The 108,650-nt window shown below is 69.5% G+C and carries 107 protein-coding genes (1 of these 107 only partly in view); 58 read left to right on the top strand and 49 right to left on the bottom strand.

Annotated features, from left to right (window positions below; genetic code table 11):
• The 3 genes from ACT53U_RS17165 to ptsP form a co-directional block, all read right to left on the bottom strand.
• Positions 1-197: PTS fructose transporter subunit IIB (locus ACT53U_RS17165; RefSeq protein WP_476157017.1), on the bottom strand; the 197-nt coding region annotated here is incomplete at its 3' end.
• A gap of 47 nt (positions 198-244) precedes the next feature.
• Positions 245-1,207 (bottom strand): 1-phosphofructokinase, encoded by a 963-nt coding sequence (gene pfkB / locus ACT53U_RS17160; protein WP_476157016.1) that lies wholly within the window; start codon positions 1,205-1,207, stop codon positions 245-247.
• Positions 1,204-3,705: a phosphoenolpyruvate--protein phosphotransferase gene (ptsP, locus tag ACT53U_RS17155; protein WP_476157015.1), complete on the bottom strand. Its 2,502-nt coding sequence runs from the start codon at positions 3,703-3,705 to the stop codon at positions 1,204-1,206. Before ptsP ends, pfkB begins: the two co-directional genes overlap by 4 nt.
• Positions 3,706-3,900: 195 nt before the next feature.
• Here ptsP and ACT53U_RS17150 point away from each other — a divergent pair, with 195 nt between their 5' ends.
• Positions 3,901-4,890: a LacI family DNA-binding transcriptional regulator gene (locus tag ACT53U_RS17150; RefSeq protein WP_476157014.1), complete on the top strand. Its 990-nt coding sequence runs from the start codon at positions 3,901-3,903 to the stop codon at positions 4,888-4,890.
• A 148-nt stretch (positions 4,891-5,038) separates the two neighbouring features.
• Here the strand turns inward: ACT53U_RS17150 and ACT53U_RS17145 are convergent, their stop codons facing one another.
• From ACT53U_RS17145 to ACT53U_RS17130, 4 genes are all read right to left on the bottom strand, one after another.
• Positions 5,039-5,776 (bottom strand): DUF1013 domain-containing protein, encoded by a 738-nt coding sequence (locus tag ACT53U_RS17145; RefSeq protein ID WP_476157013.1) that lies wholly within the window; start codon positions 5,774-5,776, stop codon positions 5,039-5,041.
• A gap of 478 nt (positions 5,777-6,254) precedes the next feature.
• Positions 6,255-7,256 (bottom strand): NAD(P)H-quinone oxidoreductase, encoded by a 1,002-nt coding sequence (locus ACT53U_RS17140; RefSeq protein WP_476157012.1) that lies wholly within the window; start codon positions 7,254-7,256, stop codon positions 6,255-6,257.
• 26 nt (positions 7,257-7,282) lie between these two features.
• Positions 7,283-7,756, bottom strand: a complete 474-nt coding sequence (locus ACT53U_RS17135) for a cupin domain-containing protein (RefSeq protein ID WP_476157011.1) — start codon at positions 7,754-7,756, stop codon at positions 7,283-7,285.
• A 55-nt stretch (positions 7,757-7,811) separates the two neighbouring features.
• A complete protein-coding gene (locus tag ACT53U_RS17130) occupies positions 7,812-8,351 on the bottom strand; it encodes a dihydrofolate reductase family protein (protein ID WP_476157010.1) in 540 nt (179 codons plus the stop codon).
• Positions 8,352-8,459: 108 nt separating this feature from the next.
• On the opposite strand from ACT53U_RS17130, the gene ACT53U_RS17125 reads away from it, so the two are divergent.
• The 22 genes from ACT53U_RS17125 to ACT53U_RS17020 all read left to right on the top strand — a co-directional run bounded on the left by ACT53U_RS17125 (position 8,460) and on the right by ACT53U_RS17020 (position 29,894).
• Complete coding sequence (locus tag ACT53U_RS17125) at positions 8,460-8,651, top strand: DUF1192 domain-containing protein (RefSeq protein WP_476139149.1); 192 nt, start codon at positions 8,460-8,462, stop codon at positions 8,649-8,651.
• A 29-nt stretch (positions 8,652-8,680) separates the two neighbouring features.
• Positions 8,681-9,847 carry a DNA replication/repair protein RecF gene (recF, locus tag ACT53U_RS17120; RefSeq protein WP_476157022.1) on the top strand — a complete coding sequence of 389 codons (1,167 nt, stop codon included), beginning with the start codon at positions 8,681-8,683 and terminating at the stop codon, positions 9,845-9,847.
• Between the two features lie 127 nt (positions 9,848-9,974).
• The gene (gene napF, locus ACT53U_RS17115) at positions 9,975-10,490 is read left to right on the top strand and encodes a ferredoxin-type protein NapF (RefSeq protein WP_476157009.1); all 516 of its coding nucleotides are present in this window, start codon (positions 9,975-9,977) and stop codon (positions 10,488-10,490) included.
• Positions 10,487-10,750 carry a chaperone NapD gene (locus ACT53U_RS17110; protein ID WP_476157008.1) on the top strand — a complete coding sequence of 88 codons (264 nt, stop codon included), beginning with the start codon at positions 10,487-10,489 and terminating at the stop codon, positions 10,748-10,750. Before napF ends, ACT53U_RS17110 begins: the two co-directional genes overlap by 4 nt.
• Positions 10,751-10,826: 76 nt before the next feature.
• Positions 10,827-13,325 carry a nitrate reductase catalytic subunit NapA gene (napA, locus tag ACT53U_RS17105; protein WP_476157007.1) on the top strand — a complete coding sequence of 833 codons (2,499 nt, stop codon included), beginning with the start codon at positions 10,827-10,829 and terminating at the stop codon, positions 13,323-13,325.
• Positions 13,326-13,400: 75 nt separating this feature from the next.
• Positions 13,401-14,237 carry a ferredoxin-type protein NapG gene (gene napG / locus ACT53U_RS17100; RefSeq protein WP_476157006.1) on the top strand — a complete coding sequence of 279 codons (837 nt, stop codon included), beginning with the start codon at positions 13,401-13,403 and terminating at the stop codon, positions 14,235-14,237.
• Positions 14,234-15,190, top strand: a complete 957-nt coding sequence (napH, locus tag ACT53U_RS17095) for a quinol dehydrogenase ferredoxin subunit NapH (protein WP_476157005.1) — start codon at positions 14,234-14,236, stop codon at positions 15,188-15,190. Before napG ends, napH begins: the two co-directional genes overlap by 4 nt.
• The gene (locus tag ACT53U_RS17090) at positions 15,187-15,630 is read left to right on the top strand and encodes a nitrate reductase cytochrome c-type subunit (protein ID WP_476157004.1); all 444 of its coding nucleotides are present in this window, start codon (positions 15,187-15,189) and stop codon (positions 15,628-15,630) included. Before napH ends, ACT53U_RS17090 begins: the two co-directional genes overlap by 4 nt.
• A gap of 51 nt (positions 15,631-15,681) precedes the next feature.
• Positions 15,682-16,383 carry a NapC/NirT family cytochrome c gene (locus tag ACT53U_RS17085; RefSeq protein WP_476157003.1) on the top strand — a complete coding sequence of 234 codons (702 nt, stop codon included), beginning with the start codon at positions 15,682-15,684 and terminating at the stop codon, positions 16,381-16,383.
• 169 nt (positions 16,384-16,552) lie between these two features.
• Complete coding sequence (locus tag ACT53U_RS17080; RefSeq protein ID WP_476157002.1) at positions 16,553-16,945, top strand: hypothetical protein; 393 nt, start codon at positions 16,553-16,555, stop codon at positions 16,943-16,945.
• A gap of 595 nt (positions 16,946-17,540) precedes the next feature.
• A complete protein-coding gene (nosZ, locus tag ACT53U_RS17075; protein ID WP_476157001.1) occupies positions 17,541-19,808 on the top strand; it encodes a Sec-dependent nitrous-oxide reductase in 2,268 nt (755 codons plus the stop codon).
• Between the two features lie 200 nt (positions 19,809-20,008).
• Positions 20,009-20,653, top strand: a complete 645-nt coding sequence (locus ACT53U_RS17070) for a c-type cytochrome (RefSeq protein WP_476157000.1) — start codon at positions 20,009-20,011, stop codon at positions 20,651-20,653.
• A 32-nt stretch (positions 20,654-20,685) separates the two neighbouring features.
• Positions 20,686-21,435 carry a c-type cytochrome gene (locus ACT53U_RS17065; protein ID WP_476156999.1) on the top strand — a complete coding sequence of 250 codons (750 nt, stop codon included), beginning with the start codon at positions 20,686-20,688 and terminating at the stop codon, positions 21,433-21,435.
• A gap of 224 nt (positions 21,436-21,659) precedes the next feature.
• A complete protein-coding gene (locus ACT53U_RS17060; protein ID WP_476156998.1) occupies positions 21,660-22,859 on the top strand; it encodes a hypothetical protein in 1,200 nt (399 codons plus the stop codon).
• A gap of 8 nt (positions 22,860-22,867) precedes the next feature.
• On the top strand, positions 22,868-24,292 hold the full coding sequence (gene nosD, locus ACT53U_RS17055; protein WP_476156997.1) for a nitrous oxide reductase family maturation protein NosD: 1,425 nt from the start codon (positions 22,868-22,870) through the stop codon (positions 24,290-24,292).
• The gene (locus ACT53U_RS17050) at positions 24,289-25,101 is read left to right on the top strand and encodes a 4Fe-4S dicluster domain-containing protein (protein WP_476156996.1); all 813 of its coding nucleotides are present in this window, start codon (positions 24,289-24,291) and stop codon (positions 25,099-25,101) included. Before nosD ends, ACT53U_RS17050 begins: the two co-directional genes overlap by 4 nt.
• A complete protein-coding gene (locus tag ACT53U_RS17045) occupies positions 25,098-26,114 on the top strand; it encodes a NapH/MauN family ferredoxin-type protein (RefSeq protein ID WP_476156995.1) in 1,017 nt (338 codons plus the stop codon). The genes ACT53U_RS17050 and ACT53U_RS17045 overlap by 4 nt, the downstream gene beginning before the upstream one ends.
• 79 nt (positions 26,115-26,193) lie before the next feature.
• Positions 26,194-27,099 carry an ABC transporter ATP-binding protein gene (locus tag ACT53U_RS17040; protein ID WP_476156994.1) on the top strand — a complete coding sequence of 302 codons (906 nt, stop codon included), beginning with the start codon at positions 26,194-26,196 and terminating at the stop codon, positions 27,097-27,099.
• On the top strand, positions 27,077-27,565 hold the full coding sequence (locus tag ACT53U_RS17035; RefSeq protein ID WP_476156993.1) for a hypothetical protein: 489 nt from the start codon (positions 27,077-27,079) through the stop codon (positions 27,563-27,565). The genes ACT53U_RS17040 and ACT53U_RS17035 overlap by 23 nt, the downstream gene beginning before the upstream one ends.
• Positions 27,566-27,580: 15 nt before the next feature.
• A complete protein-coding gene (locus ACT53U_RS17030; RefSeq protein WP_476156992.1) occupies positions 27,581-28,468 on the top strand; it encodes an ABC transporter permease in 888 nt (295 codons plus the stop codon).
• A gap of 11 nt (positions 28,469-28,479) precedes the next feature.
• On the top strand, positions 28,480-29,385 hold the full coding sequence (gene menA, locus ACT53U_RS17025; RefSeq protein ID WP_476156991.1) for a 1,4-dihydroxy-2-naphthoate octaprenyltransferase: 906 nt from the start codon (positions 28,480-28,482) through the stop codon (positions 29,383-29,385).
• On the top strand, positions 29,382-29,894 hold the full coding sequence (locus ACT53U_RS17020) for a TlpA disulfide reductase family protein (RefSeq protein WP_476156990.1): 513 nt from the start codon (positions 29,382-29,384) through the stop codon (positions 29,892-29,894). Before menA ends, ACT53U_RS17020 begins: the two co-directional genes overlap by 4 nt.
• Here the strand turns inward: ACT53U_RS17020 and thiE are convergent.
• The 4 genes from thiE to ACT53U_RS17000 form a co-directional block, all read right to left on the bottom strand.
• Positions 29,878-30,537 (bottom strand): thiamine phosphate synthase, encoded by a 660-nt coding sequence (thiE, locus tag ACT53U_RS17015; protein WP_476156989.1) that lies wholly within the window; start codon positions 30,535-30,537, stop codon positions 29,878-29,880. The two genes, ACT53U_RS17020 and thiE, sit on opposite strands and share 17 nt — an antisense overlap.
• On the bottom strand, positions 30,534-31,391 hold the full coding sequence (gene thiM, locus ACT53U_RS17010; RefSeq protein WP_476156988.1) for a hydroxyethylthiazole kinase: 858 nt from the start codon (positions 31,389-31,391) through the stop codon (positions 30,534-30,536). Before thiM ends, thiE begins: the two co-directional genes overlap by 4 nt.
• A 117-nt stretch (positions 31,392-31,508) precedes the next feature.
• Entirely contained in the window at positions 31,509-32,471 is a 963-nt protein-coding gene (locus tag ACT53U_RS17005) for a site-specific tyrosine recombinase XerD (RefSeq protein WP_476156987.1), read from the bottom strand.
• 16 nt (positions 32,472-32,487) lie between these two features.
• A complete protein-coding gene (locus ACT53U_RS17000; RefSeq protein WP_476156986.1) occupies positions 32,488-32,634 on the bottom strand; it encodes a hypothetical protein in 147 nt (48 codons plus the stop codon).
• A 209-nt stretch (positions 32,635-32,843) separates the two neighbouring features.
• Here ACT53U_RS17000 and ACT53U_RS16995 point away from each other — a divergent pair, with 209 nt between their 5' ends.
• Positions 32,844-33,446, top strand: a complete 603-nt coding sequence (locus tag ACT53U_RS16995) for a shikimate kinase (RefSeq protein ID WP_476156985.1) — start codon at positions 32,844-32,846, stop codon at positions 33,444-33,446.
• Positions 33,443-34,564: a 3-dehydroquinate synthase gene (gene aroB, locus ACT53U_RS16990; protein ID WP_476156984.1), complete on the top strand. Its 1,122-nt coding sequence runs from the start codon at positions 33,443-33,445 to the stop codon at positions 34,562-34,564. Before ACT53U_RS16995 ends, aroB begins: the two co-directional genes overlap by 4 nt.
• Here aroB and ACT53U_RS16985 read toward each other — a convergent pair whose 3' ends face one another.
• Positions 34,565-34,825: a BolA family protein gene (locus ACT53U_RS16985; protein WP_476156983.1), complete on the bottom strand. Its 261-nt coding sequence runs from the start codon at positions 34,823-34,825 to the stop codon at positions 34,565-34,567.
• Positions 34,826-34,963: 138 nt separating this feature from the next.
• On the opposite strand from ACT53U_RS16985, the gene ACT53U_RS16980 reads away from it, so the two are divergent.
• The gene (locus ACT53U_RS16980; RefSeq protein ID WP_476156982.1) at positions 34,964-35,590 is read left to right on the top strand and encodes a DnaJ domain-containing protein; all 627 of its coding nucleotides are present in this window, start codon (positions 34,964-34,966) and stop codon (positions 35,588-35,590) included.
• A 36-nt stretch (positions 35,591-35,626) separates the two neighbouring features.
• On the opposite strand, the gene ACT53U_RS16975 is transcribed toward ACT53U_RS16980, so the two are convergent.
• A complete protein-coding gene (locus ACT53U_RS16975) occupies positions 35,627-36,595 on the bottom strand; it encodes a bile acid:sodium symporter family protein (RefSeq protein WP_476156981.1) in 969 nt (322 codons plus the stop codon).
• Between the two features lie 274 nt (positions 36,596-36,869).
• Between ACT53U_RS16975 and cobS the strand changes: the two genes are divergently transcribed.
• The 5 genes from cobS to ACT53U_RS16950 all read left to right on the top strand — a co-directional run bounded on the left by cobS (position 36,870) and on the right by ACT53U_RS16950 (position 42,190).
• Positions 36,870-37,859: a cobaltochelatase subunit CobS gene (gene cobS / locus ACT53U_RS16970; RefSeq protein WP_476156980.1), complete on the top strand. Its 990-nt coding sequence runs from the start codon at positions 36,870-36,872 to the stop codon at positions 37,857-37,859.
• Positions 37,860-37,870: 11 nt separating this feature from the next.
• Positions 37,871-38,230, top strand: coding sequence for a GFA family protein (locus ACT53U_RS16965; RefSeq protein ID WP_476156979.1), 360 nt, complete (start codon positions 37,871-37,873; stop codon positions 38,228-38,230).
• A gap of 21 nt (positions 38,231-38,251) precedes the next feature.
• Entirely contained in the window at positions 38,252-40,132 is a 1,881-nt protein-coding gene (gene cobT, locus ACT53U_RS16960) for a cobaltochelatase subunit CobT (RefSeq protein WP_476156978.1), read from the top strand.
• On the top strand, positions 40,129-41,199 hold the full coding sequence (locus tag ACT53U_RS16955) for an esterase-like activity of phytase family protein (protein ID WP_476156977.1): 1,071 nt from the start codon (positions 40,129-40,131) through the stop codon (positions 41,197-41,199). The genes cobT and ACT53U_RS16955 overlap by 4 nt, the downstream gene beginning before the upstream one ends.
• A 112-nt stretch (positions 41,200-41,311) precedes the next feature.
• Complete coding sequence (locus ACT53U_RS16950) at positions 41,312-42,190, top strand: DUF3108 domain-containing protein (protein WP_476156976.1); 879 nt, start codon at positions 41,312-41,314, stop codon at positions 42,188-42,190.
• A 90-nt stretch (positions 42,191-42,280) separates the two neighbouring features.
• Here ACT53U_RS16950 and ACT53U_RS16945 read toward each other — a convergent pair whose 3' ends face one another.
• Both ACT53U_RS16945 and rpmB read right to left on the bottom strand, forming a co-directional pair.
• Positions 42,281-42,883, bottom strand: coding sequence for a queuosine precursor transporter (locus ACT53U_RS16945; protein ID WP_476157021.1), 603 nt, complete (start codon positions 42,881-42,883; stop codon positions 42,281-42,283).
• A gap of 98 nt (positions 42,884-42,981) precedes the next feature.
• Positions 42,982-43,278 carry a 50S ribosomal protein L28 gene (gene rpmB, locus ACT53U_RS16940; RefSeq protein WP_476139080.1) on the bottom strand — a complete coding sequence of 99 codons (297 nt, stop codon included), beginning with the start codon at positions 43,276-43,278 and terminating at the stop codon, positions 42,982-42,984.
• A gap of 247 nt (positions 43,279-43,525) precedes the next feature.
• Between rpmB and ACT53U_RS16935 the strand changes: the two genes are divergently transcribed.
• Positions 43,526-44,326, top strand: a complete 801-nt coding sequence (locus tag ACT53U_RS16935; protein WP_476156975.1) for a DUF3108 domain-containing protein — start codon at positions 43,526-43,528, stop codon at positions 44,324-44,326.
• A gap of 792 nt (positions 44,327-45,118) precedes the next feature.
• Here the strand turns inward: ACT53U_RS16935 and cysN are convergent.
• From cysN to ACT53U_RS16920, 3 genes are all read right to left on the bottom strand, one after another.
• Positions 45,119-47,029 carry a sulfate adenylyltransferase subunit CysN gene (gene cysN, locus ACT53U_RS16930; protein WP_476156974.1) on the bottom strand — a complete coding sequence of 637 codons (1,911 nt, stop codon included), beginning with the start codon at positions 47,027-47,029 and terminating at the stop codon, positions 45,119-45,121.
• Positions 47,029-47,994, bottom strand: coding sequence for a sulfate adenylyltransferase subunit CysD (cysD, locus tag ACT53U_RS16925; RefSeq protein WP_476157020.1), 966 nt, complete (start codon positions 47,992-47,994; stop codon positions 47,029-47,031). Before cysD ends, cysN begins: the two co-directional genes overlap by 1 nt.
• Positions 47,995-48,209: 215 nt before the next feature.
• On the bottom strand, positions 48,210-49,577 hold the full coding sequence (locus ACT53U_RS16920) for a glutamine synthetase family protein (protein WP_476156973.1): 1,368 nt from the start codon (positions 49,575-49,577) through the stop codon (positions 48,210-48,212).
• Between the two features lie 131 nt (positions 49,578-49,708).
• On the opposite strand from ACT53U_RS16920, the gene ACT53U_RS16915 reads away from it, so the two are divergent.
• On the top strand, positions 49,709-49,999 hold the full coding sequence (locus ACT53U_RS16915) for a DUF6665 family protein (protein ID WP_476156972.1): 291 nt from the start codon (positions 49,709-49,711) through the stop codon (positions 49,997-49,999).
• A 343-nt stretch (positions 50,000-50,342) separates the two neighbouring features.
• Positions 50,343-51,179 carry a hypothetical protein gene (locus ACT53U_RS16910; RefSeq protein ID WP_476156971.1) on the top strand — a complete coding sequence of 279 codons (837 nt, stop codon included), beginning with the start codon at positions 50,343-50,345 and terminating at the stop codon, positions 51,177-51,179.
• A 61-nt stretch (positions 51,180-51,240) separates the two neighbouring features.
• On the opposite strand, the gene ACT53U_RS16905 is transcribed toward ACT53U_RS16910, so the two are convergent.
• From ACT53U_RS16905 to ACT53U_RS16885, 5 genes are all read right to left on the bottom strand, one after another.
• Positions 51,241-54,318 carry a molybdopterin dinucleotide binding domain-containing protein gene (locus ACT53U_RS16905; protein ID WP_476156970.1) on the bottom strand — a complete coding sequence of 1,026 codons (3,078 nt, stop codon included), beginning with the start codon at positions 54,316-54,318 and terminating at the stop codon, positions 51,241-51,243.
• A gap of 4 nt (positions 54,319-54,322) precedes the next feature.
• The gene (gene nrfD / locus ACT53U_RS16900) at positions 54,323-55,423 is read right to left on the bottom strand and encodes an NrfD/PsrC family molybdoenzyme membrane anchor subunit (protein ID WP_476156969.1); all 1,101 of its coding nucleotides are present in this window, start codon (positions 55,421-55,423) and stop codon (positions 54,323-54,325) included.
• Positions 55,424-55,433: 10 nt separating this feature from the next.
• On the bottom strand, positions 55,434-56,159 hold the full coding sequence (gene dsrO, locus ACT53U_RS16895; RefSeq protein ID WP_476156968.1) for a sulfate reduction electron transfer complex DsrMKJOP subunit DsrO: 726 nt from the start codon (positions 56,157-56,159) through the stop codon (positions 55,434-55,436).
• Between the two features lie 210 nt (positions 56,160-56,369).
• On the bottom strand, positions 56,370-56,990 hold the full coding sequence (locus tag ACT53U_RS16890; RefSeq protein ID WP_476156967.1) for a response regulator transcription factor: 621 nt from the start codon (positions 56,988-56,990) through the stop codon (positions 56,370-56,372).
• The gene (locus ACT53U_RS16885) at positions 56,987-58,753 is read right to left on the bottom strand and encodes a sensor histidine kinase (RefSeq protein ID WP_476156966.1); all 1,767 of its coding nucleotides are present in this window, start codon (positions 58,751-58,753) and stop codon (positions 56,987-56,989) included. Before ACT53U_RS16885 ends, ACT53U_RS16890 begins: the two co-directional genes overlap by 4 nt.
• Positions 58,754-58,878: 125 nt before the next feature.
• Between ACT53U_RS16885 and ACT53U_RS16880 the strand changes: the two genes are divergently transcribed.
• The 5 genes from ACT53U_RS16880 (at position 58,879) to ACT53U_RS16860 (ending at position 62,791) form a co-directional block, all read left to right on the top strand.
• Positions 58,879-59,496, top strand: a complete 618-nt coding sequence (locus ACT53U_RS16880; protein ID WP_476156965.1) for an SAM-dependent methyltransferase — start codon at positions 58,879-58,881, stop codon at positions 59,494-59,496.
• Positions 59,497-59,649: 153 nt separating this feature from the next.
• Positions 59,650-60,663 (top strand): YeiH family protein, encoded by a 1,014-nt coding sequence (locus tag ACT53U_RS16875; protein WP_476156964.1) that lies wholly within the window; start codon positions 59,650-59,652, stop codon positions 60,661-60,663.
• Positions 60,660-61,556 carry a LysR family transcriptional regulator gene (locus ACT53U_RS16870; protein ID WP_476156963.1) on the top strand — a complete coding sequence of 299 codons (897 nt, stop codon included), beginning with the start codon at positions 60,660-60,662 and terminating at the stop codon, positions 61,554-61,556. The genes ACT53U_RS16875 and ACT53U_RS16870 overlap by 4 nt, the downstream gene beginning before the upstream one ends.
• A 114-nt stretch (positions 61,557-61,670) precedes the next feature.
• Complete coding sequence (locus tag ACT53U_RS16865; protein WP_476156962.1) at positions 61,671-62,231, top strand: YeeE/YedE thiosulfate transporter family protein; 561 nt, start codon at positions 61,671-61,673, stop codon at positions 62,229-62,231.
• 8 nt (positions 62,232-62,239) lie between these two features.
• Positions 62,240-62,791 (top strand): YeeE/YedE thiosulfate transporter family protein, encoded by a 552-nt coding sequence (locus ACT53U_RS16860; protein WP_476156961.1) that lies wholly within the window; start codon positions 62,240-62,242, stop codon positions 62,789-62,791.
• An 82-nt stretch (positions 62,792-62,873) separates the two neighbouring features.
• Here ACT53U_RS16860 and ACT53U_RS16855 read toward each other — a convergent pair whose 3' ends face one another.
• The 19 genes from ACT53U_RS16855 to dsrE2 all read right to left on the bottom strand — a co-directional run bounded on the left by ACT53U_RS16855 (position 62,874) and on the right by dsrE2 (position 79,983).
• Positions 62,874-63,896, bottom strand: coding sequence for an MBL fold metallo-hydrolase (locus ACT53U_RS16855; RefSeq protein ID WP_476156960.1), 1,023 nt, complete (start codon positions 63,894-63,896; stop codon positions 62,874-62,876).
• A 30-nt stretch (positions 63,897-63,926) separates the two neighbouring features.
• Positions 63,927-64,277 carry a hypothetical protein gene (locus ACT53U_RS16850; RefSeq protein WP_476156959.1) on the bottom strand — a complete coding sequence of 117 codons (351 nt, stop codon included), beginning with the start codon at positions 64,275-64,277 and terminating at the stop codon, positions 63,927-63,929.
• Positions 64,264-65,337 carry a YeeE/YedE family protein gene (locus ACT53U_RS16845; RefSeq protein WP_476156958.1) on the bottom strand — a complete coding sequence of 358 codons (1,074 nt, stop codon included), beginning with the start codon at positions 65,335-65,337 and terminating at the stop codon, positions 64,264-64,266. Before ACT53U_RS16845 ends, ACT53U_RS16850 begins: the two co-directional genes overlap by 14 nt.
• Positions 65,338-65,358: 21 nt before the next feature.
• A complete protein-coding gene (locus ACT53U_RS16840; RefSeq protein ID WP_476156957.1) occupies positions 65,359-65,793 on the bottom strand; it encodes a DsrE family protein in 435 nt (144 codons plus the stop codon).
• Positions 65,794-65,858: 65 nt separating this feature from the next.
• Positions 65,859-67,580 (bottom strand): thiosulfohydrolase SoxB, encoded by a 1,722-nt coding sequence (gene soxB, locus ACT53U_RS16835; RefSeq protein ID WP_476156956.1) that lies wholly within the window; start codon positions 67,578-67,580, stop codon positions 65,859-65,861.
• 81 nt (positions 67,581-67,661) lie between these two features.
• Positions 67,662-68,312 (bottom strand): sulfur oxidation c-type cytochrome SoxX, encoded by a 651-nt coding sequence (soxX, locus tag ACT53U_RS16830; protein ID WP_476156955.1) that lies wholly within the window; start codon positions 68,310-68,312, stop codon positions 67,662-67,664.
• Positions 68,313-68,322: 10 nt separating this feature from the next.
• A complete protein-coding gene (gene soxA, locus ACT53U_RS16825; protein ID WP_476156954.1) occupies positions 68,323-69,138 on the bottom strand; it encodes a sulfur oxidation c-type cytochrome SoxA in 816 nt (271 codons plus the stop codon).
• A gap of 55 nt (positions 69,139-69,193) precedes the next feature.
• The gene (gene soxZ, locus ACT53U_RS16820) at positions 69,194-69,505 is read right to left on the bottom strand and encodes a thiosulfate oxidation carrier complex protein SoxZ (RefSeq protein WP_476156953.1); all 312 of its coding nucleotides are present in this window, start codon (positions 69,503-69,505) and stop codon (positions 69,194-69,196) included.
• A gap of 21 nt (positions 69,506-69,526) precedes the next feature.
• Positions 69,527-69,997: a thiosulfate oxidation carrier protein SoxY gene (soxY, locus tag ACT53U_RS16815; protein WP_476138459.1), complete on the bottom strand. Its 471-nt coding sequence runs from the start codon at positions 69,995-69,997 to the stop codon at positions 69,527-69,529.
• 64 nt (positions 69,998-70,061) lie between these two features.
• On the bottom strand, positions 70,062-71,117 hold the full coding sequence (locus ACT53U_RS16810) for a c-type cytochrome (protein ID WP_476156952.1): 1,056 nt from the start codon (positions 71,115-71,117) through the stop codon (positions 70,062-70,064).
• Entirely contained in the window at positions 71,101-72,480 is a 1,380-nt protein-coding gene (gene soxC / locus ACT53U_RS16805; RefSeq protein ID WP_476156951.1) for a sulfite dehydrogenase, read from the bottom strand. Before soxC ends, ACT53U_RS16810 begins: the two co-directional genes overlap by 17 nt.
• 247 nt (positions 72,481-72,727) lie before the next feature.
• Positions 72,728-73,342 carry a response regulator transcription factor gene (locus ACT53U_RS16800; protein ID WP_476138456.1) on the bottom strand — a complete coding sequence of 205 codons (615 nt, stop codon included), beginning with the start codon at positions 73,340-73,342 and terminating at the stop codon, positions 72,728-72,730.
• The gene (locus ACT53U_RS16795; RefSeq protein WP_476156950.1) at positions 73,335-75,008 is read right to left on the bottom strand and encodes a sensor histidine kinase; all 1,674 of its coding nucleotides are present in this window, start codon (positions 75,006-75,008) and stop codon (positions 73,335-73,337) included. Before ACT53U_RS16795 ends, ACT53U_RS16800 begins: the two co-directional genes overlap by 8 nt.
• Positions 75,009-75,174: 166 nt before the next feature.
• A complete protein-coding gene (locus tag ACT53U_RS16790) occupies positions 75,175-75,834 on the bottom strand; it encodes a DsbA family protein (RefSeq protein WP_476156949.1) in 660 nt (219 codons plus the stop codon).
• Positions 75,835-75,907: 73 nt separating this feature from the next.
• Positions 75,908-77,035 carry an NAD(P)/FAD-dependent oxidoreductase gene (locus ACT53U_RS16785; protein WP_476156948.1) on the bottom strand — a complete coding sequence of 376 codons (1,128 nt, stop codon included), beginning with the start codon at positions 77,033-77,035 and terminating at the stop codon, positions 75,908-75,910.
• Positions 77,032-77,583, bottom strand: a complete 552-nt coding sequence (locus tag ACT53U_RS16780) for a ferritin family protein (RefSeq protein WP_476156947.1) — start codon at positions 77,581-77,583, stop codon at positions 77,032-77,034. The genes ACT53U_RS16785 and ACT53U_RS16780 overlap by 4 nt, the downstream gene beginning before the upstream one ends.
• A 209-nt stretch (positions 77,584-77,792) precedes the next feature.
• Complete coding sequence (locus ACT53U_RS16775) at positions 77,793-79,049, bottom strand: OmpP1/FadL family transporter (RefSeq protein WP_476156946.1); 1,257 nt, start codon at positions 79,047-79,049, stop codon at positions 77,793-77,795.
• Between the two features lie 154 nt (positions 79,050-79,203).
• On the bottom strand, positions 79,204-79,431 hold the full coding sequence (locus ACT53U_RS16770; protein WP_476138451.1) for a sulfurtransferase TusA family protein: 228 nt from the start codon (positions 79,429-79,431) through the stop codon (positions 79,204-79,206).
• 51 nt (positions 79,432-79,482) lie between these two features.
• Complete coding sequence (gene dsrE2, locus ACT53U_RS16765; protein ID WP_476156945.1) at positions 79,483-79,983, bottom strand: sulfur carrier protein DsrE2; 501 nt, start codon at positions 79,981-79,983, stop codon at positions 79,483-79,485.
• Between the two features lie 222 nt (positions 79,984-80,205).
• On the opposite strand from dsrE2, the gene ACT53U_RS16760 reads away from it, so the two are divergent.
• From ACT53U_RS16760 to ACT53U_RS16700, 13 genes are all read left to right on the top strand, one after another.
• The gene (locus tag ACT53U_RS16760) at positions 80,206-81,285 is read left to right on the top strand and encodes an acetoin utilization protein AcuC (protein ID WP_476156944.1); all 1,080 of its coding nucleotides are present in this window, start codon (positions 80,206-80,208) and stop codon (positions 81,283-81,285) included.
• Between the two features lie 151 nt (positions 81,286-81,436).
• On the top strand, positions 81,437-82,483 hold the full coding sequence (locus ACT53U_RS16755; RefSeq protein WP_476156943.1) for a radical SAM protein: 1,047 nt from the start codon (positions 81,437-81,439) through the stop codon (positions 82,481-82,483).
• Entirely contained in the window at positions 82,480-83,592 is a 1,113-nt protein-coding gene (locus ACT53U_RS16750; protein ID WP_476156942.1) for a geranylgeranyl reductase family protein, read from the top strand. Before ACT53U_RS16755 ends, ACT53U_RS16750 begins: the two co-directional genes overlap by 4 nt.
• Positions 83,589-84,845 (top strand): radical SAM protein, encoded by a 1,257-nt coding sequence (locus tag ACT53U_RS16745; protein WP_476156941.1) that lies wholly within the window; start codon positions 83,589-83,591, stop codon positions 84,843-84,845. The genes ACT53U_RS16750 and ACT53U_RS16745 overlap by 4 nt, the downstream gene beginning before the upstream one ends.
• A gap of 1 nt (position 84,846) precedes the next feature.
• Positions 84,847-85,911 carry a lipoate--protein ligase family protein gene (locus ACT53U_RS16740; RefSeq protein WP_476156940.1) on the top strand — a complete coding sequence of 355 codons (1,065 nt, stop codon included), beginning with the start codon at positions 84,847-84,849 and terminating at the stop codon, positions 85,909-85,911.
• Positions 85,912-86,086: 175 nt separating this feature from the next.
• Positions 86,087-86,467, top strand: coding sequence for a DsrE family protein (locus ACT53U_RS16735; RefSeq protein ID WP_476138445.1), 381 nt, complete (start codon positions 86,087-86,089; stop codon positions 86,465-86,467).
• A 61-nt stretch (positions 86,468-86,528) separates the two neighbouring features.
• Positions 86,529-86,972 (top strand): glycine cleavage system protein H, encoded by a 444-nt coding sequence (locus tag ACT53U_RS16730; RefSeq protein WP_476138444.1) that lies wholly within the window; start codon positions 86,529-86,531, stop codon positions 86,970-86,972.
• Positions 86,973-87,075: 103 nt separating this feature from the next.
• The gene (locus tag ACT53U_RS16725; RefSeq protein ID WP_476156939.1) at positions 87,076-87,588 is read left to right on the top strand and encodes a hydrogenase maturation protease; all 513 of its coding nucleotides are present in this window, start codon (positions 87,076-87,078) and stop codon (positions 87,586-87,588) included.
• The gene (locus ACT53U_RS16720) at positions 87,585-88,025 is read left to right on the top strand and encodes a hydrogenase expression/formation C-terminal domain-containing protein (protein ID WP_476156938.1); all 441 of its coding nucleotides are present in this window, start codon (positions 87,585-87,587) and stop codon (positions 88,023-88,025) included. Before ACT53U_RS16725 ends, ACT53U_RS16720 begins: the two co-directional genes overlap by 4 nt.
• Positions 88,018-89,073 carry a hydrogenase small subunit gene (locus tag ACT53U_RS16715; protein ID WP_476156937.1) on the top strand — a complete coding sequence of 352 codons (1,056 nt, stop codon included), beginning with the start codon at positions 88,018-88,020 and terminating at the stop codon, positions 89,071-89,073. The genes ACT53U_RS16720 and ACT53U_RS16715 overlap by 8 nt, the downstream gene beginning before the upstream one ends.
• A gap of 5 nt (positions 89,074-89,078) precedes the next feature.
• Positions 89,079-89,732, top strand: a complete 654-nt coding sequence (locus tag ACT53U_RS16710; protein WP_476156936.1) for a hypothetical protein — start codon at positions 89,079-89,081, stop codon at positions 89,730-89,732.
• An 80-nt stretch (positions 89,733-89,812) separates the two neighbouring features.
• On the top strand, positions 89,813-91,558 hold the full coding sequence (locus ACT53U_RS16705) for a nickel-dependent hydrogenase large subunit (protein ID WP_476156935.1): 1,746 nt from the start codon (positions 89,813-89,815) through the stop codon (positions 91,556-91,558).
• 19 nt (positions 91,559-91,577) lie between these two features.
• Positions 91,578-92,837 (top strand): (Fe-S)-binding protein, encoded by a 1,260-nt coding sequence (locus ACT53U_RS16700; RefSeq protein WP_476156934.1) that lies wholly within the window; start codon positions 91,578-91,580, stop codon positions 92,835-92,837.
• Between the two features lie 58 nt (positions 92,838-92,895).
• Here the strand turns inward: ACT53U_RS16700 and ACT53U_RS16695 are convergent, their stop codons facing one another.
• Complete coding sequence (locus tag ACT53U_RS16695; protein ID WP_476156933.1) at positions 92,896-93,810, bottom strand: LysR substrate-binding domain-containing protein; 915 nt, start codon at positions 93,808-93,810, stop codon at positions 92,896-92,898.
• A 110-nt stretch (positions 93,811-93,920) separates the two neighbouring features.
• Here ACT53U_RS16695 and katG point away from each other — a divergent pair, with 110 nt between their 5' ends.
• The 5 genes from katG to ACT53U_RS16670 all read left to right on the top strand — a co-directional run bounded on the left by katG (position 93,921) and on the right by ACT53U_RS16670 (position 101,421).
• Positions 93,921-96,095, top strand: coding sequence for a catalase/peroxidase HPI (gene katG, locus ACT53U_RS16690; RefSeq protein WP_476156932.1), 2,175 nt, complete (start codon positions 93,921-93,923; stop codon positions 96,093-96,095).
• 234 nt (positions 96,096-96,329) lie between these two features.
• Entirely contained in the window at positions 96,330-97,583 is a 1,254-nt protein-coding gene (locus tag ACT53U_RS16685) for a sarcosine oxidase subunit beta family protein (protein ID WP_476156931.1), read from the top strand.
• Between the two features lie 10 nt (positions 97,584-97,593).
• Positions 97,594-97,890 carry a sarcosine oxidase subunit delta gene (locus ACT53U_RS16680; RefSeq protein WP_476156930.1) on the top strand — a complete coding sequence of 99 codons (297 nt, stop codon included), beginning with the start codon at positions 97,594-97,596 and terminating at the stop codon, positions 97,888-97,890.
• The gene (locus ACT53U_RS16675) at positions 97,887-100,877 is read left to right on the top strand and encodes a sarcosine oxidase subunit alpha family protein (protein ID WP_476156929.1); all 2,991 of its coding nucleotides are present in this window, start codon (positions 97,887-97,889) and stop codon (positions 100,875-100,877) included. The genes ACT53U_RS16680 and ACT53U_RS16675 overlap by 4 nt, the downstream gene beginning before the upstream one ends.
• The gene (locus tag ACT53U_RS16670) at positions 100,870-101,421 is read left to right on the top strand and encodes a sarcosine oxidase subunit gamma (RefSeq protein WP_476156928.1); all 552 of its coding nucleotides are present in this window, start codon (positions 100,870-100,872) and stop codon (positions 101,419-101,421) included. The genes ACT53U_RS16675 and ACT53U_RS16670 overlap by 8 nt, the downstream gene beginning before the upstream one ends.
• Here ACT53U_RS16670 and ACT53U_RS16665 read toward each other — a convergent pair.
• The 4 genes from ACT53U_RS16665 to ACT53U_RS16650 form a co-directional block, all read right to left on the bottom strand.
• A complete protein-coding gene (locus ACT53U_RS16665; RefSeq protein WP_476156927.1) occupies positions 101,385-102,398 on the bottom strand; it encodes a GlxA family transcriptional regulator in 1,014 nt (337 codons plus the stop codon). The genes ACT53U_RS16670 and ACT53U_RS16665 overlap by 37 nt on opposite strands.
• Positions 102,395-103,528 carry a sugar diacid recognition domain-containing protein gene (locus ACT53U_RS16660; RefSeq protein WP_476156926.1) on the bottom strand — a complete coding sequence of 378 codons (1,134 nt, stop codon included), beginning with the start codon at positions 103,526-103,528 and terminating at the stop codon, positions 102,395-102,397. Before ACT53U_RS16660 ends, ACT53U_RS16665 begins: the two co-directional genes overlap by 4 nt.
• A gap of 134 nt (positions 103,529-103,662) precedes the next feature.
• On the bottom strand, positions 103,663-105,078 hold the full coding sequence (gene pyk / locus ACT53U_RS16655; RefSeq protein WP_476156925.1) for a pyruvate kinase: 1,416 nt from the start codon (positions 105,076-105,078) through the stop codon (positions 103,663-103,665).
• A gap of 45 nt (positions 105,079-105,123) precedes the next feature.
• Positions 105,124-106,278 carry a glycerate kinase gene (locus ACT53U_RS16650; protein ID WP_476156924.1) on the bottom strand — a complete coding sequence of 385 codons (1,155 nt, stop codon included), beginning with the start codon at positions 106,276-106,278 and terminating at the stop codon, positions 105,124-105,126.
• Between the two features lie 320 nt (positions 106,279-106,598).
• Here ACT53U_RS16650 and ACT53U_RS16645 point away from each other — a divergent pair, with 320 nt between their 5' ends.
• Positions 106,599-106,958 (top strand): hypothetical protein, encoded by a 360-nt coding sequence (locus ACT53U_RS16645; protein WP_476156923.1) that lies wholly within the window; start codon positions 106,599-106,601, stop codon positions 106,956-106,958.
• Here the strand turns inward: ACT53U_RS16645 and ACT53U_RS16640 are convergent.
• Positions 106,898-107,698 carry a phosphodiesterase gene (locus ACT53U_RS16640; RefSeq protein WP_476156922.1) on the bottom strand — a complete coding sequence of 267 codons (801 nt, stop codon included), beginning with the start codon at positions 107,696-107,698 and terminating at the stop codon, positions 106,898-106,900. The two genes, ACT53U_RS16645 and ACT53U_RS16640, sit on opposite strands and share 61 nt — an antisense overlap.
• Before the next feature lie 56 nt (positions 107,699-107,754).
• Positions 107,755-108,650 carry the 3' portion of an ABC transporter substrate-binding protein gene (locus ACT53U_RS16635; protein WP_476156921.1) on the bottom strand. 391 nt of this gene lie beyond the right edge of the window, so the window shows 896 of its 1,287 coding nt (coding positions 392-1,287); its start codon lies beyond the right edge, outside the window — the gene reads right to left on this strand; its stop codon occupies positions 107,755-107,757.

Genomic DNA, 108,650 nt, shown 5'->3' with positions numbered 1-108,650 from the left:
TCGGCGGCGATGATGACGAGGTCGGCGCGGGCGATCTCCTCGGCCGTCAGCGCGTTCTGCGAACCGACCGACCCTTGCGTTTCGACCTTGACCTCGTAGCCGAGCGCCTTGGCGCCGCTCTCGACACCTTCGGCGGCCATGAACGTATGCGCGATGCCCGTCGGGCAGGATGTTACGGCGACCACGAATTTCGACATCTGTTCCTCCTGGCGGGGTCGACCCCGCTCTTCCTCCTGAGTGGAGATCAGGCCACCGGCGACGTCACCTCGACGGCGTCGGCGAGCTTTTCGACATCGGCCTTCGGCCCGAGATGGGGTCCGATCCGATCGAGTTTGGAAGCGGGGAAGGCGACCGCGAGCCGCGCGATGCGCTCGAGATCGGCGCCTTCGACGAGGCCGGCGACGATGCCGGCGACCATGCTGTCGCCGGCGCCGACGGTGGAGACCACGGTCTTCGGCGGCAGTTTCGCCGCGAGCATGCGCTCGGCGGTGACGAAGAGCGCACCCTCCTCGCCGAGCGACACGACGACGAGGCCGATGCCGCGACCGATCAGCATGCGCGCCGCCTCGACCAGGTCCTCGCGACGGGCGAGCGACCGACCGACGGCGCTCTCGAGCTCGTGGCGATTGGGCTTCACAGCGTGGATCGGCAGGCCGCTCGCGAGCAGCTTCGCCAGCGGTGCGCCGGAGGTGTCGACCACGACGCGGGCGCCGTGTTTGACGAGATCTTCGGCGATCACCGTCCAGGCGTCGTCGGGGAGCGATTCCGGCACCGAACCGGCGAGCACCACCGGACGGCCTGGCACCACCGAGCGCAGCAGCGCCGCGCGCACCGCGTCGAAGGTGCCTTCCGAGATCTCGAGCCCCGGCAGGTTGATGTCGGTCGTCTCGCCGTTGGCGAGATTGGCGATCTTGATGTTGGTGCGGGTCTCGCCGGCGGTCCGCACGAAGCGGTCGCCGATGCCCTTGGCGGCGAAGAACTCGGTGAAGCCGTCGTCGTTGGCCCGACCGAGAATGCCGGTGGCGGCGACCGGCACGCCCCAGTCGGCGAGGCAGCCGGCGACGTTGACGCCCTTGCCGCCGACGTTCGACAGGGCGGCGCGAGCGCGCTGCACGGTGCCGACGACGAAGCGGTCGAGGGTGACGGTGAGATCGATCGCCGGATTGAGCGTCACGGTGACGGCGAGCGGATGGGCGACGTCGGTCATGACTTCGCTCCTTCCAGCGCGCGCACCTGATCGGCGCTGTCGCAGGCGAGCGCCTTCTCGGCCAGCGCCTTCAGTTCGGCGACGGCGGCCGCGCGGATGCGGGCCTTGACGCCGGCGACGTCGCGCGGGGTCATGGAGAGTTCGTGGACGCCGAGGCCGGCGAGGATCGAGGCACCGAAGGGATCGCCGGCGATGCCGCCGCAGACGCCGACCCACTTGCCGGCCGCTTCCGCACCCGCCACCGTCCGTTCGATCAGCCGCAGCACCGCCGGGTGCAGGCTGTCGGCCTCGCCGGCGAGATCGGGATGCTGCCGGTCGATCGCCAGCGCGTACTGGGTGAGGTCGTTGGTGCCGATCGAGAAGAAGTCGACATGCGGGGCGAGGACGTCGGCCATCAGGGCGGCGGCCGGGACCTCGACCATGATGCCGATCGGCACGACCGGCGCGTCGAGTTCGGCGCGGACCCGCTCGCAGACGGCCCGCAGGGCGATGACTTCGCCGACCGAGGTGATCATCGGGAACATGATCAGCAGCTTCCGCCCGGTCTTGGCGGCCCGGTAGAGGGCGCGCAGCTGCGGCAGCATCAGGTCGGGCCGGCGCAGCAGGAGACGAGCGCCGCGCACGCCGAGGAAGGGGTTCTCCTCGTGCGGCAGGTCGAGATGGGCGACCTGCTTGTCGCCGCCGATGTCGAGGGCGCGCACGATCAGCGGACGATCGCCGAGTGCGTCGAGCATCGCGGCATAGATCTCGTACTGCTCGTCCTCGCTCGGCGTCGCGCCGCGCTCGAGGAAGAGGAATTCGGTGCGCATCAGACCGACACCTTCGGCGCCGAGGTCGATCGCCATGCCGACCTGATCGGGCGTGTTGACGTTGGCGGCGATCTCGAAGCGACGGCCGTCGGTGGTGGTGGCAGGCGCGGCACGATCCTCGGCCTCGCGCGAACGCTTGGCGGCGTCGGCCGCGATCCGGGCACGCGCCGCTTCCAGCGAAACCGCGTCTGGCTCGAGCCAGAGACGCGCACCACCGCCGTCGATGACCGCCTCGACGCCTTCGGCGAGGTCGAGCGCGGCATCGCCGGCCGCGACGATCGCGGGAAGTCCGAGGGTGCGGGCGAGGATCGCGGTGTGCGAGGTCGGGCCGCCGCGGGCGGTGACCAGACCGACGACGCGGGTCGTGTCGAGACCGGCGGTGTCGGAGGGCGTGAGATCGTCGGCGACCAGGATCACCGGGCCGTCGAAGGCGACGGCGGCGGTCGCCGCTTCCAGCTCGGGGGCGAGTTCGAGCAGGACGCGGCGACCGACGTCGCGCAGATCGACCGCACGGGCGGCCAACAGAGGATTGCCGAGAGCGGCGAGCGAGGCGGCGGTGCGTTCGACCGCCTGATGCCACGACCACGCGGCGCCGTGGCCGTCGACCATCAGGCGACAGGCGGCGGTGACGAGATCGGTGTCGGCGAGGAACTCGCCCTGCGCCTCGAAGATCGCGGCTTCCGCCCCGCCGAGACGGCGGCGGGTGTCGTCGGCGATCGCCGCGAGCTTCTGGCGGGTGGTGTCGAGGGCGCGATCGAGCTCGGCGCCGCCTTCGACCAGATCGACCGGCACGTCCGGCACGACGATCTCCGCCGCCCGCAGCACGTGGACGCGGCCGATCGCCAGACCCGGCGAGGCCGAGATGCCCGGCAGCGCCGGCAGCGCCGACGGCGGCGTCCAGCCACCGACGACCGCGGCCTTGGCGGCGGCCTTGGCGGCATCGGCCTTTTCCTGGACGGTCAACGCGACGATCGCCGCCTTCATCGCGGCGAGCGTCTCGGCGGCGCCTTCGCCTTCGGCCGAGACGACGACGGTCTCGCCGGCACGCAGGCCGAGCTGGAGCAGGGAGACGAGATTGCGCGGATCGGCGACGACGTCGCCGGAGCGGACCTGGACGCGCGCCTTCTGACGGCGCGCCGTCTCGATCCAATGGGCCGCCGGACGGGCATGGAGACCGTTGGGATAGTCGCAGACCCATTCGAACTTCTCGGCGAGGTCGCTCGCCGGCGCGGCGGGGGCGGCCGCGGCGGGCGTCTCGCCGAGCGCGGTGATGACCGCGGACGGATCCTCGGCCGCGATCACCGCCTCGAGCGCCGCCTCGTCCTGCAGCAGCCGGGTCAGACGGCGCAGGATCGAGATGTGGGCATCCGACTGGGCGGCGATGGCGACGACGAGGCGGACGGTCTGGCCGTCGTTCCAGGTCACGCCCTCGGGAATCTGGAGAATGGCGAGGCCGTTGTCGCGGATCAGCGCGCGGTCCTCGACCATGCCGTGGGGGATCGCGACGCCGCGGCCGAGATAGGTGTCGGCCACCTGCTCACGCCGCAGCATGGATTCGACATAGGCGGGATCGATGCGGCCGCTCGCCACGAGCAGCTGCGCCGCTTCGCGGATCGCCGCCACCTTGGACGCGGGAGCCCGAGTGCGACGCACCCGGTCGACGGAGAGAAGGCTGGAGCCGGACGCCATGGGATCATCCTCGATCGCAGGTACGGACTGAAAACGATTTCATTTCTTGATCGCGCATAAAGACCTCAGTCCCCGGCGCTGTAAACGGCGCACAAATGCGTATTGCGTAAAAAGATGGGGATGAGTTATGAATTTTGGATGGAAACGTTTTCACCCAACGCCGCGGGCACGCCCAATGCCGCGAGTCACCATGTCGTGGGCATCCGTGACGTCGCGACCCGCGCCGGCGTCTCGCCGGCGACCGTGTCGCGCGTGCTGACCGGCGGCCCCGCCAGTCGCGAGACCCGCGAGCGCGTCGAGGCCGCCGTCCGCGAGACCGGCTATCGCCCCAATCTCTCCGCCCGCCGCCTGCGCACCCGCGCCTCGCGCACGATCGGTCTGATCGTCTCCGACATCCGCAACCCGTTCTTCACCTCGCTGTCGCGCGCGGTGGAGGACGCCGCCTATCGCGCCGACATGCGGGTCGTCCTCTGCAACACCGACGAGAACCCGACCCGCGAGGCGATGTATCTGCGGCTGATGCAGGAGGAGCGGATCACCGGCCTGATCATCGCCCCGACGCGGGCGACCGCCGATCGGCTGGAGACCATGACCTTCGACTTCCCCGTCGTGCTGGTCGACCGCGCCGGCCCGACGGGCACGCACGATTCCGTCGTCATCGACAATTCGGCCGCCGTCGACACGCTGATCTCGCATCTGCTCGGCCGCGGTCATCGCCGCATCGGCGGCCTCTTCGGCAACACCTCGTCGACCGCCCTCGAGCGCCATCGCGGCTATGCCGCCGCCATGATCGCCCACGGTCTGGAGCCGGAGGCGCGGATGATCGAGCCCTCGGCGGAAGCCTCCGAGCGCGAACTCGCCCGCTGGCTGACCGAACCCGACCGCCCCGGCGCCTTCGTCGGATCGAACGGCCAGATCGTGCTCGGCATGGCCCGGGCCGTCCGCTCCGCCGGTCTGGCGATCGACGACGACGTCGTCCTCGCCGGCTTCGACAACGAGATGTGGACCGAGATGATCGGCCGCGGCCTCACCGTGATCGAACAGCCGGTCGAGGAGATCGGCCGCTCGGCAATGGACCTGCTCTTCCGCCGCCTCGAACGCCCCGACGTCGCGCCCTGCAAGATCGTGCTCGCCGGCCGCCTGATCGACCGCGACGAGGCGACGGCACCTCGCGCGGCCGAGTAGGCTGCGCGAAAGCCAGAAAAACTACGGCCGAATAGGCCACGCATCGCGAAAAGCAGCGGCCGAACAGGCCGCGCATCTCGCCGCCGAAAACAAAAAGAGCCCGGGTGGATCGCTCCACCCGGGCTCTTTCGTGTCCATGACGTCGCCGTCAGATCTCGTCGTCTTCGGCCTCTTCCGGGCCCTTCATCGACTTGAGCTTGGCGAAGATCTTGTCGGCGTCGAGCTCGTCCTCGCGGCCCTCGCCGCGGATGCCCGAGCCGTAGTTGCCGGCGCCTTCGAGCGCACCGGGCGTCACCGTCTCGTCGACCGACAGCAGCGTCGCCGCGCCCGGATCGCCGGCCTCGCGGATCGGCATCGACTTCGCCGCCTTCTCGACCTCGAGGTCGAGCTCGAGCTGCGAGCAGAGGCCGAGCGTCACCGGATCGGACGGGGCGAGATTGGCGGCGTTCCAGTGGGTGCGCTCGCGGATCTGCTGGATCGTCGTCTTGGTGGTGCCGACGAGGCGCATGATCGCCGCGTCCTTGAGCTCGGGATGATTGCGCAGCAGCCACAGGATCGCGTTGGGGCGATCGTGGCGGCGCGACACCGGCGTATAGCGCGGACCGCGGCGCTTGGCCTCCGGCACGCGCACCTTCGGATCGGCGAGCTTGAGGCGATGGGCCGGCTCTCGGACCGCGCGATCGATCTCCTCGCGGGTGAGCTGGCCGGTGATCAGCGGGTCGAGACCCTTGATGCCCTGCGCCGCCTCGCCGTCGGCGATGGCCTTCACCTCGAGCGGATGCAGCCGGCAGAAGGCGGCGATCTGGTCGAAGGAGAGCGCGGTGTTCTCCACCAGCCACACGGCGGTGGCCTTGGGCATGAGAGGCGTATTGGTCGGGGTCGCCATCGGATGGACCTTCCTCGAGGCTTCTCCCGGCCGGCCGGCGGGGGGAAGCGGGTATGCTCATTAAAAGGCTGGATGCGTCTCTCATAACGTCAAACTAAGCTACGTGCAAATATGGATTTCTCGACTCACCTCATTTTCCATGCAGCAACCAGACTTGATTGGCGGCGGCAGGCCGCCGCCCACGACTTAGAATCGCGTTTTTTGGAGTTTTTTCTCCGTAGCCAACCTGCGCTTCTCATGGGACACATAGGAGAGCCAAACTTTCCTGGCAGCTTCGATGGCAGGCTCTATAGCCCCTCTCGCCCGCAGGTAGTCTTTCAATCCAACCCAAGAGTGCGGATCAGGCATCGAAGCGTCACGTCTTGCATCCAATATAAAGTCGCCCTGCGGATTGTCGTTCACTCTACACTTCTTGATATACCTGAGGAAGGACATATAAACCTCCATCAATGCCAGAAATTTCTATTTTCATCCCTGTTCACTCCACCGTCAGCACGATCTTGCCGACGTGGGCGTTGGTCTCCATCCGCCGGTGCGCCTCGACGACGTCGCGCAGGGCAAACGTCGAATCGATCACCGGCTTCACCGCCCCTGCCTCGATCAGCGGCCAGACCTTCTCGCGCAGCGCATCCGCGATCGCGCCCTTGAAGGCGGCGTCGCGGGCGCGCAGCGTCGAGCCGGTGTGGGTGAGGCGCTTCAACATCACCCGCATGAAGTTGAGCGTCACCTTCGACCCGCGCAGGAAGGCGATCTGGACGATCCGACCTTCCACCGCGGCGGCCTCGTGGTTGCGCTCGATGTAGTCGCCGCCGACCATGTCGAGGATCACGTCGGCCCCGTGGCCCTTGGTGAAGTCCTTGACCTCCTTGACGAAGTCCTGCTCGCGATAGTCGATCGCGAGATCGGCGCCGAGTTCGCGGCAGCGCGCGCATTTCTCCGCACCGCCGGCGGTGGCGATCACCGTGGCGCCGAAGGCCTTGGCCAGCTGAATCGCCGCGACGCCGATGCCCGAGGTGCCGCCGTGGACGAGGAAGACCTCGCCGGGCGTCAAACCCGCGCGATCGAAGACGTTCGACCACACGGTGAAGACCGTCTCCGGCAGGCTGGCGCCCTCGACCATCGAGAGCCCCTTCGGCAGCGGCAGGACGCAACGCACGTCGACCGTCGCCCATTCGGCGTAACCGCCGCCCTGGAGCAGCGCCACCACCGCGTCGCCGATCGCGAGACCCGTCACGCCCGCGCCGAGCGCAGCGACGGTGCCGGCGATCTCGAGACCGGGGATGTCGGAAGCGCCCTTGGGCGGCGGATAGCCCCCCTCGCGCTGAAGCACGTCGGGCCGGTTGACGCCGGCCGCGGCCACCTTCACCAGCACCTCGCCCGGCCCCGGCGCCGGCACCGGCCGGGTCTCGAGCACGAGCGCCTCCGGTCCGCCGGGTTCGGGAATGGCGACGACGGTCTGCGTGGCGGGAATGTCGATCATGGAGGACCTCTCGGGGCCGCGCCGCGTCACAGCGGCGAGCCGTCCTTGCGGGTGAAGACGAAGCGACCGTCGACGAAACTCGCCGCCAGATCGTCGTCGGGATAGCCGACCGCGTCACCGGGCGTGCGATCGCCGACCACCAGGATCAGCGCGTCCTCGGTCGAACGGTTGAGGAACTGATGGCCGTCGCCGGTCGCATGCGGGAAGCCGGCGCAGGTGCCGGGCGTCAGGATCTGTTCGCCGGCGTCGCTCACCAGCACCACCTCGCCCTCGAGCACCCAGACGAACTCGTCCTGCTCGGTGTGCCAGTGGCGGAACGACGACTGACCGCCCGGCGCGATGCGGACGAGATTGACGCCGAATCGGGTGATGCCGGCGTGCTCGCCGAGCCGGCGATACCAGCGCTTGCGGTTGGGCGCGTCGTGCGGCGGCGGAACGGCGGATGCGTTCGATTCCGGCACGTCGAAGGGATCGAAGGCGGGGGCGCGCGGTGCGGGCATGGCGTTTCTCCCTCGTCGAAGAACCGCTCGACCCTAGTCCGTCGCCCCCTCGCTGTCACTGGCGCGATGGATGGATCGCCCCGACCCCGAGCACGCTCTCGACCACGCCGTTGGCGTGGACCGTCACGCGTTCGGGCGCCGTCGCCCAGCTCTTGCGCCCGCCGACCCAGAGCGGCACGCCGCCCCCGAGCAGGACCGGAATCTGGAAGAGATGCAGGCGCTTGACGAGGCCGGCGTCGAGGAAGGCGCGGATCGGCCCGCCGCCGCCCACCACCCAGATCCGCCGGAGCCCCGAGCGTTCGCAGTCGATGGCGATCTCGACCGCGGTGCGGTCGTCGAAGACGGCGAGCCCGTCCTCGTCGATCCGTCCCGACTTGGTCATGACGAAGGCCGCCTTGCCCGCATAGGGCCAGTCGGGAAACCGGCGGCACTGGCGATAGGTCGCCGACCCCATCACCACCGCGTCGATCCGCGCGGCGAAGGCGTCGTAGCCGTAGTCGACCGCCTCGAAGGGCTTCAGCCAACCGATGCCGCCCTCGCGATCGGCGATGAAGCCGTCGACCGAGTGGGCGATGTAGACGACGACCTCGGGCATCGGTCCTCCGACGGGTTCGAGCGGCGCGGTTTGGCGTGCCGCCGGTCGAGTTCTATACTGAGTCGCGCGAACCGGCCTCTCCTGCCGGCGCGGGAAACGGATCCGGCCATGGCCTTCATCGACGACGAACCCGTGAAGAAGAAGCTCGCCCACGAGATCGGGCAGGACGTGTCGCTGGTCTCGGCCGAGGAACTCGAGGAGCGCATCGCGATCCTGCGCGCCGAGATCGAGCGGCTCGAGACCGAGGTCGGCAAGCGCCGCGCCTCGCGCTCGGCCGCCGAAGCCGTGTTCCGCCTTTGACCGAAGCACTCGCCCAGATCACCCCGCCGGTGGAACCGCCGGCCGCCCGCGCCGCGCCCCGCGTCGCGGTCGTCGATCTGCGCCTCGCCGACTTCCGCAACTACGCCTCCCTTTCGCTCGGCTGCGACAGCCGCCACGTCGTGCTGACGGGCGAGAACGGCGCCGGCAAGACCAATCTGCTCGAGGCGCTGTCGCTGATGACGCCCGGCCGCGGCTTCCGTCGCGCCCGCCTCGACGAGATGGCCCGCCTCGGCGGCGCCGGATCCTGGTCGGTCTTCGCCCGGCTCGACGGCCCCGACGGCGAGGTCCGCCTCGGCACCGGCGCCGAGGCCACGCCGGGCGAGGACGAGACCCGCCAGCGCCGCGTCCGCATCGACGGAACGCAGGCGAAATCCGCCGACGATCTCCTCGAGCACTGCCGCGTCCTGTGGCTGACCCCGGCGATGGACGGGCTCTTCTCCGGCCCTGCCGGCGACCGTCGCCGCTTCCTCGATCGGCTGGTGCTCGCCGTCGACCCCGGCCACGGCGCCCGCGTCTCGGCCTACGAGCGGGCCATGCGCGGGCGGAACCGGCTGCTCGAGGACGAGCGCCTCGACCTCGACTGGATCGCCGCAATCGAGGAACAGATGGCCGAACTCGGCGTCGCCGTCGCCTCGGCCCGGGTCGAGACGGTCTCCTGTCTCGAACGGTTGATCGAGGCGACGCGGGCCGATGCCCCCTTCCCCCATGCCGAACTGGCTCTGGAAGGCGAGATCGAGGCGCTGGTCGCCCGCGGCGGTCCTTCCGCCGAGGCCGAGGACGCGTTCCGCGCCCGCCTGCGCGACGCCCGCCGCCGCGACCGCGCCGCCGGCCGCACCCTCGACGGACCGCACCGTGCCGATCTCGTCGTCCGCCACGGGCCGAAGGCGATGCCGGCGCATCTCTCCTCGACCGGCGAACAGAAGGCGCTGCTGCTCGGTCTGGTGCTGGCCCACGCCCGCCTGGTCGGCGAGACCGCCGGCCGTGCGCCGCTGCTCCTCCTCGACGAGATCGCCGCCCATCTCGATCCCGTCCGCCGCGCCCAGCTCTTCGACGTGCTGGAGGCGCTCGGCTCGCAGTGCTGGATGACCGGCACGGATGCGAGCGCCTTCGCCGGCCTCGGCGACCGCGCGTCGCAGTTCGAGGTGAACAACGGCGCGATAGCCCTTCGCGGCTGAGCGAAGACGGCGAAGTCCGCCGGCATCCGTATTCGACCGAAGCGGGGAGAACCCGCACCCCTTACCCGAAATCAAGAGCCGCGACCGGCTCCGACGGCATCTTCCTCTCGTTTTCGAGGGGAAACACATGTCTGTCGGTCTGCAACGTCGTGATCTGCTGCGCGGGCGCCTCGCCCGGCCGTCGATCGCCCCTGCCCTGCGCCCACCCGGCGCGGTCGAGGAGGCGCTCTTCGCGACGCGCTGCGACGGCTGCGCCGCCTGTGCCTTCGCCTGCCCCGAGAAGGTGATCCGTCTCGATCGTGATCGCCGGCCGATCCTGTCCTTCGCCCACGGCGAATGCACCTTCTGCGACGCCTGCGTGAAGGCCTGCCCGACCGGCGCCATCGTCGCCGAGGGTGGTCGTCCCTGGACGATGATCGCCGAGATCTCCGGCCGCTGCCTCGCCGTCGGCGGGGTCCACTGCCGCTCCTGCGGCGATGCCTGTCCGACCGCGGCGCTGCGGTTCGTGCCCATCGCCGACGGTCGCTTCCTGCCGCTCGTCGACGAGGCGACCTGCACCGGCTGCGGCGCCTGCGTCGCCCCCTGCCCGGTCGCCGCGATCACCATCGCACCCGCCCCCGTTTCCGAAGGAGTCCCCGCATGAACGTGATCGGTGTCCTCGTCCATGCGTTGCCGGACAACGTCGCCGACGTCTCCGCCGCGCTTTCGGGCATGGCCGGCGTCGAGGTCCATGCCGTCACCGACGACGGCCGGCTGGTGGTGACCGCCACCGATGCCGACGGCCGCTGGGCCTCAGATGCCCTGATGGCGATGAACCACGTCGCCGACGTGATCGGCACGTCGCTCGTCTACCACGCCCACGAACCCGAAACGTCCGAAGAGCCGGCGGCCGCCGCCGCCTGATCCGAAACCGCCGACCGGAGCCCGATCGCGGGCGAGCCCCGCGATCCGCCGACTGACCCCGAGGAGGTCGCCGAAGATGACGATCCATACCACCCGCCGCGACGTGCTGAAGGCCCAGGCCGCCGCCGCCACCGCCGCGGTGGCCGGCATTGCCGCCCCTGCCGCCGCCGCCCCCGTGGGCGATGCCGGCATTCGTTGGGACAAGGCGCCCTGCCGCTTCTGCGGCACCGGCTGCTCGGTTCTGGTCGGTACCCGCGACGGTCGCGTCGTCGCCACCCAGGGCGACCCGGAAGCCCCGGTCAACCGCGGCCTCAACTGCATCAAGGGCTACTTCCTGTCGAAGATCATGTACGGCCAGGACCGGCTGACCAGGCCGCTGCTGCGCATGAAGAACGGCAGGTTCGACAAGGACGGCGACTTCACGCCCGTCACCTGGGACCAGGCCTTCGACATCATGGCCGAGAAGTGGAAGGCCGCGCTGAAGGCCAAGGGCCCGTCGGCGGTCGGCATGTTCGGCTCCGGCCAGTGGACGGTGTGGGAGGGCTACGCCGCCTCCAAGCTCTACAAGGCCGGCTTCCGCTCCAACAACCTCGACCCCAACGCGCGCCACTGCATGGCCTCGGCCGTGGTCGGCTTCATGCGCACCTTCGGCATCGACGAGCCGATGGGCTGCTACGACGACCTCGAGCACGCCGACGCCTTCGTGCTGTGGGGCTCCAACATGGCCGAGATGCACCCGATCCTGTGGTCGCGTCTCACCAACACCCGCCTGACCAAGCCGGGCGCCGAGGTGCACGTGCTCTCGACCTTCGAGCACCGCTCCTTCGAGCTCGCCGACAACGGGATGATCTTCAACCCGCAGACCGACCTCGCCATCCTCAACTACATCGCCAACCACATCATCCAGACCGGGGCGGTGAACAAGGAATTCGTGGCGAGAAACGTCAACTTCACCAAGACCGCGACCGACATCGGCTACGGCCTGCGCCCGAAGCATCCGCTGGAGGAGAAGGCCGTCAACGCCTCCCACAAGGTCGATGCCGGCAAGATGGAGCCGATCACCTTCGAGCAGTACGCCGAACTGGTGAAGCCCTACACGCTCGACTACGTCGCCGAGCTCTCCGGCGTCCCGGCCGAGAAGCTCGAGCGGCTGGCGAAACTCTATGCCGACCCGAAGAAGAAGGTCATGAGCCTGTGGACCATGGGCTTCAACCAGCACTCGCGCGGTTCGTGGGTCAACTCGTTGATGTACAACGTCCATCTGCTCGTCGGTAAGATCTCCGAGCCGGGCAACTCGCCCTTCTCGCTGACCGGCCAGCCGTCGGCCTGCGGCACCGCCCGCGAGGTCGGCACCTTCGCCCATCGCCTGCCGGCCGACATGGTCGTGACCAATCCCGAGCATCGCAAGACCGCCGAAGCGATCTGGAAGCTGCCGGAAGGCACCATCCCCGAGAAGGTCGGTCTGCACGCCGTCGCCCAGAACCGGGCGCTGAAGGACGGCACGCTGAACGCCTACTGGGTCCAGTGCACCAACAACATGCAGGCCGCCCCGAACATGAACGAGGAGGGCTGGCCGGGCTATCGCAACCCGGCGAACTTCATCGTCGTGTCCGACCCCTATCCGACGGTGACGGCGCTCTCCGCCGATCTGATCCTGCCCACCGCCATGTGGGTGGAAAAGGAAGGCGCCTACGGCAACGCCGAGCGGCGCACCCAGTTCTGGCGCCAACAGGTGACCGGCCCGGGCGAATCCCGCTCGGATCTCTGGCAGGTCGTCGAATTCTCCAAGCGCTTCAAGGTCGAAGAGGTGTGGCCCGCCGACCTCGTCGCCAAGAAGCCCGAACTCGCCGGCAAGACCCTCTACGAGGTGCTGTTCAGGAACGGCAACGTCGACAAGTACCCGGTCTCGGAGACCTACGAGGGCTTCGAGAACCAGGAATCGAAGGACTTCGGCTTCTACCTGCAGAAGGGCCTGTTCGAGGAATACGCCGCCTTCGGTCGCGGCCACGGCCACGACCTCGCGCCCTTCGACAGCTATCACAAGGCGCGCGGCCTGAAGTGGCCGGTGGTCGACGGCAAAGAGACCAACTGGCGCTTCCGCGAAGGCTACGACCCCTACGTCAAGCAGGGCGAGGGCGTGAAGTTCTACGGCTACAAGGACGGCAAGGCGAAGATCATCTTCGCCCCCTACGAGCCGGCCGCCGAGAGCCCGGACAAGGACTGGCCGCTGTGGCTGGTCACCGGCCGCGTGCTCGAGCACTGGCATTCGGGTTCGATGACCCGCCGCGTGCCGGAACTCTACAAGGCCTTCCCCAACGCCGTCGTCTTCATGCACCCCGACGACGCCATGGCGCTGGGCCTGCGCCGCGGCCAGGAGATCAAGATCTCGACCCGCCGCGGCGAGGTGACGAGCCGTGTCGAGACCCGCGGACGCAACAAGCCGCCGAAGGGCGTCGTGTTCTTCCCGTGGTTCGACGAAGGCCAGCTCGTCAACAAGCTCACCCTCGACGCGACCTGCCCGCTGTCGAAGGAGACCGACTACAAGAAATGCGCCTGCAAGGTCGAGCGCGCCTGACGCGCCGACGTCGCGACGCCATTCCGGGGCGGGTCACCCGCCCCGGATCGAGCCCACGAGAGCAGAGCACGCCCCATGTCCGCCGTCCCCGAAAAACCCGAAGGGCTCCTGAGCCCCGAACGCCGGAGGGCTCTCGAGACCGCCGCGCGCGGGATCGCCGGCGTCGGTGTGGCCGGGGTGTTGCTCGCCACCCATCAGCGCTCCGCCGAGGCCATGCCGACCCAGGCGATCCGCCCGCCGGGCGCGCTCGCCGACGAACGCGCCTTCCTCGCCGCCTGCTCGCGCTGCGGCCTCTGCGTCCGCGCCTGTCCCTACGACACGCTGAAGCTCGCCGATCTCGGCGACCACGTCGCCTCCGGCACGCCCTACTTCGTCGCTCGCAAGACCCCTTGCGAGATGTGCGAGGACATCCCCTGCGTGAAGGCCTGCCCGACCGGCGCGTTGGAACATTCACTCGTCGACATCAACAGGGCGAAGATGGGCACCGCCGTTCTCGTCGACGAGGAGAACTGCCTGAACTTCCTCGGACTGCGCTGCGACGTCTGCTATCGCGACTGCCCGGTGATCGACAAGGCGATCACCCTCGAGGTCGAGAGCAACCCGCGCACCCGCAAGCACGCGATCTTCCGCCCGACCGTCCATGCGGCCGACTGCACCGGCTGCGGCAAGTGCGAGAAGTCCTGCGTCCTCGAACAGTCCGCCATCAGGGTGCTGCCGCTGCGCGTCGCCCGCGGCGAGCTCGGCCACCACTACCGGCTCGGCTGGGAGGAGTTCCAGAAGAACCAGGGACCGCTGGTGAAGGGCATCGAGGACCTCCCCGATCGCGCCCCCGACGACGTCACGCCACCCTCCGGCGTCCCCGACGCGCCGCCGATCATCGATCCGACGAAGCAGGGGAAGTGGAAGCCATGACCACGCTCGCCCCCACCCCTGCCCCGGCTTCCGGCGACCGCCGCGACCACGCGACCCGCGTGGCCCAGAAGGGCGCCTCGACCCGCGGCTTCCTCGCCCGCAACCGCTTCCTGCTGCTGCGTCGCCTCAGCCAGGCGACCGTCTTCGCGCTGTTCCTGACCGGGCCGCTCTTCGGCCTGTGGATCGCCAAGGGCACCATCGCCTCGTCGATGACGCTCGGTGTGCTGCCGCTGACCGATCCACTGGTGCTCGCCCAGATGCTCGCCGCCCGCCATGCGCCGGAAGGTCTGGCGATCCTCGGCGCGGCGATCGTCGTCCTCTTCTATGCGCTCGTCTCCGGTCGCGCCTATTGCGCCTGGGTCTGCCCGGTCAATCCGGTGACGGATCTGGCGCACTGGACCCGCGAGCGGCTCGGCCTCCAGGCCAAGGGCTGGCAGCCGCGGCCGCAGACCCGCTTCTTCGTGCTGGCGATGATCCTCGTGGTCTCCGGTTTCACCGGCGCCATCGCCTTCGAGCTGGTCAACCCGATCACCCACGCCTTTCGCGCCGTGGTCTTCGGCGCCACCGCCTCGATCGCCTTCGTCGCCGCGGTCTTCGTCTTCGATCTCTTCGTCGCCCGCCGCGGCTGGTGCTCGCACCTCTGCCCGGTCGGCGCCTTCTACGGGCTCCTCGGCTCGGGCGCGCTGGTCAAGGTCTCGGCGTCGAAGCGCGCCGCCTGCGACCACTGCATGGACTGCTACGCGGTCTGCCCCGAACCGCACGTCATCTCGCCCGCCCTCGAGGGCGGCAGGAAGGGCCTCTCGCCCGTCGTCCTCTCGCGCGACTGCACCACCTGCGGCCGCTGCATCGACGTCTGCGACCGCGGCGTCTTCCACTTCACGCATCGTTTCGACGCATCCGAGACCACCGCGGTCCTCGCCGCCGGGTCGAACTCACCGGGAGAAAAACCATGAGGAAGCTCATGCTCGTCGCGGCGCTCGGCGCGGCCGCCCTCGCCTTCGGCATCGGCTCGGCGACGAGCCAGCAGGCGAGCGAGATCAAGTCGCTGCGCGGCAACTCGCCGATCGTCGACCTCGCGCCGGCCGACACGCCGCATCAGAACGTCTCCGGACGTTTCGACCGCGCCTATCGCCAGCAGCCGCCGCTGATCCCGCATCAGATCGATCGCTACCAGATCGACCTGAAGGCCAATCAGTGCCTGCAGTGCCACGACTGGTCGAACGCCGCCAAGAACGGCGCGCCGACCCTGTCGATGACCCACTACCTCGATCGCGACGGCCGTCAGACGGACACGGTCGCCGGCACCCGCTGGTTCTGCAACCAGTGCCACGTTCCCCAGGCCGACGCCAAGGAACTGGTCGAGAACACCTTCAAGCCGTCTCAGACCAAGTGACCGCGCGTCGAGGCACCTTCCTCCGCCGATCCGACGTTCGGAGCGACCGACATGACCATTGAGACCACCACACCCGCCGAACGCCCCGGCTTCCTCAAGCGCCTGTGGCGGCTGTTCTGGTCGCCGTCCGGCTCGATCGCCCTCGGCCTCCTGCTCGTCGGCGGATTCGCCGTCGGCGTGCTCTTCTGGGGCGGCTTCAACTGGGCCCTCGAGATGACCAATCGCGAGGAGTTCTGCATCTCGTGTCACGAGATGAAGGACAACGTCTACGCCGAGTACAAGAACACGCCGCACTACCAGAACCATTCCGGCGTGCGCGCCACCTGCCCGGACTGCCACGTGCCGAAGGACTGGCAGCACAAGATCGTGCGCAAGATCCAGGCCTCGCAGGAGCTCTGGGGCCACTTCGTCACCCAGTCGATCTGGACGCGGGAGAAGTTCGTCGACCGCCGCATCGAGCTCGCCAAGCACGAATGGGCGCGGATGAAGAAGACCGACAGCCGCGAGTGCCGCAACTGCCACGGCTTCGACTACATGGACTTCACCAAGCAGGAGACCCGCGCCGGCAAGCAGCATCAGCTCGCCGTCGACACAGGCAAGACCTGCATCGACTGCCATCAGGGCATCGCCCATCGCCTGCCCGAAGGCGGCCGCGACGCCTACGAGAAGCTGATGAACGAGATGAAGGCCGGTGCCGATCTCGGGACCACCGACGCGCTGAAGAGCTACGCTTCGGCTCTTCCCAAGAAGTGAGATCCCCCCCTCGGATCTCCTTCGGGAGCCGCCGTGATCGCCCCCTCGCGATCCGGCGGCTCTCTTCGTTTCCAGCCAGCCCGCGCCCGCCGCTTGTCGGAAGTCAAGGCGTGAGTGACCGACGCGGGGTTGTATCGGTCCATCGCGGGGTCCGCAGGAACGGAACACGATGACCGGACGACCGACGGGCAAGGGATGGCTGACGACGCTGCGCCGCAGGGCGCATGCGCTGACCTGTGCCTTCCTCGTCGTCTTCGTCGTCGCCGGCCTGCGCGCCCAGGCACTCGCCGCCGCGATCGGCGACGAGACCTGCATCGCCATGGGCGGCACGCTCGCCCGAGCGCCGACCCCGACGACCGATCCGAGCGACCTCGCCGATCCCTGCCACGCCTGTTGCGACCTCGGCCTATGCACCGGCTCGGCGGCGCTGCCGCCGACCGACCCCGCACGGCTCGCGATCCCGCACGCCTTCCGCGTCCGCGCCGTGTCTCGGGCCCGCCCGACGACGCCGCGCCGCCGCAGACGCCGCGGCCCTGCGCCCCGCGCACCCCCGCACCCCTGACGCCCGTTCCGGCGCGGCTCTGCCGCCGGCCGTCCCCGTGCCTCCGCCCGGTTCGTGGAGGAACGACGAGGCGCGCCGACGAGGCCACGCGAAACGCGAGGGAAGGCTGCCTGCTCGCCGCCCTCGCGGATTCGCCACCCGCCGCCCGGCCCCGTTTTTCTCGCCGAAATTGCTCCCGCCCCGCGGTTCGCCCCCGCGGGAGAACGAATTCGTGCATGCCGCGACGAGGCTTGACCATCGTCAAGGAAGCCGGGCGGCCCCATGACATGGTCTGCTCCGGAAAGGGACGCGGTTCGCCGGCCATGGTCGTCGAATCGAGAGACGGATCTCCGTCGCCTCGCCCGGACGCCGCGAAGCCGGACCCGCCGGCCGCGTCGGCGGTCGCGCCCCGACCCGCGGAGAAACAGAGAGTTTCGCGAACCGAATGGACGTTCCGCTGCCGTCGCGCCCCGCGTCGGCGAAGGGAGAACGCGTGCCGTCGAACCGGGACGGAGCGCGTCGCAGCGTCGCGTGGCAGAGCCTCGCGCCGGTGGTCGTCCGAAGGCTCGCGTCCCCGAGCAGGAGCGCGATCATGAGATCGATACTGAAGACGTCCGTGGCCCTGGCCTCCCTCCTCGGTCTGACGACCGTCGGAGCCCTGGCCGCCGACAGCCTCGACGACGTGATGAAGCGACGCGGCCTGAGCCAGAAGGACATTCTGGCCGCCGCCAAGACCTATACGCCCACCGGCAAGCGCGACGAGTTCATGGTCTTCTCGTCGGGCGGTCAGTCCGGCCAGATCATCGTCTACGGCGTGCCGTCGATGCGCATCCTGAAATACGTCTCGGTCTTCACGCCCGAGCCCTGGCAGGGCTACGGCTATGACGACGAGTCGAAGAAGGTCCTCGACCAGGGCAAGATCGACGGCCGTCAGCCGAACTGGGGCGACACCCACCATCCGGGCCTGTCGGAGACCGACGGCAAGCCGGACGGCCAGTTCCTGTTCATCAACGACAAGGCCAACCCGCGCATCGCGGTGGTCAACCTGCACGACTTCGAGACCCAGCAGATCGTCGTCAACCCGATCCTGCAGTCCGAGCACGGCGGCACCTTCGTCACGCCGAACACCGACTACGTCCTCGAAGCCGCGCAGTATCCGGGCATCCTCGGTCGCGGCTACGCGCCCCTCTCGGAATTCAACGACAAGTTCCGCGGCGCGATGACCTATTGGAAGTTCGACCGCGCCAAGGGTCGCATCGACGAGGCCAAGTCCTTCTCGATCGAACTGCCGCCCTACACCCAGGACCTGTCGGACGCCGGCAAGGGTCCCTCGGACGGCTGGTCCTTCACCAACTCGTTCTGCGCCGAGCGTTACGTCGGCGGCATCGAGAGCGGCAAGCCGCCGTTCGAGGCGGGCTGCTCGGCCAACGACGCCGACTATCTGCACGTCATCAACTGGAAGAAGGCCGCCGAACTGGTCGCCGCCGGCAAGGCCGGCAAGATCAACGGCCACGACGTGCTGCCGATGAAGACGGCGATCGAAGAGGGCATCCTCTTCCTCATCGCCGAGCCGAAGTCGCCGCACGGCGCCGACGTCACTCCGGACGGCAAGTTCATCATCGTCGGTGGCAAGCTCGACACCAACGTGACCGTCTATTCGTGGGACAAGATCAAGGCGGCGATCGACGCCAAGCAGTTCGCCTCCAAGGATTCCTACGGGATCCCGATCATCGACATGAAGCAGGTGGTCCACAAGCAGGTTCAGCTCGGCCTCGGCCCGCTGCACACGCAGTTCGATTCGAAGCCCTGCATCGCCTACACCTCGCTCTACGTCGACAGCCAGGTGGCCAAGTACGACTATTGCGAAGGCAAGGTCCTCGACAAGATCTCGGTCCACTACAACATCGGCCATCTCATGGCGATGGAGGGCGAGAGCGCCACGCCGGCGGGCAAATACCTGATCGCCCTCAACAAGCTGGCGATCGACCGCTTCAACCCGGTCGGCCCGCTGCATCCGCAGAACCATCAGCTCATCGACATCTCCGGCGACAAGATGGAACTGCTCTACGACATGCCGATCCCGCTCGGCGAACCGCACTACGCGGCGTCCATCTCGGCCGACAAGCTGAAGCCGGGCGTGCGCTACAAGTACGGCACCGACAGCCGCACCGGCGAGACGAGCCCCTTCTCGGTCCGTCCGGGTTCGGAGAAGATCGTCAAGACCCCGGGCAAGGTGGAAGTCTTCGCCACCGCCATCCGCTCGCACTTCACGCCCGAGATCGTCGAAGTCAACGAGGGTGACGAGGTCGTCTTCCACATCACCAACGCCGAGCGTGCCGAGGACGAGACCCACGGCTTCGCGGTGTCGACCTACGTCGGCAACCTCAGCCTCGAGCCCGGCAAGACCGCGTCCGTCACCTTCAAGGCGGATCGCGCGGGTGCCTTCTCCTACTACTGCACCGAGTTCTGCTCGGCGCTCCATCTGGAGATGGAAGGCTACCTGATGGTCAAGCCGAAGGGCGCCGCCGACACCGGGCCGGACAAGGCCAAGGACGCGGTGACCTACACCAAGGCCGACTTCGACAAGCAGTACAACACCAACATCGAGACCCAGAAGGTCATCGACTCGGTCGTCAAGTACATCATGTCGACGAACTACAAGGACTTCCCGACCGTCGTCGCCCTCGTCGAGGACGCCGTCGACCAGCTCAACTTCGCCAAGGACGCCAAGTCGAAGACCGACGACGCGGCGAAGAAGGACGACTGGCAGCAGGGAACCCTGTGGGCGAACCAGTGGTGGCAGTACCAGGTCAAGGCCGCCGACATCGGTCTGCGCGTCAAGACCTACCTCGAGCAGAACGGCGCCAAGGTGGTCGCCAAGTGAGGCTCGCCTGAGCCGCGACGGCACGGGGGGCGATCCCCCGTGCCCCCGCCGCCCTCCCCTCGGGCGGCGTCATTCCCGAACAGCGGAGGGGCGGGCGACCGCCCTTCTTCGTTCCGGTGCCGGGCAAGGGGCACCTCGGAACATCCGCTCGCGCGCCCGCGCGCGAACCCGATCATCCGACACCGAAACGAAGGTGCATCATGCTGCGTTCGACGATCATCGCCCTCGGCCTTCTCGCCGCCGGCCTGGGCAATGCCTCCGCCCAGCCCGCCGCCGCCGACGGCAAGACCCTGTTCGCCACCAAGAGCTGCGTCGCCTGTCACGGCCGCGGCGGTGCCAAGGCGATCCAGACCTATCCCGAACTCGCCGGCCAGGACGCCAGGTACCTGCTGGAACAGATGACCGCCATCGCCGAGGGCACCCGCCTCTCCGGCCCGGACGCGCGCGGCTATCCGCGCACCCAGGGCATGAAGGACATCATGCATCTGGTGAACCCGGCCGAGCGTCAGGCGATCGCCGAGTATCTCGCCAAGGAGCCGGCGCCGAAGGTGCGTCCGCTCGACCCGCCGATCGACGAGGCCCGCATGGCCGCCGGCCGCGAGGCCTACCAGAAGGGCGGCTGCCAGACCTGCCACGGTGCCGAAGGCCTCAAGCCGCTGGCGACCTATCCGATCATCGGCGGCATGAAACGCGACTATCTCGTCCTCCAGTTGACGGAAGTCAGGGACGGCGTCCGCCAGAACGGCAAGGTCAAGACGATGCTGCCGTTCGCCAAGAAGCTGGACGACGCCAAGATCGCCGCCATCGCCGACTATCTCTCGCAGATCGACCGGACGGCGAAGTGAAGACCCCGATACGGCCCGATCGGAGACCGGACATGAAGAAGACTTTCGCTCTCTCCCTCGCCCTCGGCGCGATGTTCGCGGCCGGCGCCGCCTTCGCCGCCGGCAATGCCGCCGTCGACCAGCAGAAGTTCGAGGAGAACAAGGCCAAGAAGGAATGGATGAGCCAGGGCGGCGAGCGCGAGGAGGCCCTCACGCTGAAGCCCGACCCGAAGAACGGTCGCGACGTCTACGAGGTCTGCTCGGCCTGCCACATGCCGGAAGGCTGGGGCCTCACCGACGGCACCTTCCCGCAGCTCGCCGGCCAGCATCGCACGGTCATCATCAAGCAGCTCGCCGACATCCGTGACGGCCACCGCGACAACCCGACCATGTATCCCTTCGCCCTGCCCTCCGAGATCGGCGGCACCCAGGCGATCGCCGACGTGTCGGAATACATCGCCGGCCTGAAGATGAATCCCGACAACGGCGTCGGCAAGGGCGACGACCTCGAGCTCGGCAAGAAGCTCTACGCCGACAACTGCGTCCGCTGCCACGGCCCCAACGGCGAGGGCGACGCCGCCAAGTTCTATCCCCGCATCCAGGCGCAGCACTACGAGTATCTCGTCCGCCAGTATCGCTGGATCAAGGAAGGCAAGCGGCGCAACTCCAACCCCGAGATGGTCGATCAGATCAAGAACTTCTCGGATCGCGACACGCTCGCCGTCCTCGACTACGTCTCGCGGCTGAAGCCGGCACCGGAACTCGTCGCCCCGGCCGGTTGGAAGAATCCCGACTTCCAGTGATCGCGGTTCTTCGACCGTATGGGCCACGCCACGAGAGCCGCCGGATCGACGATCCGCGCGGCTCTCGCCTTGTCACGCGGTGCATGGCACCCGCGCAACCATCGGCGACTTGGCAAATCTCAAGGACCCCGGCCGCCGCCGGTTCCACTCTCTCGGCAACGAGGGGACGCCGCCGTCGCGACGCCCCGCCGAACGCAGCCGCCCCGGCGGCAGGAGATCGCCCGATGACGTCAACCTCCCCGGCCGCCGGCCGTCCGAACGCCGCTTCGGGACGCCCCGCCGTTCTCTTCCGCATCCTGGCGCTGCTCGCGCTTCTGGCGCTCGGCGGCAGCTACTACGCGCCCGCCTGGTGGGTGTCGCTGAAGGCGCCGAACTATCCGGCCCAGACCTTCCCCGACGGCGTCAAGATCCTCTTCCACGTCGACCGCGTCGCCAACGGCTGCTCGCTGCGCCAGTCGACCGAGGTGGTGGAGAAGGAGGCGCTCGACTGCGTGCACGAGATGGACACGATCAACCATTTCGTCGGCATGTACCCGATCGCCTCCGGCGGTCCGGTCGAGAAGCTCCTGTCGCCCTTCCTCTTCGCCTTCATCGGCGTGCTGATCCTCGGCTTCGCAACGCCGGGAACCCGCAACCGCACCGCCGTCATGGGGCTCGGTTTCGCCGCGGTCGCCGCCTGGATGCTGATGTCGGTCTATTCGGCGAACGGCGTGCAGTATCTCGGCCGCAGCTGGGTCGCCGGCCTGGTCGACAGTCTCGGTCGCGCCGAGGACGAGACCAAGGACGAGAACCTCCACCCGGTCGTCCGCCAGCTCAAGGAATCGCTCGCCAAGAGCGGCATCGTCGTCGACGTCAACGCCCCCAAGGCCGACGCCACCGCCACCAAGGCGCAGCTCGTCGAGGTGCTGAAGGCCGTCCACGACATGAAGGCCCCGGTCGAACTCGGCGTCGAACCGCAGCCCTGGTCGAGCCGCGGCATCGACGTCATGGCCTGGCACTACGAGGAGAGCCTCGGGCGCTGGTTCAACGAACCGGTGAAGAACGGCCGCCTCGTCGCCATCATGCGCGTCGCCACCCACGTGACGGTCGCCGCCGTTCTCGTCGCCATGGGTCTCTTCCTGTGGATCGCCCGCCGTCCACGCTCGGTGTTCTTCGCCGCCATTCCGGCGGTGCCGATGATCCTGCCGCTCGGCTTCATCGTCGAATATGCGTCCTGGCTCTGGTGGTACGGCCACAGCCTCAACGCCATGGGCGCCTTCACGCTGAAGCCCTTCATGCCGACCGTCTTCGGCGACGGCAAGGTGGCGCAGTTCTCGACCCACTCGTACCCTGCGATCGGCTTCGGCCTGATGTGCGCCGTGGCACTCTTCATGGCGGTCGCCGCCCTGATGCGCCGCAATCTCCCCGAGGCGGTCAAGGACTGAGGCGGACCATGGCGCGCACCTTCCCCCTCGCGACCCTCCTGCGCTCCGCCGCCACGCTGGTGGCGGTGGCCGGGGTGACGGTCCTCGTCGGCTGGGGCGCGATCCACTGGGCCGAGATGCGCGGCGTCGACGATCTGACCCGCGACGCCGGCTTCGCCGACCACCACCCCCCCGCCCCCGACCCGCGGTCGGAGGAGGAGATGGAGAGCCTCCGGCAGTTCCCCGCCGGGGCTAAGGCGCTCCAGCCGTTGATCGACGCGACGCCGACCGGCGGCACGCTCCGTCTCGAGGCGGGGATCTACGCCGCGCCCGGCCGGATCGACCGGACCATGCGGATCGAGGGCACACAGGGCGGCACGATCGTCGACGGCGGCGGCATCGGCTCGATCCTGACGGTCGAGGCCAACGACGTGCTGATCTCCGGCCTCACCCTGCGCAATTCCGGCGACCGTCACGAGACCACCGACAGCGCCGTCCGGCTGCGCGGCCGCAACGGCGTCTTCCGCGACAACGTCATCGAGGACTGCCTCTTCGGCTTCGAGCTGAAACAGGCCGACGGCAACGTCATCCGCCGCAACCGCATCGGCTCGAAGGACCTGCCGCAGGCGCTGCGCGGCGATTCGGTGCGCGTCTGGTATTCGAACGGCAACCGCATCGAGGACAACGACATCACCGGCGTCCGCGACACGGTGATCTGGTACTCGAAGCACAACAGCCTGACCGGCAACCGCATCGTCGACAGCCGTTACGGCATCCATCTGATGTATGCCCACGAGAACAAGGTGGAGAAGAACAGCTTCCTCTCCGACACCGTCGGCGTCTTCCTGATGTATGCCAACGACAACGACGTCATCGACAACGTCGTCCACTGGGCGCAGGGCCCCTCGGGCATCGGCATCGGCTTCAAGGAATCGTCGGGCACGAAGGTGATCTCCAACGACCTCTTCGCCAATGCGCGCGGCATCTTCATGGATGCCTCGCCCTACGACCCCGACAGTTTCAACCTCTTCCGCGACAACCGCATCGCCTACAACGGCACCGGCATCGCCTTCCATTCCGACTGGGAGGGCAACACGTTCGAGCACAACGCCTTCCTCGGCAACCACGTCTCGGTGACGGTGCTGGGCACCGGCGGGGCCGCGCGCAACCGCTGGAACGGCAATCACTGGGACGACTGGCAGGGCTTCGACCGCAACCGCGACGGCACCGGCGACACGCCCTACGAGATGTGGAGCTGGGCCGACCGGCTGTGGATGGACGTGCCCGACGCTCAGTTCTTCCGCACCGCGCCCTCGCTCGAGCTGGTCGACTTCGTCGAGCGCCTCGGCTCGCTGATCGAACCGCGCCTGATCATGCGCGACGCCGCCCCCCTCGTCGACCTGCCCGCGGGCGTCGGCGCCCACGGCGTCCGGTCTCCGGAGAAGAAGTCATGAGCGACGAAGACAGGCCCGAGCCGAGCCCGGCCGCCGCCCCGCGCGTCCCACCCGAATCCCGTCTCACCAAGGGCGGAGAAGAGCGGCGACGCTTCCTGCGCACCGTGGCGGTCGGCACCGGCGTCGTCTGCGCCACGCTCGCCGGCCTCGCACAGCATCGCTTCGCCCATGCGAGCCCCCTCCTCAGGCCGCCCGGCGCGCTCGACGAGGAGGCCTTCCTCGCCGCCTGCATCAAGTGCGGCCAGTGCGTCCAGGTCTGCCCGATCCAGGCGATCGAGCTCGCCGACCTCGCCGCGGGCCTGTCGAACGGCACGCCCTACATCGCCGCCCGCGATCAGGCCTGCGACTTCTCCTGCGATGCCACCCAGTGCATCCTCGCCTGCCCGACCGGCGCGCTCTCGCACGAGATCGACAGGAAGGAACAGGTGAAGATGGGCGTCGCGGCGCTCGCCCGTCCCGACGCCTGTCTCGCGCGCAAGGGCCAGGGTTGGAAGGGTCCGGCCCGCGGCGCCGGTTTCGACGGCGTGCTGCGCTGGGCCGAGATCGACCGCTGGAAGGCCCAACCGATCGCCGGCCACCCCTACGATCTCGAGATCTGCGATCTCTGCGTCACCACCTGCCCGATCGAAGGCGCGATCGCGCTCGAGCCCCTGAACCCGGCCGACCCCGCCGACCGCCGCCGCACCCCGGTGGTGAAGGCCTCGTGCGTCGGCTGCGGCGTCTGCGAGATGATGTGCCCGGTCGATCCCGTCGCCATCGCCGTCACCCCGACCCCGGTCGGCCGCGAGCCGGAAAGGAAGCGGTCATGAGCAACGGTTTCTTCTCCCGCCTCGTCGAGGGGCTGGCGCAGATGTTCGGCAAGACGCCGGAAAAGCCGGCTCCCGAGGACATGACGCCGGAGATGGTCGACCTCCTCGCCTTCAAGAAGGCGCCCGACGAGCGCAAGCGCCGCAAGGCCTTCCTGATCGCCGAGAAGGCCGAGGGCCACCCGACCTCCAACACCTGGCGCTGGCGCCGTTGGGTCTCGATCCTGGTCGTCAACGGCCTGTTCGTCGCTTCCTACTGGGCCGACCTGCAGCTGATCGAAGGCGCGCTGACCGCCAGCCGCGTCTTCGGCTTCCACTTCGCCGACTTGAACTCGTCGCTGCAGCTGATGCTCGCCCACGGCCATGTCGTCATCAATCTGGTGATCGGCGTGACGACGGTGCTGGCGATCTACGCGCTGGTCGGCGGGCGCACCTTCTGCTCCTGGGTCTGCCCCTACCATCTCCTCTCGGAGATCGCCGAGAAGCTGCATCTGAAGCTCGCCGAGAAGCGTCTGGTGAAGGACCACGCCCTCGACCGCCGCCTGCGGCCGATCCTCTTCGTGGTCTTCGCGGCGCTCGCCTTCTTCTCCGGCTACACGCTGTTCGAGACGATCTCGCCGGTCGGCATCCTGTCGCGCGCCATGACCTACGGCACCACCGTCGGCCTGATCTGGATCCTGCTCCTGCTGTCGATCGAGGTCCTGTGGTCGCGACGCTTCTGGTGCCGCCACGTCTGCCCGATCGGCTTGACATATGGTATGGCGGGCGCCGTCGCTCCGGTCAGAATTCTCCATGTCGCCGAACACTGTCTCCACGAGGGAAAGTGCCGCGACGTCTGCCTGGTCCCCCATGTTCTGGAGGCGACCAAGCTGGGCTTTGGCCGCCGGACGGAAACCCCGGTCGGACCCGACTGCACCCGCTGCGCGATGTGCATCGACGTCTGCCCGACGGGCGCCCTGCGGTTCGACATCGTCGGTCTCACCAGGCGACCGGAAGCCGCCCCGAGCGAGGCTTGACGGGATTGGATCGCGCGTAGGCCGAGGGGCCCGGCGCGCGATCGCGGTGGGCGGACCCCGCCCGGACGGACGGACGACCATGATCTCGCTGAAGGGTGTCACCAAGGCCTTCGGATCGCAGACGACCCTCGACGGGATCGATCTCGACATTCCCGCCGGCCAGCGCATCGCACTGATCGGCTCCAACGGCGCCGGCAAGACGACGCTGTTCCGCTGCCTGCTCGGCGAATACGTCCATCAGGGCACGGTGACGATCGACGGGCTCGCGCCGCGCGACCACCGCACCGAGGTGCTGCGCCACGTCGGCTTCGTGCCGCAGATCGCGCCGCGGCTCGAGATGCCGGTCGGCGCGCTGGTGCGCTGGGTGGCGGACGTCGCCGAGACCCGCGCCGAGGACATCGAACGCGTCGCCGCCCGCATGGGCCTCGACCTCGCGCCGATCGCCCGCCGCCCCTTCGTCCGCCTCTCCGGCGGCATGAAGCAGAAGCTCCTCATCGCGCTCGCCCTCGGTCGGCCGACGCGCCTCCTCGTCCTCGACGAGCCCGCCGCCAACCTCGACCCGGCGGCCCGCGCCAGCCTCTTCGACCTCCTCGCCGAGCGGCCGGAGGCGACGATGATCATCTCCTCGCACCGCATCGACGAGATCGCCGCGCTGGTCAACCGCGTCGTCGAACTCGAGCGCGGCCGCATCGTCCTCGACGACACCGTCACCGACGCCGGCAGCCTCGGCTCGACCTTCGCCGTGACGATCGAGACCGCGCGCGACGAACCGAGCTTCGCCCGCGCCGCCGGCGACTGGGGCCTCGCGCGCGACGGCGCCCGCTGGACCGGCACCATCGCCGGCCCCGATCGCCTGCGCTTCCTCGGCTTCGTCGCCCGCCATGCCGGCCTCGTCTCGGCCTTCGCGCTGGAAGACGTCACCGCCGGCCACCGCGCCGCAACCGACACCGCGGAGGTCGCCGATGTCCTCGCGGCCGATCGCTGACCTCTTCGCGCAGGCCCGGCGTCGCGACGTGCTGCGTCTGATCGGCGGCGTCGCGCTCGCGGGCATGCCGCTTTCCGCCTGCGCCCCCGTCGAGGCCGCGCCACGGCCGATCCGCTGGGGCCGCGACACCTGCGAGTTCTGCCACATGGTCTTCGCCGACCGACGCTTCTCCGCCGAGGTCTGGGACCCGGAGATCGGCCGCGCCCGCATCTTCGACGACTTCGGCTGCGCCGTGCTCGCCACCTCCGAGAGCGGCCTCGCCGACCGTGCCGAGGTCCCCTTCTGGGTCAGCGACGACGCCGACCCCGGCCGCTTCGTCGATGCCCGCGCGGCGCGCTACCGCAACGACGCCACCACGCCGATGGGCTATTCCCATTCCGCCGGCACGAGCCCGAAACATCGCCTCGCCTTCGCCGAAGCCGTCTCGGCCATCCGCGACAAGGCGAACTGCGAACACCGCGGCTGAGCCCGAGGAGACATCATGCGCGCCCCCGACACCGCCCCCGGCCAGATGCCTGCAACCTCGCCCCGGCACGCCTTCCGCACCGGCTTCTTCGCCACGCTCCGGCTCGAGATCGCCGAAGCCTTCCGCGCCCGCTGGTTCGCGATCTACTCCGTGGTCTTCTTCGCACTGGTCGGCGTGCTGCTGACGTTTGGTCTCACGGAGAGCCGCGTCCTCGGCTTCACCGGCCTGTCGCGCACGCTCGTCACCTACATCCAGCTGACCATGGCGATCGTGCCGATCTTCATCCTGATCACCACGGTGCGTTCGCTCGCCGGCGACCGCGAGGCCGGCGTCTTCGAATGGGTGCTCGGCCTGCCGGTCGGCATCGGCGCCTGGTACTTCGGCCGCTTCGCCGGCCGCTGCCTGCTCGCCGCCGCCCCCGTCGTCGGCGCGCTCGCCGTCGCCGTCGCCTACGGCGTGGCGCGCGGCGTCGCGGTGCCCTGGCTCGAACTCGGCTTCGACGTCGGCCTGCTGCTCGCGATGATCTTCGCCTTCGTCGGCATCGGCTTCCTCATCTCCGCCTTCGCCCGCTCGGTCGACACCGCCCAGACCGTCGCCTTCCTCCTGTGGCTGGCGCTGGTGCTGGCGCTCGACCTCGTGCTGCTCGGCGCGCTGATCCGCGGGCGCCTGCCCGTCGAGGGCGTCGTGGCGATTGCCATGCTGAACCCCTTGCAGGTCTTCCGAACCGGGTCGATGCTGTTGTTCGATCCGCAGTTGGTCCTCCTGGGTCCGACCGCCTTCACCGTCTTCGACATCTTCGGGCGTATCGGCTTCATGATCTGGTCCTTCGCCTATCCCCTTCTCCTCGGCACGCTCGCCGCCGTCGGCGGCTGGGCGATCCTGCGCCGGGGCGATCTGCCGTGAAGGAACCGATCGTGTCCGATCTGACCCTCGCCCCCTCCGGACGCCTCGGCCTGTGGATCCGCGCGGTGCGCCCGCGCACGCTGACGATCTCGCTCGCCCCCATCCTCGTCGCCCTCGCCGAGGCCCATGCGGAAGGCGGGCGGATCGCCTGGATGCCGGTCGTCGCCGCGACCGTCGCCGCCCTCGCCATCCAGATCGCCACCAATCTCGCCAACGACGCCACCGACGGCGAACGCGGCCTCGACGGCCCCCGCCGGCTCGGTCCCACCCGCATGACCGGCTCCGGCCTGATGTCGGCGACGGAGGTCCGCCGCGGCGCCATCGTCGCGACCCTGATCGCCGCCCTCTGCGGCCTCGTCGCCGTCTGGTACGGCGGCCTGCCGATCCTCTTGATCGGCCTCGCCTCGATCGCCGCCGCCTGGGCCTATTCCGGCGGGCCGCGACCGATTTCCGGCACGCCGCTCGGCGAGATCTTCGTCGTCGCCTGTTTCGGCGTCGCCGCCGTGGTCGGCATCGAATGGCTGGCGGTCCGCATGGTCACGTTCCATGCGGTGCTGGTCGGCGTCGCCATCGGTCTGCCCGCCGCCGCCGTGCTGACGGTCAACAACCACCGCGACCGCGTCGAGGACGAAGCCAACGGCCGCCGCACGCTGGCGATCCTGCTCGGCCCCGGCCGCACGGTGGCGCTCTATGCCGCCGAGACGATCGGCGCCGTGGCGCTCGCCGCCGCCCTCGCGCCCGACTGGCGCGGCGCGACGCTGATTGCCCTGGCGCTGGCGCCCGCGTCCCTGATCGCCTGGCGCCTGACCCGCGTGCCGATCGGCCGCGCCCTCAACGCCCACCTCGGCGCCACCGCCGGTTTCCAGATGGTGCTGGCGATCCTGATCGCCGTGGCGCTCGGCGGAGGGGCGCCATGATCACCCGGCGCGCCCTCCTCGCCGGCGGACTGGCGCTGCTCGCGAGCCCCGCCCGCGCCGGCGATCTCGTGGCGGTCGAACCGCGCGCCGTTTCCTTCGCCGTCCAGGACCGCGACGGCCGCGACATCGCCGCGAATGCCTTCGCGGGGAAGCCGGTGCTGGTGCATTTCTGGGCGAGCTGGTGCGGCTCGTGCCGGGTCGAATTCCCCGAACTCGACGCCTTCCGCCGCGACATCGCCGCCCACGGCATCGACGTCGCCGCCGTCTCGCTCGACCGTCTCGGCTGGCCGGCGATCGACGCCACGACCTCGGCGCTCGGCATCCGCGATCTGGCGCTCTTCCACGACCGCAACCGCGACGCCGCCCGCGCGCTGGGCATCGTCGGCCTGCCGACGACGCTGCTGGTCGACGGGAAGTCGCGCGAGATCGGGCGCATCGTCGGCTCGGGTGCGTGGGGCGAGGCGGCCTTCCGCGACCGCCTCGTGAGCCTCGTCAGGGCAGCCGGCTGAAGCCGCGCCCCACGGCCTCCGCGACCGATCGCGCCGCCGCTTCCGGATCGGCCGCCGCCATGATCGCCGAGACCACGGCGACGCCGTCGGCGCCCGATGCGATCACGGCCTGCGCCCGCGAAGCGTCGATCCCGCCGATCGCCACGATCGGCAGCCGCGTCGCCGCCCAGATCGCCGAGAGCCCGTCGAGCCCCAGCGCCGGCGCCGCGTCGGCCTTGGTGCCGGTCGGGAAGACCGGACCGACGCCGATGTAGTCGACATGGGCCAGATCCTCGTCGACGAGCTCCTCGGCCCGGGTGATCGACAGGCCGATCACCGCCTCGTCGCCCATCAGCCGCCGCACGTCGGCCGGCCGCATGTCGGACTGGCCGACATGGACGTGGGTGATGCCTGCGGCGAGCGCCACGTCGACCCGGTCGTTGACGAAGAGCGGCACGCCGACCCCCGCCAGCGCCGCCGAGAGGCTCCGTGCCCGTTCGACGAAGCGGCGGGTGTCGATCGCCTTCTCGCGCAGCTGCACCGAGGTGACGCCACCCCTGACCGCCGCCGCGACGATCCCCTCGATCGCCCGGTCGCCGGCCATGTCGGGGTCGGTCACGAGCATCACCGCGAGCGCGGCCCGATCGAAGTCCCGCCCGCTCACGGCGCCACCTTCGTCGCCGCCGCGACCTCTGCCGGAGTGATCCGCGCCAGCGTGTCGAGGAAGGCGGTGCGGAAGGTGGCAGGGCCGCCGTCGGCGACCGCGGCCGCCCGCTCGCTCGCCGCGTTCCACAGGGCCAGCGCCGCGATCGCCGCGTCGAAGGGGTCTTCCGCAACACCGGCGAAGGCGGCGACCGCCGCCGACAGCGCACAGCCGGTCGCGGTCACCCGCGTCGCCAGCGCATCACCGCCGGAGAGCGCCACTTCGCGGCGGCCGTCGGTGACGTAGTCGATCGCGCCGGTGGCGATGACGACCGCACCGCTGATGCGGGCGAGACGGATCGCCGCGTCGCGCGCCTCGTCGGTCGAGTTGCCGCTGTCGACGCCCTTGCCCGCCCCGGCCATGCCGGCGACGGCCATGATCTCGGAGGCATTGCCGCGCACCAGCGTCGGCTTCTCCGCCATCAGCCGTTCGACGGCGTGGTTGCGCAGCCCCGTCGCCCCGGCGCCGACCGGATCGAGCACCCAGGGCTTGCCGAGCGCGCGGGCCTTGGCCGCGGTCGCGACCATCGCCTCGATCCACGGCGTCGACAGCGTGCCGATGTTGATCACCAACGCGCTCGAGAAGGCGACGAACTCCTCGACCTCCTCGATCGCATGGACCATGGCGGGCGAGGCCCCCATCGCCAGCAGCGCGTTGGCGGCGACGTCCATCGAGACATAGTTGGTGATGTTGTGGACGAGAGGGCCCTGGCCACGCAGCCGGCCGAGCAGATCGGCGGCGACGCGGGCGGCGTGATCGTTCGAGACCGCCTCGAGCTTCGAGGCGGACGTGGGGATTCCAGACGTGGTCGACATGGCGCTCGTCTCCCTTCACCGGCATCCCGCCGGCCAGGTTCCACGGGTATCGATCTCAGCCCATGACCATGGGCACCCCGGGAGCGCGGCGGAGATTGGCGACAGTCGGCGAAAAGATCAAGCCCGCGAAGCGCGCGTCGAAACGTCCGACCCGGCGAGCGGGTGATGGTCCTCGACCAGCGCCCGGAGGCGTTCGTCGAGGACGTGGGTGTAGATCTGCGTCGTCGAGATGTCGGCATGGCCGAGCAGCTGCTGGACGACGCGCAGATCCGCCCCGTGCGCCAGGATGTGGCTGGCGAAGGCGTGCCGCAGCACGTGCGGCGACACCGCCGCCGCCGGCAGGCCGATGCGCATCGCCAGCGCCTTCAGATCGCGCGCGAAGGCCTGTCGCGTCACGTGGCCGCTCTCGCTCCACGACGGGAAGAGCCATTTGCCCCCGCCGCGCCCGGCCGCGCCGCAGGCGACGAGATGGGCCGAGAGCGCCGCCTTCGCCCGCGCCGAGAGCGGCACCAGACGTTCCTTGTCGCCCTTGCCGCGGATCATCAGGAAGGGGGCTTCGCCACGCACCGCGCTCGCCGGCAGCGACACGAGCTCGGAGACGCGCATGCCGGTGGCATAGGCCGTCTCGACCAGCGCATGGAGCCGCGTCGCGCGCACCCGTTCGGCGGGGGTCGGCGGCGGATCGCGCGCGTCGTCGGCGTCGGCCCGCGCCGTCTCGATCAGGCGATCGACCTCGGCTTCGGTCAGCACGCGCGGCAGCGCCTGCCGCTTCTTCGGCGCGTCGATCGTGCCGGTCGGATCGTCGGGGCGGATACCCTCGGCATAGAGGAACTTGTGGAACTGGCGGATCGCCGAGAGGTGGCGGGCCTGCGTCGTCGCCTCGAAACCGCGGGCGGCGAGTTCGCCGAGATGGGCGGCGACGTCTTCCGGCGTCGCCTTCTCCGGTCCCTGACCGCGGCGGGCGAGGAAGCCGACCCAGTCGGCGAGATCGCGGCCGTAGCCGTCGAGCGTCGCCGCCGCGGCGCCGCGCTCCACCGCCATGCTCTCGAGGAAACTCTCGACGAGAAGGCCCGCGCCCATCGGCCGCTCCATCGGTTCAGCGCGTCCCGATGCGCTCCTGGGGGACCTTGATCACCATCTCGCGCGGCTTGGGCTCGACGAAGGTGGCGAGCGCATAGACCACGCCCCCCGCGAGCCCGGCGAGCACGACGAGCGTGACGAGGATCCGCGTCAGCGTCGGCATCGCATCATCTCCGGCATGGGGTCTTCTCCGGCATCGAATCGCTCGGCGCGCCTCGGGCGCGTCCGCCCCGACCCTCTCCGATGCCGCCCCCCGACGCAAGTCGCGGCTGCCGCTCGACCGGCGATCCGCGCGCGCGATGCTTGACGGCGGCCCCGTCTTGGCCGCAAAGGACGGGGGTCGCGGCCCGGCCGGCCGCGCGGGAAGAGACCATGACCCACGACATCCGGCGCGTCGACGCGCCGACCCTCGATCGCCTCAGGCAAGCCCTCGGCAGCCGTTCGCTCGTCTTCATCGGCATGATGGGTGCGGGCAAGACGACGCTCGGCCGTCGCGTCGCCGCGCGTCTCGACCTGCCCTTCGTCGACCTCGACCAGGAGATCGAGAAGGCGGCCGCCCTCAGCGTCACCGAGATCTTCTCCAGACACGGCGAGGCCCATTTCCGCGACGGCGAGCGCAAGGTGATCGCCCGCCTGCTGCGCGACGGCCCGCAGGTGCTGGCGACCGGCGGCGGCGCCTTCATGAACGCCGAGACCCGCGCCGCCATCGCCGAGGCCGGCCTGTCGGTGTGGATCGAGGCCGATCCGGCCGTGCTCTTCCAGCGCATCCGCCACAAGCCGACGCGGCCCCTGTTGCAGAACCCCGACCCGGAGGGCGTGCTGCGCCGTCTGGTCGCCGAACGTTACCCCGTCTATGCGCTCGCCGACGTCACGGTGAAGTCGCGCGAGGCCTCCAAGGACGTCATGACCGAAGAGATCCTCGCCACGCTCGCCGCCCACCTCGACGTCGCGTCCCCCGCCGGAGCCACGCCATGACCGATCTTCCCCCGACCGTCGTCCCGGTCGATCTCGCCGATCGCGCCTACGACATCCTGATCGGTCCCGGCCTTCTCGCCCGCGCCGGCGAAGAACTCGCCCGCCGCTTCCCAGGTAGCCGCTTCGCCGTGATCACCGACGAGACCGTCGCCGAGCACCATCTCGAGACGCTCGCCGCGAGCCTGACCGAGGCCGATCTCGGCTTCACCACCATCGTGGTGACGCCGGGCGAAAGCTCCAAGAGCTTCGAGATCCTGGAGAGCGTCGTCGACGGCGTGTTGTCGGCCCGGCTCGAGCGCGGCGACCTCCTCGTGGCGCTGGGCGGCGGCGTGATCGGCGATCTCGTCGGCTTCGCCGCCGGCATCGTCCGCCGCGGCATGCGCTTCGTGCAGATCCCGACGACGCTGCTGTCGCAAGTCGACAGCTCGGTCGGCGGCAAGACCGGCATCAACACCCGCCACGGCAAGAACCTCGTCGGCCTTTTCCACCAGCCGAGCCTCGTCCTCGCCGACACCGCCGTGCTCGACACGCTCGACCCGCGCCATCTGCGCGCCGGCTATGCCGAAGTGGCGAAATACGGCCTGATCGACGATCCGACGTTCTTCGGCTGGCTCGAGCAGAACCACGCCGAGATCTTCGCCGGCGGCCCCGCCCGCATCGGCGCCATCGCCGCCTCCTGCCGCGCCAAGGCCGCCGTCGTCCGTCAGGACGAGAAGGAGACCGGTCTGCGCGCCCTCCTCAACCTCGGCCACACCTTCGGCCATGCCTTCGAGGTGGCGACCGACTTCGACGCCGAACGGCTGGTGCACGGCGAGGGCGTGGCGCTCGGCATGGTGCTGGCGCATCGCTTCTCCGCCCGCCTCAACCTCGCCTCGCCCGACGACGCGAACCGCGTCGCCGCCCACCTCGCCGCCGTCGGCCTGCCGACCAGAATCGCCGACATTCCCGGCGGCGTCGGCTCGGTCGACGGGCTGATGCAGGCGATCTATCAGGACAAGAAGGTCAAGCGCGGCCGCCTGACCTTCATCCTCACCCGCGGCATCGGCGAAGCCTTCGTCGCCGACGACGTGGTGCCGGACGAGGTCCGCGGCTTCCTGGAGACCGAACTGGCGCGCTGATCAGGCGGGTTCCGCCTCGATCGACAGGGCATGGACGCGCTCGGCGAGCTCGTCCTTGACCACCTCGTTGATCATGCGGTGACGCTGCAGCCGAGACGTGCCCGCAAAGGCCGGGGCGGCGATGCGGATCAGGAAATGCGTCTCGCCCTCGGCGTGCGAACCGCCGTGGCCGTGGTGCTTCTCGGATTCGTCGATCACCTCGAGCCGGGTCGGCTGGAACGCGGCGGCGAGCTTCTCGGTCATGCGGGAACGGTAGGACAAGGCGGTCTCCGGATGGCTGTTTCGTCAAGGAAATCTTAACCACGAGGGCGTCGGATCGGAACCGGTCGAAACGCCCGACCGATCACGCTTTCGCGCGACGATCTTGATGCGTCGCCCTCGAACCCTCAATATCGACCGATGCCCTTGGATTTCGACCTCTTCGAGCACATCCGGATCAAGCCCGACCCCGAAATGGTCGCGCGCCGCACGCTGCCGCCCTGCGAATGGGAAGGCTGCGACGGCGCCGCGACCCATCGCGCCCCCAAGGGCCGCGGCCACGACGGCGAATATCACCGCTTCTGCCTCGACCACGTCCGCCTCTACAACAAGTCCTACAACTACTTCTCCGGCATGCCGGAAGAAGCCGTCACCGACTATGTCGAGGAAGCCCGCACCGGCCATCGGCCGACCTGGAACATGGGCTCGAACCCCGATTCACGCGAGCGCCCCGCCCGCGCCGAGGATTTTGAGATCCCTCGGACCTGGACGCGCCGCTCGGGCGATCCGCGCATCCAGTTCGCCCGCTTCCGCGCCCAGCAGCAGGCCCGCAAGGCGCCGGTGCGCCGCGCCAGGCCGCTGGAGAAGAAGGCGCTGGAGACGCTGGGTCTCGACGAGACCGCGAGCGCCGAGGACATCCGCGCCCGCTACAAGGACCTCCTGAAGCGTCACCATCCGGACGCCAACGGCGGCGACCGTTCGCAGGAAGGCCGCCTGCAAGAGATCATCCACGCCCACAAGCTGCTGCGCACCGCCGGCCTGTGCTGACGGCCGCCCGAGGGCGACCGTCGCCGATCGGGCAGATCAGGCCGCCTGCGCCTCGGCCGCCTCGTCGGCTTGCCCCTCCTTGCGGACGCGTCCGCCCCACCAGCCGGCGAGCAGCGAGCCGGTGAAGTTGTGCCAGACCGAGAAGATCGCGCCGGGGATGGCGGCGACCGGGTCGAGATGGGCGATCGCCAGAGCGACCGCGAGGCCGGAGTTCTCCATACCGATCTCGAAGGCGATCGCCTTGGCCTTGCGATGGTCCATGCCGACGCCGCGCGAGGCGCCGTAGCCGAGCGCCAGGCCTAGCCCGTTGTGCAGGGCGACGGCGGCGAAGGCGATCACCGCGACGGTCGCGAGCTTGGCGGCGGAGAGCGCCACGACGATGGCGATGATCAGGATGATCGCCACGACCGAGACCAGCGGCACGAAGCGGATCACCCGCTTCAGGACGTCGCCCGCCAGCATGTTGAGCGCCATGCCGAGGGCGATCGGCGCCAGCACCACCTTGACGATGTCGTAGAGCAGCGCGCCGGCGTCGATCGGGATCATCGTGCCGGCGAGCATCAGGAAGACGAAGGGCGTGACGATCGGCGCCAGGATGGTGTTGAAGCTCGACACCGTCACCGACAGCGCGGTGTCGCCCTCGGCGATGAAGGTCATGACGTTCGACGCCGTGCCGCTCGGGCAGGCGCCGACCAGGATCAGGCCGGCGGCGAGCGACGGCGGCAACGCCAGCAGCTTCGCCACGGCGAAGGCGACGGCCGGCATGATGGCGTAGCGCAGCAGCACGCCGGCGATCACGTCCTTCGGCCGCTTGAGGACGAGGGCGAAGTCCTCGAGGCCCATCGTCAGGCCCATGCCGAGCATCACCAGGCCGAGCAGCCACGGAATGGCGGGCGCGGCCCCCTTGAAGGTGCCCGGCGCGAGATAGGCCGTGGCGGCACACAGCACCACCCACAGCGGAAACAGCCGGGTGAAGAGCTTGGCGATGCGATCGATGCGTTCCATGCGACGACGTCCTGTCCGAGATCCCGCCGCCGTCGGCCGGCGGCGGGATCTCGCGATAGGATGCCGCGCGCCGCTCGACAACCGCCGCCGGCGCGACCCTGCCCTTCGCTGCCTTCCCGAACATCCGAAAAACGACTGACCTGCCCCGCGCCTCGAGGCTGGTACAGCCGCGCCCGCCCGGCTAGAGTGCCATCCCGAACGCAACGACTTCCCGAGGCGGCGACACGGGTGCGGCTCTCCGCGCCCTCGGCCGGCCTTGCCCCGGGACGGAGGAATGATGAGCGAATCCGTGAAGCCCGCCGGCCTGCCCGACACCACCGTCTCCGTCCGCGACACCTTCGGCTTCGAGAGCAATCTCACGGTACCGGCATACCGCGAGGCGAACGAATACGTTCCCGAGCTCGACGCCGACTATCTGTTCGATCGCGACACGACGCTCGCCATTCTCGCCGGCTTCGCCAAGAACCGCCGCGTGATGGTCACCGGCTTCCACGGCACCGGCAAGTCGACCCACATCGAGCAGGTCGCCGCCCGCCTCAACTGGCCCTGCGTCCGCGTCAACCTCGACAGCCACATCTCCCGCATCGACCTGATCGGCAAGGACGCCATCGTGGTGCGCGACGGCATGCAGGTGACGGAATTCCGCGACGGCATCCTGCCCTGGGCCTACCAGAACAACGTCGCGCTGGTGTTCGACGAATACGACGCCGGCCGCCCGGACGTGATGTTCGTGATCCAGCGCGTGCTGGAGAGCGCCGGCCGCCTGACGCTGCTCGACCAGAACCGGGTGATCAAGCCGCATCCCGCCTTCCGTCTCTTCGCCACGGCGAACACGATCGGCCTCGGCGACACCTCGGGCCTCTACCACGGCACCCAGCAGATCAATCAGGCGCAGATGGACCGCTGGTCGATCGTCACCTCGCTGAACTATCTGCCGCACGACGAGGAAGTCGGCATCGTCCTGTCCAAGGCGAAGCACTACCGCGACAACACCGAAGGCCGCGACATCGTCTCCAAGATGGTCCGCGTCGCCGACCTCACCCGCAACGCCTTCGTCGGCGGCGAGCTCTCCACCGTGATGAGCCCGCGTACCGTCATCACCTGGGCCGAGAACGCCGAGATCTTCGGCGATCTGGGCTTCGCGCTGCGCGTGACCTTCCTCAACAAGTGCGACGAGACCGAGCGGCCGAAGGTCGCCGAATTCTATCAGCGCTGCTTCGGCCGGGAACTGCCGGAGAGCGCCGTCAACGTCGTGCTGAGCTGAGGGAGCGGACCATGGCGGAACGCATCACGCATCGTGGCGGTTGCCATTGCGGCAACGTCGCCTTCGAGGTCGACATGGCGATCGAAGGCGTGGTGTCGTGCAACTGCTCGATCTGCACCAAGCGCGGTTCGCTCCTGGCCTTTGCCTCCACTTCGGATTTCCGGCTCCTCTCGGGCGCGGACAAGCTGAAGGACTATCAGTTCGGCTCGAAGCGGATCCATCATCTCTTCTGCACCGACTGCGGCACCGAATCTTTCGGCCGCGGCATCCGTCCCGACGGCAAGGAGATGGTGGCGATCAACGTCCGCTGCCTCGAGGGCGTCGACTTCGAAGCTCTGCCCGTGCGCCGTTTCGACGGCCGTTCGCTCTGACGTTCCATCCCGAGCCGTTCGATGCCCCCCAAGGACAAGTCCCCGCCGCCGAACGAACCCTTCAAGCAGGCGCTCACCGCCTGCGTCAGGGCGATTTCGCGCGTGCCGGATCTCGAGGTCGCCTTCGGCTCCGATCGCGCGGTGCTGACCGGCCACACCGTCCGCCTGCCCGAACCCACCCGTAAGCTCACCCGCGAGGAGGCGCGCATCCTGCGCGGCCAGGCCGACAGCATGGCGCTGCGCCTCGCCGTCCATGACGCCAACGTCCACCGCAGCTTCATGCCCGAGGGCGTCGACGCCCGCGCGGTGTGGGAAGCGGTCGAACAGGCCCGCTGCGAGGCGGTCGGCGCCCGCCGCATGGAGGGCGTGCGCAAGAACCTCTCCGCCATGCTCGAGGCGAAATACGCCAAGGCCCATCTGGCGGAAGCCCATGACGTCTCCGAGGCGCCGATCGCCGATGCCCTCGCCCTCCTGGTGCGCGAACGCCTGACCGGCGACGCGCCGCCGCCCTCCGCCGCCCACGCCGTCGACCTGTGGCGGCCGCAGATCGAGCAGAAGGCGATGGAAGCCCTCGACCGGCTGGAAGGCACGATCGAGGACCAGCGCGCCTTCGCCCATGTCGTCCGCGACATCCTCTCCGCCCTCGAACTCGCCGAGGAACTCGGCGACGATCCCGAGCCCGACGAGGAGAACGAAGGCGGCGACGAGGCCCAGGGCGACAACGACGAGCAGGCCGGCGACCCCGAGATGCAGGACGGCTCCGACCGCTCCGAGGCCTCGGCGTCGGAGAGCGCCGGCGAAGACCAGGAAGAGGGCGAGGAACAGGCCGCCGACGGCTACACCGACGAAACGACCGACGACGACGGCTCCGAGACCGAGGCCTCCTCCGAGGCCAGTCGGCCGGAAAACCCGATCCCCGCCAAGCCGCTCGACGACTACAAGGTCTACACGCAACGCTTCGACGAGGTGGTCCACGCCGAGGATCTCTGCGAGATCCCCGAGCTCGAGCGCCTGCGCGCCCATCTCGACAAGCAGCTCGCGCCGCTGCAGGGCGCCGTCGCCCGCCTCGCCAACCGTCTCCAGCGCAAGTTGATGGCGCAGCAGAACCGTTCGTGGATGTTCGACCTCGAGGAGGGCGTGCTCGACACCGCCCGCCTCGTCCGCGTCGTCATCGACCCGATGGCGCCGCTCTCCTTCAAGCGCGAGCGCGACACCGACTTCCGCGACACGATCGTCACCCTGCTGATCGACAATTCCGGCTCGATGCGCGGCCGGCCGATCACGGTCGCGGCGACCTGCGTCGACATTCTCGCCCGCACGCTCGAGCGCTGCGGCGTCAAGGTCGAGATCCTCGGCTTCACGACGCGGGCGTGGAAGGGCGGCCAGTCGCGCGAGAGCTGGCTCGCGGCCGGCAAGCCGCCGACCCCCGGTCGCCTCAACGACCTGCGCCACATCGTCTACAAGGCGGCGGACGCCCCCTGGCGGCGGTCGCGGCGCAACCTCGGCCTGATGATGCGCGAGGGGCTCCTCAAGGAGAACATCGACGGCGAGGCGCTGGCCTGGGCCCACGATCGCCTGATCGCCCGGCCCGAGAGCCGCCGCATTCTGATGATGATCTCCGACGGTGCGCCGGTCGACGACTCGACTCTCTCGGTCAACCCCGGCAACTACCTCGAACGCCACCTGCGCCGCGTCATCGACGACATCGAGACGCGCTCGCCGGTGGAGCTGATCGCCATCGGCATCGGCCACGACGTCACCCGCTACTACCGTCGCGCCGTGACCATCGTCGATGCCGAGGAACTGGCCGGAGCCATGACCGACCAACTCGCCTCCCTGTTCGACGAGAACGCCCGCGACGATCGCGCGCCACGCGGGCGCAAGGTCGCCGGGCGCCGATGAACCGCATCAGCATCGGCCTCGCGACCGCCGGCGTGCTCGCGCTGGCGGTGGCCTGCGTCCCCCTCGTCGTGCCGCACGGCGCCAACGTCGAAGCCGCCTTCGAGGCGCCGCGCCCGCTGGTCGTCGAGACGAAGCCGATCGCCGCCTTCCACCCGTCGGAACCGACGCGCAGGCGCTTCGGCGGGCTCGAGTTCGTCGGCGGGCTGGTGCTGTCGAGCCGCGACAAGGCCTTTGGCGGCCTCTCCGGTCTCCGAACCTTCGACGGCGGCCGTCGCCTCCTCGCCATCGGTGACGAAGGCATCTGGTTCGCCGCCCGGCTCGAGACCGACACGACCGGCCGGCCGATCGCGCTTGCCGACGCCCGCATCGCCCCCCTCCTCGACGAGAACGGCCACCCCTTCCACGGCAAGCACAATCGCGACGCCGAGAGCCTGACGGTGCGCCGCACCGCGGCCGGCCTCGAGGCCCGCGTCGGCTTCGAACGCCGCCACCGGGTGCTCGCCTATCGCGTCGACGGCGCCGAACCGACGGCGCTCCTCGCCGCCCGCGGCCAACCCGTTGCGATACCGGTCGAGATCGGCCGCCTGCCGCCGAACGAGGGCCTCGAAGCCCTCGCCGACGCGCCCTCCGGTGCGCTGATCGCGATCGCCGAAACCGCCGAGAGCGGCACGAGCGCCAATCCCGGCTGGATCGTCGGCGGTCGCGGTGCCGGCCGCTTCCATCTCCAGACCCGCGACGGTTATGCCGTCACCGATGCGGCCTTCCTCCCCTCCGGCGATCTCCTGGTGCTGGAACGGCGGCTCTCCTTCGTCGGTGCCTTCGGGAGCCGGCTCGTCCGCGTCGCCGCGAGCGACCTCGCGGCCGGCCGGACGATCGAGCCGACCCTCGTCTGGCAGTCGGAGGCCGGAGACGAGATCGACAACATGGAAGGCCTCGCGATCGACACCGCGCCGGACGGTTCGACGCTGGTGACGCTCGTCTCCGACGACAACTTCTTCTGGCTGCAACGCACTCTGCTGCTCCGCTTTCGACTGATCGACGAGACCGCGAAAACGCCGCCGGGTTAACCCTTCGATAAGGTTACCCGGCCACAAATGGGAGCACGCGGCATCGGCGTCTTCGCCGTGCCCTTTCGCCGTTTCGCGGTGTTCCCGAGTTCGGAATTCGGAGGTGTCCAGCATGAGTGCCCGGGTCGCGTTCCTCGCCGGGACGACCATCGCCGGAGCGTCGCTCCTCGTCGCGCTCGCCGCGGCGCCCGTCGCCGCCGGCACGGTCGAGGCGAACTACGCCGCGACGCTCGGCGGCTTCCCCGTCGGCTCCGGCAGCCTGACCTTCGACGTCGGCCAGACCGGCGACTGGCGCGCCGACCTCTCCGCCCAGGTCCGCGGCCTCGCCGCGATCGTCGCCAACCGCTCGGCCTCGGCGACCGCCTCCGGCCACGCCCTGCCCAAGGCGCAGACCTCGAAGGACTACGCCCTGCGCATCGAGGGCGGCGCCGAGCCGAACCACGTCGACATCGCCTTCGCCGGACCGAACGTGAAGTCGGTCTCGGCGACCGAGTTGCACTTCCCCGGCTGGGACCGCCGCATCCCGCTGCTGCCCGAGCACAAGAAGGGTGTGATCGATCCGCTCGCCGCCTTCGTGCTGCCGCTCGCACCCGGCCAGGATCCGATGGCCAAGTCGAACTGCGACCGCACCGCCAAGGTCTTCGACGGCCGCGTCCGCTACGACCTGCGCATGACCTACGGCTCGACCATGGAAGTGCAGGGCAAGGAGGGCTACTCCGGCCAGGCGCTGGTCTGCGCCGTCGCCTATCGCCCGATCGCCGGCTACCGCCCGTTGTCGCCGGCCGAGGAGAAGTTCGAGCGCAATCTCGAGTTCTCGATCTGGTTCGTGCCGGCCGGCGGCGACGCCCGCGCCATGATCCCCTACCGCGTGGTGGTCGGCACCCCCGTCGGCCTGCTGCAGGTCTACGCCCATACCTTCCGCGTCACAGGCGCCCGCACCGCGGCCGAAGGCGCCGCCGAGACGACCGCCTCGATCCCCGCCGGCAACTGATCGCCCGGCGGCCTCGAAAGACCAGCCGAAAAGAGAAAAGCCCCGGAGCGATCCGGGGCTTTCGTGTCTTCGGTGATGGTCGCGAGCGCCTCAGGCGGCGGCCGGCATCCGGTCCGGGATCGGCCACAGGATGTTCATCAGCAGCCGGTAGGGCACCAGGAACAGCGCCGCGAAACCGAGCTTCACCGAGAAGTCGGCGATCGCCCAGCTGATCCAGCGGGCGGCCTCGACATGGGCGAAGCCCATCAGCGGCGCCGTCTCGGCCGAGAAGGCGTCCGCCTCGCCGAGGAAGCCGAAGACGGCGGCGAAGGCGAGCGAGAAGAACACCGCGGTGTCGGTGGCCGAGCCGAGCAGCGAGCCGACGAAGGGCGCCTTCCACCAGCGCATGCGGCGCAGGCGATCGAAGATCGTCACGTCGAGCAGCTGGCCGATCAGGAAGGCCGTCGCCGAGGCGATGGCGATGCGCGGCGTCGCCAGCGCGACCGACAGCACGATCGCCATCACGAAGCCGACCACGATCACCCGACGGGCGACCGAGACGCCGAAGCGGCGATTGGTCAGATCGGTGACGAGGAAGGCCGCCGGATAGGTGAAGGCACCCCAGGTGAGCAGGTCAGCGAGGTCGAGCCCCCCGATCGTCAGCTGCACCGGATACTGCACGGCGATGTTCGACGACACGACCACCAGCACCATCGCGGCGATGGCGGTGAACCAAGCCGAACGCGGAATGCCGCCCGCCGGGGTCCCGGGGGCGGCACCTTCGGTCACAGAGACCGACGAGACCGGCTCGTTCACGCGGCCGCCTTGGCCGCCTGCGCCTGAGCGATCTGACGCTTCAGGAGGCGAGCACGCGGGGAGAGTTCGAGATCCGTAGCCTTGGCCAGGAACGCGTCGATACCGCCGCGATGCTCGACCGAGCGCAGGGCGTGAGCCGTGATGCGCAGACGAACGTTCTGGCCGAGAACCTCGGAGATGAGGGTCACGTTGACCAGGTTGGGGAGGAAACGCCGACGGGTACGGTTGTTGGCGTGGCTGACGTTGTTGCCGGTGAGGACGGCCTTGCCGGTCAGTTCGCAGCGACGAGCCATGATGTCACATCCTTGTTGGTGCCGGTTCCCGTGTGGGACCGGGGTCCACGTCTCACGAGGTGGCGGAAAAGTCGCTCTCCTATAGTGACGACCGACCGGCCCGTCAAGCCTTTCGGGCCGCCGGGAGGCCGCCGCCCACACGATCTCCCGCGCGCCCTCGCGCGCGCGTGCCGTGAATTTGCCCTCTTCGCCTGTTCCGCTCGCCGCAAGGGGCGAAGCGCCGTCACGCCCTCGGAGACCGACGTCGTTGAAGAGCCTTCTCGCCGCCTCGCTCGTGGCCCTGCCCGTCCTCGCCCCCATCTCGGCATCCACCGCCACATCGGCCGCCGAAGCCGCCCGGGCGCCAACCCGCCTCGCCTATTCGCTGACCCTCGCCGGCATCCCGATCGCCCACGCCGACGTCGATTTCGACGACCGCGGCGGCAAATATGCCCTCGGCGTCGATTGGCACACCACCGGCCTCGTCGGCGTCTTCGCCTCCGCCTCGGGTTCGGTCGGCGCCGACGGCCGCCTCGTCGCCGGGCGGCCCCACCCGCGCAACTATCGCCTCTCCGAGCGCAAGGGCGACACGCCCTTCGAGGTCACGATGGCTCTCTCGGGCGGCCGCGTCGGCCGGCTCGAGGTCGAACCGCCGGCCAAGACCGGCGAGGACATCGTCCCCGTCACCGCCGCCCACCGGGTCGGCGTGATCGATCCGGTCTCCGCCGGCCTGATCCCCGGCTCGACCGCGCCCGATGCCGTCTGCAACCGTGTCCTGCCGGTCTTCGACGGCTGGAGCCGCTGGAACCTGCATCTCAGCCCCAAGACGATCGAGACCGAGGCCCCGGCCGGCATGATCGGCCCGGTCGCCGTCTGCGCCGTGCGCTGGGAGCCGGTCGCCGGTCACCGCTCCGGCCACCGCTCGGTGCGCTACATGGCCGAGAACCGCGACGTCGAGGTCCGCCTCGCCCGCCTGCCCGACCGCAACGTCTGGCTGCCGGTCGAGACCTCGGTCGGCACCATGCTCGGCACCGCCCGGGTGACGCTGCAGTCCGTCTCCGCCCGCTGACACATCGCACCTTTCCCGTCCCGGATCGAGACGGAAGGGTAAACGATTTCGCACATCCCGTTACCGGCAACGAAGCACCTTCGACGAGGTCTGGTGTCCTCGTACCCGAGAGCCACGAGATGTCGTCGGAACGAATGCGAAACATCGCGAGATCGCCGATTCGTCGCCACCCCGTTCCCGCTTTCGCGAGGTTACGAACGGCGAGGTTCCCGCGCGAGCACGCCCTCTCGAGACTTTCTCGAGACCTCGCGCATTGCATGCAGGCCATCGCCCGCCACCTGCGGCCGTCTCGTCCCGGCACGGGAAGATGAACACCGCCGAAGTGCCGGCCGTGGCGGCGGAACGGCGCTCGGAGAGATCTCGAGGGCGGCGCGTGGGTGACCACGACATCTCGAGAGAACGGACCATGAAGATCGCGACTTCGCCGATTCGTCGCCGCTGCGTTCTCGCTTTCGCCGAATGATGACCGGGCGCGCGGTGCGCGTCGCCGCGAATGCCGCGTGCGGCCGGAGGGGCGAGGCCAGATCCGTCTCGCTTCGGGACGCCCATATTGACGAAGACGACGGAACGAAGCGTCCCGACATTCCGCTCCCGCGGCGCGATCTCGAGATCTGGCGGGTCGGCGCCCACGAACGACGATATGTCGTCGGAACGCCACGAGAACATCTGGACTCTCGCGATTCGTCGCCGTGGCGTTCTCCGTTTCGCGCGAAGATGAAGCCGGGTCCGCCCCGCACATAAAAAAGGGCGCGACGTCGCCGTCGCGCCCTCTCGTGTCTCGCTCGGACGACGTCAGATCGACCAGTCGTCGCTCTCGCCGAAGACGGCGGCGACGATCCGGTCGGCGGCGGCTTCCGCCTCGATCTCCGTCGTGTCGATGTGGACCTCCGGCTTCTCCGGAGCCTCGTAGGGGCTCGAGATGCCGGTGAAGTTGGGGATCGTCCCCGCTCTCGCCTTGGCATAGAGGCCCTTGACGTCGCGCGCCTCGCAGACAGCCAGCGGGGTGTCTACGTGGACCTCGACGAAGTCTCCAGCCGCCACCATCGCCCGCACCAGATCGCGTTCGGCGCGGAACGGCGAGATGAAGGAGACCAGCACGATCAGACCGGCGTCAGTCATCAGCTTCGCCACCTCGCCGACGCGGCGGATGTTCTCCACCCGGTCGGCATCGGTGAAACCGAGGTCGCGGTTCAGCCCGTGGCGGACGTTGTCGCCGTCGAGCAGGAAGGTGTGACGGTCGTAGGCCGCCAGCTTCTTCTCCACCAGATTGGCGATCGTCGACTTGCCCGAGCCCGACAGACCGGTGAACCACACGATCTTCGCCTTCTGCCCGAGCAGACCCTCGCGATAGGACCGCGTCACCTCGAGCGCCTGCCAGTGGACGTTGTCGGCGCGGCGCAGCCCGTGCTCGATCATGCCGGCGGCGACCGTCGCGTTGCTCAGCCGGTCGATCACCACGAAGGCGCCGGTCTCGCGGTTCTCCGCGTAAGGGTCGAAGGCGATCGGCTCGGCGAGCGCGATCTCCACCCGCGCCACCTCGTTCAGGGCCAGCGTGTCGGCGGCGAGCTTGGCGAAGGAATTGACGTCGATCTTGTGGCGGATCGAGGAAACCGCACCGCCGACCGTCTTCGACCCGCACTTGAAGAGATAGGACCGCCCCGGCAGCAGCGCCTCCTCCGCCATCCAGACGAGCCGGGCGGCGAACTGGTCGGCGACCGTCGGCCGCGCCTTGGGATCGGCCAGCACGTCGCCGCGGCTGACGTCGATCTCGGCGTCGAGCGTCAGCGTGACGGCTTCGCCCGCCTCCGCCTCGTCGAGGTCGCCGTCGTAGGTGACGATCCGCGCCACCTTCGCGATCTTCCCCGACTTCGCCACCACCACCTCGTCGCCGGGTCGCACCCGGCCGGAGGCGATGGTGCCGGAGAAGCCGCGGAAGTCGAGGTTCGGCCGGTTGACCCACTGCACGCCCAGGCGGAACGGCTTCTCGGCGGTCGAAGTCGTCACGTCGACGGTCTCGAGATGCTCGAGCAGCGTCGGCCCGTCGTACCACGGCAGGCGTGCCGAACGGCCGGAGACGTTGTCGCCGAAGCGCGCCGACAGCGGGATCGCCGCGACCGTCTCGAAGCCGAAGTCCTTGGTGAAGTCGGCGAAGGCTCTCGCGATCTCGATGAAACGGCTTTCCGAGAAGTCGACGAGGTCGATCTTGTTGACCGCCAGCACGACGTGACGGATGCCCAGCGCCGAGACCAGGAAGGCGTGGCGCCGCGTCTGGGTGACGAGGCCGGCGCGGGCGTCGACCAGGATCACCGCGAGGTCCGAGGTCGAGGCCCCGGTCGCCATGTTGCGGGTGTACTGCTCGTGGCCGGGCGTGTCGGCGACGATGAACTTGCGGCGGTCGGTGGTGAAGAAGCGGTAGGCGACGTCGATGGTGATGCCCTGTTCGCGCTCCGCCTCGAGCCCGTCGAGCAGCAACGCGAGGTCGACCTCCTCGCCGACCGTGCCGAACTTGCGGCTGTCGCGCGTCACCGCCGCGAGCTGATCTTCGAAGACCAGCTTGGAATCGAACAGCAGCCGGCCGATCAGCGTCGACTTGCCGTCGTCGACCGAGCCGCAGGTGAGGAAGCGCAGCAGCGACTTCGCCTCCTGGGCGGCGAGATAGTCGGCGAAGGCGGCGCCTTCGAGGGCCTTGGGAACGGCGTTCATCAGAAGTACCCCTCGCGCTTCTTCTTCTCCATCGACCCCTGTTCGTCGTGGTCGATCAGGCGCCCCTGCCGCTCCGAGGTGCGGGCGACCAGCATCTCGCGGACGATCTCCGGCAGCGTCGTCGCCTCGCTCTCGATGGCGCCGGTCAGCGGCCAGCAACCCAGCGTGCGGAAGCGCACCAGCCGCTCCTCGATCGTCTCGCCGGGGGCGAGAACCATGCGCGCGTCGTCGGCCATGATCAGGCCGCCGGCGCGTTCCACCACCGGGCGGCGGGCGGCGAAATAGAGCGGCACGATCGGGATCTTCTCGGCCGAGATGTATTGCCAGATGTCGAGCTCGGTCCAGTTCGACAGCGGGAAGGCGCGGATGCTCTCGCCCGGGTTCACCCGCGCATTCCACAGGCTCCACAGTTCCGGCCGCTGGTTCTTCGGGTCCCAGGCGTGGGTCGCGGTGCGGAAGGAGAAGATGCGCTCCTTGGCGCGGCTCTTCTCCTCGTCGCGGCGCGCGCCGCCGAAGGCCGCGTCGAAGCCGTATTTCGTCAGCGCCTGCTTCAGCCCTTCGGTCTTCATCACGTGCGTGTAGGTCGACGAGCCGTGGGTGAACGGGGTGATGCCGGCCTTCACGCCGTCCTCGTTGACGTGCACCAGCAGATCGAGCCCGAGGCGTTTCGCGGTCTGATCACGGAAGGCGATCATCTCGCGGAACTTCCAGGTCGTGTCGACGTGGAGGAGCGGAAACGGCGGCTTCGACGGGTAGAATGCCTTCATCGCCAGATGCAGCATCACCGCCGAATCCTTGCCGATCGAATAGAGCATCACCGGATTGCGGAACTCCGCCGCGACCTCCCGGATGATCCGGATCGACTCCGCCTCCAGGGCCTTCAGATGCGTGTGACGTGCGACGGACATGGAAACCTCTGTACGGTCGGAACGAGGAGCCCCAACGAAGAGGGCACGAACTAGAATCGTTTTTTCCCGAACCCAAGCAACCGACATTCGCCCGCGATATGGGCGGGTCGCATGACGACATGCGTCGTTGCTTCGAACGCCGGCAGGAGCCAACACGATTGCGCGGACGGAGCCGCGGATAGCATTGCTTTCGTCGCGGCCCGCGGTCGGCGCAACGGGAATTTTATTCCCCCCTGAGCGCGAGATCCACCATACCAGTCGACGTCGCTTCGTCACACCGTCTCGGTATAGGCGACCCGCTCCAGCGCCGTGATCTCGGCGGCGAAGCGGCGCCATTCCGCCCGCTTCAGCGCGACGAAGACGTCGCGCATCCGCCGCCCCAGCGCCTCGGCGAGGAAGTCGCTCTCCGCCGCCCGCTCGATCGCGGCGCGCCAGTCGTCCGGCAGAACGGGATCGCGCTCGCCGGCATAGCCGTTGCCGGTGACCGGCGGCTCGGGCTCGCTGCGCCCGGCGATGCCCTCGAGCATCGCGGCGATCGTCACCGCCGCGACCAGATGCGGATTGGCGTCGATGCCGGCGACCCGCTGCTCGAGATGCCGCGTCTTCGCCGCCCCTTCCGGCACCCGGACCGCCACCGAGCGGTTGTTGACGCCCCAGGTCGTGCCCATCGGCGCATAGCTCTCGGCGGCGAAACGGCGCCAGGAATTGAGATGCGGCGCGAAGACCAGCATCGATTCCTCGATCCGCTCGACCAGCCCGCCGATCGAATGGCGCAGCAGCGGCGACAGCTGTCCGGCTTCCGGGTCGGCGAAGAGATTGGCGCCGTCGGGGCCGGCGAGCGAGGCATGGCAATGCATGCCGGAGCCGGCGCGATCGGCGAAGGGCTTCGCCATGAAGGAGGCGACCATGCCGTGACGCGCCGCGATCGCGCGCAGCATCCGCTTGGCACGGGAAAGATCGTCGGCGGCGGCGAGCGCGTCGGCGCGGTGGCGCAGCGTGAACTCGTACTGGCCGCGGGCATATTCCGAGATCATCGTCTCGAGCGGCAGAGCCATGGCCTCGGCGGCACGATAGACGTCGCGGGTGAAGGGCTCCAGCCGATCGAGCGCGTCGAGCCCGTAGACCTGTGTCGCCATCGGCCGTTCGCCGGTGAGCGGCAGGCGCGCCGCTTCGACCTCGCTGCGGTCGAGCAGGTAGAACTTGAGCTCGAAGGCCATGACCGGGGTGTAGCCCTCCGACGCCGCCGCCTCGACCTGCGTCGCCAGCGCATGGCGCGGATCGGCGCCCATCGGCCTTCCGTCGATCTCGTGGAGCGTCAACTGCACCTCGCCGCGCGGCGGATCGGTCCAGACCAGCGGCCTCAGCGACCCCGGCACCGGCCAGGCGCGGCGATCGGCGTCGCCGTCGGACCACACGAGCCCCGTCGCCTCGACGTCCTCGCCGAAGACGTCGAGCCCGAGGATCGAGCCGGGCAGATGGCGGCCTTCGCGATAGATGGCGAGGAGCTCGTGGCGGCGGACGATCTTGCCGCGGGCGATGCCGTTGGCGTCGATCAGGACGAGGTCGAAGGCGACGATTTCGGGGTGGGCGGCGAGGAAGGCCTCGGCCTCGTCGATCGTCGATCCGCTCGGGGACACCATGATGCGCGCGCTCCGTGATTGCACTCCTCCGACGATACGCCGGATGTCGCCGCATATCCAAGCACCGCCCGACGCGCTGGACGAGAGGCGTTCGAAGACCGATCATCGCAGCGTGGGGAAGGAGGTCCGCCTTGTCGAAATCGCCAGCCAGCCTGTCGCCGACCGGCGTCGTCGCCCTCGATCTCGAGATCCTCGGCGAGGAGGCCGCCGCCCTCGGGCGTGCCGGACGCCGGGTCGAGGAGACCCTCGCCGATCTCGCCGCGGCATCGCCTGCGATGCGCGAGGCGGCACTGCACGAGGCGGCGGAGGCGGTGCAGCACTATTTCATCCTGCGCGAGACGCGCGGCTTCCGCCGCCACGACGACGCCATCGCGCAATACGGCATCCCGCGCGCGGTGATCGCCCGGCTCGGGGCATCGTGAGAGGAAGCGTCGACGCGCCGAGTCCGTCGCGGCACCGAGCGGCAAAAAAACGACGGCGCACACGCATTCGTTCGAACGCGCAGACGCCGTCGCCGAAGTCGATCGGGGCAATCCGACGGATCTCATCGAAAATTCGATACGACCCATGGGACCTCTTGTCCTCCATCCGCACCGACGACGTCTTGACCGCCGTCAAGCCCGTCGAAGTTCGATTGGCGATCTGCGCGAAGGATCGATCCGGCAGGCGATGAGGCGGAGCGGGCGAGCCCTGCCGTTGCACGGGCCGCACACCCGATCGACAATGCGCCTTGACGGGACCTCCCCGTCGAACGGAGCCGATCCCATGTCGACCCCTGCCCGCCTCCTCGCCCTGCCGCTCCTCCTCGTCGCGATCGTTCCGGCCGCGGCCGACGACACGCCCGACCGCGTCGTCGCGAGCATCCGCAAGACCTGCATCGCCGCCGGCGGCAAGCCCCGCATCGATGCGAGCGCCGCCCTCGCCCAGCCGTCGCTGCGTGGCGACGGCACCGACTGGGTGATCCCCGCCGCCGGCGTCAGATGCGACGGCGTCTCGGGCTTCCACCCCCACGACGCGCTCTATGCCGCCGACGGCACGCGGCTCGTCGACCGTCTTCCCGCAGAGCGCACCCTGATCGACGGCGAGCCGCGCCGCTTCGCACTTCGGTGGCCGGCGGCGGACTGCGCCACGGGCCGCGACTGCATCGTCTGGAAGATCTGGAACGGCACCCGCGTCGTCGACGAGGTGGTGCCCTACGGCGAGACCACGACCCCGCCGGCGGTCGAGGCGCCGATCGTCCGCCTCGCCGGCCGGCTCGGCGACTGGACCCACAACGGCTCGACCGTCTTCTTCGACATCTCCAATCGCCGCATCGTCTACACCGAGCCGAAACCGGCGATCGCCGGCACGATCCGGCCGGGGCAGGTGATGTATGTCGGCGATCTGCCGGGCGAGTTCGGCCGCAAGGTCGAGGGCGTTGCCTTCACCTTCCGCAAGGGTTGCCCGCCGGCGCCCTATCGCGTGAAGGGCGAGCACCTCGACGGCTGGCACTGGCGCATGGCCGGCGCCGCCCCGGTCCGCGCCGCCACCGGCTGCGCCATCGTCGGCTACGACGAGAAGAGCCCCAACGCCGTGCTGCTGTTCGAGCGCCTCTCCGACTGAAGGGAAAAAAGGCCCGGCCCGCGGGGAACGTGGGCCGGGTCGAGGCGGGGGGACGATGGTCTCAGGCGCGTTCGAGCCGTGCCGGGATCGCCTGCCGGACCGCCGTTCCGGCGATCGGGTCGACGTGGACCGCGGGGCTCGACCGGGTCGGATCGAGGAGACCGAGGTCGTTCAGCGCGAAGCCGGCGGCGATGCCCGGATCGTGCGGCTGGAGGCGATCGCCGATGCGATGCGGCCGGGCGCCGAGTTCCTTGTGGCCGAAGCCGTGCTCGACCGCGATCACCCCCTCGCGCACGCCGTGGCGCACCTGCGCCGTGGCGACGACGGAACCCGTCGGCGTGGCGATCCGGACCTTGTCGCCGGTCTTCACCCCGAGCCGGGCGGCGTCCGCCGCCGAGATGCCGGCTGCGTTCTCGGGATGGAGCCCGCGCAGGCGACGCCCGACGATCGAGTAGGAGTTCTGCAACGGGCTCTTCTGGCTGACCAGCCGCAGTGGCCACTCCTTGTCCGGGTACCGGGTCGAGACCGCCGTGCCGTCGGCGAAGCGCGCCGGCACCCAGCCGGGAGCGCCGGAATTGCGCTTGCCGGTCATCGCGTTGCGCGAGGTGCCGACCGCTTCGTTCCACACCTGCAGAGGCTTTTCGAAAGACCAGGCGGCCTTGCCCTCGGCTGACCAGGCTTCCGCCAGCGGCTGATGCCGGCCGCCGCGCGAATAGAGGAAGGCGACCTTCCTCACCTCGTCCTCGGGCAGCATCGCCTTCAGCGCCGGCATCATGCGGGCGACGCCGGCGAGCGCCACGTCGTCATCGGTGGCGTCACCGACCGGCGCCTTGCCGGTGAAGCCGAGATTGGCGGCGGCACGGACGTACCAGTCCTCGGCGCGGTCGAGCGGCAGCTTCCGCCCGTCCGCCGCGGTGATCGCGCCTTCGCCGAAGCCTGGCAGCGCCATCGCCTTGGCGACCGCGATGAGGAAGGCCTCGATGCCGATCGGCTGGCCGTCGGCGGTCTTGGCGGTCTTCGGCTCGACCACCGGCCAGCGCGCCAGCATCGACTTCGACGGCACGCCCGCCCAGGGGGCGGCGAAGCCCCAGCTCTCGTACATCGTCGTGTCCGGCACGACGTAGTCGGCGAAACAGGACGATTCGTTGATGAAGGGATCGACCGCGACGATCAGCGGGATCGTCTTCGGGTCGCCGAGCGTCTTCTCGGCGATCGCCCGGACACCGGGGATGCCGTAGACCGGATTGGTCGACCACAGGATCAGCGCGCCGAGGCCGTAGGGGTAGCCCGACAGCGCCGCTGGCAGCCATTCGGTCGACAGCTGCCCCGCGGTCGAGAACCACGGCGCCTCGGCCGGGTAGGCCTTGCCCGCCGCCTTCTTCTCCTTGAACTCACTCGTCTTCTCGTAAGGAAAGTTGCGCGACAGCGGCACGCCGGTGGGCTTCACCTCGCCCTCGAAGGCGTCGAGCCTGTAACGTGGCCCGGCATAGGGGTTGAACCCGCCGGCGCCGACGAAGGTGCCGCCCTTGCGGTTGAGATTGCCGACCAGCGTGTTGAGCATGACGATGGCGAAGGCCGACTGGAAGCCGTTGCCGGCCATCGTCCCGCCGTGGGACGAGATCGCCGCCTTCTTGCCGTGCGAGGTGAACTCGCGGGCGAGCCCGACGATGACGTCGACCGGCACGCCGCAGATCGCGGCGTAATCGTCGAGGCTCATGGCACGGGCAGAGGCCGCGAGCAGCGCGAAGCTGGACGCGACCCCGACCGGCTGACCGGCGATCTCGATTACCCGTTCGACGTCCAGCGTCGCCGGACCCGTCGCCGCTGCATGGGCGACCGGCGCGTCGCTCGCCGGATCGACGACGACGAAGGGATCCGCGTCCTTGTACTTGTCGGCGTCCGCGATCGACAGGCCGATGTCCGAGCCGCGCAGGAAGAAACCGCGGCGGGGATGGTTCTCCTCCGTCACCACGAGGTGGGTGGCGTTCGACCACGCCGTCTCGCCGGCCGCGTCCGCCACCGCCTTGTTGGGCGAGGCGAGGAAGGCGGCGTCGAAGCGCTTCTCGTCGATGATCCAGCGGATCATCGCCATGGCGAGCGCCGCGTCGGTGCCGGGCCGGATCGGCACCCAGCGGCCGCGCTCCTTGGCGGCGAGGTTGTCGGAGTGCCCGAGCACCGGATCGACGACGACATAGTTCAGCTTGCCGTCGCTGCGCGCCTTGGCGAGCAAGGTGCCCTGCCGCTTGAACGGATTGCCGGCATTGGCCGGTGCCGTGCCCATGAAGATCACGAACTCGGCGTTCGGCAGATCGGGCTTGGCATGCGGCATGGTCTTGGTGTCGCCGAAGGCGGCGCCCGAGCCGGCACGATAGGAACCGCCGCAATAGGCGCCGTGGCCGGTGTAGTTGATCGAGCCGTAGGCCTTCTGGATGAAGCGCCCGACGAAGGCGGCGCGGCCGTCGTCGACCGAGTTCAGCAGTGCGACGCGGTTGGTCTTCGGCCCGAGCTCCGGCCGCTTCGGATCGATCGGCTCGAAGGAGCGCAGCGCCTTCAGGCCTGCGACCGGACCTTCGCCGAAGAGATCGCCGCCCTCGACGACCTCCCGGACCAGCTGTTCGAAGGAGATAGGCTCCCACCGGCCGGATTTGCGCGGACCGACCCGCTTCATCGGCTGCGTGATGCGGAAGGGCGAGTTCTGCGCCTCGAGCACGGCATTGCCGCGACCGCAGGCGGTCGACCGACCGGCGAGCCCCTGCTCCTCGAACCGGGTGAGCGAGGTCAGCGCCTTCCTCACCGGTGCGCCCATCGGCACATGCGGATCGGCCGACAGCGGCGAATAGGGATTGCCGACGACGCGGGTGACCGTGTCGGTCGCGGCATCGATGCGGACGCGGACGCCGCACTGGGTGGTGCAACCCATGCACATGGTGAAGGCGACCCGCGCCTCCGGGTTCGGCTGCAACTTGCCGTCGACGAGCGAGAATTCGGGCTTCTGCGACTGGCCGGTGGTGCCGCGGGCATGGGCCGGCGAGACGACGGTCTCGAGCATGCGCTCGCCCGTCTCTGAAAAACCGGCAACGAAGGCGGCGCCCCCGCCGATCACGGCGGCACCCTTGAGAAGATCGCGACGAGAGGTCATGGCATCAGGCTCCCTGAGGCAGGGTCGACGGACGGGCGGCATCGGCCGATCCGGACCAGGGGACGAGCGTGGCGAGGATCACGGTGACGGCGAGGAACAGGCCGGCGGTGCCGACGATGCCGAGGAGGCCGTCGGGGCCGAGCGCCAGCGGATGGGCATAGAGGCCGCCGCCGTTCTTCGGCATGTCCTGACCGCCGACGAAGATCGTCCAGCGGAAGAGCCAGGCGGCATTCAGCGCGAGGAGCCCGGTGAGCCAGCCGGTTCCGACCGGCCGCAGGGCGGCGATCGCGAGAGCGGCGAGCATCGCGCCGCCGAGCCACAGCGCAGAGGTCAACCAGTGCATCGAACCGGCGACCTGCGCGAAGGCACGCCCCTCGGCACCGTTCGGCATCAGAAGCGCCAGCGCGAACCACGTCGCTCCCAGCGCCAGCACGGCGACGGAAGCCACGACGAGCAGGCGATTGCCGAGCGCGTCGACGGCGGCCCCCGCACCCGTCGCAACCCGGGCGAGGATCATCGCGAGACCGATCGACCCGGCGATCGCCGTCGCCGCGAACTGCCAGGGCAGCAGCGCCGTGTTCCACAGCGGCCGGGCGCGCACCACCATCACCTCGACGCCGGTATAGAGCGCGACGGTGAAGGCGCAGACCAAGGTCGCGAGACCGAGCACCGCGACGAGCCGCGGCCGGGCGGGACCGGCGAGCAGCCGGCGCAGCGAGGCTATCGGTCCGTTGCCTTCGGCCGCCGCGAAGTCGGGCGCGAGTGCCGCCCAGGCATAGAGCAGCAGCGCCCCGACATAGGCCGGGATGAAGAACGCACCCCAGGCCATCCACGAGGAGCCCGCCGGGTGGAGATAGAAGTTCAGGAACCGGCCGGGCTGGTTGAGGTCGGAGACCAGCGCCACGGGGGCGACGAGGCCCGAGACCAACGCGCCCAGAAGGGCCGCGCGGCCGAGCGGCCGCCAGTCGGCGCGGCCGAAGGCGATGCCCGGCAGCGTGAGGAGGAACGAGCCGAAGGACAGCCCGATCAGGAAGAAATACTGCACCGCCCACGGCGCCCAGGCCGGGTCGCGGGAGACGTGGAGGAGTTCGGTGATCTCGGTCATGGTCGTCTCCTCACGCCTCACTACCGGCGGTGGGATGCCAGAGGGTCGGAACGGCGTCGACGCGGGTGGCGAAGCGGTCGTCGAGGCCGAGATAGAAGACGTTGGGCTTGGTCTTCTCCTCGGGCTTGAGGACGCGAACCTCGGCCGCGCGTTCCTTCAGGAGCTTCGAGACTGTGCTCTTCGGATCGGCGAGATCGCCGAAGATGCGGGCGCCGCCGACGCAGGTCTCGACGCAGGCCGGCAACAGCCCCGCCGCCACCCGATGGGCGCAGAAGGTGCATTTGTCGGCGGTGCGGGTGTCACGGTTGATGAAGCGTGCGTCGTAGGGGCAGGCCTGGACGCAGTAGCCGCAGCCGACGCAGCGGTCGGCGTCGACCAGCACCTCGCCGTCCGCCGCCTTGAAGGTCGCGCCCACCGGGCAGACCGGCACGCAGGGCGGCGCGTCGCAGTGATTGCACAGCCGCGGCAGCACGGCGGTCGAGACGCGGTCGGCGTCGGCCACCTCCCAGGTGGTGACGAAGGTGCGGAAACTGTCCTCCGGCACCCGGTTCTCGTGGATGCAGGCCACCGTGCAGGCCTGACAGCCGATGCACTTGGCGACGTCCACCACCATCGCCCAATGCCGGGCGGGCGCGGCCTCGGCCAGCGCCGGCACCACGCCGGCGGCGAGCGCGATGGGCGCCCCGGCGGTCACCCGCCCGAGGCCCCTCAGGAAATCTCTGCGCGAGCCGGTCATCGCGACCCTCCTCTCGATGTCTGTCGAGGAAGGGTTACGCCTGCGTTCCACCCGGAACGATCCGGGGCGTACCCCGGAACGACGAGGGTAAACCCTCGTTGCGCGGCGAAATACGTAAGGGATTTCAATTGGTTCCGGCAGGCATGAGATGCAGGTCGCACAAGCGGCAACCAGCGCGACGGGCGCAGCCGCCTCGTTGCGCCCGCCACCTCACTCCGCGTCGGCGACCATCCGGGCGAGTTCGGCGAGCGATCCGGCTTCCATCTTGGTCATGACCGAGGCGCGATATGCCTCGATCGTCTTGATCGAGAGATCGAGCTCGAAGGCGACCACCTTGTTGGGCTTGCCGGCGAGCACCCCGTCGAGCACCTCGCGCTCGCGCTTGCTCAACCTTGCCAGCCGCTCGGCGACGGAACGCCGTCGCTCGACCTTGGCGAGCCGGTCGCGCGACAGGCGGATCGCGCCCTCCACCATGTCGAGCAGATACTGTTCCTTGAACGGCTTCTCGATGAAGTCGTGGGCGCCCGCCTTCAGCGCCGCCACCGCCATCGGCACGTCGCCGTGGCCGGTGACGATGACGATCGGCAGCGGAAAGTCGCGCTCGACGAGGATGCGCTGTAGCTCGAGCCCGCTCATCCCCGGCATCCGCACGTCGAGCACCAGCGCGCCGGGACGCATCGGCGTCCCCGCCGCCAGCCGGTCGAGGAAGGCGTCGGCCTGCGCGAAGCTCTCCGACTCGAGCCCGACCGAGGCGAAGAGGAAGGCCATCGATCGGCGCATCGCCTCGTCGTCGTCGACGATCAGGACGAGCGGTGCCGCGGTCTCGGTCATGTCGCCTCCTTCTCCGCGACCGGCAGGGTGAAGCGCATGGTGAGCCCGCCGTCGTCGTTGTCGGCCGCCCACAGCCGCCCGCCGTGGCTCTCCACGATGGTGCGGCAGATCGAGAGCCCGAGCCCCAGCCCCTGCGGCTTGGTGGTGAAGAACGTGTCGAAGAGATGGGCCTCGACCTCGGGCGTCAAGCCGGGTCCGTGGTCGCGCACCGCCACCTTGACCACCGTCCCGTCCGACGAGGTGCGCACGGTGATGCCGCGCTCGCGTCCCTCGTGGTCGATCATCGCGTCGACGGCGTTCTGCAACAGGTTGAGCAGCACCTGTTCGATCTCCACCCGGTCGGCGGCGACCTTGGGCAGATCGCCGGCGAGATGGACCCGCAAGGGAATGCCGCGCCGTGCCGCCAGCCCGTCGAAGAGGGCGAGCGTGTCGCGCACCACCTCGTCGACGTCGAGCGCCTCGCGCGACGCCTCGCGGCGGCGGACGAAGGCGCGGATGCGGCGGATGATCGAGCCCGCCCGTTCCGCCTGCCCCATGATGCCGCGCGCGCCGTCGCGCAGGAAGGCGGGGTCGAGCCGGCCGCCGTCGATGAAGCGCGTCATGCCCTCGGCATAGTTGGTGATGGCGGCGAGCGGCTGGTTGAGTTCGTGGGCGATGTTGGAGGCCATCTCGCCGAGAATGCCGAGACGGGAGAACTGGTCGCGCTCCTCACGGTGGCGGCGAGCGTCCAACTCGGCCTTCTCGCGCTCCTGGATCTCGCGCGTCAGCTCCGCCGTGCGCCGCCGCACCAGCGTCTCGACCCGGGCGACATGGACGATCCACCAGCCGATCGCCACGCCCGCCACCAGGAACCAGTGCCAGTGCGCCCGCACGAAGCCGAGAAACGTGGTGCGGGCGAGATAGTCGTAGGGACCGATCTTCAGCTGGCGAAAGAGCGCATGGACGGAGGTGTAGTCCTGCGGCGCCGTCCAGGCCCCGCCGCCGACCGCCGGCATGGTGAGCAGGCTCGCCGCGACCACCTTGGCGAGGTCGGGCGAGGTGCCGGCGAGCCGGGCGAAGGGCCAGTCGGGATAGAGCCGCGACGAAAGCCGGCAGGGAAAGCCCGGCACGGCGCGTTCCGCCACCACCGCGAACTCGCCCTCGCGCACCCGCCCGGCGGCGATCGCGTCCTCGAGCACGCAGGCACGCAGCACGCCGGCGTCCGCCCGCCCCTCGCGGAGGGCGGCGAGCACGGTCTCCATCGGAAAGCCGGTCTGCGTCAGCGCCGCGAGCTTCGACGGCGAGAAGCCGACGTCGTCCATCTCGCGCCAGATCACCCGCCAGCCGCCGAAGGCCTGTTCGGAGACGACCGCCAGCCGGAGCCCGGAGAGATCGGCGAACCGCTCTGGCCGGCCGGGCCGGTTCGGCACCACCACGACCGAGCCGATCGTGTCGGTCGGGGCGTCGCGGTCGCGGCTCTCGAGGGTGGCGATGCGGGTGACGCCGAAGCGTTGTTCGAGGTCGACGTAGTCGCCGGGATTGGTGACGACGAAGTCGATCGTCCGCGCCGCGACCGCGCGGGCGATGCCGTCGAGATCGAGCGGCACCATCGCGAAGCCGTGCATCGGCAGGCTGCGCCGGAGATGGTCGATCGTCGCCTCGAAGTCCTGCGCCGCCCGCTCCGAGCCCTGGAAGGCGAGCACGCCGATGCGCACGTCGTCGGCCCACGCCGGCGAAAGGGCGGCGGCGACGACGACGAGAGCGGCGAGGAGGCGGCGGATCATCCCGCGAGAATGCCGCCCCGTCCGGGCCGAGGCAATCGAGGGAATACCCTCGCGCTCGCGACATCGCGACTTCACCGAGACCCCGCCATGGGTCATCGTGGCGGCGGACAACGCGAGGAGCGCCGATGACCACCGAAGAATACCACCGCTGGAACGAGCGCTTCGCCCATCCCGACTACGTCTTCGGCACCGAGCCGAACGCCTTCCTCGCATCTTGCGAGCCGCTGCTGCCGGCGACCGGCCGGGCGCTCGCCATCGCCGACGGCGAGGGGCGCAACGGCGTCTTCCTCGCCGAATGCGGCCTCGACACGCTGTCGGTCGACTTCGCCCCCAACGCCCAGGCCAAGGCGCGGGCGCTGGCGGAAGCCCGCGGCGTGACGCTCGAGACACGGCTCGTCGACATCGTCCATTGGGATTGGCCGGAGGCGGAATTCGACGTCGTCGCGGCGATCTTCTTCCAGTTCTGCGGGCCGGCCGACCGGGCGACGATCTTCGCCGGCATCCGCCGCGCCCTGAAGCCCGGCGGCCTGCTGATCCTCTCGGGCTATCGCCCCGAACAGATCGCCTACGGTACCGGCGGGCCGAAGGCGGTGGAGAACATGTACACCCGCGAGATCCTCGAGGCGGCCTTCGGCGACTTCGAAGATCTGACGATCCACACCCACGACAAAGAGGTCGACGAGGGCCACGGCCACGTCGGTCTCTCGGCGCTGATCGACCTCACGGGGCGCAAGCCGGGCTGAGGAAATCCATCGCAGGGCGCGCACGACCTGCTCGTCGGAGCATGGTTTCGCGCGATCGTTTCGTTTTGCGGAACATCGTTTTCCAAAACGAACGATGGACGCGACGCGCATCGCGCGGCTTGTCTGGGGCAACAACTCCGGGAGCCGCCGCCGATGGCCACGACCACTCTGTCCCTGCTCGATGCCCCGCGTCGCCTGCTGCCCGGTCTGGCGCTCGCCGTCGCGGTGGCCGTCGCCGCCTATTATGTCCGGAAGATCCCGGGGCTCGCGGTCTTCTCGCCGATGATCCTGGCGATCCTGATCGGCATGGCGGTGGCCAATCTGGCGCCGCTGCCGGCGGCGTGCTCCGGCGGTCTCGCCTTCGCCATGCGGCCGGTGCTGCGCAGTGCGATCGTCCTTCTCGGGCTGCGCATCACGCTGGGCGATCTCGCGGCGCTGGGCTGGCAGAGCCTCGCCTGCCTCGCCGCCGGCCTCGTCGCCACCTTCGTCGTCACCGCCCGCATCGGCCGCGCCATGGGGTTGGCCCGCGAGACCGCCGAACTGGTCGCCGCCGGCACCGCCGTCTGCGGCGCCTCGGCGATCGTCGCGATGAACGCCGTCACCGGTGGCCGGCGCGAGGACGTCGCCCATGCGGTCGCCACCGTGACGCTCTTCGGCACGCTGTCGATGTTCCTGCTGCCGGCGCTGGCGCCGCTCCTGCATCTGTCGCCCAACGCCTTCGGTCTGTGGGCCGGCGCCTCGATCCACGAGGTGGCGCAGGTGGTCGGTGCCGGCTTCCAGGGCGGCCCGGAGGCCGGCGAGGTCGCCACCGTCGCCAAGCTCGCCCGCGTCGCCATGCTGGCGCCGCTGGTCTTCGCCGTCGGCTGGCTGCGCGGCCGCAGCGTCGAGGCGACGAGCCGCCCGCCCTTCCCGTGGTTCGTCGCCGGCTTCCTCGCCATGGTCGTGATCGGCAGCGTGCTCCACCCCGACCGCGCGACGCTCGCCGCCGCCGGCGATCTGACGACCATCCTCTTCACCGTGGCGCTGGCCGCCATGGGTCTGATGGTCGACATGCGCGCCCTTCTCCGCGACGGATGGAAGCCGATGGCGCTCGGCGCCGTCTCCTGGCTGTTCGTCACCGGCTTTGCTCTGCTATGGGTCGAGGTCCTCGCCCGGAGCGCGCCATGAACCTCGACCAGCTTCGCATCTTCGTCGCCGTCGCCGAATGCGAGCACCTGACCCGCGCCGCCGAACGCCTGGCGCTGTCGCCCTCCGCCGTCTCCAATGCCATCCGCGCCCTCGAGGAACGTCACGACGTCGCCCTCTTCGATCGCGTCGCCCGCCGCATCGAGCTGACCGAGGTCGGCCGCGCCTTCCTGGTCGAGGCGCGCGAGGTGATCGCCCGGGCCGAACGGGCCGAGGCCCGCCTCGCCGAACTCGCCGGCCGGGTCGGCGGCACGCTGCGCATCGAGGCGAGCCTGACCACGGCGGCCTGGTGGCTGCCGGCCAGGCTGGTCGCCTTCCGCCGCGCCCATCCCCAGGTCACGATCGACCTCGCCGTCGCCAACACCACCCACGTGGTGCGCGCCGTCTCCGACAACACCGCCGACGTCGGCTTCGTCGAGGGCGACTGCGAGGGCGCCGCGCTCGCCGTCCGCACCGTGGCGCGCGACCGCCTCGTCCTCGTCGCCGACCCCGAGACCGCCGCCGGCCTGCCGAAGGATCCCGCCGCGATCGACCTCGCCTCGCTCGACTGGGTGATGCGCGAACCGGGCTCCGGCACCCGTCAGGTGCTGGAGGACGAACTTTCCCGCCGCGGCATCGATCCGCGCGAGCTGAAAATCTCGCTCACTCTGCCGAGCAACGAGGCCGTGGCGACCGCGGTCGTCGCCGGCGGCGGCGTCACCGCACTGTCGGCCGCCGCCGTGCATTGTGCCGTCGCGATCGGACAGCTGACGGTGATCGACCCGTCGTTCCTCGAACGCCCCTTCCGCCTGCTGCGCCGCGCCGACCGCACCCCGAGCGGCGCGCTGAGGGCCTTCCTCGCCTTCCTCGAAGCCGAATCCCACGCCGACGCCTGAGGCGCCGCCGTCGATCGGACCACCCGGCGAAAAAACCGCCGCGCGGCGAAACCCACCGTTTACATTAGTATATCTTCATATTTATAATCGATTCAAAACAACGGGAGGCAATCCATGACGACGGTTCAGGACTCGGTCCGAGACACATCCCCGCGCCGCGCTTCCGGCGGCGGAATCGATTTCTCGCCCTATCTCATCGGCATCGGCATCGGCGTTCTGAGTTGGGTGGCCTTCGGCATCGCCAAGGACCCGATCGGCGTCACCACCGCCTATTCCCGCGTCGCCTCGCTCTTCGCGGTGCCGCTGGTGGGCGCCGACGCGGTCGCCGCCAACAGCTACTGGAAGCCCATGCCGCTGTCGCTCGACTACGGCGTCGTCTTCCTGATCGCGCTGTTCTTCGGCGCGCTGGTCTCGGCGCTGGTCTCCGGCACCTTCCGCCTCGAGGTGGTGCCGAAGAACTGGCGCGAACGCTTCGGCACCTCGGTCGGCGGGCGCTTCCTCGCCGCCTTCCTCGGTGGCGCCGTCGTCATGTACGGCGCCCGCCTCGCCGGCGGCTGCACCTCCGGTCACGGCATCTCCGGCGGCCTGCAGCTCGCGCTGTCGAGCTGGGTCTTCCTCGGCGTGATGTTCGCGACCGCGATGCTCGTCTCCGCCGTCCTCTTCCGCGGAAAGTGAGGCCGATCATGACCGGAACCAACGCTCTCCTGATGGCCGCGATCATCGGCTTCCTCTTCGGCGTCCTGCTCCACCGTGGTCGCGTGACGAGTTGCGACGTCATCACCGACCAGTTCCGCCTGCGCGACTTCACCGTGCTCAAGGTGATGCTGACCGCGATCGTCGTCGGCGGCATCGGCGTGCTCGTGCTGGTCGACACCGGCAACGCCAAATATGCGGTGAAGGATGCCAACATCCTCGGCGTCGCGCTCGGTGCCGCGCTGTTCGGCCTCGGCCTGGTGATCTGGGGCTACTGCCCCGGCACCGGCCTCGCCGCCATCGCCACCGGGTCGGTCCACGCCGCCGTCGGCGCCCTCGGCATGGTCGCCGGCGCCATCGTCTACGCCATGACCTTCGACTGGGTGAAGGTCCACGTGCTGAAGGTCTGGACCCTCGGCAAGGTCCGCCTGCCGGATCTGACCGGCATCCCCGACGCCGTGTGGTTCGCGGGGCTGGCGGTCTTCGCCGTCCTCTTCTTCGCCTGGATCGAACGCCGCGGAGCGACCGCCCCCGCGGAGTGAGCCCCGGCCGTACCGATGACGAAGAGGGGCGGATCCCGTGGGATCCGCCCCTCTCTTTCGGCCGGTCGCGAGGCGGCAGGGGTCAGAACTGCGCCTGCTCGGCCTCGAGATAGGCGAGGCTGACGTATTTGCCGATGTTGCGGTCGAAGCCCTTGGTCTCGGCGGCGCGCGAGGCGACGCGCGGGTCCTTCATCACCTCGGCGAGCGCCCGATCGAGCGGGATCGACTTGTCGACCGCCTCGACGCAGCGCTCCCAGATGCCTTCGAACAGCTCGCGGTGCCACCGGGCGACGCCCGGCCCCGGCTTGCCGTGGGCCGGCAGCCAGATCTTCGGCTTGGCCGCCGCCGTCAGCTTGTCGATGGTCTCGAACGTGCCCTTGTAGGAGCCGTCGTCCATGTTGGCGATGCGGCGATCCATCAGCACGTCGCCGACGCAGCAGACACTGTCCTCCACCACCTCGACGTCGATGTCGGCGGGCGTGTGGGCGCGACCATAGTTGTGCATCCGCAGCGTCACGTCGCCGAGCGACACTTCGAACCCGTGCTCGATGTCGGTGTTGGGCGGCACGATGTCGGTGCCGAGCGTCGCCTGGTTGGTCCATTTGATCATCGAATCGTGCCACAGCGTGCCGGTCGCCCCGGCGATCGCCGTACGCGTGCCCGCCATCGCCCAGATCGGCAGATCCTTGCCCCACTTCTGCACGAAGGCGTCGTTTCCGAGCCAGTGATCGCCGTGATAGTGGGTGTTGACGATGCCGACGACCGGCTTGCGGGTCATCGCCTCGAGCTGGCGGATCGCCATCTCGGCGATCTGGACCGAAGCGCCGGAATCGACCACCACCACGCCCTTGTCGCCGACCACGAAGGTGACGTTCGACATCAGGCCCTGGTTCTCGGGGGTCGGGAAACCGTCCGGCGCCTCGATGACGAACACGTGGCGGCTGATCGCCGTCAACGGCCGGTCGGGTACCGGCGGTCCCTTGATGAAGGCCTCGACGTCGTTGGCGGCGCGGGCGATACCGGACCACAGGTCGGTCACCGCCAGGGTCAGCGCACCGCCGGCGGCGGCGACACCCGCCAACAGGCCGCGTCGATCGATCGTCATGGGCCGTCCTCCCGCCGGTCTCTCGCCGGCTCAGTCGAAGCGATAGTGGTCGTGATCGAGCGCGGCGGCGACCGAGCCGATCTCCTCGGAAAAGATCATCGAACCGAGCCGCGACACGCAGAAGGCGACCTGCCGGTCGAGCTCCTCGCGCGACTGCACCCGGCGGTCGGCACGGCGGTAGATCGCCGTCGGATCGGCATCGTTCGCCCGCGCCCGATGGCAGGCGCCGTCGCATTGGTTCTCGACCAGGAGACGCCGCCCCGCCTCGATCGACGGCACGTCCGCTTCGCCCGCCCGGACCGGCGCCCGCGACGCGGCGGCGAAGAGACCGGCGGCGAGAAGGCTCGCGCCCATCACGGCGAAGGCGTCACGACGCGGCATCGGCGATCTCCGCTCTGAAGGCGCGCCGGTCGACCAGCCGGTCGGTCAGCACCGCCCCGATCCACATCGACCACAGCACGATCCACGAGGTGACGGCGAAGATCGAGGCCCCCGAGACGCCGGCGCCGACGGCACAGCCGCCCGCCATGACGCCGCCGAAGCCCATCAGGCAACCGCCGGCGATGTAGCGCCGCATCGACGCCCCGCCGTCGAAGCCCTCGAGCTTCAGATCGCCGCCGAGCGCTCCGGCGAGGAAGGAGCCGATCACCACACCGGGGATCAGCCCGAGATCGAAGCTCAGCGGCCCGCCCGGCGGCGACAGCACGTACATCAGCGTGTCGGCCGAGGGCGAGGTGAAGGAGAGCGCGTGGACCGGCACCATCTCGAAGGAGGTCGCCGCCATCGCATAGTTGAACCACCACGCGACCGCGACCATCAGCCCGACGCCCGCCGCCCCGAGCCACGCCCAGAGCGACACCCGGTTCCGCACAGCGATGGCGATGCCGAGCACCAGCCACAGCCCGCCGAAGGCCGCCGCCCCGCCGTGGCCGATGCCGAACATCGCGACGAGATCGCGCGACGACCCGTCGATCGTCCACAGCCCGTTGATCCACTGACGGAAGGGCGACAGCACGCCGGAGAGCGAGGTCTGCGCCACCACCGCGAAGACGAGGCCGGAGAGCAGCGCCCTGAGGTTCCCCGTCGCCGAGAGCACCAGCATGCGGCTGCCGCAGGCGCGCGTCAGCGTCATGCCGCAGCCGAACATCAATCCGCCGAGGATCGCCCCCGAGAGCGATCCGGTGTTGTTGAGCTGGCGCACCTGTCCGGTGTCGAAGAGCGCGAAGACGATGAGGAGCTGCGTGGCGATCAGCGCGGTCGAGAAGGTGAAGAGCCACACCGCGAGCTTCGGCCCGAGCGTGCCGTGCGCGACCTCCAGCGTCGCCGCGCGCAGGCAGAAGCGCGAGCGCTGGGCGAGCGCACCGAAGAGGACGCCGATGACGAGGCCGCCGAGCGCCAGCACGGCGCGATCACCGAGGAGATCGACCAGAGCCTCGAGCATGACGGCCTCCTCCCTACGGGATCACGGCTTGATGTAGGCGTAGTGTTCGCGCGCCTGCAGCTCGGTGATGCGCACCACGCCCGAGGGCGTGAAGTCGGCATCCATGTTGAACTGCTCCTTCTTGAGATTGCGCCGCTTCATGGTGATCTCGCAGACCTCGAAGGTGACGCCCGACGCCTTCAGCCCCGAGATCAGCGGCGCATAGTCCGCCCCGCTCTTCGGGTCCTTGGCGCCCTCGAGCAGGAAGTCGACGCCGTCGGCATGGGCGACGGCGATGATCTTGGTGTCGGGCGCGACGTCGAGATGGTTGCGGATGTTCCGAAGCCCCTTCAGCCCCTGAACCCCGGCGTCGTCGAAATGATAGACGACCTTGTCGCCGGCGAAGGCCGGCGTCGCCCCGAGGCAGAGCGCGAGCGCCAGCAGCGCCCGCCGCAGCATGATCCACAGTCCGTTCATGGCCTTCCCTCCCCTCGTCGGTCCGCTCGAGGAGCGGCCGACGTTGTCGTTCTCTGTCGGGCCGCTCACAGAGCGGCGCCGACGTTCCCGTCCATGTTCTTGAGCGTCGGAAGATTGAGCTTCGGCGACGCGACGGTCTTCTTCGCCTTGAGATGGCGGGCGACGAGATCCCAGATCGGTTCGCCGCCGGCATCGCGCGCGGCCTCCGACACCGGCGCCCAGCCCGCCACCCGGTAGGACTTCGAGGCGTCGATCGGCTTGTCGCCGATCCGCATGTCGCCGATGCGGCTGCCCATGGCGGCGGTCGGATCGCAGGACCAGCTCATGCCGCCGACGCGGACCATGTCACCGCCCTGCTGGTAGTAGGGATCGGTGTTGAAGAGATTGTCGCAGACATCCTCCAGCACTTCCTTGATCTGCGCGCCGGTCATCGGTGTCAACGTCGTCGCCGGATAGGTGATGGCGGTCTGGTCGAGCACGTTCTCCATCGTGATCGCCTCGCCCGGCAGGATCGTCGTCCCCCAGCGGAAGCCGGGCGAGAAGGCGATCTCGGCGTCCTTCTCGGCGATCAGCGCATCGAGGATCAGCTGGTCGAACGAGCCGTTGAAGTTGCCGCGGCGATAGAGGAGCCCCTCGGAGACCGCCAGCTTCTCGGAGAGCCTGGCCTCGAAGGGCGCGCGGATCTTCGTGATCAGCGCGTCCATCTCGGTGTCCGCCTTCAGCAGGTTGGCGAAGACCGGCAGCAGCCGATAACGGAAGTCGGAGACCTTGCCGCCCTTCACGTCGAGATCGAGCACGCCGAGGAACTTGCCGTTCGACCCGGCATTGGTGACCAGCGTCTTGCCGCCGGGGTTCGACACGATCGTCGGCCTGGGCATGCCGTCGTGGGTGTGGCCGCCGAGGATCGCGTCGATGCCGCGGACCCGCGAGGCCATCTTGAGGTCGACGTCCATGCCGTTGTGCGAGAGGACGATGACGACCTGCGCCCCCTGGGCGCGGGCGTCGTCGACCGTCTTCTGCATGTTCTCTTCCTGGATCCCGAAGGTCCATTCCGAGACCATGTAGCGGGGGTTGGCGATCGGCGTGTAGGGGAAGGCCTGACCGACGATCGCCACCTTGATGCCGTTCACCGCGCGCATCGAGAAGGGCGCGAAGACAGGATCGCCGAAGTCGGAGGTCTTGATGTTCTGCGCCACGATCTCGATGTGGCCGGCGAAGTCCTTCTCGGCGATCTCCTTCACCCGGTCCTGACCGTAGGTGCATTCCCAGTGCAGCGTCATGACGTCGACGCCGAGGAGCTTCGCCGCCTCGACCATGTCCTGACCCTTGGTCCACAGGGCCGTGCCCGACCCCTGCCAGGTGTCGCCGCCGTCGAGCAGCAGCGCGCCGGGACGGGTCGCGCGGATGCGCTTCACCAGCGTGGCGAGGTGCGAGAACCCGCCGACCCGGCCGTAGACCTGCGCCGCCTTCTCGAAGTCGAGATAGGTGAAGGCATGCGCCTCCGGCCCGCCGGCGGGAAGGCCGAAGTGATCGAGGAAGGCCTTGCCCACCACGTGCGGCGCCTGCCCCTTCATCGCGCCGACGCCGAGGTTGACGTTGGGCTCGCGGAACCAGATCGGCTTCAGCTGGGCATGGCAGTCGGTGATGTGGAGGAGCGACACGTTGCCGAAGGCGGGCGCGTCGTAGAGCCGGTCGGCCGCGGCCTCGGCGCGGGCGATCTCGGTCGGCAGGGCCATGCCGGAGGCCGACGCCAGAGCGAGCAGATGCAGGAATTCACGGCGGTTCATGGCGTCGCGCCTCGTCTCGTGTCGGAGCGGGAAGGCGAAGGCCGATCCGATCGATCGGCCCCCGCGTCATTGTCGACCGCGTCACTTGTTGACCGGGGATTCGGGATCGAGCAGCAGCGCCATCAGGTCCTTGACCTGCTGTTCGGCGAGGATGCCCATGTGGCCGGCGCGCGGCATGTTGGAACAGGCGTTCGACGACTTGGAGTTCCAGATCTTCGCCCAGGTCGAGCGCAGCGCCTCCTCCGAGGTGCCCTTGATCTTGCCGTAGCCGAGGAGGCTCGGGCCGATCGTGCCGTAGGAGATCTCGGTCTTGGAGATCTGGTGGCAGTTGTAGCAATTGCCGCCGTTGACCTGATCGGCCTTGTCGGTCGAGGTGAGGCCGCGACCCGACTGGGCGATCTTCTCGCCCGCCTTGAAGTCGCCGAGGAACTTGCCGTCCGACGGCCACTTCACCGTGGCGAGGTTGGCCGCCTCGATCTCGGCGCGCTTCTTGGCCGATTCCTTGGCCTCGGCCACCTTCGGGTCGGAGCAGAAGGCCTGCGTCTCGTCCTGCTTCAGGCGATCGAGCTTGGCGATGCCCTTCTCGCGGAAGCCGGACTTCAGCATCGCCTCGAAGGCCGCGTCGTCGGCGCCCGGTCCCCACGATCCGCCGGCGAAGGCGGACGAGGCGAGGAAGAGGCCGGCGGCCGTCGCGGCGGCGGCGAGAGTGGCGGAAAGCGTGGTCTTCGTCATGTCCGCCTCCTCAACGCTTGATGCCGGGGGTATCCATGACGGCGCCGTTGGCGGTCGCGGCCATGAACATCGAGAGCGCCACCGTCACGTCCGATCCGTAGATCGGCTCGGGGAAGCGCTGCTGGCGGAAGCAGTCGGCGAGGCGCCACTGCATGCCCCACATCTGACCGGCGCTGACCCGGTAGGCCGGCCACGAGGTCCAGCCGGAGGCGGCGCCCTTCGGCGACGGGATGTAGGGCAGTTCCTGCAGGCGGATGCGGGTACCCGCCTGACCGTGGCAGGTCGAGCACGAGAAGTCGTGCGGACCGCCCTCGTAGTAGAACATCCGCTGCCCCAGATCGAACATCGCCTTTTCCTTGGGATGGGCGGTCGAAACGGCGACCTTGGTGCCCTTCGACATGCCCGAAACGAAGGTGGCGATGGCGTTGAGCTGGTCCTTCTCGGGGCTGCCCCAGCCGGCGGAGACGTATTTGGCGACGTCGATGCCCTGGATCGTCGCCATGCAGGTGAGGACGCGGCTCTCCGCGTCCTGCACCTTGTCGGTATCCTTGAAGTACCGCGGCAGATGGGCATAGGCGTCCTTGACGACGCCCGGACCCATGCCGAGATCACAGGTCTCGAGGGAGACGTTCTTCGGCCCCGCCGGCTTCTTCCAGAGCTCCTCGCCCTGAGCTTCGAAGAGCTCGGCCGGGTTGCCGTCCTTCAGCGCCTCGCGATAGGCCTCGATGCTCTCGATCGACTTGTCGCCCTCCGCCAGCGCCGCGCCGGCCATGGGGCCGGCAATGGCGATCAGCGCGGCGAGCCCGACAGCGTGCCGTCGTCTCATGATTGCTCCCTCCCTCGTAATCTTCTCGTTCTTCTTCGTGGGTCTGCGCGACCGATCAGGTCACGGAGGCCTCGTCGGTGCGGGTGTCGCCCTTGTTGTCGGTCCAGCTGATCGCGATCTTGTCGCCGGCCTTGCCGCCCTTGATCTTGAAGGCGAGGAACGGGTTCTTGGAGACCGAGGGTCCCCACTGCGCCGTCATCACCTGCTTGTCGTTCAGCTTGGCGGTGATCTCGGCGATGAACCATGCCGGGACGAGATTGCCCGAGGCGTCCTTGCGCAGGCCGGTCTCCATCTCGTGGCTCATCAGAACCTTGACTTCGGTGACGCCGTCCTTGGAGGCGGCGCGGATCTTCATCGGATTGCCCATGTCGTGTCCTCCGGTCTTCGATCAGCCGCCGCAGCCGCCGAGCGTGACCTTGATTTCCTTGGTCGCGGTGAAGTACTTGCCGTCCGCCTTGACGAGCACGACGACGTTCGACGTCTGGCCCATCTTGATGCGGGTAGTGACGTCGGGGACCATGTCCGGGCCGATGTCGAAGAGCGCCGCCAGCATGTTCGGGTTCTTCTCGACCAGCACCGAGATCTGCGTCGTCCCCGCGATCTTGGAGACCGCCTGGATCGGCACCACCGCGCCGTTCTCGGCGATGTCGGAGGCGAGGATCTGCACGTCGCCGCTCTCCTTGGCGTCGGCGACGCCCATCGCCTTGTAGGTGTCGGCGAGCGACTTGCCGTCGAAGGCCGCCTTCATCCACTCGGCCCGCGCCAGGTGGGGGGCGAGCGTCGTCCCCAGCGCCGTGGTCAGCCCGAGGGCCGCCGCGCGCGCGAGGAAGCCTCGCCGATCGATCGTCTGCCTGTTCATGTCGTCGTTTCCTCCGTCATTGCGCGCCGCCGGCGCGTCGTCGTCCCGAGGCGCGGCCGGCGCCTCACTTTTCCGGTGCCCCCGCGAGGATCCAGGCGAGGACCTCCTTCAGGTCGTCGTCCTTGATCTCCTCCTGGGGCGGCATGGCCATGTCGCCCCACACGCCTTCGCCGCCGGCGCGAACCTTGGCGAAGAGCTTCGTCGCCGCGTCGCCCGCGCCCTTGTACTTGCCGGCGACCTCGGCATAGCTCGGGCCGACCAGCTTGGCGTTCGGCGCGTGGCAGCCGAGGCAGCCGTTGGAATCGGCGATGACGGCGCCCTTCGGCTTCACCGCCGCGACCTCGGTCGAGGCCGCAGTCACCTGACCGCGCACCGGACCGAACTTGCGGTTCTGGTCGGCGAGATTGCCGTGCGAGGCGAGCGCGTGTTCGGGCAGCATCGAGCCGATCTCCGGCTCCTTCTTGCAGGCCTTCATGCAGGGCTCGGCCTTGACGTCGGGGGCGACCGGCTTGCCGGTGAAGGCCGCCGACGGCCACATGGCGTGATCCCAGGTCATGCCGTTGCGGTTCGGCATGATCTTCTGCACCTCGCGGATCGACTGGTCGTCGAGCACGAAGTCGCCCGGCACCACGTCGGAGAGGTTCAGCAGATAGGCGAGGACCGCATAGACCTCGTCGTCGGAGAGCGACTTCGGCGCGTTCCACGGCATGGCGCGGCGGATGTAGTCGAAGAGGGTGGAGACCGTCGCCACCTTCATCAGCGTCGTGCGCGCCGGGAAGTCCGTGCGCTTCAGCGAGGCGACGTGGCCGGTGGCGAGATCGCCCTTCTCGACGCCGCCGACCAGCGGCGAGAAGATCTTGTTGCTCTCGCCGAAGGTGCCGTGACAGACGGCGCACTTCGCCTCCCACACCTGCTCGCCCTTCTCGACGCTGCCCGAACCCTTGGGCAGGCCCTTGAAGTCGGGGCGCACGTCGATGTCCCAGGCCTTGACCTCGGCCGGCGTGGCGGCGCGGCCGATGCCGGCGAAGTCGTCGGTGGCGCGTGCCGCGCCGGCCCCCAGGACGAGGCCGAAGGCGACGACGCCGGCGAGGAGCGAGCCGCGATCAGAGAACCTGAACATTGCTCACCTCGCCGTTCATCGCGACCTTCCAGGACTGGATGGCGTTGTTGTGATAGATCGAGCGGGTGCCGCGCACCGCCCGCAGCGCCCGGTATCCGGGCTGGACGTAGCCGGTCTCGTCCATGGCGCGGGACTGCAGGATCGCCGGGCGACCGTCCCAATCCCAACCGACGTTGAACCGCGTCAGGCACTTCGACAGCACCGGAGTCTGCAGCTGCGCCTCGACCCAGTTGATGCCGCCGTCGAAGGAGACGTCGACGCGCTTGATCTTGCCGCGCCCCGACCAGGCGAGGCCGGTGACGTTGTAGTGCCCCTTGTCGAGCAGGGTCTGGCCGCCCGACGGCGAGGTGATGACCGACTTCGCCTCCTGGATCGAGGTGTACTGGCGGTGCTGGCCGTCCGGCATCAGGTCGATGTAGTGGACCGCCTCGTCCTTGGTGGCGTAAGGCATGTCGCCGAGCTCGATGCGGCGCAGCCACTTCACCCACGACACGCCCTGCACGCCCGGCACGATCAGCCGCAGCGGATAGCCGTTCTCGGGCCGCAGCATCTCGCCGTTCTGGCCGTAGGCGACGAAGACCTCGCCGGACATGACGAGCTCGATCGGAATCGTGCGGGTCATCGACGAGCCGTCGGCGCCTTCCGCCAGCACGAACTTGCCCTTGGTGAAGTCGGCGCCGCAGTCCTCGAGCAGGGTCCTGAGCGGCACGCCGGTGAACTCGGAGCACGACAGCATGCCGTGGGTGTACTGGACGGTCGGCACCGCCACGTTGCCCCATTCCATGCCGGTGTTGGCGCCGCATTCGATGAAGTGCATGCGCGACACCGAGGGCATCCGCATCAGATCGTCGAGCGTGTAGACCTTGGCCTTCTTGACCATCTCCGGCGACGAGCCGTCGATCATCAGCCGATGGCGCGACGGGTCGATGTCGTGCCAGCCCTGGTGATGGCGCTCGAAGTGCAGACCCGACGGCGTGATGATGCCGAACATGCCCTGGAGCGGCATGAAGGAGACCGAGGAACCCGCCACCTGGGTCAGACCCGGGCTCTGGCGCCGCTGCATCGCGGTCTCGTACTTCGACGGCAAACCATACGGCGTCGCCGCGACCGGCTGGCCGAGCGAGGTCGACCACGGCGGCAGCTTGAGGATGGCGTCCTCGCCGGCCGGCTTCTCCTGGGCCACCGCGGCACCGCCGGTCATGGCGGCGGCGGCGGCGAGGAACGAGCCGCGCAGGAAGCCGCGACGGCCGGCCGAGACGGCGGCGATCTCGTCGGGCGCGAGGAAGTTCTCCGGCGCGCGGCGAAGGCGCGGGCGCTCCCGCTCGCTCGTCCAGTCGTCGATGTTACGCGTGCCCTTCGTCATCAGCCCCCTCGCGCATCGTCCCGGTCGCCCGGGAATGTCCATCGAGGGGTGAGCCGAGGCTTTCGCGGAAAGGGCGTTCCGCCCCTCCTCGTCCGGTCGTTTCCTGCCCCTCGCGTCCGCCCGATGCTTTGCCGGGCGGATCTTCGAATGGGTCCAGCCTAAGGGGATACGGGAAAGTTCCTATCGGGGTCGGTGCCGGGGGCGCCTGGGGGTTTCCACCCAGGTGCACTGCAAAACGAGCGGAATCTCACCCCGCCGCCGGCTCCTGAGCCCAGGCGATCAGCTGCGCCACCGAGCCGGCGCCGGCCTTGGTCATCAGATTGTGCCGGTGGTTCTCGACCGTCTTCACCGAGATGTCGAGGTCGAGGGCGATCGCCTTCGACGTCTTGCCGGCGACCACCAGCGCCAGCACCTCGCGCTCGCGATCGGTGAGGCAACCGAGCCGCCGTTCGAGATCGCTCTTGCGCCGTCGCTCCTCGATCGCCTCCCCGCTCGCCGCCAGAGCTTCGCCGATGCGGTCGAGCAGGACCTGATCGTCGAACGGCTTCTCGAGAAAATCGAAGGCGCCGAGCCGCACGGCGCGCACCGCCTTGGGGATGTCGCCGTGGCCGGAGACGAAGATGATGCCGCAGGGCGAGCCCCGCCGGATCAACTCGCCCTGGAGCTCCAGCCCCGAGATCCCCGGCAGGCGCACGTCGAGCACGACGCAGGACGGTCGATCGTCGTCGAGCTTGGCGAGAAACTCCTTCGCCGAGGTCGAGACCTCGTGGGCATAGCCGAGCGACGACACCAGGAAGGCAACCGCGTCGCGCACGGCCGGATCGTCGTCGACGATGTGGATGATCGGCGTCGGGTCAGACACGGGTTTCCTCTTCGAGTTGCGGCAGGCGGAAACGGAAGACCGTCTCGCCCGGTCGGTCGAGATCAATCTCGAGCCGCCCGCCGTGGGCTTCCACGATGGTGCGGCTGAGCGACAGGCCGAGGCCGAGCCCCTCGGGTTTGGTGGTGAAGAAGGCCTCGAACAGCAGATCGCGCGCCCCCGGTGCCACGCCCGGCCCGTTGTCGGCGACGGCGAAGTCGACGGTGTGGGCGCCGTCCTCGGCGGTGAGGCGAATGCGCGGCTCGGGCCGATCGGCGACCGCCTCGAGCGCGTTCTGCAAGAGGTTCAACAGCACCTCCTCGATCTGCAGCCGGTCGGCGCGGATGGTCGAGAGCTGCGCCGGCACGGCACCCTCGATCTTCACCCCGCGCGCCGCCGCCGTCGATTCGAACAGCGCCAGCGCGTCGGCGACGATCGCCGCCGGGTCGACCGGCACCTGCCGCGACGGGTTCTTGCGCACGAAGTCGCGCATGCGGCGGACGATCGAGCCGGCGCGCTCGGCCTGCACCGCGATGCGGCGGACGCCTTCGCGCACGCCCTCCGGGTCGGTGCCGCCGTCGATCCGCCGCTCGCAGCCGCGCGCATAGGAGAGGATCGCCGCCAGCGGCTGGTTGATCTCGTGGGCGAGCGAACTCGCCATCTCGCCCATCAGCGACAGGCGGACGGTGTGTTCCATCCGCTCGCTCTCCAGCCGGGCGAGTTCGTGCGCCCGTTGCAGCTCCTGCGTCCGCTTGCGCAGCAGGTAGGAGACGCGGCCGACATGGATCAGCCACCAGGCGATCGCCATGACGATCGCCGCCCCCCACCAGCGGTGCTCGAAGGCGAAGTCGAGCATGCCGAGCCGCGAGAACGGCGTGTAGGGCCCGACCTTGAGGGCGCGATAGAGGTCCTGGACGCGCTGATAGTCGACCGGATCGGTCCACACCACGTCGCCGGTCGTCGGCTGCATGGCGAGCAACGCCTTCGCCACGTCGCGCGAGAGCGGCGTCGGTGTCTGGGCGACCTTGACGAAGGGCCAGCCGGGATAGAGCCGGGTCGAGACCTGACAGCGCAACGTCCCCGACGCGCGCCGCCCGACGACGCGGAAGGCGTCCGCCCGGACCTTGCCCTCCGCCACCATCTTCTCGAGCAGGCACGAACGGACGACGCCGGCATCCGCGCGTCCCGAGCGGACCGCCTCCAGCACGCCCTCGACCGGAAAGCCGACGAAGAGCAGGTTCGTATCCTTGAACGGATCGACGCCGCGCTCGAGGAACTCCGCCCAAGCGGCGCGAAAGCCGAAGGCCTCCGACCCGACGGCGGCGATACGATGGCCCTTGAGGTCCGAGAGCTGCTGCACCTCGCCGAGACCCGCCGGCACCACCACCGCCGCGCCGACCGATTCCGCCGCCGCCGTGCCGTCCATGTCCTGCTCGGTGGCGATGGCCGTCGCCGAATAGCCGATCGCCAACTCGAGGAAATGACCGGGGTTGGTGACGAGGAAATCGAGCCGCTGCGCCGCCACCGCCGCCGTCAGGAAGGCGGCGCTGCCCGGCACCATCTCGAAGCGATACTGCGGCAACGTCTGCGCCAGATGGCCGAAGGTCGTCTCCCAGGTGGTTTCCGCCTCCTCGGCGCCGCGATAGGCGAGCACCCCGACGCGCACCACCCGCGGCTCCTCGACCGCGCCCAAAGGCAGCGTCGAAAGCGCGAAAAGGAGCCCCCCGAGCGCCCCCATAAGGCAGCACCGGACACATTCAAATCGGTTCATGTGTTGAAATTGAACCGGCGCGGCGAATTTGTCCACGCATCGCCGCTCCGACTTTCGCGACGCCTCACGCGCAGACGATCCGGCCGCAACGCCGCGTCGCCGCCGCGAAACGTTCGATCGTCGACCGCCCCGGCCAGCCGACGAAGGCGACGTCGCCGATCACGAAGGTCGGGGTGATCTTCAGCCCGTACCGCCCGGCGAGCGCGCGCTGCGCCGCCACCTCGCCGTCGGCGGCGGCGATCTCCGCCTCGCTCGGCGACACGCCCAGATCGCCGGCGATCGACCGCGCCTTCGCCCCGTCGACGAAGCCGCGCGCCGCGAGCAGCGCGACGTGCAGCGCCCGCGCCGCCTCCGCCCCGTGCCGTCGCAGCACCGCGATCTGGACGCGGGCGGCATCGACCGACCCCGGCGACAGGATCGGCAGATGCAGCGGCACCAGCGCCAGCCGGGAATCGGCCCGGGTCAGATCGTCGAGATCGCGCGCCGCGGCACGACAGTAGCCGCAGTTGTAGTCGAAGGCTTCGATCACCACGACGTCGGCGTCGGCCGCGCCGAAGCGCTGCGTCGCCGCTGCCCGCCGCAGCGCGTCCGCGTCCGGAAGGATCGCATTGCGCATCGGCGAGCCGTCGTCTGAGGCGAGCGGCAGCGACGCCGCACCGGCCCGCACCGCCGCCAGCACTCCCCCCCACGCCACGAGCCCCGCCGCGACCCGCCGTCGATCCATCCTTCGCCCCTCCCGGCGCGGTGCCGCCCGACGGCACCCTCGCGCGCGAGAATCGACCGAACCGCGGTCGTGATCAACGGAAAGTGCGAAGATACCACCCTTCGAAGAGGCGCTTCAGCCAATGGAAGACGACCGACTTCGGTCCGACGAAGTTGAAGGTGGGATTGCGGAACACGACCATGCCGGCGTCGAGCGTGTCGACGATGCAGATCAGTTCGGGCCGGAACGCCTTCTTCGGCGCGCGACCGGCGAGCACGTCGACGACGTTGGCGGCGACCGCATCGGCCTGAAGATCGGCCTGATGCGCCTGTTTCGGCATCCAGTCGGGGCCGGGGTAGGAGCCGGCATCGCCGGCGACCCAGACACCCGGCCGATCCTCGACCCGACACAGTGCGTCCGCCCGGATCATGCCGCCGGGCGACAGCGGCAGATCGGCCTTCTCGAGCCACGCCGGCCCCGTCAGCCCCGGCATGAACAGGATCAGGTCGGCGTCGATCTCGCCGCCCTCGGTGGCGACCTTGCGTTCCTCGAAGCGGACCATCTTGTGGCCGAGATGGGTGCGGATGCCACGCTTCGCCATTTCCGCCAGGAGCCCGTCGACCGCCTTCGGTCCGAGGCGCGCGCCGGGTCGTTCGGCCGGGTTGAAGAACACGATCTCGAAACGGTCGCGCCGCCCCTGCTTGCGCAGCATCGTGTCGAGGATGAACAGGAACTCGAACATCGGCCCGCCACGCATGGCGCCCGGCTCGTTCGGATTGGTGGCGAAGCCGACCGCGATCGTACCGCCGTCGAGGCCTTCGAGCCGCCGGGCGATCTCCTCGCCGACGGCGATGCCCTCGCACGGGATCAGCGCATGTTCGATGCCCGGCAGGCGGCGGATGAAGCGGCCGCCGGTCGCCACGATCAGCTGGTCGTTGCGCACGTCGCCGGCATCGGTCAGCACCACGCGGCCGCCCTCGGCGAGGCCGGTGACCGAGGCGCGGACGTGGTCGATGCGATGCTTCGCGAAGAACCGCGCCAGCGGGATCTTCAGATCCCCGCCACGGCGCAGACCCGGCGGGATCCAGATCGTGCTCGGCAGATAATGGAGCTCGTCGCGCGGCGAGACCATGGTGATGCGCCCGGCGAATCCCTTGCGTCTCAGCCCGCGCGCCGCCGTCAGGGCCGCGAAGCCGGTGCCCAGAATGGTGATGTCGTTCAAGGCGCGATGCCTCCGAAGCGTTGTCCCGCGGTCCAGCGCCGATAAGCGGGCAGATGACGGTCGCGCGAGGCGATCATCAGCCAGGTGAAGAGTTCGGTGACCACCGGCTGGTCGGCGACGGCGGGAAGAAGCCGGTCCTCGTAGAGCACCACGTTGTCGAGCTCGGCCTTGACGGCGATGTCGCAGGCGCAGGCGACCGACGCCGGCACCAGCCGCGCGACGTCTCGCGATCCGAGATGCCGGTTCTCCGGCACGTCGAGACCGCAGGCCCGGAGCACCGCAGCGATCTTGGCGGCGTGGCGCGTCTCCGCCCCGACCATGTGGGCAAAGGGCATGGCGGCGGGAAAGCGATCCAGCACCGCGGCACAGAAGGCGATCGAGCGATGTTCGTCGTCGAGCGCCTCGAGCAGGGCGTCGCGAACCGCCGGCTCGAGCGGCCCGGCAATCGCGTCGAGCCGCGGTTCCGTACAACCGCACCGGCCCGCCGTGCCGTGATCGTCGTGGCCGCAACCCTTGCCCGACCGCACGTCGCGAGAGGTCACGTACATCGCCCGCTCCCCCGAATGTGACCCGCCGCCTCTCGGCCGGGCCCCGTTCATGAAGGATAGCGATTGAAGTTAGATATGCAATATATGTTTTAGTGGAATGCCGAGACCGCGCGATTTGGACGCGGCCGCAGGGCGCGATCCGGCCCGAGACGACGAAGCGGCGCGAGCTCTCGCCCGCGCCGCCCCGTATCCGTCGTCGCGACGGTGTCTCAGTACTTGTAGCGGACGCCGAACGAGGCTTCCCACTGCGACATCGACAGCGTGATCGTGTCGCCGGGCGCGCCGAACGGATCGGGGCCGGTGACCGTCGCCTTCGGCACATAGGCCGCGGCGAGATCGATCGTCAGGTTCTTCGTCCAGTCGTAGGAGGCGCCGAGCGAGATGTGATCGGTGACCACGCCCGGCGCGACCGTGTTGAAGAACACCTGATCGGAGCCGATCGGGCTGTTGTTGTGCGAATAGCCGGCGCGCAGGGTGAGGTCCTTCGTCGCCTTCCAGGCGGCGGCGACCGCGATCACGTCGACGTCCTTCCAGCCGAAGCCCGCACCGCCCGAGGCACCCAGCGGCACCGGGCCGCCGAGCGCCGCGCCGGAGTTGGCGATCGCCGGAACGCCCGAATAGAAGATGTGGCGATAGTCGACCATCACCGTCAGCGTCGGCAGGACGTCGTAGGCGAGGCCGACCGTCACGTTGGCGGGAATGTCGAACGAGCCGCCGCCGGCATAGAGACCGGCATACTTGTCGAACTTGGTCGACCAGATCGGCGTCTGGCCGGACGCGCCGATGCGGAACTCCTTGGTCAGGCTCCACAGGAAGCCGGCGCGCAGACCGGCGCCCCAGGCGTAGTCGTCGCCGTTGTTGGTCAGGCTGCCGGGCTTGGAGGTGAAGGCCGCCTGGTCGAAGAAGCCGAAGCCGGTCGCCCGGAACTTCTGCATCGCCACCACCGGCGCCACGCCGACCGAGAAGTCGCCCATCTTGCGGGCGTAGCCGACGGTCAGGAACATCTGCTCGAGGTTCACGCCGGTCTGGCCGGCGCCGAAGACGTTCGACTGATAGTTGGTGTTCATGCCACCGTTGCCGAACAGCGCCACGCCCCAGGCCGACTGCGCGTCGATCGGCGACGACCACGCCATGTTCGGCATCAGGAAGATTTCCTGCGTGCTGGTGACCGTGCCGCGCGTCGTCGGGAAGGTGCCGGGGAAGGTGTTGGTCGACGTGAACTCGCGCCGCGGCGAGAACAGCGTGAAGGCCGCCTCGAACTGGCGACCGACCGAGGTCAGGCCGGCCGGGTTGACCGACAGCGTCATCGCGTCTTCCGGATTGGCGGCGCCCGCGCCCGACTGGGCCTTCTGGATCGTGCCGTAACCGGTCTGGAAATAGCCTTCCGTGGCATTCGCCGCGGTGGCGAATCCGAAGGCGACCACTGCCGGCACGACCACCCGAGCCGCTCGACGCATCTTGCTCATGACTTTCCCCCAAGCCGTCCGCCCCTCGTCCGGACCCCCCGGCCCGTGCACGGCCCGGCGGGCCGCTGAGGAAAGACGTTCCAGATTCGACACTGAACGCTACGATGAATCCCCGGCGAGACGCGGTATCCCGCGCCTCACCAGTCAAAATTTCTCACGACGCACGGCGGATGACGAAGCGGAACACACCGCCGTCCTGGCCCTGCTCGGCGAGCTCGTTGCCGGTGGTGCGGCAGAAGGCGGCGAAGTCGGCGACCGAACCGGGGTCCGTCGCCAGCACTTCGAGCGTCCCGCCGACCGGCAGGTCCTTGAGCATCTTCTTGGTCTTGATGATCGGAAGGGGGCAGTTGAGGCCCTTCGCGTCGAGAACCTGATCGGCCATGACATGTCTCCTCGGCTCGCCCGGCGCCGCGCTCGCGGTCGCGGGGCGATGTCAGATGTAGAGGTTGATGTTCGATTTCAGGGCGTTTTCCATGTAGGACGCCGCGCCGCCGAGCGTGATGCCGTCGATCATGTCCTCGAGCTTGAACTCGAACAGATCCATCGTCATCTGGCAGGCGATCATCTTGACGTCGCACTCGATCGCCATGTCGCGCAGCTCTTCGATCGAGGCCACGCCCTTCTTGGCGATCATGTCCTTCATCATCCTGGTCGCGGCGGCGTCGACGCCCGGCAGAGCGCCGATGAGATTGGGCATCGAGAGATGCATGCCGCCCATCGGCATCACCATCGCGGGGTTGCCCAGCGTCGTCACCTGCAGGTCGAGCTTCTTCTTGAGAAGACCGAGACCGTAGAAGGTGAAGAACAGTGTCACGTCGACGCCCATCGCTGCCGCGGTCGTCGCCAAGATGAAGGGCGGGTAGGCCCAGTCCAGCGATCCCTTGGTGACGATGATCGTCATCGACTTGGTGGTAGTGTCGTCGGTGGTGGTCATGGACGTCGATGCCCTTTCGACCGGAGCGAGGCCACGCGATACGGTACCGCGACCCACTCATGAAAACATTCGTATTTTCGAATTTGAGTGCTATGCCTGTGCGGATCGAGCGGCAAGTCTGTGTTTCTGCGATGGAAATCTGCTTACCGCCCGGCCGCGGAAGACGGGATCGGCACCATGACTGAAATTACGGCCGGTTTTCAGACTGATGCTCTCGTCGTGATGTCCGAAGTCTATCGCCGTGCGGCGTACGGACGCAACCACCCGCTCGCGATCCCACGGGTCGAAACCGCGCTCGACATCGCCGCCGATCTCGGCTGGATCGCCGGCCGGAATCGCCCCTCGCCGGTCGCCGACGAGGGTCTCCTCGCCCGATTCCACACCCCCGAATGGATCGCCGCGCTGCGCGAGGCCGACGCCTCCGGCATCGTGCGCCCCGCCGTGCGCAGCCGCCACGGCCTCGGCACGATGGAGAACCCGCTGTTCACCGGCGTCTTCGAGCGCGCCGCCACCAGCGTCGGCGGCTCCTTCGAGGCGGCGCGTCTGGCGCTCGACGGCCGCGTCGTCTTCCACCCGGCCGGCGGCACCCACCACGGCCGGCCCGACGGCGCCTCCGGCTTCTGCTACTTCAACGACCCGGTCTTCGCCGTGCTCGGCCTCCTCGACGCCGGCCTCGACCGCGTCGCCTACGTCGATCTCGATGCCCATCACGGCGACGGCGTCGAAAACGCCTTCGCCGCCGACCCCCGTGTCTTCACCATCTCGATCCACGAGGCCGGCCGTTTCCCCGGCACCGGCGCGCTCCAGGATCGCCGCGAGGGCCGCGCCCGCAACCTCCCCGTCCCGCGCGGGCTGGTCGACGACGAGCTGGCCCATCTGATCGACGAGGCGGTCGTACCGATCCTCGAGCGCCTCGCGCCGCAGGCGATCGTCGTCACCTGCGGCGCCGATCCCCTCCTCGGCGATCCGCTCTCCGCCATGCGGCTCTCCAATCGCGCCCTGATCGCCGCGACGCTCGCGGTCGTCGCCCGCGCCCCCCGCGCCGTCGTGCTCGGCGGCGGCGGCTACAATCCGTGGACACTCGCCCGCCACTGGGCGGCCCTCTGGGGCGCGCTCGCCGGCTTCCCCGCACCCGACCTCCTGCCCGAAATTTCGCGCCGCCGCCTCGCCGCCCTCGACTGCGACCTCGTCGAGGAGGATGATCGCGATCCGGCCTGGTTCGAGACGCTGATCGATTCGCCCTCGAACGGCCCCGTACGCGACGAAATCCGGGCGATCGCTGCGGCAATTCGGGCGCCTTGATGGAAAGCATCTTTCCTACGTGCTGCGACGATCGAGACCTTACCGAAACGCGTTCCCCCCGATTGCGCCCGCACCCGAAGCATCGTTTCTTCTTCGGAAATATCAGTGAAGACGAATATGATCCGCATCCCGGATCGAGCGGAGGAAGGCGATGGGCTGGACCGAAATCCTCGGCGCGATCGAACCGCTCGAGGACGCACCCTTCGACCCGGCGCTGGTCGCCGCGATGGAAGCCCGTGCGGGCGCCCGCCCCCTCGGCGCGCTGCGCTTCGCCACGCCGACCTTCAAGGAATACGAGACGAGCGAGCTCTCCGGCTGTTCCAAGGCCTCCTTCCCGGCCTTCTCGATCACCGGCTCGGCCTGCGCACTGAACTGCGAGCACTGCCGCACCGAGATCCTGAAGCCGATGATCCCGGCACTGCGACCGGAAGACCTCGATACCCGCGTCCGCGACCTGATCGCGCTGAAGGGCCTCTCCGGCTTCCTGCTGTCGGGCGGCTCCGATCGGCGCAACGAGATCCGTTACGAGCGCTTCCTGCCGGTGATCGAGGGACTGAAGCGCGACTTCCCGCGGCTCGAGATCGCCGTCCATTCGGCTCTTCTCGATGCGCCGCGCGCACATGCGCTGCAGGATGCCGGCGTCGACACCGTCATGCTCGACGTGATCGGCGCGGAAGAGACGATCCGCGACGTCTACCACCTCGATCGCCGCGTCGAGGACTTCGAGGAGACGCTCGCCCACCTCTGCGCGACCACCATGGACGTCGTCCCCCACGTGGTGATCGGCCTGCACTTCGGCCGCATCCTCGGCGAGGCCCGCGCCCTCGACATCGTCGCCCGCCACCCCGTCCATTCGCTGGTCTTCGTCGTGATCATGCCCTTCCACGCCGCGCCCGGCACCTTCGAGACGCCGGACGCCGCCGAGGTCGGCCGCATCTTCCTCGAAGGCCGCGCCCGCATCGCCGATCGCGAGGTCCTGCTCGGCTGCGCCCGGCCGGCCGGCATGCACAAGCGCACCGTCGACGCCTATGCCGTGATGGCCGGCCTCGACGCCATCGCCTTCCCCGCCGACGGCGCGGTCGAACTCGCCACCCGCCTCGGCCGCCCGGTCGAACGCCAGACCGCCTGCTGCTCGATGCGCGAGAACATCGACGGCGGTATCGAGAGGAAGGGGCGCGCGACCCCTTGTGCGGCATGAGAGAGCTCCTCGCCTGCGACGTCGCCGTCATCGGCCTCGGCCCCGCCGGAGCGTCTGCCGCCCGTGCGGCGGCGGCCCGCGGCGCCCGCGTCGTCGGCGTCGACCGCCGGACTGTCCCCGGCCTGCCGGTGCAATGCGCCGAGTTCGTGCCGCGTTCGCTGGGGTCGGAAGTCCCCGGCCTCGGCCGTTTCGTCGTCCAGCCGATCGAGGCGATGGACACCTATGTCGAGGACGGCGCCGCCCGCCGCGATCCGCTGCCCGGCCACATCGTCGACCGTGCCCGTTTCGATGCCGGCCTCGTCGAGGCCGCCCGCGAGGCCGGCGCCACCTGCCTCTTCGACCGGTCGCTCGCTGCGATCGACGAGACCGGCATCCGGCTCACCGACGGCACGCGCATCGCCGCGAAGGTGGTGATCGGCGCCGACGGCCCGCGCTCGCGCGTCGGCCGCGCGATCGGCGCGATCAATACCGAACTCGCCCACACCCGTCAGGTGACGGTGCCGCTGCGCCTGCCCCATGCCGCTACCGACATCTACCTCTCGACCGCGATCCCCGGCGGCTACGGCTGGCTCTTCCCCAAGGGCGACGTCGCCAATCTCGGCGTCGGCGTCGATGCCGCCGACCGCGACCGCCTGCCCGATCTGCTGGACGCCCTGCGCCGCCGCCTGATCGAGGAGGGTCGCATCGGCGAGACGGCGACCGCCCTCACCGGCGGTGCGATCCCGGCCGGCGGCCTCCTCGAGGTGACCGGACGGATCGGCGCCCTCCCCGTGCTGCTCGCCGGTGATGCCGGCGGCCTCGCCAATCCGGTGACCGGCGCCGGCATCGCCGCCGCCGTGATCTCCGGCCGCATGGCCGGCGAGGCGGCGAGCGCTCTCGCGGCGGGCGAAACCACTGCCGCCGCCGACTATGCCGAGGAGATCGCCGATCTCTTCGGCGCCGCCCTTTCCCGCGCCGCCCGTCGGCGCGCCGAAATCCTCGCCGCCTGCCGCGCGGCGACCGCCGGACCCGACGATCTCGCCCGGTCGTGGATCGCCTTCGACGCCTATTGGGAGCCGCTCGCCGACGAGGCGACCGCATCCCCGCCCGCCAAGGGAGTTGCCGCATGAGCTGCCTCGAAACCCCGGCCCGCCCGCGCGCCACCACCCCCGGCGAGAGCGACGTCAACGCCTTCGAGACGATGACGCCGCGCGCACCCGCCGCCGTCCCGCCCGACGCCCGCAACGGCGCCCGCGTCAGGCAGGCCGGCGCCGCCCCCGCCGGCGTCTACATGCCGAACGCCAACATCCAGACCCCGGACATGCGCTCGCCCGACTACGTCCAGGTCTCGACCGCGGCGGCGATCTCTCTCGGCCTGATGGGCGGGCGGATGCATCGCTGCAGCTGCACCCATTGCCTCAACCTGCTCCTGACCTACCCCGAAGGCTGCCGCGCCAACTGCGCCTATTGCGGCCTCGCCCGTCACCGCGAGGCGGAACGGGACTATGCCGATCGCAACTTCATCCGCGTCGACTGGCCGGCGGTGCCGATGGTCGAGGTGGTGGAGCGGGTGAAGGCGCAAGGGGCGAAGACCAGCTTCCACCGCATGTGCATCTCGATGATCACCCATCCGAACTCGGATGCCGACACGCTCGCGGTCCTGAAGACCTGGACCGACCGGATCGATCCGACCGACATCCCGGTGTCGATCCTGTCGAACCCGACCTCGATGGACCGCGCCGACGTGGCGCGCCTCAAGGACCTCGGCGCCGAGATGTTCACCGTCGCCTTCGACGCCGCGACGCCCGAGATCTTCGAGCGCACCCGCGGCAAGTCGGTCGACGGGCCGCATCGCTGGGAGCGCTACTGGGACGTGCTCGGCCACGCCGCCGAGATCTTCGGCCCCGAGAAGATCGGCGTCCACCTGATCGCCGGCATGGGCGAGACCGAGGCCGAGATGCTGGCCATGGTGCAGAAGGTCAAGGACTTCGGCGGCCATTCCCACATGTTCGCCTTCTTCCCCGAACAGGGCTCGCTGATGGACCACCTGCCGGCGACGCCGCGCGACCAGTGGCGCCGCGTCCAGCTCGGCCGCTATCTGATCGACTATGCCGGCGTCCGCCTCGACCACATGCGTTTCGACGACCACGGCCGGGTGATCGACTTCGGTCTGCCACGGGCCGAGGTCGACGCGGTCATCGAGGCCGGCACCGCGTTCCGCACCTCGGGTTGCCCCGGCAAGGGGCCGGAGGACGTCTCGGCCTGCGACCGCCCCTATGGCGACGGCCCGCCCTCGAACATCGCCTCCTACCCGTTCCCGCCGAACAAGCGCGACCGGGCGAAGATCCGCCGCCAGCTCGGCCTGGCGAAGGTGGAGGCCTGACATGGGCGTGCCTTTCGGCGTCATCGACACGGGCCTGCGCGGCGGCCGCGCCAACATCGCCTTCGATCAGGCGCTGATCGACGCCCATCGCGCCGGCGAGATCGGCGATACCGTCCGCTTCCTGACCTTCCCGCCCTCGGCGCTGGTCGGTCGGCACCAGTCGCTCACCCGCGAGATCCGCCTCGACTGGTGCCGCGACAACGGCGTCGAGACCGTCCGCCGCATCACCGGCGGTGGCGCGCTCTACATGGACGAGGGTCAGTTCGGCCTGGAACTGGTGTTCCAACGCCGCAGCCTCGACCTGCCGAGCCTTTCCGACGTCGCCCGCGGCGTCTGCGAGGCGATCGCCCTGGGGCTGACGAAGCTCGGCGTGCCGGCCCGTTACCGGCCGCGCAACGACATCGAGGTCGACGGTCGCAAGATCTCCGGCACCGGCGGCTTCTTCGACGGCGACACCCTGTTCTATCAGGCGACGATCCTCGTCGACATGGATGCCTCACGCATGTTGAAGGCACTGAACGTGCCCGAGGCGAAGCTCGCCAAGCGCGCCCTCGACGATGCCGGCGCCCGCATCACCACGCTGCGCACGCTGCTCGGCGAGGCCCTGCCCTCGACCGCGGCGATCCGCGAGGCCCTCCTCGCAGGCCTCGCCGAGCGGCTCGGCATCGACCCGACGCCGGTCGCCATCGACCCGCGCCTCGAGGCCCGCGCCGCCGCCGTCCTCGCCGAGGAGATCGGCACCGACGCCTTCGTCGCCGAGATCGACACGCCGCCGGAGGAATCCGGCCACGCGATCGCCACCGGTCCCGGCGGCACGATCGAGGCCTGGGTCCGCCGCGAGGGCGCGGCCTCCGACCGCATCCGCGAAGTGCTGATCACCGGCGACTTCTTCGTCACCCCGCCGCGCACCGTGCTCGACCTCGAGGCGGCGCTGCGCGGTACGGCCGTCGCCGAGATCGGCGAAAGAGTGGAAAGCTTCTTCGCAACCGCCGGCGTCGGCATCCTCTCGGCGAAACCCGCCGATTTCGCAGATGTTGTCACGGAGGCCGCCGCCAGAGCAGGATGATCGGGCGCCGAATGGCCGCCCGGATGTCTGGAAACTTTCCAGCATCACGGGATGTCACAGCGGGGAAAAGACGGACGCCCTTCCGACACGGAACCAATAAATTAGAACATCATAATGTTACGACATCGGGCACCGACTCGCATCGTCGGTCGCCCCAATCCCCAGGGAGAGAGAAGTGGCCAGCAAGCTCCTGATCGTGATGTCCAACACCGACCCGCGCAACGGCGAGGAACTCGGCGCTCCCCTCTTCCAGGCCACCGTCGCCGCGGCGATGGACTACGAGGTCGAGGTCATCATGACCGCCACCTCCGGCATCCTGCTCAAGAAGGGCGTCGCCGAGAAGCTGGTGGTCAAGCCCGGCAGCCCGAAGACCGTCTACGACTTCATCAAGGACGCCCACGGCGCCGGCGTCGTCTTCAAGTCGTGCTCGCCCAACCTCGATCTCTTCGACATCACCGTCGAGGATCTGATCCCGGAGTGCTCCGGCGTGGTCGGTGCCGCCTACATGCTCGAAAAGATCATGGAAGACGACGAGGTCCGCGTCCTGACCTACTGAGTTGTCCGGCGTCGCCGGGCCTCGAGGACCGGCGACCGCCCTTGCGGAGAGGTGAAATCCCATGCCCGTGGTTCGTGGCTGCAATCTTCCCGACGACCTGCTCTACGACGTCGAGAGCCATACCTGGTATCGCGAACTCGACGGCGGCAAGGTGCAGATCGGCATGACCCAGGTCGCCGTGGCGCTCGCCGGCAAGCTCGTCGCCTTCACCCCGAAGAAGGCCGGCAAGCCGATCGCCGCCGGCAAGTCCTGCGCGACGGTGGAGAGCGGCAAGTGGGTCGGCCCGGCCAAGTCGGCCGTCGGCGGCAACGTCGTCGCGGTCAACGAAGCCCTCGTCGCCACCCCGACGATCGCCAACGAAGACCCCTACGTGAAGGGCTGGATGATCGAGCTCGAGCCGGAAGGCTGGGCCGACGTCAAGGCGACGCTGACGCCCGGCACCGCGGTCTCCGACAAGTACGAGGCCAAGATGGCCGCGGACGGGTTCGCCGGCTGCGCCGGCTGATCCGCCCACGCCTCCCGTGACGACGATCGAAGGAGCGGATCCCCGTGCGGGATCCGCGACGGGTCGTCGTGTGCCCGAAACCCGACGCGCTCGGGGGACCCCCATGCCGCTCGCCCTGCCGCCCGAAACCGCCTCTCCCGACATCGTCGTCCTCGGCGTCGGCAACACGCTGCTCACCGACGACGGCGTCGGCGTCATGGTGGTGCGCGAGCTGATGGCCGAACGCGACGCCGCCCCCGCCGATCCGTCCGTGATCTTCCACGACGGCGGCACCATCGGTCTGGCGCTGCTGCCGCTGATCGAGAACCGCAAGGCGCTGATCCTGGTCGACGCCGCCGACTTCGGCGGTTCGCTCGGCGAGGTGCGGCTCTTCGAGGGCGACGACATGGACGCGCTGCTGCGCGTCAAGCGCTCGACGCCGCACGAGATCGCCGTCTCCGACCTCGTGCTGACCGCCGAACTGATCGGCACCAAGCCGGAACGCCGGGCGATGGTCGCCGTCCAGGTCGGCGACATCACGCTCGGCGCCGAACCGCAGCCGCAGGTCTTCGCCGCCGTGCCCGAGGCCAAGGTCCGCGTCGCCGAACTCATCGAACGCTGGGGAGGCCACGCATGAACATCCACGACCCCGTCCCCGAACGCGAAGAGCCGGGCGAGACCCGCCCGATCGTCCGCGCCCTCATCGGCGAGATCGCCGGGGCGCTTTCCCGCCTCGCCGTCGACGGCGAGGAGACGATCGTCGCCCTCGACGCGCTCACCCTCACCGACGCCGATCTCGCCGCTCTCGAAGAGGCGCTCGGCCGCGGCGAGGTCTCTTGCGAACTCGACGTCGCCGGCCGTTCCGAAGTGGTCGAGACCGGCTTCTCCGGCGTCTGGTGGATCCGCCACTACGCCGCCGGCGACCGCACCGTCACCCGCGAACTGGCGGTGACCCGCTGCCCCGACATTCTCGCATCCCATCCCGACGACGTCGCCGCCGCCAGTATCCGGCTCCACGGCCTCGCCGCCGCCCCGCTCCCTCTCGTCCCGGTGGAGGAACCGTCCCGTGGCTGACTTCGAAACACTCGGCGAACGACTGGCGGCTCACGGCGTCTCGCGCCGCGCCTTCGTCAAATATGCCTCCTGGCTCGGCTCCATCATGGCGCTGACGCCCGCCGCCTCCCGCGCGATGGCGGAAGGACTGGCCAAGGCCAGGCGGCAGTCGGTGATCTGGCTGTCGTTCCAGGAATGCACCGGCTGCACCGAATCGATCACCCGCTCCTTCGGGCCGACGCTCGAGGACCTGATCTTCGACTTCATCTCGCTCGACTACCATCACACGCTGATGGCCGCCTCCGGCGAGGCGATCGAGCATGCCCGCCATCAGGCGATGGAAGCCAACAAGGGCAAGTACATCGTCGCCGTCGACGGCGCGATCCCGCTCGGCCTCGACGGCATGTATTCGGCGACCGCCGGCGAATCGAACCTCGAGACGCTGAAGGCCACCTGCAAGGACGCCTTCGCCATCATCTCGATCGGCACCTGCGCGGCCTACGGCGGCATCCCCAAGGCCAGCCCCAATCCCACCGGCGCGGTCTCGGTCGGCGACATCATCAAGGACAAGCCGATCATCGCCATCCCCGGCTGCCCGCCGATCCCGGAGGCGATGACCGGCACGATCGCCCACCTGCTCGCCTTCGGGAAGATCCCCGAACTCGATCACCTCGGTCGTCCGAAGGCCTTCTTCGGCGACAACATCCACGACCGTTGCTATCGCCGGCCGTTCTACGAGCGTGGCCAGTTCGCCAAGAGCTTCGACGACGAGGGCGCCCGCAACGGCTGGTGCCTCTACGAGGTCGGCTGCAAGGGTCCGGTCACCTACAACGCCTGCGCCACCACCAAGTGGAACGCCGGCGTGTCCTTCCCCATCCAGTCCGGCCACGGCTGTCTCGGCTGCTCCGAGCCCGACTTCTGGGACAAGGGCAGCTTCTACACGCCGCTCTCCGGCTCGATCGGCCCGACCGCCAAGCTGGTCGGCGGTGCCGCACTCGCCGGAGCGGTGGCCGGTGTCGCCGCCGCGGCCGTCGCCCGCAGCCGCAAATCTTCGCTCAAGAAGGGGTGAGAACCATGGATCTGCTCGACTTCGCCCGCGGCCCCGCGATCAACGTCGCCATGGCCGTCATGGTGTTCGGCGTCCTCTGGCGCCTCTTCGCCATCCTCTTCCTCGGCAAGCCCGCCGACCGCACCGTCGCCCGTCCCGGCACGCCCGGCCCCTTCATGGCCGGCCTGCGCGAGATCGGCCGGCGCATGGTGCCGCATCCGACCTTCGCCTTCGCCGAACGCTTCGCCTTCTTCAACGGCTGGGTCTTCCACGTCGGTCTGGCGATCGTGGTCTTCGGCTTCCGCCCGCACGTGCTCTTCATCAAGAACCTGACGGGCCTGTCGTGGCCGACGCTGCCCTCTGGCGTCGTCTACGTCGTCGGCGCAGTGACGGTGCTGAGCCTCGCGGCGGCTCTGATCAAGCGCATGACCAGCCCGGTGCAGCGCTTCATCTCGAACGCCGACGACTACTTCTCGTGGTTCGTGACCATGGCGCCGGTCGTCACCGGCCTCGTCGCGGTCGGCCATGTCGGCGCCCGCTACGAGACGCTGCTCGCCATCCACATCCTGTCGGTGGCGTTGCTGCTGATCTGGCTGCCCTTCGGCAAGCTCTTCCACGCGGTGCTGGTCTTCGTCTCGCGAGCCACCACCGGCGCCTTCCTCGCCCGCCGCGGCGTCTGAACCGAGTCTCGGGCGCCCCCGCCCGACCCCCTTCCTCGCCCCGCGGCTTTGCCCGAGGCGGCTGAACCGGAGCGCGATCCATGACGGAGCGTGTCGTCGTCGACCCCATCACCCGGATCGAGGGTCATCTTCGCATCGAAGCCGAGACCGGCGCCGACGGCGCCATCTCCAAGGCGTACTCGTCGGGCACCTCGGTGCGCGGCATCGAGATCATCCTGCAGGGTCGCGACCCGCGCGACGCCTGGGCCTATGCCCAGCGCATCTGCGGCGTCTGCACCCTGGTGCACGGTCTCGCCTCGGTGCGCGCGGTCGAGAACGCGCTCGGGTATGAAATTCCCGAGAACGCCCAGCTCATCCGCAACCTCATGGTCGGCGCGCAATACGTCCACGACCATGTGATGCACTTCTACCACCTCCACGCCCTCGACTGGGTCGACGTGGTTTCGGCTCTCAAGGCCGATCCGGCCGCGACCTCGACGCTGGCGCAGTCGATCAGCCCCTGGGCCAAGTCCTCGCCCGGCTATTTCGCCGAGACGCAGAAGCGGCTGGCGAAATTCGTCGAGGCGGGCCAGCTCGGCATCTTCTCCAACGGCTACTGGGGCCATCCGGAGTACCGGCTGCCTCCGGAAGCGAACCTCATGGCGGTCGCCCACTATCTGGAAGCGCTCGCCTGGCAGCGCGAGGTGGTGCAGGTCCACACCATCTTCGGCGGCAAGAACCCGCACCCGAACTTCCTCGTCGGCGGCGCCCCCTCGCCGATCTCCTCGGCGCCGGTCGCCGGTTCCGGCTCGGCCTCGACCGCGGTCAACGTGCTTGGTCTCGAACACGTCCGTCAGCTGATCCAGAAGATGAAGGCCTTCGTCGACGAGGTCTATGTGCCGGACACGCTGGCCATCGCCTCGTTCTACAAGGACTGGTTCGCCCGCGGCGAAGGCCTCGGCAACTTCATGACCTTCGGCGACTTCCCCGAGAAGGGCTCGGGCGATCCGTCGTCGAACCTGATCCCGGCCGGCGTCATCCTCGGGCGCGATCTCTCCAAGATCCATCCGATCGACCTCGGCGATCCGACCCAGGTGCAGGAGTTCATCGGCCATTCCTGGTACGACTACGCCGGCGGCAAGGACAAGGGGCTCCACCCCTGGGAGGGCGAGACCAAGTTCGCCTACACCGGGCCGAAGGGCAGCTACAGCCATCTCGACGTCGACAAGGAATATTCCTGGCTCAAGGCCCCGCGCTGGCGCGGCCATGCCGTCGAGGTCGGCCCGCTCGCCCGCGTGTTGATGCTGCTCGCCAAGGGCCATGCCGAGACCAAGGAACTCGCGACCATGGCGCTGAAGAAGCTCGATCTTCCGGTCACCGCCATGTTCTCGACCATGGGCCGCACCGCCGCCCGCACGCTCGAGACCAAGCTGATCGCCGACAAGATGGACGGCTGGCTGGCGACGCTGACGGCCAACATCAAGGCCGGCAATCTCGCCGTCCACAATCCCGCCAAGTGGGAGCCCTCGACCTGGCCGAAGCACGCCAAGGGCGTCGGCTACATGGAGGCGCCGCGCGGCGGTCTCGCCCATTACATCGTGATCGAGGACGGCAAGATCGCCAACTATCAGGCGGTCGTGCCCTCGACCTGGAACGCCGGCCCGCGCGATCCGTCGGGCCAACCCGGCGCCTACGAGGCGGCGCTGATGGATCGCCATCGGATGCACGATCCCAAGCAGCCGATCGAGATCCAGCGCACGATCCATTCCTTCGATCCGTGCCTGGCCTGCGCGGTCCACGTCACCGACGCGGACGGCGAGGAACTGATGCAGATCCGCGTGAGCTGAGCCCGAGGAGACGTCTCCCATGACCGACCAAGTCAACGTCCAGGCCGCCGTCGACAAGTTCGTCGGCCTCGTCGGCCGACCGCTCGCCACCTGGGCGGAATCCTGCGTGCGCTGCGGCCTCTGCGCCGAAGCCTGCCACTTCTATCAGGCGACCAAGGACCCGAAATACACGCCCGCCTGGAAGCTGCAGCCGATCCTCAAGGCCCACCGTTCCAAGACCGGCTTCCTCGGCCTCCTCGGCATCGCGCCGAAGGTCACCGAGGCGGATCTGACCGAGTGGGAAGAGCTGATCTTCGACACTTGCAACATGTGCGGCCGCTGCACGCTGGTGTGCCCGATGGGCATCGACATCGCCTCGATCACCGGCGCCACCCGTCAGGCGCTGGCCTCCGCCGGCATCGGCCCGGCCGACCTCTTCGCCGCCGCCGAGAACAGCCGTGATCGCGGCAGCCCGCTCGGTCTGACGCCGGAGAAGCTCGAGGATCGTCTCGAATGGCTCGCCGACGACAACGAGATCGACCTGCCGCTCGACAAGGAAGGCGCCGAGGTGCTGCTCACCGTCTCGTCGATCGAGATGATGAAGTACCCCGACAGCATCGTCTCGATGGGCAAGCTCCTGAACCATGCGGGCGTCAACTGGACCTTCTCGTCGAAGGGCTACGAGTCGACCAACTTCGGCTACCTCGCCGGCAAGGCCGACATCGCCAAGACGATGACGATGCGCATCGTCGAGGCGGCCGAGGCGCTGAAGGTGAAGACGGTGATCATCCCGGAATGCGGCCACGCCTATGGCGTGATGCGCTGGCAGGCGGCCAACGTCATCGGCCGACCGCTGCCCTTCGAGGTGTTCCACATCACCGAATATCTCGCCAAGCTGAAGCGCGAGGGCAAGTTCGAGTTCAAGCCCTTCGACGAGCCCTGCACCTACCACGACCCCTGCCAGATCTCGCGGCGCGGCGGGGCGACGGAAGACGCCCGCTATCTGCTCGAAGGGTTGATGACCGACTTCCGCGAGATGACGCCGACCGCCAATTCCAACTGGTGTTGCGGCGGCGGTGGCGGCGTCCAGGCGATCGCCCGTTCGGCACCGATCCGCTACAAGGTCTTCAAGATCAAGACCGATCAGGTCGCCGAGACCGGCACCGAGACGCTGGTCTCCGCCTGTGCCAACTGCCGCCTGACCATGGACGAGGCCAAGGACGCGACCAAATGGGGCGGCAAGCTCGAGAGCATCGTCGAGGTCATGGCCTCCCATCTCATCGAGAAGGACGACGACTGACCACGCCGTCCGACGTGCCCACGGGAAGCCCCGGCCGCCAGGCCGGGGCTTTCGCGTTTCAGAGGACACCGCCCATCCCCGCCGGCCCCCGACACCCCTCGCGCACCCCGTCCGCCAGCTCCGCGTAGCGCACGCCGAGCGGGTTGGAGCGGCGCCAGATCATGCCGATCGTCCGCGTCGGCCGCGGCTCGGGCAGACGCTGGGCGACGACCCGGGCCGACCGCGTCTCGACCGACACCGCCATCTCCGGCACCAGCGTCACGCCGAGCCCGGCGCCGACCAGCTGCACCAACGTCGCCAAAGTGCTCCCCTCGATGACGTCGCCCGAGCGCACCGACGGCAGGCGGCAATAGGCGAGCGACTGTTCGCGGAAACAGTGCCCCTCCTCGAGCAGGAGAAGCCGCCGCCGATGCAGGTCCTCGACCGAGAGCACCGGCTCGTCGCGCTCGGCCTCCGGCCGCACCAGCATGAACTCCTCGTCGAAGAGCGGATGCTCGGTAAGCCCCGGCTCGGAGATCGGCAGGGCGAGGATCGCCGTGTCGAGCCGGCCGTCGAGGAGTTCGGCGACGAGTGTCCCCGTCACCGCCTCGCGCGGCACGACGTCGAGCGTCGGATGACTCGTCGCCAGCGTCGCGATCAGGCGCGGCAGGAGGTAGGGCGCGATCGTCGGGATGACGCCGATCCGCAGGGGCCCGGCGAGCGGCCCGCGGAAGACCCGCGCCAGATCGGCGAGATCGTCGACCGAACGCAGGATCTCCGAAGCCCGTTCGGCGAAGGCCTCGCCGAAACGGGTCGGCCGGATCTGCCGCCCGCCGCGCTCGACCAGCGGCACCCCGAGGATCGCCTCGAGCTCGCGGATCTGCAGCGACAGGGCCGGTTGCGAAATGTTGATCGCCTCCGCCGCCCGGCCGAAGTGGCCGTGGCGCAGGAGGGCCTCCATGTAACGGAGATGGCGCATCGAAATCGGGTTCATGAGTTTTTCTTATCACGGAAATTGGAAGTTCAAAATTCTCCTTATCGATGACCGGTGCTACCCCATTCACACCGCAACGAAGCCGCGACACGCGGCCGAGGGAGACGACGATGACCGGATCTGCCGAGACGCCCGCGGGCAAATGCCCCTTCATGCATGGCGCGACCACCCGTGCCGCCGAGCCCGTCACCAAGTGGTGGCCGAACGCACTCGAACTGGACATTCTCCACCAGCACGACGGCAAGACCGACCCGATGGGCGCCGGCTTCGACTATGCGAAGGCGGTCGCGACCCTCGATGTCGCCAGGCTGAAGGCCGATCTGAAGGCGCTGATGACCGAGAGCCAGGCCTGGTGGCCGGCCGACTGGGGTCACTACGGCGGCCTGATGATCCGCATGGCCTGGCACTCGGCCGGCACCTACCGCAGCGCCGACGGCCGCGGTGGCGGCAACACCGGCAACCAGCGCTTCGCGCCGCTGAACTCCTGGCCGGACAACGGCAATCTCGACAAGGCCCGTCGCCTGCTGTGGCCGATCAAGAAGAAGTACGGCAACAAGATCTCCTGGGCCGACCTGATGCTGCTCGCCGGCACCATGGCCTACGAGTCGATGGGCCTGCCGTCCTACGGCTTCGCCTTCGGCCGCGCCGACATCTGGCATCCCGAGAAGGACGTCTACTGGGGCGCCGAGAAGGAATGGCTGGCCCCCTCCGACGGCCGCTACGAGAACGTCGCCGATCCCGCGACGATGGAGAACCCCCTCGCCGCGGTGCAGATGGGCCTCATCTACGTCAACCCGGAAGGCGTCAACGGCAAGCCCGACCCGCTCGCCACCGCCGCACAGGTCCGCGAGACCTTCGCCCGCATGGGCATGGACGACGAGGAGACCGTCGCCCTGACCGCCGGCGGCCACACCGTCGGCAAGGCCCACGGCAACGGTCGCGCCGAGAATCTGGGTCCCGCCCCGGAAGGCGCCGACATCGCCGAGCAGGGTCTGGGCTGGGTCAACCACACCACCCGCGGCATCGGTCGCGACACCGTGACGAGCGGCCTCGAGGGCGCCTGGACGACGCACCCGACCCGTTGGGACGCCGGCTATTTCGACATGCTGCTCGGCCACGAGTGGGAGCTGCGCAAGAGCCCGGCCGGTGCCTGGCAGTGGGAGCCGGTGTCGATCCGCGACGAAGACCGCCCCGTCGACGTCGAGGATCCGTCGATCCGGAAGAATCCGATCATGACCGATGCCGACATGGCGATGAAGCTCGACCCGGCCTATCGCGCCATTTCCGAGCGCTTCCATGCCGATCCGGCCTATTTCTCGCAGACCTTCGCCCGCGCCTGGTTCAAGCTGACCCACCGTGACATGGGGCCGAAGTCGCGCTGGATCGGTCCGGACGTGCCGAGCGAAGATCTGATCTGGCAGGACCCGATCCCCGCCGGCCCGAAGAGCTTCGACGTCGCCTCCGCCAAGGCGAAGATCGTCGCCTCCGGTCTCTCGATCGCCGATCTGGTGACGACGGCCTGGGACAGCGCCCGCACCTTCCGCGGCTCCGACTTCCGCGGCGGCGCCAACGGTGCCCGCATCCGTCTCGCCCCGCAGAAGGACTGGGAGGGCAACGAGCCCGCCCGCCTCGCCAAGGTGCTGACGGTGCTGGAGGCGATCGCGAAGGACGTCGGCGCCAGCGTCGCCGACACGATCGTGCTCGCCGGCAACGTCGGCATCGAACTGGCGGCCAAGGCCGCGGGCTTCGACGTGACGGTGCCGTTTGCTCCCGGCCGCGGCGACGCGCACCAGGACCAGACCGACGTCGCCTCCTTCGCGGTGCTGGAGCCCGTCCACGACGGCTTCCGCAACTGGCTGAAGAAGGACTGGGCGGTGCCGGGCGAGGATCTGCTGCTCGATCGGGCCCAGCTGATGGGCCTGACCGGGCCGGAAACGACGGTGCTCGTCGGCGGTCTCCGGGTGATCGGCGCCAACCACGGCGGCAGCCGTCACGGTGTCTTCACCGACCGGATCGGCGCGTTGACGACGGACTTCTTCGTCAACCTCGTCGACATGGCCAACACCTGGGCCCCGACCGCCGCGGGCACCTACGAGATCCGCGACCGGGCGACCGGGGCGATGAAGTGGACGGCGACCCGCGTCGATCTGGTCTTCGGCTCGAACTCGATCCTCAGGTCCTATGCCGAGGTCTACGCCCAGGACGACAACGCGGCGAAGTTCGTCGCGGACTTCGTCGCCGCCTGGGTCAAGGTGATGAACGCGGATCGCTTCGACCTGAAGTGACGGCGAGACGTCGTCCCCAGCGATGCCCCGCCCGAAGGAACCGCCCGGCGCGCCCCGCGCCGGGCGGTTTCGTTGGCGCGCGCCCAAGACGGAACCGACACGTCATGTCGGAAAAATCCAAGTCGACGTCGCGCCCCTGCAAGCCCCGCGCGGGCAAAACCGCGACACTGTCACCGTCGCGTCCGTCCGCCCGGTCGGCACGACGTTCCGCGGTCGACGGCGAAAGAGCGAACGATGCGAAGGTTCTCCCTCTCCTCCCTGGTGGCCCAGGCGCTCGGCGCCCATCTCGGCTGGGGCGAGCAATGGCGCAAGGCCTCGCCGAAGGCGTCCTACGACGCCGTGGTGATCGGCGGCGGCGGGCATGGGTTGGCGACCGCCTACTACCTCGCCAAGGAACACGGCATCACCAATGTCGCGGTGCTCGAGAAGGGCTGGATCGGCGGCGGCAACTCGGGCCGCAACACCACGATCGTCCGCTCGAACTACCTCTACGACGAGAGCGCGGCGATCTACGAACATTCGCTGAAGCTCTGGGAAGGCCTGTCGGCCGAGCTGAACTACAACGTGATGTTCTCCCAGCGCGGCATCCTGATGCTGGCGCATCATCACCACGACGTCGTGAGCTTCCGCCGCCACGTCCACGCCAATCGGCTCAACGGCATCGACAACGAGTGGCTGACGCCGGAAGAGACCAAGGCCTTCTGCCCCGAGCTCGATCTTTCGCCGGGCAAGCGTTACCCCGTCCTCGGCGCCGCCCTGCAGCGGCGCGGCGGCACCGCCCGCCACGACGCCGTCAACTGGGGCTTCGCCCGCGCCGCCTCCGCGCTCGGCGTCGACATCGTCGAGAACTGCGAGGTCCTCGGCCTCGAGCGCGACGCCTTCGGCGCCGTCTGCGGCCTCGTCACATCGCGCGGTCCCATCGCCACGAAGCGCGTCGGCGTCTCCGTCGCCGGCCATACCTCGCAGCTGATGAGCCTCTTCGGCGTGCGCGTGCCGCTCGAGAGCCAGCCCCTGCAGGCGCTGGTCTCCGAGCCGATGAAGCCGACCATGCCCTGCGTCGTCATGTCGAACGCCGTCCACGCCTACGTTTCCCAGTCCGACAAGGGCGAACTGGTGATCGGCGCCGGCACCGATCAATACGTCGGCTATTCGCAGCAGGGCGGCCTGCAGATCCCGATCCACACGCTCGACGCCATCTGCGAGCTCTTCCCGATCTTCACCCGGGTCAAGATGATGCGCTCGTGGGGCGGCATCACCGACAACACCGTCGATCGCTCGCCGATCCAGGGCCTGACGCCGATCCCCGGCCTCTACGTCAATGCCGGCTGGGGCACCGGCGGATTCAAGGCGACGCCGGGCTCGGGCAACCTCTTCGCCCATTGCCTCGCCAAGGGCGAACCCCACCCGATCTCCCGCCCCTTCTCGCTCGATCGGTTCGTCACCGGCCGGCTGATCGACGAAGCCGCCGCTGCGGCGGTCGCGCACTGAGGACCCCGAGATGCTGCTGATCGACTGTCCCTTCTGCGGGCCGCGCGCCGAGACCGAGTTCCGCTGCGGCGGCGAGGCCCACATCGCCCGCCCGACCGATCCGTCCGCCCTCGACGACATCGCCTGGGGCGCCTTCCTCTACATGCGCGCCAACACCAAGGGCGTGCTGGCCGAGCGCTGGAACCACGTCCACGGCTGCGGCCGCTGGTTCAACGCCCTGCGCGACACGGTGAGCGATCGGTTCCTCGCCAGCTATCGCAGCGGCGAACCGCGCCCCGATCCCGTGCCCGCGGAGGCCGCCCGATGACCGCCCCCCGTCGCCTCGCCACCGGTGGTCGCATCGACCGTTCGAAGCCGATCACCTTTTCCTTCGACGGCGAACAAATACCGGCCTTCCGCGGCGACACGCTCGCCTCGGCGTTGATCGCAGCGGGACGCCACCTCGTCGGCCGTTCCTTCAAATACCACCGCCCGCGCGGCATCCTGACCCACGGGTCGGACGAACCGAGCGCGCTGGTCGCCGTCGATCGCGGCCCCGGCCGGGTCGATCCCAACAACCGCGTCTCGGTGATCGAGGCGACGAACGGGCTGAAGACGCAGAGCCAAAACCGCTGGCCGAGCCTCGCCTTCGACGTCGGCGCGATCAACGATTCCCTGTCGCCGCTCTTCGTCACCGGCTTCTACAACAAGACCTTCATGTGGCCGAAGTCCTTCTGGACCAAGGTCTACGAGCCGATCATCCGCGCCGCCGCCGGCCTCGGCAAGGCGCCGACCGCCCCCGATCCCGACCGCTACGCCAATCGCCACGCCCATTTCGACGTGCTGATCGTCGGCGCCGGCCCCGCCGGCCTCGCCGCAGCCCTCGCCGCCAGCCGTTCGGGCAGGCGCGTGGCGATCGCCGACGAACAATCCGAGTTCGGCGGCTCGCTGCTGCACGACCTCACCTCCGAGATCGACGGCAGGCCGGCGACGCAGTGGCTCGCCGAGACGGTCGCCGAACTGGCGGCGGCTTCGAACGTCACGTGCCTGCCGCGCACCACCGTCTTCGGCTACTACAACCACAACCACGTCGTCGGCGTGGAGCGCGTCGCCGACCATCTCGACGCGCCCGACGGCCGGGTGCGCGAGCGGCTGTGGCAGATGCGGGTGGGCGAGGTCGTGCTCGCGACCGGCTCCTTCGAGCGGCCGCTGGTCTTCGCCGACAACGACCGCCCCGGCATCATGCTGGCCGAGAGCGTCCGCGCCTTCGTCAATCGCTGGGCGGCCCTGCCCGGCACCCGCGCCGTCTTCGCCACCACCGGCGCCTCGGCCTATCGCGCTGCCCTCGACACCGCCGCCGCCGGCATCGCCGTCACCATCGTCGACCTGCGCGCCGCCGAGATCGCCGGCCCCGAGCGCGCCGAAGCGCTCGCCGCCGGTGTCACCGTCCTCTCCGGCCACACGGTGATCCGGGCGGAGGGCAAGACCCGCGTCTCGGCCCTCGTCGTGGCACCGATCGACGCCACCGGTCGCGTCGTCGGCCCGCGCCGGTCGCTCCCCTGCGACTGCGTCGGCATGTCCGGCGGCTGGACGCCGAGCGTCCATCTCTTCTCGCAGTCGCGCGGCAAGCTGGTCTGGAATGCCGCGATCGACTGTTTCGTCCCCGGCACCTCGGTGCAGAAGGAACGCTCGGCCGGCGCCTGCCGCGCCAGCTTCGACCTCGCCGCCTGCCTCGCCGAGGGTTGGGCCGCCGGCGCGGAAGCCGCCGGGATCTCGGAAGCCCGGAGCTTCACCGCCACGCCGACGCCGACCGGCTTCGTCCCCGTCCGCGTCCTGCCGACCGACGAGAACCCGGTGAAGGTCCGCGCCTTCGTCGACTTCCAGGGCGACGTCACCGCCAAGGACATCCGCCTCGCGGTGCGCGAGGGCTTCCATTCGATCGAGCACGTCAAGCGCTACACCACCACCGGCATGGCGTCGGACCAAGGCAAGACGTCGAACATGAACGCCCTCGGCCTCGTCGCCGAACTGCTCGACCGCGAGATCCCGGCGGTCGGCACCACGACCTTCCGCCCGCCCTTCACCCCGGTCTCCTTCGGCGCGCTGGTCAACATCAACCGCCACGAGCTCTTCGAGCCGACCCGCCGCACGCCGATCCACGACTGGGCGGAAGAGCGCGGCGCCCTCTTCGAGCCGGTCGGCCAGTGGCTGCGCGCGCAGGCCTTCCCCTCGGCAGGCGAGGACCTGCACGCCGCCGTCGCCCGCGAGTGCCGGGCGGTGCGGGCGAGCGTCGGCCTCTTCGACGCCTCGACCCTCGGCAAGATCGAGGTCGTCGGCCCCGACGCGGCCGAGTTCCTGAACCGGCTCTACGTCAACGCCTTCGCCAAGCTCGAAACGGGGCGCTGCCGCTACGGGCTGATGCTGAAGGAGGACGGCTTCGTCATGGACGACGGCGTCGTCGCCCGCCTCGCCGCCGACCGTTTCCACGTGACGACGACGACCGGCGGTGCCGCCCGCGTGCTCGCCCACATGGAGGACTATCTCCAGACCGAATGGCCGGAGCTGCGCGTCCACCTGACCTCGACCACCGAGCAATGGGCGGTGATCGCGGTTCAGGGGCCCAAGGCCCGCGCCGTGCTCGAAGGCCTCGTCGAGGGGATCGATCTCTCGGCCGCCGCCATGCCCCACATGAGCGTGCGCGAGGGCAGGATCTGCGGCGTGCCGACCCGGCTCTTCCGCGTGTCCTTCACCGGCGAACTAGGCTTCGAGATCAACGTGCCGGCCGACCACGGGCGTGCCGTCTGGGAAGCGGTCCATGCCGCGGGTGAGCCCTTCGGCATCACGCCCTACGGCACCGAGGCGATGCACGTGCTGCGCGCCGAGAAGGGCTATCTGGTCGTCGGTCAGGACACCGACGGCACGATGACGCCCGACGACGTCGGCTATGCCGGCATGATCGCCAAGGCAAAGCCCGACTTCGTCGGCAAGCGTTCGCTGATCCGCCCCGACATGCTCGTCGCCGACCGGCGCCAGTTCGTCGGCCTCCTGCCGGTCGACCCGACGGAGGTGCTGGTCGAGGGCGCCCAGATCGTCGCCACGCCGAACCAGCCGATCCCGATGAAGATGATCGGCCACGTCACCTCGAGCTACATGAGCGCCGTGCTCGACCGGTCGATCGCGCTCGCCGTCGTCGCCGGCGGTCGCGCCCGGATCGGCGAGACGGTGTGGATCTCGACCGACGCCGGCGGCTTCACCCGCGCGGTGATCGCCTCGCCCGTGTTCTTCGACGCCAAGGGAGAACGCCTCGATGGCTGACCCGACCCCGATCCGCCGCCCCGCCCTCGCTCCCGCAGCGACGCGCCTTCCCGGCGTGACGATCGAGCCGGCCCCGCTCGCCGCCCGCGTCGTCCTGCGCCTCGCCCCCGAGATCGCCGCGACGAAGACCGACGTCGTCGGCTTCGACCTCACCGGTGCCATCAACACGGTGCGGGGCACCGCCGATCGCTTCGCCGCCCGGCTCGGCCCGGACGAATGGCTGCTCGTCGCCCCCGAGGCGGAAGAAGCGACGCTTCCCGCCGCCATCGACGTGGCGCTCGGCGACACGTTCCATTCCGCCGTCGACGTCTCCCACCGCAACGTCGGCCTCGCGCTCGAGGGCGACCGCGTGCCCGAGATCGTCAATGCCGCAAGCCCGCTCGATCTCGCCGACCATGTCTTCCCACCGGGATCGGCGAGCCGCACCGTCTTCGCCAAGGCCGAGATCGTCCTCGTCCGCCCCGAAGGTGGTGCCTGGCGGATCGAGACGGCGCGGTCCTTCGCGCCTTACGTCCTCGGCGTGCTGAACGAAGCGGCGCGCTGATCGCCGCGTTCGGGCTGCCCGCCGCGCAGGTCCGAAGGCGCCTGCCCGAAGACGGCGCGGAACTGCCGCGAGAAGTGCGAGGCGTCGCAGAAGCCGGTCTCCACCGCGACGGTCGTCAGGCTCTTCGTCGTGTTCTCGATCAGCCAGCGGGCTTGGCCGAGCCGCAGCCGGCGATAGACCGCGGCCGGCGCCGCCCCGAGCGTCGCACGGAACAGCCGCTCGAGCTGCCGCGCCGAGAGCCCCGCCCGTTCGGCGATCGTCTCGATCGCGATCGGTTCGGCGATCGCCTGTTCCATGACGAGGAGCGCGCGGCGCACCCGTTCGTCGCCGACCGCCTCGTCGAGCGGCAGATGCGGCTGGGCGGCATCCGCCCCGCGCGCCGCCTGCAACTGCATGACGTGCAGCGCCTTGAGGGCCGGCGCCCGGCCGATGTGACGTTCGACCAGATGCGCCGCGAGATCGGCCACCCCCGCCCCGCCGGAACAGGTGACGCGGTCGCCGTCGTCGACGAAGAGCCGGTCGGCGACCGGGATCTGGTCCGGGAAGGCCTCGGCGAAGTCGGCGGCGTGATACCACGAGACGCAGACCCGCCGACCGTTCATCAGGCCGGCGCGCGACAGCACGAAGGACCCGGTGCAGACGCCGACCAGCGTCACCCCGGCGGCGGCCACCCGCTTCAGCCAGGCGAGCGTCTCGCCGTCCATCTGATCGCCGCCGTGCAGGATGCCGCCGACGACGACCACGTAGTCGAAGTCGGTCGGCTCGCCGAGCGGCGCGGTGCGGTTGACGGTGAGGCCGCAGGAGGCGCGGATCGGCTGCGGGCTCGCCGCCATGATCGACCAGTGGCAGCGGATCGGGCGCGAGCGGTCGCCCTCGTCCGCCGCCAGTCTCAGCGTGTCGACGAAGAGCGACAGCGCCGAGAGCGTGAAATTGTGCGCCGGCACGAAGCCGACCCGGAGCACCGGCGAAGCCGTCATCGCGTCTCGTCCACCTGGAGGGCGAGGTAGAGCAGCATCAGATCCGCCGTCGCGCCGAGATCGAGGCCGCAGACCTCGGCGATCCGCTTCATGCGATAGTCGAGCGTGTTGCGGTGGATGCCGAGCGCCGCGGCGGTGCGGGCATGCTGCATGCCGTTGTCGAACCACACCGCGAGCGTGCGCGCGAGTTCGCCCTTGCGATCCGCCGCCGCCAGCCGCCGGGCCGGTTCGGCGAGTTCGTGCCGCTGCCAGCCGTCGCCGAGCGAGGCGACCAGCACCGGCAGACGCAGGTCGTCGTAGACGAAGACGTCACCCGTCCCGCCGCTCCGCCTGCCGACCGAGAGCGTCGCCGCCGCCACCCGGTAGGACCGGGCGACGCCGTCGGCACCCTCGAAGGCGCGGCCGAGCGCGAACTGCAGGCCGAGCGGGCTGCGGCCGCGCAGCCGCCGCGCCAGATCCTCGACCAGCCGGCGATGGACCACCGGATCGGCGGCCGCCGGCATCAGTACGACGACTTCGTCGAGCGACAGGGTGGCGGCGAGATGGCCGCGCTGCGGCGTCGCGATCAACGTGTGCAGCCGTTGCAGTTCGACGAGCAGCGCCTCGCGCTCGAGCCCGCCGCCGTCGACCTCGATCACCACGGCGACGCGCGGCAGCGCCGGATCGAGGCCGGAACGCGTCGCCCATTCGAGCCGCGAGGGATCGAGCGCCTCGCCGCGCACCAGCGCCAGCACGAATTCCTCGCGCATGCGGGCGTCGCGGGCGACGAGGTCGGCGAGCCGCGCCTGTTCCAGCATGGTCTCGGCGGCGAGGCGGACGAGTTCGGCGAACCGCGCCACCTCGGCCGGATCGCCGGTCAGGCCGATACAGCCGACCACCTCGTCGCCGGCGCGCAGCGGCAGGTTGACGCCCGGGCGCACGCCGTCGAGCTTCGGCGCGAAGGCCTCGTCGATCTCGATCACCTTCTGGCGCGACAGGACCAGCAGCGCGCCCTGATGGATCTCGCCGACGCGCGCCGGATCGCCGCTGGCGATGATCACGCCGCGGGCGTCCATGATGTTGATGTTGCAGTCGATGATCTGCATCGAACGATCGACGATCGACTGGGCCAGCTGACGATCGATGTTCACGCGAGATCCTCCGGTCGCGCGCCGGCGGCATGGCGCGTCGTGTCGCGACCATAGCGCAAAAAAGCGCGCGGGAGAGGCGGAGGGTCCTCTCCCGCGCCGACCGTACGGATGCCGACGGCACCGTCCGGCGGGGTTCAGGCGACTTCGACGACCCGGAGATTGTTCGTCGAACCCGCCACCCCGAAGGGAATGCCCGCCACCGCCACGAAGTTGCGGCCGCGTTCGACCAGCCCCTCGTCGAGCGCCGCGCGGGTCGCCAGCGAAATCATTTCGTCGTAGCCGTGGGCGCCGTTCGACGGCAGGCCCTGCACGCCCCACATCAGCGCGAGACGCCGCGACACCGTGCTCGACGGCGTCAGCGCCAGGATCGGCAGCGCCGGCCGCTTGCGGGCGATGCGCGCCGCGGTCGCCCCCGACGAGGTGAAGGCGACGATCAGGGCGGAATCGATCGACACCGCGAGATCCGCCGCCGCCGCCGCGACGCCGTGCTGCGCCGTGCGCTCGTCGTGCGTCGCCGAGGCATGGACGATCGAGGGATAGAGCCCGTGGGCCTCGGTGGCGCGGATGACGCGGTCCATCATCGACACCGCCTCGACCGGATACTGGCCCGCCGCCGATTCCGCCGAGAGCATGACGGCGTCGGCACCGTCGTAGATCGCGGTGGCGACGTCGGAGGCCTCGGCGCGGGTTGGCGTCGGCGAGGTGATCATCGAGTCGAGCATCTGTGTCGCCACGATCACCGGCTTGCCGGCGAGGCGGCAGGCACGCACCAGTTCCTTCTGGCGGCCCGGCACGTGCTCGTGCGGGATTTCGACGCCGAGGTCACCGCGCGCCACCATGATGCCGTCGGACATGGCGATGATCGCGTCGATCTCGTCCAGCGCCGAGGGCTTCTCGATCTTGGCGACGAGGCCAGCGCGATCGCCGATCAGCGCCTGCGCCTCGATCACGTCCGACGCCTTCTGCACGAAGGAGAGCGCCACCCAGTCGACCCCGAGCTCGAGGCCGAAGGCGAGGTCGGCGCGGTCCTTGGCGGTCAGCGGCGACAGGTCGAGCACCGTGCCCGGCAGATTGACGCCCTTGCGGTCGGAGAGCGTGCCGCCGACCAGCACTTCGGTCTCGATCCGGTCGGCATCGACCGCGACGACGCGCAGGCGAACCCGGCCGTCGTCGATCAGCAGCTCGTGGCCGGGCAGCACCGCGGCGAAGATCTCGGGATGGGGCAGCGGCAGGGCGTCGATGCCGCCCGGCTCGGTGCCGGGGCGGAAGACGACGCTGTCGCCGGCTGCCACCACGACCTTGCCGCCGGCGACCCGGCCGATGCGGATCTTCGGACCCTGGAGGTCCTGGAGGATGCCGATCGGCGCCTTCGTCTCGCGCTCGAGATCGCGGATCGCGGCGAAGACCGCGGCGTGATCGGCGTGAGAGCCGTGGCTGAAGTTCAGACGGAACGTGTCGACACCCGCCTCGAACAGGCGCTTCAGCATGGCCGGATCGGCACTGGCCGGTCCGACGGTGGCGACGATCTTGGCTCTGCGCTGGCGTTTCATCGATCGGATCCTCGACGCCCGAAGGCGGATGGAGTGGGGGGCGGCTCAGCCCTTCGCGCCGCGGCCGAAGCCGCCGAGCGCCAGGGTGGCGGCGACGTTGCGCGCCGTGCGGCGCAGGTTGGGTTCGGCCTCGGCGAGCGCCTCGGCGAGGGTGCAGGGGCGCGGCAGGATGCCGAAGACGGCGTCGATGCCGTGGGCATGGACCGCCTCGGCGCCGGCGCCGACCGAGCCGGCGATGGCGATCACCGGACAGCCGTGGCGGCGCGCCACCGCGGCGACGCCGACCGGCGTCTTGCCGTGGACGGTCTGACCGTCGATGCGGCCCTCGCCGGTGACGACGAGGTCGGCGTCGGCGACGATCGCGTCCATGCCGACCGCCTCCATGACGATCTCGACGCCCGGCCGCAGCGTCGCCCCGACCACCGCACGCAGGCCCGCGCCGAGCCCGCCGGCGGCACCGGATCCGGGGAGGTCGGCGACCTCGATGCCGAGTTCGGTCTTCACCACCGTCGCGAAACGGGCGAGGTTGCGGTCGAGGGTGGCGACCATCTCCGGCGTCGCGCCCTTCTGCGGTCCGAAGATCGCCGAGGCGCCCTTGGGGCCGCAGAGCGGATTGTCGACGTCGCAGGCGACGTCGATGGTGCATTCGGAAAGCCGCGGATCGAGCCCGGAGAGGTCGATCCACTCGAGCGACGCCAGCGCACCGCCGCCGGGAGGAAGATCGCGGCCTTCGGCATCGAGCAGCCGCCCGCCGAGCGCCTGGATCATGCCGGCGCCGGCATCGTTGGTGGCCGAGCCGCCGATGCCGACGACGAAGCGCCGGGCGCCGGCGTCGAGCGCCGCGCGGATCAGCTGGCCGAGGCCGTATGTCGTGGTGACCAGCGGATTGCGCTCGGCCGGCGGCACCAGCATCAGCCCGGCCGCCGCCGCCATTTCGACGATCGCCAGTTTGCCGTCGCCCGAGAGGCCCCAGAAGGCCTCGATCTGATTGCCGAGCGGACCGACGACCCGCGTCGCCACCCGCTTGCCGCCGGTGGTGGCGACCAGCGCATCGACGGTCCCCTCGCCGCCGTCGGCGACCGGCACCAACGCGTAGTCGGCGTCCGGCCACACCTCGGCGAAACCGTCGCGGAGCGCGCGCGCCACGTCGAGGGCCGACAGGCTCTCCTTGAACGAGTCCGGCGCGACGACGATCTTCATGGGTCTCTCCCTGGCGCGACGATCTGTCTCCGTGCCGTAACGGCACGATTTCGACCTGCCTCGAGACTACGCCGAAGCGATCTCCCCGTCTTCGTGCGAATACCCATTATGCATCGATATTCGATCATTCAAATTGGGCGATATCACCATAGTGGCGATGCGATACCCGTCTCCTGCGGCCGGTGGCCGCGACGTCCGTGGCGCGGCGGGGGCGTCACACGGTCCGGCGGGCAGGGAGACCGTCATCAATCGGCAACGAAGACCGTCGCAGGCTCGTCCTGAAACACGATCGACCGGACGTGAGCCGGGGCAGAGAAACGATGAGCGAAGAACAGATCGAAAAGCCGCGGTTGAACTGGCGGCCCTTCGGCAAGCCCGACGGCAGCCGCAGACCCGATTTCTTCGCCTCGATGGCCGGCGTCGGTTACGGCCGCGTCCATCGCATCGCCGGCGGACCGCACGCCGGCCGCTGGCATTGGACGGCGTCGTCCTGGGACATGAAGGAAGTGTCGGGCGTGGCCGACGGCTCGCGCGCCGCCGCCGTCGCCGCGGAACGGATGCTCGAACGCATCGCGGCCCGCGACGGCGGACGGAGGAAGGCCGATCGCGCGAGCGCCGCTCAGGGACCGGCGCAGAACGTCGCCTTGGCCGTCGGCGTCTCGCCGACTTCCGAGGCATAGGCGCGGAAGCCGAAGTCGTCGATCACCAGCACCCGGTAGCACGGCCGACCGTCGGTCCACGCCGGGCACAGGTCGTCGATGTCGGTGACGAAGCGGTGGGCACAGGCCTGACCCGAGGAGAAGGCGATGCCGTGGCGGTCGTTGCCGGCGATCGGCACGTGGACATGGCCGAACACCACGTGACGCACGCCGGGCCGATGGGCGCGCAACCGCGCCATCACCGCACCGTCGTCGTGCAGGCCGATGTTGCGGAAATGGGCGAGCCCATCGGGCATCGGCGGATGGTGGAGGAAGACCGTCACCGGTTCCTCGCCCGCGCCTTCCAGCGCCGCGTCGAGCCAGGCGAGCCGATCCGGCCCGTAGATGCCGCCGATCACCCCCGCCTCGTGCGTGTCGAGGAAGAGGAGCCGCCCGTGCTTCGTGTCGAGCCACGACTGGACGTAGCCGGCCGCGTCGCGCGGGTGATGCGGGAAGGCGCCGACGAAGGCCGGGCGATGATCGTGGTTGCCGAGCATCAGCCGATAGGGGAAGGGCAGCGGCGCCAGGATGTCGTCGAGCAGCCCGTAGGCCTCCGGATCGCCGTCGTCGCAGAGATCGCCGGTGATCGCCAGGATTTCGGCATCGGCGTGACGATCGATGATGTCGGCGATCGCGGCGCGCAGCTGCGCTTCCGGGTCGACGCCGTTGACTCGCCGGCCGGGCCGGACGAGGTGGGTATCGGTGATCTGGATGATCTTCATGGCTCCTTCCGGAACGACGCGGGGGATGCCCCCGCGCCGTCGACCGGACCCCTGGTTCACTTGGTCATCAGGGCGTTGGTCTCGGCGACCATGTCCTTCAGACCCTGCTCGGGCGAGATCTCGCCGCGCATCACCTTGCCGACGATGTCGCGCTGGGTGCGCCAGATGCGGACGGAATCGCCGCCCGGATAGCCCGCCCACGGCAGCGACTTGTCGGCCTGCAGCGACGCGGTCTTCACGTTGGGACGCTCGACGTAGTAGGGGCCGAGATAGTCCGGGCCGGTGGCGTTCTTGTTGGTCGGCAGATAGCCGGTGATGCGGACGATGGTGTTCTGCGCCGCGGGACCGGTGATCCACTTGAGGTACTTCCAGGCCGCGTCCTGCTTGGCCTTGTCCTGGGTCAGGATCACCGCCGAGTTGCCGCCCGTCGGCACGCCGCCCTTGACCTTGTCCTCGAGCGGGAAGGTCGTGGTGACGAGCTTGAAGCGGTCGCCGACGAGACCTTCGATGGTCTGGACGTGGGCCGGCGTCGAGAACAGGAAGCCGGTGAGGCCGGCGCCGAATTGCTGGCGCGCCTGATCCCAGTCGAGCACCACCTGGCCGCCTTCGGTGACGAAGCGGCGGGTGAACTGCAGCGCCTTGAGGCCGATGGCGTTGTCGAAGCCGGCCTTGCCGGTCGCCGGATCGACCATCTGGCCGCCCTGCGACACGATCAGCGCCTGCCACAGCCAGTCGTCCGGCCAGCCGGCGATGTCGTAGGCGATGCCGGCGACCTTCGGGTCGGCGTCGTGGATCTTCTTGGCGAGCGCGATCAGGCCGTCGAACGTGTCGGGCATGTGCGCGGGATCGCCGCCCGCCTTGGCGACGAGATCGGCGTTCACGTACATGATCGGCGACGAGGCGTTGACCGGCAGGCCGTACTGCTTGCCGTCGATCACGCCGAGCGCCGCCA

Source organism: Pinisolibacter sp. DMC19 (genome assembly GCF_056313985.1).
The sequence above is the reverse complement of the archived record's forward strand: the minus strand, read 5'-3'. Positions and strand labels throughout refer to the sequence as shown.

What these genes read in the sequence shown, in the direction of transcription:
- ACT53U_RS16720 (WP_476156938.1), top strand. Translation starts at nt 87,585, where the DNA reads ATGAACATCCACGACCCCGTCCCCGAACGCGAAGAGCCGGGCGAGACC.
- ACT53U_RS17085 (WP_476157003.1), top strand. Translation starts at nt 15,682, where the DNA reads ATGACCATTGAGACCACCACACCCGCCGAACGCCCCGGCTTCCTCAAG.
- rpmB (WP_476139080.1), bottom strand. Translation starts at nt 43,278, where the DNA reads ATGGCTCGTCGCTGCGAACTGACCGGCAAGGCCGTCCTCACCGGCAAC.
- dsrO (WP_476156968.1), bottom strand. Translation starts at nt 56,159, where the DNA reads ATGACCGGCTCGCGCAGAGATTTCCTGAGGGGCCTCGGGCGGGTGACC.
- ACT53U_RS17000 (WP_476156986.1), bottom strand. Translation starts at nt 32,634, where the DNA reads ATGCCGACGCTGACGCGGATCCTCGTCACGCTCGTCGTGCTCGCCGGG.
- ACT53U_RS16855 (WP_476156960.1), bottom strand. Translation starts at nt 63,896, where the DNA reads ATGACGATCGATCGACGCGGCCTGTTGGCGGGTGTCGCCGCCGCCGGC.
- ACT53U_RS16955 (WP_476156977.1), top strand. Translation starts at nt 40,129, where the DNA reads ATGAACCGCATCAGCATCGGCCTCGCGACCGCCGGCGTGCTCGCGCTG.
- ACT53U_RS17060 (WP_476156998.1), top strand. Translation starts at nt 21,660, where the DNA reads ATGACGTCAACCTCCCCGGCCGCCGGCCGTCCGAACGCCGCTTCGGGA.
- ACT53U_RS16790 (WP_476156949.1), bottom strand. Translation starts at nt 75,834, where the DNA reads ATGGATCGACGGCGGGTCGCGGCGGGGCTCGTGGCGTGGGGGGGAGTG.
- ACT53U_RS16745 (WP_476156941.1), top strand. Translation starts at nt 83,589, where the DNA reads ATGAGCTGCCTCGAAACCCCGGCCCGCCCGCGCGCCACCACCCCCGGC.
- ACT53U_RS16995 (WP_476156985.1), top strand. Translation starts at nt 32,844, where the DNA reads ATGACCCACGACATCCGGCGCGTCGACGCGCCGACCCTCGATCGCCTC.
- ACT53U_RS16975 (WP_476156981.1), bottom strand. Translation starts at nt 36,595, where the DNA reads ATGGAACGCATCGATCGCATCGCCAAGCTCTTCACCCGGCTGTTTCCG.
- ACT53U_RS16865 (WP_476156962.1), top strand. Translation starts at nt 61,671, where the DNA reads ATGACGACGGTTCAGGACTCGGTCCGAGACACATCCCCGCGCCGCGCT.
- ACT53U_RS17090 (WP_476157004.1), top strand. Translation starts at nt 15,187, where the DNA reads ATGAGGAAGCTCATGCTCGTCGCGGCGCTCGGCGCGGCCGCCCTCGCC.
- ACT53U_RS16680 (WP_476156930.1), top strand. Translation starts at nt 97,594, where the DNA reads ATGCTGCTGATCGACTGTCCCTTCTGCGGGCCGCGCGCCGAGACCGAG.
- ACT53U_RS16945 (WP_476157021.1), bottom strand. Translation starts at nt 42,883, where the DNA reads ATGGTGCTGGTGGTCGTGTCGTCGAACATCGCCGTGCAGTATCCGGTG.
- ACT53U_RS16870 (WP_476156963.1), top strand. Translation starts at nt 60,660, where the DNA reads ATGAACCTCGACCAGCTTCGCATCTTCGTCGCCGTCGCCGAATGCGAG.
- cysN (WP_476156974.1), bottom strand. Translation starts at nt 47,029, where the DNA reads ATGAACGCCGTTCCCAAGGCCCTCGAAGGCGCCGCCTTCGCCGACTAT.
- soxC (WP_476156951.1), bottom strand. Translation starts at nt 72,480, where the DNA reads ATGACGAAGGGCACGCGTAACATCGACGACTGGACGAGCGAGCGGGAG.
- ACT53U_RS16965 (WP_476156979.1), top strand. Translation starts at nt 37,871, where the DNA reads ATGGCGGAACGCATCACGCATCGTGGCGGTTGCCATTGCGGCAACGTC.
- ACT53U_RS17035 (WP_476156993.1), top strand. Translation starts at nt 27,077, where the DNA reads ATGTCCTCGCGGCCGATCGCTGACCTCTTCGCGCAGGCCCGGCGTCGC.
- cobS (WP_476156980.1), top strand. Translation starts at nt 36,870, where the DNA reads ATGATGAGCGAATCCGTGAAGCCCGCCGGCCTGCCCGACACCACCGTC.
- napH (WP_476157005.1), top strand. Translation starts at nt 14,234, where the DNA reads ATGACCACGCTCGCCCCCACCCCTGCCCCGGCTTCCGGCGACCGCCGC.
- ACT53U_RS16650 (WP_476156924.1), bottom strand. Translation starts at nt 106,278, where the DNA reads ATGAAGATCGTCGTCGCGCCGGACTCGTTCAAGGAGAGCCTGTCGGCC.
- ACT53U_RS16880 (WP_476156965.1), top strand. Translation starts at nt 58,879, where the DNA reads ATGACCACCGAAGAATACCACCGCTGGAACGAGCGCTTCGCCCATCCC.
- ACT53U_RS17080 (WP_476157002.1), top strand. Translation starts at nt 16,553, where the DNA reads ATGACCGGACGACCGACGGGCAAGGGATGGCTGACGACGCTGCGCCGC.
- aroB (WP_476156984.1), top strand. Translation starts at nt 33,443, where the DNA reads ATGACCGATCTTCCCCCGACCGTCGTCCCGGTCGATCTCGCCGATCGC.
- ACT53U_RS16770 (WP_476138451.1), bottom strand. Translation starts at nt 79,431, where the DNA reads ATGGCCGATCAGGTTCTCGACGCGAAGGGCCTCAACTGCCCCCTTCCG.
- ACT53U_RS16665 (WP_476156927.1), bottom strand. Translation starts at nt 102,398, where the DNA reads ATGACGGCTTCGCCGGTGCTCCGGGTCGGCTTCGTGCCGGCGCACAAT.
- ACT53U_RS16730 (WP_476138444.1), top strand. Translation starts at nt 86,529, where the DNA reads ATGCCCGTGGTTCGTGGCTGCAATCTTCCCGACGACCTGCTCTACGAC.
- ACT53U_RS16695 (WP_476156933.1), bottom strand. Translation starts at nt 93,810, where the DNA reads ATGAACCCGATTTCGATGCGCCATCTCCGTTACATGGAGGCCCTCCTG.
- soxB (WP_476156956.1), bottom strand. Translation starts at nt 67,580, where the DNA reads ATGAACCGCCGTGAATTCCTGCATCTGCTCGCTCTGGCGTCGGCCTCC.
- ACT53U_RS16740 (WP_476156940.1), top strand. Translation starts at nt 84,847, where the DNA reads ATGGGCGTGCCTTTCGGCGTCATCGACACGGGCCTGCGCGGCGGCCGC.
- dsrE2 (WP_476156945.1), bottom strand. Translation starts at nt 79,983, where the DNA reads ATGACCACCACCGACGACACTACCACCAAGTCGATGACGATCATCGTC.
- ACT53U_RS17040 (WP_476156994.1), top strand. Translation starts at nt 26,194, where the DNA reads ATGATCTCGCTGAAGGGTGTCACCAAGGCCTTCGGATCGCAGACGACC.
- ACT53U_RS16845 (WP_476156958.1), bottom strand. Translation starts at nt 65,337, where the DNA reads ATGCTCGAGGCTCTGGTCGATCTCCTCGGTGATCGCGCCGTGCTGGCG.
- ACT53U_RS16980 (WP_476156982.1), top strand. Translation starts at nt 34,964, where the DNA reads ATGCCCTTGGATTTCGACCTCTTCGAGCACATCCGGATCAAGCCCGAC.
- ACT53U_RS16670 (WP_476156928.1), top strand. Translation starts at nt 100,870, where the DNA reads ATGGCTGACCCGACCCCGATCCGCCGCCCCGCCCTCGCTCCCGCAGCG.
- ptsP (WP_476157015.1), bottom strand. Translation starts at nt 3,705, where the DNA reads ATGGCGTCCGGCTCCAGCCTTCTCTCCGTCGACCGGGTGCGTCGCACT.
- ACT53U_RS16700 (WP_476156934.1), top strand. Translation starts at nt 91,578, where the DNA reads ATGACCGACCAAGTCAACGTCCAGGCCGCCGTCGACAAGTTCGTCGGC.
- soxZ (WP_476156953.1), bottom strand. Translation starts at nt 69,505, where the DNA reads ATGGGCAATCCGATGAAGATCCGCGCCGCCTCCAAGGACGGCGTCACC.
- ACT53U_RS16675 (WP_476156929.1), top strand. Translation starts at nt 97,887, where the DNA reads ATGACCGCCCCCCGTCGCCTCGCCACCGGTGGTCGCATCGACCGTTCG.
- ACT53U_RS16920 (WP_476156973.1), bottom strand. Translation starts at nt 49,577, where the DNA reads ATGGTGTCCCCGAGCGGATCGACGATCGACGAGGCCGAGGCCTTCCTC.
- ACT53U_RS16875 (WP_476156964.1), top strand. Translation starts at nt 59,650, where the DNA reads ATGGCCACGACCACTCTGTCCCTGCTCGATGCCCCGCGTCGCCTGCTG.
- thiM (WP_476156988.1), bottom strand. Translation starts at nt 31,391, where the DNA reads ATGTCGACCACGTCTGGAATCCCCACGTCCGCCTCGAAGCTCGAGGCG.
- ACT53U_RS16760 (WP_476156944.1), top strand. Translation starts at nt 80,206, where the DNA reads ATGTCCGAAGTCTATCGCCGTGCGGCGTACGGACGCAACCACCCGCTC.
- ACT53U_RS16755 (WP_476156943.1), top strand. Translation starts at nt 81,437, where the DNA reads ATGGGCTGGACCGAAATCCTCGGCGCGATCGAACCGCTCGAGGACGCA.
- ACT53U_RS17005 (WP_476156987.1), bottom strand. Translation starts at nt 32,471, where the DNA reads ATGGGCGCGGGCCTTCTCGTCGAGAGTTTCCTCGAGAGCATGGCGGTG.
- katG (WP_476156932.1), top strand. Translation starts at nt 93,921, where the DNA reads ATGACCGGATCTGCCGAGACGCCCGCGGGCAAATGCCCCTTCATGCAT.
- ACT53U_RS16750 (WP_476156942.1), top strand. Translation starts at nt 82,480, where the DNA reads ATGAGAGAGCTCCTCGCCTGCGACGTCGCCGTCATCGGCCTCGGCCCC.
- ACT53U_RS16640 (WP_476156922.1), bottom strand. Translation starts at nt 107,698, where the DNA reads ATGAAGATCATCCAGATCACCGATACCCACCTCGTCCGGCCCGGCCGG.
- soxA (WP_476156954.1), bottom strand. Translation starts at nt 69,138, where the DNA reads ATGAGACGACGGCACGCTGTCGGGCTCGCCGCGCTGATCGCCATTGCC.
- ACT53U_RS17065 (WP_476156999.1), top strand. Translation starts at nt 20,686, where the DNA reads ATGAAGAAGACTTTCGCTCTCTCCCTCGCCCTCGGCGCGATGTTCGCG.
- soxX (WP_476156955.1), bottom strand. Translation starts at nt 68,312, where the DNA reads ATGACGAAGACCACGCTTTCCGCCACTCTCGCCGCCGCCGCGACGGCC.
- ACT53U_RS16710 (WP_476156936.1), top strand. Translation starts at nt 89,079, where the DNA reads ATGGATCTGCTCGACTTCGCCCGCGGCCCCGCGATCAACGTCGCCATG.
- ACT53U_RS16725 (WP_476156939.1), top strand. Translation starts at nt 87,076, where the DNA reads ATGCCGCTCGCCCTGCCGCCCGAAACCGCCTCTCCCGACATCGTCGTC.
- ACT53U_RS17070 (WP_476157000.1), top strand. Translation starts at nt 20,009, where the DNA reads ATGCTGCGTTCGACGATCATCGCCCTCGGCCTTCTCGCCGCCGGCCTG.
- ACT53U_RS16810 (WP_476156952.1), bottom strand. Translation starts at nt 71,117, where the DNA reads ATGTTCAGGTTCTCTGATCGCGGCTCGCTCCTCGCCGGCGTCGTCGCC.
- napA (WP_476157007.1), top strand. Translation starts at nt 10,827, where the DNA reads ATGACGATCCATACCACCCGCCGCGACGTGCTGAAGGCCCAGGCCGCC.
- ACT53U_RS16890 (WP_476156967.1), bottom strand. Translation starts at nt 56,990, where the DNA reads ATGACCGAGACCGCGGCACCGCTCGTCCTGATCGTCGACGACGACGAG.
- ACT53U_RS16780 (WP_476156947.1), bottom strand. Translation starts at nt 77,583, where the DNA reads ATGTACGTGACCTCTCGCGACGTGCGGTCGGGCAAGGGTTGCGGCCAC.
- ACT53U_RS16860 (WP_476156961.1), top strand. Translation starts at nt 62,240, where the DNA reads ATGACCGGAACCAACGCTCTCCTGATGGCCGCGATCATCGGCTTCCTC.
- ACT53U_RS17135 (WP_476157011.1), bottom strand. Translation starts at nt 7,756, where the DNA reads ATGCCCGCACCGCGCGCCCCCGCCTTCGATCCCTTCGACGTGCCGGAA.
- ACT53U_RS17030 (WP_476156992.1), top strand. Translation starts at nt 27,581, where the DNA reads ATGCGCGCCCCCGACACCGCCCCCGGCCAGATGCCTGCAACCTCGCCC.
- ACT53U_RS17050 (WP_476156996.1), top strand. Translation starts at nt 24,289, where the DNA reads ATGAGCGACGAAGACAGGCCCGAGCCGAGCCCGGCCGCCGCCCCGCGC.
- ACT53U_RS17125 (WP_476139149.1), top strand. Translation starts at nt 8,460, where the DNA reads ATGGCCTTCATCGACGACGAACCCGTGAAGAAGAAGCTCGCCCACGAG.
- ACT53U_RS16850 (WP_476156959.1), bottom strand. Translation starts at nt 64,277, where the DNA reads ATGCCGCGTCGTGACGCCTTCGCCGTGATGGGCGCGAGCCTTCTCGCC.
- pfkB (WP_476157016.1), bottom strand. Translation starts at nt 1,207, where the DNA reads ATGACCGACGTCGCCCATCCGCTCGCCGTCACCGTGACGCTCAATCCG.
- soxY (WP_476138459.1), bottom strand. Translation starts at nt 69,997, where the DNA reads ATGAACAGGCAGACGATCGATCGGCGAGGCTTCCTCGCGCGCGCGGCG.
- ACT53U_RS16685 (WP_476156931.1), top strand. Translation starts at nt 96,330, where the DNA reads ATGCGAAGGTTCTCCCTCTCCTCCCTGGTGGCCCAGGCGCTCGGCGCC.
- napG (WP_476157006.1), top strand. Translation starts at nt 13,401, where the DNA reads ATGTCCGCCGTCCCCGAAAAACCCGAAGGGCTCCTGAGCCCCGAACGC.
- napF (WP_476157009.1), top strand. Translation starts at nt 9,975, where the DNA reads ATGTCTGTCGGTCTGCAACGTCGTGATCTGCTGCGCGGGCGCCTCGCC.
- ACT53U_RS17130 (WP_476157010.1), bottom strand. Translation starts at nt 8,351, where the DNA reads ATGCCCGAGGTCGTCGTCTACATCGCCCACTCGGTCGACGGCTTCATC.
- cobT (WP_476156978.1), top strand. Translation starts at nt 38,252, where the DNA reads ATGCCCCCCAAGGACAAGTCCCCGCCGCCGAACGAACCCTTCAAGCAG.
- ACT53U_RS16905 (WP_476156970.1), bottom strand. Translation starts at nt 54,318, where the DNA reads ATGACCTCTCGTCGCGATCTTCTCAAGGGTGCCGCCGTGATCGGCGGG.
- ACT53U_RS17140 (WP_476157012.1), bottom strand. Translation starts at nt 7,256, where the DNA reads ATGATCGACATTCCCGCCACGCAGACCGTCGTCGCCATTCCCGAACCC.
- ACT53U_RS16885 (WP_476156966.1), bottom strand. Translation starts at nt 58,753, where the DNA reads ATGATCCGCCGCCTCCTCGCCGCTCTCGTCGTCGTCGCCGCCGCCCTT.
- ACT53U_RS17110 (WP_476157008.1), top strand. Translation starts at nt 10,487, where the DNA reads ATGAACGTGATCGGTGTCCTCGTCCATGCGTTGCCGGACAACGTCGCC.
- ACT53U_RS16705 (WP_476156935.1), top strand. Translation starts at nt 89,813, where the DNA reads ATGACGGAGCGTGTCGTCGTCGACCCCATCACCCGGATCGAGGGTCAT.
- ACT53U_RS16645 (WP_476156923.1), top strand. Translation starts at nt 106,599, where the DNA reads ATGAGCGAAGAACAGATCGAAAAGCCGCGGTTGAACTGGCGGCCCTTC.
- nrfD (WP_476156969.1), bottom strand. Translation starts at nt 55,423, where the DNA reads ATGACCGAGATCACCGAACTCCTCCACGTCTCCCGCGACCCGGCCTGG.
- ACT53U_RS17020 (WP_476156990.1), top strand. Translation starts at nt 29,382, where the DNA reads ATGATCACCCGGCGCGCCCTCCTCGCCGGCGGACTGGCGCTGCTCGCG.
- ACT53U_RS16950 (WP_476156976.1), top strand. Translation starts at nt 41,312, where the DNA reads ATGAGTGCCCGGGTCGCGTTCCTCGCCGGGACGACCATCGCCGGAGCG.
- ACT53U_RS17045 (WP_476156995.1), top strand. Translation starts at nt 25,098, where the DNA reads ATGAGCAACGGTTTCTTCTCCCGCCTCGTCGAGGGGCTGGCGCAGATG.
- pyk (WP_476156925.1), bottom strand. Translation starts at nt 105,078, where the DNA reads ATGAAACGCCAGCGCAGAGCCAAGATCGTCGCCACCGTCGGACCGGCC.
- nosD (WP_476156997.1), top strand. Translation starts at nt 22,868, where the DNA reads ATGGCGCGCACCTTCCCCCTCGCGACCCTCCTGCGCTCCGCCGCCACG.
- ACT53U_RS17145 (WP_476157013.1), bottom strand. Translation starts at nt 5,776, where the DNA reads ATGGCGACCCCGACCAATACGCCTCTCATGCCCAAGGCCACCGCCGTG.
- ACT53U_RS16775 (WP_476156946.1), bottom strand. Translation starts at nt 79,049, where the DNA reads ATGAGCAAGATGCGTCGAGCGGCTCGGGTGGTCGTGCCGGCAGTGGTC.
- ACT53U_RS16910 (WP_476156971.1), top strand. Translation starts at nt 50,343, where the DNA reads ATGTCGACCCCTGCCCGCCTCCTCGCCCTGCCGCTCCTCCTCGTCGCG.
- ACT53U_RS16840 (WP_476156957.1), bottom strand. Translation starts at nt 65,793, where the DNA reads ATGAACGGACTGTGGATCATGCTGCGGCGGGCGCTGCTGGCGCTCGCG.